The following is a 111,715-nucleotide window of genomic DNA, read 5'->3' on the forward strand; positions in this document are numbered from 1 at the left end:
GGTCTTGAGGTCTTCCTCATGCGCGGCGATGCGCTCGCGGCCGATCTTTTCCATATAGTCGAGGGCAGCACCCAACCCGATCGCCTGGACGATCGGCGGCGTGCCGGCCTCGAAACGATGCGGTGGTTCGTTGTAGGTGACAATGTCTTCCGTCACCTCCTCGATCATCTCGCCGCCGCCCATGAAGGGTCGCATGCCCGAGAGAATGTCCTTCTTGCCGTACAGCACGCCGATGCCCGAAGGACCGTAAACCTTGTGCCCGGTGAAGACGAAGAAATCGCAGTCGAGGTCCTGGACGTCGATGGGCATATGCACAGCGCTCTGGCTGCCGTCGACGAGTACAGGAATGCCACGCGCATGCGCGATGCGCACGATCTCCTTGATCGGCGTCACCGTGCCCAGCGCATTCGACATCTGGGTGATGGCGACAAGCTTGGTGCGGTCGGTCAGCCGCTTCTCGAATTCCTCGATGTGGAAGACGCCGAGATCGTCGACCGGTACCCAGACCAGTTTGGCGCCCTGCCGCTCGCGCATGAAATGCCAGGGCACGATGTTGGAGTGGTGTTCCATGATCGACAGCACGATCTCGTCGCCCTCGCCGATGTTTGGCATGCCATAGCCGTACGCCACCGTGTTGATCGCCGACGTCGTGTTCGAGGTGAAGACGATGTTGTCGCTGCTCGGCGCGTTGAGGAAGCGGCGCACCGTCTCGCGCGCCTTTTCATAGGCGTCGGTCGCGGCGTTGGACAGAAAATGCAGGCCGCGATGAACGTTGGCGTATTCCTGGCTGTAGGCGTGCTGGATGGTATCGAGCACCACCTGCGGCTTCTGTGCCGAGGCGCCATTGTCGAGATAGACCAGTGGCTTGCCGTAGACTTCGCGCGACAGGATCGGGAAGTCGCGGCGGATCGCCTCGACGTCGTAGAAATCTCCGATCTTGCCTGGAGCGTTCATCATGTCACCCGTGCACTACAAACCATTCGTCGAGCTTCGCTTCCAGCGCCTCGACAATAACCTCGTCGTCCAGTTCCTCGATCACCTCGGCGACGAACGCCTTGACCAGCAGGCCCCGCGCGCTCTTCTCGTCGACGCCACGCGCCATCAGGTAGAAGAGATGGTCGTGGTCGATCTCGGTGACCGTCGCGCCGTGGCCGCAGACCACGTCGTCAGCAAAGATTTCGAGCTCAGGCTTGGTCGAGAACTCACCATCGTCCGACAAAAGCAGCGTGTTGCAAGCCATCTTGGCGTTGGTCTTCTGCGCATATTGATGGACGTTGATGCGGCCCTGGAAGACGCCGCGCGCCTTGCCTGTCACCACATTGCGAACGACTTCCGTCGACGTCGTGTGCGGCACGGCGTGGTCGAGCACCATGGTTACGTCGGTGTGGGTGTCGCCGGCCAGGAGATTGATGCCGCGCAACTTGAAGTCAGCGCCTTCGCCCGTCGTCCTGACCATGATCTCCTGGCGCACAAGCTTGCCGCCGGCGTTCATGACGAACAGCGTCAGCTTCGCATTCTTGCCGATATGGGCCTTGAACTGCGCCAGATGCGTCGCCGTTTCCGGCTGCTCCTGCACGATCAGCCACGTCACCTCGGCGCCCTCGCCGAGCACGAGTTGGCTCACGGAACTGACCAGAGCAGCCCCGTCACCCGTCTGGCGCTCAACGATGGTCGCCTTGGCGCCCACGCCAACGCGAACGGGCAAGCGCACATGGGTCTGGCCGCCAGCCTGCAAATTCTGCAGTTCGAGTGGCTTATTGAGTTCGGCGCCGTCGGCGATGTCGACAAAATAGCCGTCGGCGACGAAAGCGGTGTTCAGCGCACCGATCGCATCGTCGCTGCCATAGGGATCGAGCCCGGGCGCGATGCTGCCGTCGGTCAGCTTTTCCGACAGGCGCTGGACGGTGACGCCGTCAACAACAGGCGTCTTGGCGTCGGATTTGCCGTTCAGGATCGGCAGAACGGCCGAGCCTTCGACGATGGGTGCGACGGCCTTCGCGACGGCGGCCGGATCAAAGTTCGGCACCACGTTCAACAGCCGGCGCAGGTCCGTATAGTGCCAGGATTCGATGCGCCGCGTCGGCAGGCCGTGCTTGATCGCCTCGATGGCGGCGTCGCGCTTCAGCATGACAGCGCCGTCGCCCGGCAACAGCGACAGCTGGTCGCCGAACGCGTCGATCAACGCGGTTTCGGCGGGTGTCCGCTGCGGTTGTGTGTGCATATTCATCAGTCTTGCCTCTGGCATGTCACGCGGCTTCGCCGATCACGCCGGCATAGCCATTGGCTTCGAGGTCGAGCGCCAGCGACTTGTCGCCGGACTTGATGACCTGGCCCTTGTAGAGCACGTGCACTGTGTCGGGCACGATGTGTTCGAGCAGGCGCTGGTAGTGGGTGATGACCAGGAAGGCCCGGTCCGGCGCACGCAGCGCGTTGACGCCGTCGGAAACGATCTTCAGCGCATCGATGTCGAGGCCGGAATCGGTCTCGTCGAGCACGCATAGCTTCGGCTCCAGAAGTTTCATCTGCAGGATCTCGGCGCGCTTCTTCTCGCCACCGGAGAAGCCGACATTGAGCGGCCGCTTCAGCATCGCCATGTCCATGCTGAGCGAAGCGGCGGCTTCCTTCACGCGCTTCAGGAATTCCGGGATTTTCAGCGGCTCCTCGCCACGCGCCTTGCGCTGCTCGTTCATCGCCACTTTGAGGAATTCCATGGTGGCGACGCCCGGTATCTCCATCGGATACTGGAAGGCGAGGAAGATGCCCGACGTTGCGCGCTCGGCCGGGTCCATTTCGAGGATCGACTTGCCGTTGTAGAGGATGTCGCCCTCGGTGACCTCATAATCCTCGCGGCCGGCGAGGATATAGGAGAGCGTCGACTTGCCGGAGCCATTCGGGCCCATGATGGCGGCAACCTCGCCGGCTCTCACCGTCAGGTTCAGGCCGCGGATGATTTCGGTGCCATCATCGACGATGCGGGCGTGCAGGTTCTTGATCTCAAGCATTGTTCTTTTCTCTGAAATAGTCGTCGTAAGTGATCGAATAGTCGGTGTGCCGGCGCTGCAGCGCCTTGAACCACCAGAAGGACAGGCCGAAGCCGATGGCAAAGACGGCGATGCCGACGAACAGGTTGACGAAGGCTGCTAAAAGCATGCCGGCAAATGCCGCAACAACAGTCGCGCCGGCGAATTTTGCCATGGCGATGTTGCCCTCGCGGCGGACAGCCCACAGCCGCCGCCAGCGGACGGCAAACCAGATTTCTTCTCGCGGTAGCTGCGTTGCCATGGTCACCAGCCTACTGAACCTTCCAGCGAGATGACGATACGCTCCTGCACGCCGAAAGACCTTACGGTGCTGTTCAACCAGCGATTTATCACAGCCCCGGCCGAAACGATCCGGGTGTGCCGGTTCTTGATCTCAAACCTCATTTTCTACTTTCGCGTTCTTGCCGCTTTCGATGGTCGATCGTTGATGGGATCTCCCCAAAAGCGCTCCTGCCAGATGGCCAGTCACGAACATCCATCCGAAAAAGCCAATCGCACCTAGACCGGCTATCGAAGCACCAATGCTCGTCACCGAACTCAAGCCGAACACCGCGCCCACCAAAGCAATCACGGCACCCCCAACGGCCACCGTCAACAAGAGCAACAAGATGATGACGATGAGGCCATCTACTCGGTCGAGAAAACTCTGGCGCCGTTCCATCTAATCAACCCACGCTGCCTTCGAGCGAGATGCCGATCAGCTTCTGCGCTTCGACGGCAAACTCCATCGGCAGTTGCTGGATGACATCCTTGACGAAGCCGTTGACGATCAGCGCGATGGCTTGTTCCTCGGGAATGCCGCGCTGCATGACATAGAACTTCTGGTCCTCGGAAATCTTGGACGTCGTCGCCTCGTGCTCGAACTGCGCCGTCGAGTTCTTGGCTTCCATGTAAGGCACTGTGTGCGCGCCGCACTGGTCGCCGATCAAAAGCGAGTCACAGTTGGTGAAGTTGCGGGCGTTGGTCGCCTTGCGGTGCGCCGAGACCTGACCGCGATAGGTGTTCTGCGAGAAGCCGGCGGCGATGCCCTTGGAGATGATACGGCTCGACGTGTTCTTGCCGAGATGGATCATCTTGGTGCCTGAGTCGACCTGCTGATAACCGTTCGACACGGCGATCGAGTAGAATTCGCCTTGGGAATCGTCGCCGCGTAGGATGCAGCTCGGGTACTTCCAGGTGATGGCCGAGCCGGTCTCAACCTGCGTCCACGAGATCTTCGAGCGGTCGCCACGGCAGTCGCCGCGCTTGGTGACGAAATTGTAGATGCCGCCCTTGCCCTCGGCGTCGCCGGGGTACCAGTTCTGCACGGTCGAGTATTTGATCTCAGCATCATCGAGCGCCACAAGTTCGACCACGGCGGCATGGAGCTGGTTTTCGTCGCGTTGCGGCGCCGTGCAACCTTCGAGATAGGAGACGTAAGCCCCCTCCTCGGCGATGATCAACGTGCGCTCGAACTGGCCGGTGTTCTTCTCGTTCATGCGGAAATAGGTCGACAGCTCCATCGGGCAGCGCACGCCCTTGGGCACGTAGACGAAGGAGCCGTCGGTAAACACGGCCGAATTCAGCGTCGCATAGTAATTGTCGGAGGTCGGCACCACGGAGCCGAGATACTTTTTCACCAGCTCCGGATGCTCGCGGATGGCTTCCGAGATCGAGCAGAAGATGACGCCGGCCTGCGCCAGCTCCTTCTTGAAGGTGGTGACGACGGAGACGGAATCGAACACGGCATCGACGGCGACGCGGCCCGACTTGTAGACGTTGTCGCTCGGCTCCTCGAGATCAGAGGCATCCGTCTTCTGCACGCCGGCCAGGATTTCCTGTTCCCGCAGCGGAATGCCGAGCTTCTCGTAGACCTTCAACAGTTCGGGATCGACATCGCTGAGCGATGACGGACCGGGCGTGCTCTTCGGCGCCGCGTAGAAGTAGATGTCCTGGAAATCGATCTTGGGATAGTGGACGCGGGCCCAGGTCGGCTCTTCCAGCGTCAGCCAGCGCCGATAGGCTTCCAGACGCCATTCCAGCATCCAGGATGGTTCGTCCTTCTTGGCCGAAATGAAACGGATGATGTCTTCGCTCAGGCCCTTGGGGGCCTTGTCGACAGCGATCTCGGTCTCGAATCCGTACTTGTATTGGTCGACGTCGATCTTTCGGACCCGATCGATCGTGTCCTGCACAGCAGGCATATGCGTTCTCCATCCACGCCGGGGTCAAGGCCCGACAGTTTTCAAACTATGGCACCGCCGAAATGAATGCCTTGGGGCATTCGCGGCAGCGTAAGTTCCATATAGTGCGCTTCGACCGGGAATTCACCCGGCCAGCATGAAACGCACGGCTCTACCAGGCCGAAAGGCCCAAAATCGTCCTACCGCTACGCGGCTTCTTCTCTATCGGCCTTCGCTCTGGCGGCTTGCCTTGCGGCGATGCCCGCCAGGGCGGTGCGGAACAGCTCGATGTCCTCAGCGCCAGTCGCCGGACCGATCGAAACGCGCAAGGCACCAAGACTGTCACCGTAACCCATGGCTTTCAGCACGTGGCTCGGCCCGACCTTGCCCGACGAGCAGGCGGAGCCGGCCGACAGCGCCACACCGGCGAGATCGAAGGCGATCTGCGCGGTTTCGGCCTTGATGCCGGGAATAGCGAAGAATGTTGTGTTGGCAAGCCTTGGCGCGCCGGTTCCAAAGATTTCCACCTCCGGCATCATCATTTTCAGGGTCGCATCGATCTCGTCGCGGCCATGCCGCACCGCATCCATGGTCTGCAGTCCATTCAGGGCCTCGCGTGCGGCCGCGCCGAAACCGGCAATGGCGGCGAGGTTTTCCGTGCCCCCGCGATGGCCCTTCTCCTGGCCACCACCATTGACCAGGGGCTTCGGCATCATCAGATCGGCTGCAGCGACAATGGCACCAACACCCTTGGGACCGCCAATCTTGTGCGAAGACAGAATCAGATAGTCGGCGTAACCCGCTGACAGATCGATCGAAACGCGCCCCGCCGCCTGAACCGCATCGACAACCAGGATGCCGCCCGCCGCCTTGACGATTTCGGCGATACGGGCGATCGGCTGGAGAACGCCGGTCTCATTGTTGGCGGCATGGATCGCCACCAGCGGTAGACCGTCGGCCTTGTCATGAGCGCCGAGTGCCGCGGCCAAGGCAGCAAGGTCGGCAATGCCGTTGGTGTCGACGCCGATCCGCGTCACCTGCGCTGCCGGGAAGCGTCCGCCATTCAACAGACAGGGATGGTCAGCCTCCGACACGTAAAGCCGGCTCATCCGCACGCTGCCGCGCCCCATCTGCCAGTCGGGTGAAAGGAGCGTCGAGGCGGCTTCGGTCGCGCCGGAGGTGAACACGACATGTTCGGGCCTGGCGTTGACCAGTGCCGCAACCTCACGCCTTGCGGTCTCGATCAGGCGGCGCGCGGCACGCCCCTCGGCATGGACAGAAGACGGGTTGGCGGTCACATCAAGCGCCGCGACCATAGCCTCGCGGGCCGCTGCAAGAAGCGGCGCACTGGCATTATAGTCGAGATAGGCGCGTTTTGCGGCCATTTTCGTCCGTTCAGTCCCGTCAGAAGCCATTCCGCAGTCGTATGGCGTTATTTCCTTGAAATTCCAAGGCGAGCCGTCCTATTTACGCGGCTTGCGGCGCGGGTGGCCGGGCTCGACGTCTGGCCACTCAGTTTTGAACAATTCTAAACTAGCTTCTAAGAAGACGCTCGCCCTGCGTCAAGGCCAGAGGAATGTTCGTTCCGGGCGCCGCGCATTCGTATACGTAAGTGGAGTATTTCATGCCTGAGGTCATTTTCACCGGTCCGGCCGGCCGCCTGGAGGGACGCTACCAGCCCTCGAAGGAAAAGAGCGCGCCGATTGCCATCGTGTTGCATCCGCATCCGCAGTTCGGCGGCACGATGAACAACAAGATCGTCTATGACCTCTTCTACATGTTCCAGAAGCGCGATTTCACCACGCTGCGCTTCAATTTCCGCGGCATCGGCCGCAGCCAGGGCGAGTTCGACCACGGCACCGGCGAATTGTCGGACGCGGCGGCCGCACTCGACTGGGTGCAGTCGTTGCATCCGGATTCGAAGAGCTGCTGGGTCGCAGGCTACTCCTTCGGCTCGTGGATCGGCATGCAGCTCCTGATGCGCCGGCCCGAGATCGAAGGCTTCATCTCGATCGCGCCGCAGCCCAACACCTATGATTTCTCGTTTCTGGCGCCCTGCCCGTCATCGGGCCTGATCATCCATGGCGATGCCGACAAGGTGGCGCCGCCGAAGGACGTGCAAGGCCTGGTCGACAAGCTGCACACGCAAAAGGGCATCACCATCACGCAGAAGACCTTGCCCGGCGCCAACCACTTTTTCGCCAACGACGCCGATCTGCTGCTTGAGGAATGCGCCGACTATCTCGATCGCCGGCTGGCGGGCGAATTGTCGGATCCGCGGCCAAAGCGGTTGCGCTAAAACGTCAGGCAAAGGGGCTGCCTGGAGGCCGACGTCAACGAGCAGAATCTCGGGGCGGTCGCTCTTCCCGCTCATTCACAAGGCGCAACCGGACTGAGCTCGAGCTCAGGCCGGGATGAGACCGCGACCTCGTCCTGTTTCCTCCGGATTTCGCGCGCTATCAGCCTGCCCAGGCGGCCGCGCCCATAGGTTCGAAATCCGTCGAGACTGCAACATCGCGCCATTGCTTCAGCATCGCTTGTGCGTCGGTGATCCGGCGTTCGCTCCGCGTGACGGTGTCGCTGCCGAGCGGCAGTCGAAACGGCGGTTCGGCCAAGTTGCCAATGTCCACGATAACCTTTGCCAGCTTGTCCGGATTTCCGGGCTGGTTGTGATTGGCGTCAATCGCCGTCTGGCGCATCGCGCCGGAAGTTTCATGGTAGTCCGCAATCCTGTTCGTGCTGGTGACAAGCGACGATGCATCGAGAAAATCGGTGCGGAAAAAGCCGGGCTCTACGACCGTGACATGGATACGGAGCGGAGCAAGTTCCATCGAAAGTGCTTCGCTCAGGCCTTCGACGGCGAATTTGGTCGAGCCGTAGACACCCCAGCCGGAGAAGGAGGAGATGCCGCCGACGGACGAGATGTTGATGATGTGGCCCGCGCGCTCCCGGCGCATATGCGGCAGGACGGCCCGCGTTACGGCGAGAAGGCCGAATACATTGGTGCGATAGAGCGCTTCGATCTCTTCGGCACTCGCCTCCTCGACGGCACCGAGCAGACCATAACCGGCATTGTTCAGCAGGACATCGATCCGGCCGAACTTGCGGACCGCCGCGTCGGCTGCCGCGCGCGCCTGCGTCTCGTCGGTCACGTCGAGGGTGACCGGCAGAAGATTGGAGCGATCGCCAAACCGTTCGACAATCTTTTGCGAGTCGCGAGCAGTGGCGACCACGGCGTCGCCGTTTGCCAGCGCACGTTCGGCCACGAGGGCACCGAAACCACGCGAGGCACCAGTGATGAACCAGACTTTCATGAGGCATTTCCTTTGTTGGGCACCGGCGGTCCCGCCGTTGTCCTAACGATCTAATTTTTCTCCGCTGCTGAGAGTAGAGCCTGGATTTTTCATGAAGTGCTGAGCATAATTCAGCAATGGCGCGCGTTGAGCCCAATGACCTTTCGGTTTTCCTGACAATTGCCCGTCATCGAAGCATTCGAAAGGCAGCCGATGAGATGGGTGTGACGCCGTCGGCCCTCAGCCATGCCTTGAGGGGACTGGAAGAGGATCTGGGCGTTCGGCTTTTCAACCGCACGACGCGCAGCGTGGCGCCGACGGAAGCCGGAGAGCGGCTCCATGCCCGCATCGCGCCGGCCTTTCGAGACATCGATGATGCACTCGAAGACCTCAACAGCTTCCGCGACATGCCAACCGGAACGCTTCGCATCAATGCTTCACGCGCCTCGGCGGAAATTATCCTTTTGCCGATCGTGACCCGCTTTCTTGCCGCCTATCCAGGGGTCAATGTCGATATCGTCGCCAACAACGCCTTCGTGGATATGGTTTCGCAGGGTTTTGATGCCGGAGTTCGCTTTGGAGAGGTGATTGCGCAAGACATGATCGCGGTGCCGCTAGGGCCTCCGCAGCGCACCGCCTATGTCGCCTCTCCCGATTTCTTTCGACGATATCTCAAGCCGACGACGCCGGACGAATTGAAGGGCTTGCCCTGCATCCGCTTTCGTTTCGAAAGCGGCCGTTACTACGCATGGGAGTTCGAGCGCGACAACGTTGAACTGTCCGTAGAGGTCAATGGGCGACTGACGCTCGGTGAGCAGGATCTTGCCGTACAGGCCGCACTCGATGGCGCCGGGATCGCCTTTGCCTTTGAAGCACAAGTCAAGGACTTCATCGAACAAGGCCGGCTTGAGCGAGTGCTCGAGGACTGGTGCCCGCACTATCCGGGCTTCTATCTCTATTATCCGAGCCGCAGGCAGTTGCCAGCGGCGCTACGGGCCTTCGTCGATTTTGCAAGGGGATCCATTTCGCGCGGGAATGACGAAATAGGCGCGCCGATGGTAAGGTCGTCCGGAAATCAGCACAGTACGACAGCGAACCAGGAAATTGACGATGTATGAGCCTCCTCACTTCAAGGAAACACGCGCGGATGTCCTGCACGGGCTGATCCGGGCGTATCCACTTGGCATGTTGATCTCCAACGGCCCCGATGGGCCGGAAGCCAACGCCATCCCGTTCCTGCTCGATGCGGCTGTGTCTGCGAATGGCAGGTTGCGCGCTCACATGGCCAAGGCCAATCCGCAATGGAAGCTCATCGCTGAGAACCCGTCATCGCCCGTGCTTGTCGTCTTCCAGGGCACCGATGCCTATGTGACGCCGTCCTGGTACGAAACCAAGCGCGAGACCGGCAAGGTGGTGCCGACCTGGAACTATGCCATCGTGCAGGTGCGCGGCACGGCAAAGGTGATCGACGATCAGGACTGGCTGGCGCAGCAGATTGCCGACCTGACCGCCTCCCAGGAAGGCCCCCGCGCGGCGCCATGGGCGGTGACCGACGCGCCGGCGCCCTTTATCCAGTCACAGATCAAGGGCATCATCGGGCTGGAGATCGAAATCAGCGAGATCCACGGCAAGTGGAAGGTCAGCCAGAACCGTCCTGTCGCCGACCGCGCCGGCGTTGCGCAAGGACTTGAAAGCGAGACCGCCAATTCGTCCGACATGGTCCGCCTGGTCAGGTCCTACGGCGGGCTGGACGGCAACTAGCGCCCGTATCCTGTGTCGACCTATCCTGCCGGCGCAATCAGCCGGAACGATGCCTTGCGGACCGGCAATCCTGACGGTGTCGGACGGAAAATGAAGCCGAGCCGGGCAAACACCAGCCCGCAGGCCAGCGCAAAGGCGCAGCCGAGGCCGAAGCCGGCGACAGTGTCGCTTGGATAGTGCGCGCCGACGAAAACCCGGGTCGAGGCGAAGCAAGCGGTGACCACCAGGGCGATATACCAGCGCCGCGGAAACAGAAGCAGCAGCACACCGAACACCGCGCCCATCGTCGTGGCGTGGCCGGACGGGAAACCGGCAAAGCGCGCATCAAAAGCGAAGGGATGCAGGGCCAGGACACCGAAATCCTGGAAGTAGAGCGGGCGAGCCCTGCCGATCGCATATTTCAACACATTGACCAGCAGACCGGACAGGCCAACGGAACTCAACACCAGGAAAGCCAGGCAGGTCCAGTTGTAGACCAGCATCAGCGACCGCCGTGAAAGGCTTCGCCAATCGATCAGATTGGCCGCGACGAGCAAAAGCGCTGAAGGAATGAGATACCAACCGCCGAGAGCGAACTGGGTCAGGAATTCGGCAATCCTGGCCCCCGACCACTGGCCATGCAGCACCCCTGCCGGTGTGTCGAGGCGAACAAAGGCGGCGGCCGTCAGCAACAGCCAGACCGCGACCCAAACCGGCCATGCGATGTTGGGGTAACGCGCTGGACGAACGGCAAAGCGCCTTCTGACGATCTGCATCGTGTCGCGAAAATTGTCCAGCGATCGGCCCCCCACTCCGAGGACCCCGCTGGAAACAGAAGGACGCGATTTCACGAGCATTGGAATTTCGCCCCTGTCACCGACAAGCCGTCATGGGGCCACACGATAAAGGCCGAGCGACATCTTGTCTCCCGACGAATAGTTGAGACCATCGATCTCGGCGAGACGCTTCACCGATTTGCCTCGCACCGACAGCATGCCATTCAATTTCTGCTCGTCGCCGACCGGCGCCAGCCCCAAAGCGCAGGCGGGATCGGCAAGCAGATGTTCCGCGACACCACCGATATTGGTCAACACCGTTTTCGTACCGACCAGGAAGACCAGGCTCGGTTCCTGATACTGCGACGAGGCCAGCACCGTCGTGTCGCAAGGCTTGTTGGCAAGCACTGCCGCCTTGATCGCCGGGCTCAGCCAGATCGGCTTCAGCGAAGGGGCGATGACCCCGAACAGCAAGGCATAGGTGATGCCGGCACAGGCGGCGGTGGCGCCGATACGGGGCAGCGGCACCTGCAACTGCCGCGAAAAGGCGAAGTAGCCGGTGCCAAGCGCTGCCGCGGCGGCCGGAATGCTCCACCACGAGAAAGTGTGGGTGATGTAGATCGGTGCCCCGATGCAGACCGCGGCCAGGCCGAGGCTGACTACGACCAGGCCGAAGGCGGTCGACCACCACAACCATTGCTGCCAGCGTTTGAGCGGCGCATTGGCATCCTCGGGCTGCAATGTCAGCATCCAGCCGATCAGCAGCGCCATGCCGGGATAGGCCGGCAGGACATAGTGCGGCAGCTTGGTCGGGATCAGCTCGAACACCAACCAGAACGGGATGTACCAGGCGAGGCAGAAGCGCAGCCTGACATCGTCACGCATACGGTTGAGAGCCTGCAGGCCAGCGCCGACCGCGATCAGCCCGAACGGCCACATGAACAGCGAATAAGTCAGCATGTAGAAGCCGGGCGGGAGGCCGTGCGATTCCTCGCCCGAGGCGACCTTGCCAAGCATGTCCTTGCCAACGGCTTGCTGCAGAAAAGCGCCGTGGCTCTTCCAGGTGATCGCGGCAAGCCAGGGCAGCGCAATGATCACGACCAGCAGCAGGCCGCGTCCAATCCGGAGTTTCGACAGCCAGCGCCCGTCGCGCTCGAAGGCGAACAGCACCGCGATGGTCAGCGCCGATAGCAGCGGCGCAATGGGCCCTTTGATGAGGATCGCCGCGCCTTGCGCGATCCAGAAGATCCACCAGAGATGACCGGCAACCGGTCCGTTGCGGCGCGATGCCAGATAGATCTGCGCCAGCGCACCTTGTGCCGCGACGCAGCAGGCGAGCAGCATCGCATCGGTCTTGGCATCGCGCCCCTCGAAAGCGGTGGCGAAGATAGCGGCCATCACCAAGCCCGCAGCGATACCGGCATTGGCGCCAAAAAGATTGGTGCCCGTCCAGGCGATCGCCAGCACCGCAATGGCAATGCCGAGCGCCGAGATCGTGCGGTAGACCCAGATCGGCGCTTCGGCGCCTTGCCCGCTCAGCTTCACGGCCGCCGATTGCAGCCAGTAGATGCCGACCGGCTTCTGGTAGCGCGACGCGTCCTGGAAGCGGATATCGACATAGTCGCCGCTCTCCGCCATCTGCTTGGTTGCCTGAACGAAACGCGACTCGTCGCGGTCGATCGGCGGCAGGGATGCCAGTCCCGAAACCGTCATCACCAGGCTGAACAGGAAGAGAAGAATGTAGTTCCTGTTCAAAGCCATTTCTGAGCCTCTCTGATCATTGCTTGACGGGTGGGCCGCTCAATCGACCTTGGTCATCGCCGCCGCCTTGCGCTCATTGGCGATCAGCCAGAGATTTCTGACATAGATGAACATGCCCATGGCCTGGCCGGCGATGAACACCGGATCCTGACGCACGATGGCATAGATCAGCAGCAGGCCGCCGCCGAACAGGGAAAAGAACCAGAAGGCGACGGGCACCACGCTGCGCTTGGCCTTTTCAGAAGCCAGCCACTGCACGACGAAACGCATGGTGAAGAAGAATTGGGCGATGAACCCCAGCAGGATCCACGCGTCGAATTGCTTGACAAAAACCTGATGAAGCCAGGTTCCCAATTCCTGAAGCACGTTAACCACGGCTGATTTCCTCTACTTTTGGCATTCTGCGTCGCCTGCGCCGCAGCCACCAGACACCGCCAAGATCTAGCGCGCCCTGCAGGCCGCGGTCGAAAATGCCGTAGTTCGACTTGCCGTGGCGACGCGAGCGGTCGACGACGTCGCAATGCACGACGCGATAGCCTTCCTGGATAACCAGGGCCGGGACGAAACGATGGGTGCCATCGAAAAACGGCAGTTTGCGCAGGATATCGGTGTGGACGGCCTTCAGGCCACAGCCGGTATCACGCGTCTCGTCATGCAGGATGGCGTTCCTCAGCCAGTTGGCGAAGCGCGACGCGAGCTGCTTGACCTTGCTGTCGCGGCGCTTGAGGCGCTGCCCTTGTGCCGCGCCGAAATCGGGGCCGGCCTGACGCAAGGCATCAACCAGCACCGGAATGTATTGGGGGTCGTTCTGGCCGTCACCGTCGATCGTGGCGACGATGCTGCCGCGCGCCGCCCAGGCACCGGAACGCACCGAAAGGCTCTGTCCGGCCGATTTCTGGTGCCGCAACTCGCGCACCGGAAACGGCCGAAGCGCCGTCTGCTCGGCAAGCACGGTCGCCGTCTCGTCGGTCGAGCCGTCATTGACGATGATCAGTTCGAAGTCGCGCCCGGTCATCGCCGCCTCGATCTCATCGATCAGCAGCGGCAGGTTTGCCGCCTCGTTCCTGCAAGGAATGACGATGGATATCAATGCGTCCGGCATGTCGCGTCGGGGCTCTGTCGTCGGATATGGCATTTTGTGGATGCCGTGCGGTGCCGCTCGAGGTCGTGGGCTGCAAGAACCTTTGGCGCGGCGCCTCATTACGCCAGCCGAAACAATGACGCAAGCATTCGTGCCGGACGGCTCGTCGCACCGTTCCAAGAGGGGATGATCACCCGGACATGTTGTAATCCCTGCGGATGGGCATCCGACGCAAAACCGGATTCCACTTTTGCTAATCGCGGGCTCTTGGTTGGCGCGCGATCCAGCGCAAAACCGGATTCCACTTTTGCTGATCGCGCTTGGATGCTAAACGCGCCCGTTCACATATGCCCGCGCCGGACGGCCGGACGCTTTTCGGGAAGAAACCATGCCTGCCTTCAAATCCGATTTCCTGCGCACGATGAGCGAGCGCGGCTTCATCCACCAGATTTCGGATGAAACCGGCCTCGACCAGCTTTTCGCCAAGGAAACGGTCACCGCCTATGTCGGCTACGACGCCACCGCCACCAGCCTGCATATCGGCAATCTGATCTCGGCGACCATGCTTTACTGGCTGCAGGAGACCGGGCACCGGCCGATCGCGCTGATGGGCGGCGGCACGTCGATGATCGGCGACCCGTCTTTCCGCGACGACCAGCGCAGCCTTTTGACGCCCGAGGCGATCGCCACCAACATCGAAGGCATAAAGCGCATCTTCGGCCGCATCCTGCGTTTCGGTGACGGCCCGAGCGACGCCGTCATGGTCAACAATGCCGACTGGCTGATGAAGCTCAACTATGTCGAGTTCCTGCGCGATGTCGGCCGGCATTTTTCCGTCAACCGCATGCTGACCTTCGACAGCGTCAAGCTGCGGCTCGACCGCGAGCAGTCGCTGTCGTTCCTCGAATTCAACTACATGATCCTGCAGGGCTACGATTTCGTCGAACTCGCCCGGCGCCAGAACTGCCGCCTGCAGATGGGCGGGTCGGACCAGTGGGGCAACATTATCAATGGCGTCGATCTCGGCCATCGCATGGGCACGCCGCAGCTTTACGCCCTGACCACGCCGCTGCTCACGACATCGTCCGGCGCCAAGATGGGCAAATCGGCAAAGGGTGCGGTCTGGCTCAACGGTGATCTCTTCTCGCCCTATGATTTCTGGCAGTACTGGCGCAACACCGAGGATGCCGATGTCGAGCGCTTCCTGAAAATATTCACCCGCCTGCCTCTCGATGAGATCGCGCGCCTGGCAGCACTTGGCGGCTCCGAGATCAACGAAGCCAAGAAGGTCCTGGCAACGGAGACGACGGCGATCGTCCATGGTCGTGACGCGGCGAACCAGGCCGAGGAAACCGCGCGCAAGACGTTTGAGGAAGGCGTGACCGCCGAAAGCCTGCCGACCGTAGAGATCGACGGGGCGGCGCTGGACGCCGGCGTCGGCATCCTGTCGCTGCTGGTCACTGCCGGGCTGGCATCGTCCAATGGCGAAGCGCGGCGGCACATCCAGGGCGGTGCCGTGCGCATCAACGACCAGTTGGTCAGCGATGATCGCCGCATGGTGACGCTTCAGGATTTGAGTCCGGAAAACGTCGTAAAGCTTTCACTCGGCAGGAAAAAACACGTCCTGGTGCGGCCGGCCTGAGGCGGTTTACCGGTATCGGTTCCGCGTTAGTTCGGCCGGTTGAGGCACTGGCGTTCTGCCCCGCTTTGCTGAATTGCCAGGACTGTGGTTTCCCTGAGTCACAAAACCGACGGTTATTGCCTTGTGGCATAGTCGCGCAGGTTGAGCTCTTTTCGAGCCTCGCGCAAATCGATCTTCGCACTGTACCCATGCTTCTCAAGAAGATGCAGCAGGTTGGCGCCGGTTAAAAGTGTGATTGGCTTTCCTGCCGCAAATTTGTGCGCGTCAGGGCCATAGTCAGCAGTTGTAATAAGGAGCCCGCGAGATGCACCTTCGTGCTGCATAGTTCCGTAGAGGTCGCGAACGGCTGAAACGCCGACCGTTCGGGTATATCGCTTGGCCTGGATCACGATCTTCCCACCAGTAATCGGGTCGGGGTCGAAAGCTACAGCGTCAACACCTCCGTCACTGCTCGACTGTGTGACCTTTACCTCGCCTCCGCGGGAGGCAAATTCCCTTTCGAAGAGTTCGCGTACGAGGTGTTCGAAATCCTCCCAATCCATCGACGCCAAATTCATTGCTGTATCAAGCGTGTCCGCAATCATGCGGGGGTCAATAAAACGCCTGTCTTCCTTGTTCAGGACCATAACGGGAGGGATAGGTGCCAGTGCTGCAAGTGAGGACGCAGACACCCCCTTGAGGTTTTTGAAGCAAGCTTTGGGATCGACGCGGCTAAGGTCGATTTTTAAGAAGTCCTCGCGGTTGACCAAAATCGACATAATGCACGATGTCGTATCCAGACCTGTTGTCCGATCGATGAACGTTGATATTCCGTTGAACAACACCCTCTGCAGATTGTCATACTCGTCTGCTTCCAAGAGCTCATGTATGGTCCGCAGGCATATCTGGTAGCAGACCGAGTCGTAATTGGCCTTCTGCTCTTTCTCTGAGATATGTGCATCTTTGAGTTCGCCGGTCGCGGCGATGAAGCGAACGGATTTGACCGTCGGCATTTTATCTGGCGACGGCAACTGGTACTCGAGCATCAGAGTTTTTGAGTTTGAAGCGTATTCGATTGCGTAAGATTTTTCAAAAAGATCGTCATATTTTGAGGCGTCGAGAACCAACATGGCGTGCTCGATTACCGCCTGCGGATCGCCTTCTGCAACATTCGCAGCCAAGACATCAACACGCTGATTGGTCGCAGCTTGCCGATCTAGAAATTCGCGCATCTGTCGCTCACCAGCTGCTTCAAATTCTGCTTTTTCGGCAGTCCATTGAGCTATCGATTGATTGAGCTTCCGGCTCTCTTTCTGCTCAGTAATAAGCCAATCGGATTTCTCTTGCTCAAATCTCGCCTGAGCATCTGCCTGTCGATGCTTTGCTTTGCCGAATAACTTATCGAAGAATGAGATTTCCGGCGGCGTAAGGTGGGGTTCAGGACGTTTCACGCGTTGGGGTATGGCCCTTTGGAACTTCGTAGCGCCGTCATAGGTGCTGTGATCCTTAAGGGCATTCCAATCAACGCGGTCATTAACCGTGAGTGTGTGGTTTAGGATTTGATGCAGTCTTTCGAGCCGGATCGTTGCATCAAGTGTATCTTTCTCGGCCTGAGATTTGCTGGCGAACACTTTCAATTTTTGATGCTGTTGATCCGCCCTTTCATCCCATTGCTCCATCAGCGCATCGATCTTGTGTTGAAGCATGAACAGTTCCGGTGCACTCAACTCCTTATGCACGTGGAGCAACTTATGCCGGAAGTCGATATACCAGCGTAGGATACGTGAGCCGTCTGCACTGAATTTTGCAGTAAGTTCGCCGCTTTCGATAGCGCTCCGATATTTTGAGCGCCAAGTGACGTTGGCCTCCTGTACCATTTGTCCTAAATCCTCCCCCAAGCTACTTCCGATCTAACCTTCTTTCGGCAAGACTCACAAGCTCCAGCTTGACAACACGGTTGCTGGCAAAAAATGCACCGCGCTCTCAACACTTCGAAAAATATTAATCAAGGCCTCGTCGAGGTTACACCTCACCGACTTATAGACTCTGGGTCATGGGCCTTATGCGACAGCTGATTGATCGGTCTCACCGGTACTCGAAGATCGACCGGAATATGCCTGGCGCGATCACCGACAGCGGGTTGACGTCGAGCACCGGTTTGTTGGCATTGCCCCTGAGCCGGTAGGTGACGCCGATCAGGCCACGGTCGCGGCCATTGCCGAGCAGCGCGCCGACGATGGGCAGTTCGCCGAAGATGCGGTTGAGGCCGTAGACCGGCATGAAGGTGCCGGTCATGTCCATGTTGTTGTTCTGGTCGTAGAGAATGCCCTGGAACGTGGTGCCGATGCGCGGGCCGCGCAGCACGCCATTGGCCAGTTTCAGATAGCCGCTGCCCTTGTCGATCTCGGCGTAGCCGCGCTCGAACTTGACCCGCGAGGTGTCGAGATTGCCCTTCACCGCCTGGTTAAGGCTGCGGCTGTCGCCGGTCGGCGTGGTCGAGACGATGGAGGCCAGTTTCGGTTCGTTGACGATGAAGAAGTTGCTGGTATCGACCTTGCCCTTCATCGGCCCGTCGCTGGTTCCCGACAAGGCCAGCGTGATCGCGCCGCCTTCCATGTGCTCGTAGACGTTGAGGAACCTCAATATGGCGCCGGCGTCCGCCGATTGCACGTTAAGCGAGCGCCTGCCGTCGCCGGTGGTGTTGCTGATGGTTATCGCGGCGCCAGAACTCGCGGTCGCGCTAACCTTCAGTCCGTTCACCCGCGAACCGGCGGCACTGTAGTCCAGCTTCAGATTGGACAGTTGCTCGTCGTGGAAACCGGTCAGCTGCTCGACGTCGGCGCTGACGGAAATGTTGTCGGTTCCGGTCGTCTTGGTTGCGGTGTCCACATCGGACGTGAACTGCTTGACCAGCGAACGAGCATCGAGCGCATTGCCGGAGATGTCGACCGCATAGCCCTTGCCTGATCGCTTCACCGACACGGAAACATCGTCACCCCTGTTCAACGTAACTTTGCTAAATTTGGCCGAAGACAGGGCGCCATTGACCAGCACGATGCTGCCGCCGACGGAGAAGGTTTTGCCTTCGAGGTCGAAGTCGGACAGCGTCGTGGTGTCACCGGCCTTGGTCATGACAAAGGTGACGTTGGCGGGAACCCCTGCCCCCTTGGTCCAGCCGGCCCAGGGAATGTCCAGCCTGGCATTGGTCAGATCGGCCGACACGTTCTGGTTGCCATCGCCGCTCTTGTCGATCGCGACCTTCACCGTTCCGCCCAGCAAAGGAGTGAGGCCGGGCATGGCGGCGGCGCGGATCTTGTCGTCCAGCACCAGCTCCACCTTGCGGCTGCGCGCCGGCCCATCATCCGCCAACGGTTCGACAAGGTCGAGTTCGGCCGGAATGCCATTCAGCGATGCCTTGGCGGAGATCACTGCCTTTTGCGGATCGACCGTGATCGAACCGTCGGCATTCGTCACGCTCTGCCCCTCAAACTGCTTGGCCAGCGACAGGCCGGTGTAGTCGAGCGACACCAGCCAGTCGAGCTTGGAAGTGTCGACGCCGGACTGTAGCGGGATGTCGGCCCTGACATGGCCGGTAACGCTGCCGGACAAGTCCTCTGGCAGGAAGCCGACATGGCGCATGGCATTGATCGGTTCGTAGGAGGCGAGTTCGGCGACGGCCGCCGCGTCTCCATCGACGTCGATATCGAGCGCGCCGATGACTGGCGGATGGTTCGCCGCCTTTATCGTCAGTGTCCCATTGCTGGCTGCGACAGTGCGGCCGCTGGGCATGAAGACAGTGCCCGATGACAGCGAAATGTCGACGTCATTGGCGTGAAATGCGACCATGCCAACCGCGTCGCGTATCGGCGGAATGCGGCCGGCCGTATCGAAGCGCGATCCTTCGATCTTGAAAGTGCCGAATACTTCGTCGGCAGAAAGCGGCACGCCATTGCCGAGACGGTCCGGCACGACGTGGAACTGGAGGTTGGCGTCGACGACCCGGCCACCGAACAGGTTGGCCAGCACCCAAAGCCGGGCGTTACGGGCTGAAAACCAAGGCCATAGCTGCTTGACATGCGAAACCTGCATATTGTGGACGTTCAACGCCACATTGATCCCGGGCGCCTTGCCCTCGACGAACTCGACCGCCGCGGTTCCCATCACCTCGCCGCTCGAATCGGAACGAAGTGCGATCTCCTCGGCCACCAGCTTGTGACTTGTGGGTTGATAAACGCCGGCAATACGGGCGAGGAAGGTCAGCGCTGGCTCAGGCGATTCCGATGGGGCCAGGGTCGAACCGTCGCTGGTCAGGTCGTAACGATAAGAAGGCTCCTCGCCCGCCGCCCCTGTCGCGGGCTTTGGCCCTATCGAGCCGCCGAAATTGAAAGAAGACCGGCCAGTTTTCAGCAGCAGTCTGTCCACCTGGATCTTGTTGCTGCCATCGACAAGCGTGGCATCGACATCGACGTCGGCCGGCAGCAGCCCGCGTGCACCGAGATCAAGCACGGAACCCGTCGACGACAGGACGGCCGTCAGGCGTGACCCGTTCGTGCCGGATCCCTCCGATCCTGTCAGCTTCAACGCGAAAGCACCCAACTTCCCGCCGTCGGCCGTGGTTTCGTCGGCAGCCGCCAGATCAATGCTCGCATTCAGCGCCGTCACGCGGTGCGCCGCGACATCGCGGGCGGCGGAAGCGGCAACGGTGACCTTTCTGCCATCGACATCCGCCTCGGAGGAAAACGCCATGCCGCCCGGCCCCGACTGAACGACCGTGGCATTGGCGATGGTGACCAGTTTGATCGCTCCGGTTTCGGGCAGCACGAATTCGACATTGTCGAGATCGATCCGGCGCAGCGAATCTTCCCGCACGGCGTCGAGCGCGCGGTGGATGTTGCCGAACACTGCCTCGGACAATTTCTCCGGATCGACGAGGCCGTCCTCATTGCGCAGCGCGGCGGTCCAGTCGCCGCCAGACGGCATCGCCGCGACAACGATGTGTGCATCGGAAATCCTGGCGCTGGTCAACCGCACCTCTCCCCACAACAGCGGGACGAGGCGCACACCGAAGCGCACGCGGCCGGCGTCGGCCATGGGTTTGCCGTCCGATGTCTTCAGGCTGACATCACTGACCTGGAGAGCGACGAAGCTTGAACTGTCGAGCGTGATGCGGGCAGGCCCGACGGCGACATGGACATCGACACCGGCGAGTTTCTCGATGGCGGCTTCCGCCTCGATGCGCAGTCGGTCTGCGCCGATGCCGGAAAGGCCGATGAGATAGACAGCCATAGCTGCCAGCAGCAGGAGCGCGACGATGCCGGCAAAGACGCGCGAAAGGATGCGGAAACCGCGGCCGATCGACGCCTGGCCGAGCGGCGGGACACGGCACGCGGACGGAAAGGCGCCCAGGTCGGTGATCTCGTCACGCCTGAACCTGATCTTTTCGTGCTGCGGTTGCTCCTGATCCACGCAATCTTCCGTTGTACAAATTCGCTCGTGGACGAATCCCCGGTCGACACTATATCGGTGTGGCTTCGCGCGTAACCTCAAACAAGGGCATCGATATGGCTGACCTCGACGTGGGCGATCCAGCGCCGCAATTCGATTTACCGCGGGACGGTGGTGAATCAATTAGCCTTGCCGCATCCGCCGGCAAGCCCGTGGTGCTCTATTTCTACCCGCAGGACGACACGACAAGCTGCACGCAGGAAGCGATCAGCTTTTCACAACTGAAACCGGAATTCGAGAAAGCCGGCGCCGTGGTGATCGGCCTGTCGCCTGATAACGCCAAGAAGCACGACAAGTTCAAATCGAAATACAACCTCACCATCGACCTCGCCGCCGACGAGGAGCGCAAGGTGATCGAGGCCTACCATCTGTGGGTCGAGAAATCGATGTATGGGCGCAAATACATGGGCGTCGAGCGGGCGACGTTCCTGATCGGCGGCGACGGTCGGATCGCCCGGATCTGGCGCAAGGTCCGCGTCAAGGGCCACGCTGAAGAGGTGCTGGAGGCTGTTCGCGCGCTTTGATCGTGCCGAAATGAAGCGCCCTTACTCGTCTGGCGTTTCCGCCTTCGGCTGCCGCCGCGCCCGCCAGGATTTCGAAACATGGTTCGCACGATCGGCCATCGCGGCGAGATGACCGCGCAGACCGCGCGCCCCCATCACCGACGACAGCGTGACTGATTGCGTGGCAAAGCGCCGCTTGAAATCCTCGCCGCCGCAGAGAAAATCCACTTTGGCCAGGCCACGGTCGAGCGACCACTGGATATAGTCCATCATCAGCACCATGCCCGGCGAGGCGCGCTCGTATTCGGGATCATAGGTGGTGACGAAAGCCATCATCGTGCCGTGCTGCTCAAAATTGATCGAGACGGCGATGATCGCACCGTCAAGCTCAAGCACGAAGATGCGCAACAGCCCGAGTTCGGCCAGCACCGAAACGAGCGCAGCAAGAACGGGCGAGCCCTTGTCAAACAGGTCCGAAACGCGGCCATGCCTGACAAGCCAGAGGCGCTTCAGCACCGCAACCCGGGCGAGCACCGGCTCGCGCGGCTCGTCCGCATCGAGCAGGCGGAAACGCAATGCACCGCCTTCTTCCAGGAACTTGCGGCCACGCCGGTAGTTCTGCCGGCCCTTCTTCGACAGCGTCTCGAACCACTCCTCCCCGCGCTGCCAGGGGCCCGCAACACGGTAGCTGATCTCACTGCGATGGTTGGGCCGAAGCGCCTTGCCGTGGCGCGCGGCGGGGTCCAGCAGGGCATGAACCCCGGCATCCGGCAGCAGACGGTTGAGATAGATGAGGTCGAAGCCGCCCTGATCGAAAACATGCTGCCAGAGGCGGGAGATCGCCTGCGGATCGCTGTCGGGCGCAACCAGCGCATCGCCATAGTCGCTGTGATCCTTCGCCGCCCATTCGAGCATGCGGATGCCGGAGCGCTTGAAGGTGGCGAGCGCTATCACGCCATCGAGCCGGTCGCCGTTCCAGGCAAGCCCGATCCTGAGTGTGCGCCGCTCCTGATGCGGGGTGGTGCGCCACCAGGCCGTGATCCAGTCGGGGTGCTGGAAGACAAGCCCGCCGGCTCGCTGCCAGAGCGCGCTCCAGGCCGGTGCGATCTCGGCCAGGCGCGCCGCCGATGTCACGACTTCGAAGGTGCGTGTGCGCGGTATCGCGAGCACGAAGGGAGCGTTCATGGCCGTGTCCCTTCCGATGGTCGCGAGGTCCGTGGTTTTCCAGGCCGGATGCGCCTGGCAATATGCCCCCACATCCGCTTCAGCGGCATGACATAGAGGCCGGCAAGCGACTGGTAGTCACGCACATCGCGGTCGACCAGTCCGAATTTGAAGTCCTCGTCGGGCTTCGGCACACACAATGTCCCGAAGAGCCGATCCCAGAACGAGAACAGCAGCCCGAAGTTCTTGTCGTAGTGGAGCGGATCGACGCTGTGATGCAGCTGGTGCCAATGAGGACAAAGGACCACATGATTGAGCGGGCCGAACGAGATCTTGAAATGCGTGTGCCTGACGAAGTCCATCATCAGGATGTTGCGCATGACATAGACGTTGACGCCAAAGACGGTCAGTTCGACAAGGTTCAGCGAAATCAGCGACCAGATGCCGAAGCAGACGCCCACGACGACGCCATCCCAGGCCCTGTTCATCAGCTCGTCGAGCGGGTGGACGCGGTCCTTGGTGATCCCGACCATCACCTCCGCCGAGTGATGCACCTTGTGCAGCTCCCAAAGCACGGGATAGCGATGCTGAGCGACGTGATAGAGATAATAGGAAATGTCGTAGGCGAGCAGCATGGTGATGGTGAAGATCAGCACCGTCACCGGCCCTGCCGGCGCCTCGATCAGAGGCGGCTGGAACTGGAACAGTGTCGAAAACAGCCAGTTGGTTGCGTAGCCCACCGCCGTGACGAAGACAATTCCGGCGGGCAGCATCAGGAAGGGCATCAGTGCCTTCTTCGTCACCCAGAACATCAGGTCGGCCTTTGCCGAAGGGTGAGTGATGACCTCACGCGGGATGACGAACTCGAAAAACTCCTTCCAGTTCTTCTGTTCGACCGTGCGCCAATAGGCCACGAGCGCGCTGACAAGGGCAGTCAACAGCAAAAGCCCGGTCGCCAGCAGACTGGTGCCCGAGATCTTGTCGAGGATCTTGCCAACCAGATCGCCCAGCATTCCTGTTGCCATAGTGAATCCCAAATCCCGGCAGGCTTTTACTCGAAAACCGTCAATTAAGAGCAATCGAAGACAGTTAAGAAACTGGACCTGATCCGACAACGACAGGCCGTTCTCCCGGTAGCACATTGGTGCTCATGGCTGATGATCTCGCGACAGGGTGGCCGGTACTCGGCAATTTTCGTGCAACCTCTTGCCCGCGCCGCTTGCATTCGTTTCCGCTGATGTAAATCCGGCAAGCCTTTGTTAACCCTAATAATGTGTAATCAAGCTTGTCGTGGTGTCGTAAACGAAAGCTTGGTCCCGTGAACGCAACCGGTCAGTCCGCAATCTTCGGCAGGCGCAAGGAACCCCACACGGTCATCATCGCCCGGGGCAATGAGATCCGGCACTTCACGATCCGGCCCTGGCTCGCGGCATTCATCGGTTCAGCATTCGCCGCCATCGCCATCGGTTACCTCCTGGCCACGTCCTATCTCGTGCTGCGCGACGACCTCATCGGCGCCACCACGGCGCGCCAGGCGCGCATGCAGCAGGCCTACGAGGACCGCATTTCAGCGCTTCGTGCCCAGGTCGACCGCATCACCAGCCGCCAGTTGCTCGACCAGCAATTGATGGAAACCAAGGTCAGCGAACTGATCGAGCGTCAGAGCCAGTTGAGCCAGCGCCATGGCCGTCTCGGCCCGCTGCTTGAGCGCGCCGAGAATGAGGTCGGAACGGCGCCTACTGAGGATCCGGCCGCGACTGCCAAGCCCGACAAGCACGCCGACGTGACCGGCAGCATTAACCAGCCGGCGCAGAATTACGCGGTCGCCAGTCTCAGCGCCGATCTCGGCGCCGCCGACACCAGGCCATTCTCGTTGTGGTCGACCCGCAGCGATCCACTGCCCAACGATTCAGCCGCCGATCGCGCCGACAAGCTGTTCGTTTCGATCAACCAGTCGCTGAAATCCATCGAGAACGAGCAGCTTACCCGCATCAACACGCTTGCCGACAATGCCTACAAGAGCGCCGACGCGATCACTCAGGCGCTGCAGGCTGCCGGCCTGCCGGTCGACAGTGATTTCGGCAAGAATGAGAGCGATGTCGGCGGACCGCTGATCCCGCTCGACAGCTCGATGATCTTCGATAGCAAGGTCAAGGAACTGGACGAAGCGCTGGATACGCTTGACCATCTCAAGAAAGAAGCCCGTCAGTTGCCGCTGGCCAACCCGGCTCCCGGCCACTCCGTCACCAGCCCATTCGGCGTGCGCACCGACCCCATTCTCGGGACCGCCGCACTGCATTCCGGGATGGATTTCAGAGCGCCCATCGGTATGGACGCCAAGATTACGGCGCCTGGCATCGTCATCAAGGCCGGCTGGAACGGCGGTTATGGCCGCATGGTCGAGGTCGACCACGGCAACGGGTTTTCGACCCGCTACGGGCATCTCAGCGAAATCGACGTGACCGTGGGCGAAAAACTGGATGCCGGCGCCATCATCGGCAAGACCGGCAGCAGCGGCCGCTCGACCGGCCCGCATCTGCACTATGAAGTCCGCCACAATGGCGAAGCGATCGATCCGTTGCGCTTCCTTACCGTCGGCAAGAAGGTCGCCCAGTTTCTCTGAGCCCCGCCAGTCCTGACCTGACTGGCACCCAATAGCCCTCAAACCGGATCTGCCCCGTTTTGGAAGCAATCCGGGGCCGGGTAATCGCTATCCGTGTCGGCCACGACTGCCCGCCGGCCGCTTAACTTCCTATGCCAGCAAGGCGACTTGTCCACGGCCGTTCGGCCTGCCGGTGTTGACACAATTCGAGTTGTAGGATGATATGTATAACCATACGCCGCAACACCAACGCCGACCCTGTAATGACCATCCACCGCATTTCATCTGACGTTCTTACCGCCCTGGAGCATCTCCTGGGGCAAGGCGGCGTGGTCGCCGACGCAGCCGACATGGCGAAATACCTCGTGGACTGGTCCGGCGATCACCACGGCGGCGCACTTGCGGTGCTGAAACCAGCTTCGGTCGCCGAGGTTCAGGCCGCGGTTCGGCTGTGCGGCACGCTCGGACAGGCGATGATCCCGCAAGGCGGCAACACCGGGCTTGTCGCGGGCGCGATCGACATCGGCACAGCCGCCCACGGCGCGGTGATCATCAGCCTGGAGCGGCTGAACAGGATCCGCGTCGTCGACGCCGACAATTTCACCCTGCAGGCTGATGCCGGCTGCATCCTGCAACACGTCAAGGATGCTGCCGAGGATCAGGATTGCCTGTTTCCGCTGGCGCTAGGCGCTCAAGGCAGCTGCCAGATCGGTGGCAATGCCGCCAGCAATGCCGGTGGCGTCAATGTCCTGCGTTACGGCATGGTCCGCGATCTCATTGTCGGCCTGGAGGTGGTGCTGCCGGACGGCGAATTGTGGAACGGCTTTTCCGGCCTGCGCAAGGACAATCGCGGCTACGATCTGAAGCAGCTTTTCATCGGCGCGGAGGGCACGCTGGGCATCATCACAGGTGTCGAGGTCAAGCTGTTTCCGAAACCCGGCAAGGTCGAGACGGCGTATCTGGGCCTTCGCTCATTCGAAGCGGCGATCGCGCTGTTCAGGCAAGCCCGGCGCGGATGCTCCGACCTTATATCCGCCTTCGAGATCATTGGCGCGGAATGCATGGACCTTGCACGCCTTGTCGACCCGAACACCGTCGTCCCGGTGACAGCCCCTGTTCATGTGCTGATCGAACTTTCTTCAGGCGCCGTGGTCGACCTCCGGACGCTGCTGGTCGACTTTCTTGCCAACGCGATGGAAAACGAACTCGTCGCCGATGCAGTGCTGGCCGAAAGCGGCGCGCAGGCACGGGCTTTCTGGGCCATTCGCGAAGGGCTGGTCGAGGGTCAGGCCAAGCGCGGCTATCACGTGCGCACCGATCTCTCGGTGCGCATCTCCGACATTCCTACCCTCATCGCCCGAGCCCGCGACTTTGTTGCGCGGGATCATCCAGGCTGGCTGTCGGCTGCCTACGGCCACGCCGGCGACGGCAATATCCATTTCAGCGTCCTGCCGCCGCTCGGCCTTGCCGAACCCGACGCGCGCACCAGGGGCGCCGCCATCACCACCGGGCTGTACGACATCACCAATGCGCTTGGCGGCTCGATCAGCGCCGAGCACGGCATCGGGCGCACCCGTAGCCGCGTCTATTGGGCGGGAATGTCTCCTGTCCACCGCCGGCTGGTCGGCACGCTGAAAGACGCGCTCGATCCGAACAGGCTTATGAACCCCGGCTGCCTCTTTCCAGCGACGGAGACCCTTTCATGAAACAACGACTAGCTGCCATCGGCACTGTCGAGGCGCTACCGCACCGCGTTGCCGCCTTCCTCAGCCGCGAGATCGAGTCTGGCGACCTCAATCCGGGCAGCCTGCTGCCGACGGAACAGCAGCTGTCGGAGAAATTCGGCGTCAGCCGCAATGTGGTGCGCGAGGCGATCGCGCAATTGCGTGCCGACGGCATGGTGGAGGCGCGGCAAGGCATCGGCTCCTTCGTCCTCGCCCCGGAACAGCGTGCGTCGATCCGCATCGACCGCGAGACGCTGAAGGAGGGGCAGAACATGGAGCGGCTGTTCGAGCTGCGCTGCATCCTCGAGGCCGAGTCCGCCGCGCTTGCCGCCGAGCGGCGCGACCAGGAACACCTCGACGCCATCAAGGCGGCACTCGACCGAATGAGCGGTGAAGAGCGCTGGGAGGACGGCAGCATCGACGCCGATCTTCTGTTTCATCGCGAAATCGCCCGGGCTACGGGCAACAGCTACATCCACACCTTCATTTCCTTCGTCTGCGAGCAGATCCGCCGCTCGATCTATTACGCACGGCAGACCAACCCCTTGCACGATCTGGTTGAAGTGAATGTCGGCGAGCATGTGCGCATCTACGAGGCGCTGGTCGCCGGCAACCCGGCAGAAGCCGAGGCGGCGATGCGCGCGCACATCATCGGTGCGGCCGACCGTGTCGGCGTCAAGCTGCCGTTGCGCACCCAGCGTACCGAGGAAGGGAAATAATCATGTCGCTCGGGACTGCATATCGAATTTCCGACGTCTGCCTTCTCGTCGAGGATATCGGGCGGACGGTGGAGTTCTATGTCAACAAGCTCGGCTTCCGGCTGCGCCGCCGTGCCGAGGGTTTTGCCGACTTCCACAGCGAGGGCGTGACACTGGCCGCCTGGGAGATCGACCATATCGGCCAGCATGCCGGCGTTTCGAAACTGCGGTCGCCGCGCCATGCCCACAAGGTCTGTGTCGCCGTCCAGCTCGACGCGCCCGGCGACATCGACCGGCTGCACGCCGAGCTGACGGCAAAGGGCGTGCCGTTCTATGGCCCGCCCGAAAACTATGTCTGGAACGCGCGCTGCGCCTATTTCACCGACCCGGACGACACGCTTTGGGAACTCTACGCCTGGCTCGACGGCGGCCCCGGCGACTACCACGACGAACAGCCGTAGACCACCCGCGCCAAGGGAACGGCGCGCAATGAAGAGACGAGACAGTCTTGCAACAGGAGCGAAAAATGAATGGGAACAAAGACTACGACATGAACCGCCGCAGCTTCATGAAGTCCGGCCTGGCAGCTGTTGCCGTGGCATCGGGCGGCATGCAATTGCTGCTGACGCCGGGCGCCAAGGCTGCCGGAAAGGTCGTCATCCAGTATGACTGGCTGATGTCCAACGGACAGATCGGCGACATTGCCGCCGTCGCCAATGGCTACTTCAAGGATGCCGGGCTCGACGTGGAATTCAGCCCGGGTGGCCCGAACGCCTCGACCGTGCCGCCGGTCATTTCTGGCTCGGCACAGCTTGGCCAATTCTCCGAAACGCCGCAGCTCTATGCCGCGCGCGCCAGCGGCGTGCCGGTGAAGATCATCGCCTGCGGTTTCCGCACCGGCCCCTATGCGCTGACCTCCAAGGCCGCCAACCCGATCCGCAATGTGGCCGACCTCAAGGGCAAGAAGATCGGCATCCAGCCGACGGCGCGTTTCGTCATGGATGAGATCCTAGCCAAGAACGGCTTGAGTGCGTCCGACCTCACCGTCATCAATGTCGGCTTCGACAAGGGGCCCCTGGTGCGCGGCGATGTCGACGCCATTGGCGGCTGGATCACCAACACGCAGGCGCTGAGCGTCGTCGGCGACGACCGCATCGACCTTCTGGTGCGTGATCTCGGCTTGAACTCCTACGCCGATGTCTATTTCGCCACCGATGCGGCAATCGAGAAGGACCCGGACACGCTGGCCAAATTCATCGGCGCGGTCGCCAAGGGCTGGGGCTGGGTGCACGCCAACCCGCAGGAGGCGGTGAAGAAAATGGTCGCGGCCTATCCCGAAATGGACCTTGGCTGGGAACAGAAGACCGTCAACCTCGTGCTGAAACTCTCCTTCGACGGTGCAACGGCCAAGGACGGCTGGGGCACGTTCGATCCCGCCTCGATCGAAGAGCAGCTGGCATTGCTCGACAAGGTCGGCCAATACCCGAACGGACGTCCGAAGGCGGCCGATGTCTACACCACCAAGATCCTCGAACTTTCGGCTGCCGAGCGGCCGAAGCTCGACGCGCCCGCCGCCTGATGGCGAACGCGATCGAAGCCAGCAGGCTGGATGTCGGCTATGGCGCGCGCCAGGCGACCGTCAAGGTGCTTTCCGGCCTCGACCTCAGCGTCGAGGCCGGCTGCTTCCTGTCGATCCTTGGACCGTCCGGCTGCGGCAAGTCGACCTTGCTGCGTGTGGTCGCCGACCTGCTCGATCCGCTCGGCGGCACGATCAGCGTGCTTGGCGATACGCCGCATGCGGTGCGCTCGCGCCGCGATGTCGGCTTCGTGTTCCAGGATTCGACCCTGCTGCCCTGGCGCACGGTGCGCGACAATGTGCGTTTGCCGCTTGGCGTCGGGCAAGGCAGTCTGACGCGCAAGATCGAGGACCGCAGCGACGAATTGCTGGAGCTGATGGGGCTTGCCGGCTTTGGCGAACGCCTGCCGCATCAACTCTCCGGCGGCCAGCGCCAGCGTGTGGCCATCGCCCGCGCCTTGCTTGGCCATCCGAAGCTGTTGCTCATGGACGAACCGTTCGGGGCGCTCGACGAGATCACCCGAGACCGGCTCAACGACGAGCTTCTCAACCTGTGGCGGCGCACCGGCACGACGAACCTGTTCGTCACCCATTCGATCGCCGAAGCCGCCTATCTCGGCGAGCGAGTCATCGTTCTCGCCGCCAATCCGGGGCGGCTGGTCAAGGATTTGGACCTCAGGCCGCTCAAGCAGGATGGCAATCGCTGTTCACGCGAAGACCCGGCAATCGTCGCCGCCATGGCCGAGTTGCGCAGCGCGCTGGAGCAGGCATCATGAGGCCGGCGCCGCTCTCGCCGCAATTGGCCATCGCCCTGCCCGTTCTCGGCGCGGCGTCGCTCCTGCTTGCCTGGCAATATCTGCTGCCGCTGCTCGGCGTGCCGGCCTATATCGTGCCGACGCCGACCGCTATCTTCGGTGTCTTCCAGAAGAATTTCGCGCTGCTCATGGACAATTTGAGGCCGACGCTGATCGAGGCGCTGGCGGGATTCGTCATCGGCAATCTGGCCGCCGTGCTGCTGGCTGTTCTGTTCGTGCACAACCGCATCCTGCAGGCGACCTATTTTCCGATTGTGCTGTTCTTCAACACCATCCCGATCCTGGCGCTGTCGCCGATCATCATCCTGATCTTCGGTCTCGGCATGACGCCGAAGATCGTCATCGCGGCGGTGATCTGCTTCTTCCCGACGCTGGTGAACATGATCCGCGGCCTGGACTCGGCTGGCGATAACGAGCACGAGCTGTTCCGCGTTCTGTCGGCGACACGCTGGGAAATCTTCTGGGGCCTGCGCCTGCCGCGCGCGCTGCCGATGCTGTTTTCCTCGCTCAGGATCGCCTCGGCAACGGCGGTGATCGGCGCCATCGTCGGCGAATGGATCGGCTCGGACAATGGCCTCGGCGCGCTGATCATCCAGGCGAGCTTCAACTACCAGTCGGACCGGCTCTACGCCGCGATCGTGCTGTCGTCCTGCCTGTCGATCGTCCTGTTTTGCGCCGTGGTGCTGGTCGAGCGCCGGGTCATCAAATACTGAACTGCTTTGATCAGCCAGCGCTTTCCGGTTGCGTCGACAGAAATCTTGTCGCCGCCACAACCAGGGTCGCCGCGCCAACCTTCAAAGCGGCCTCATCGACGCGAAATTTGGGATGGTGAAGCGGAAAGACCGAGCCGACCGCCTCATTGCGGATACCGAGCCGGAAATAGACCGATGGACGCTTCTCGCTGAAGTAGCCAAAGTCATCCGCAATGGTCCATCCGGGTGTGTCGAGGACATTGTCGGCGCCGACGCAGGCCTTGCCGCTGGCGGCGATCAGCTCCGCCATCTCGCCATCGTTGACGACCCCCGGTTCACCCCTGTGAATGTCGAGCTGCACGCTGGCGCCGTGGCTTGCAGCTATTCCCTCCAGGATTTCACGAACGCGCCGCCACGCCCGCTCGCGGGTTGCGTCGCTGCCGCTGCGGATTGTCCCTTTCAGGGCGACCTTGCCGGCGATCACATTGTAGGCGCTGCCGCCATTGATGCCGGTGACGGAAATGATCAGCGGATCGTAAGGGTCGATCTCGCGCGAGACGATCTTCTGCAATTCGCTCACCATGGAGCAGGCCACGGCAATCGCATCGACGCCCTCATAGGGCTTTGCCGCATGCGCCGCCTCGCCGATGACAATTGCATCGAATGTGTCGCACGCCAGCGTGTAAGGGCCTGAACGGACAGCGATCTTGCCGGATGGCGTATAGGGATCGACATGAAGGCAGATCGCGGCATCGATGTCGTCGAGAAGGCCCTCTTCCACCACACGTTTACCGCCCGAGGGCGAGTCTTCCTCGGCCGGCTGGAAGATGAGGCGAACTGTTCCGCCAAAATCGGCCCTCGATCGATGAAGATGCGCGGCGACAGCAAAGCCCATCGAAGCGTGGGCGTCGTGGCCGCACGCATGCATCACGCCGGGATTGGTCGACGCATAATCGACGCCGGATTCTTCTTCGATGGGCAAGGCATCGATGTCGGCGCGGATGGCAATCTTTCGGTTCGACGGCTTGCCGGTGCCGACAATATCGACGGCCAGGCCAAAGCCCGCGACGTCGCGAATATCGGTGATTCCCTCGCCGGCCAGCATTTGCCTGAGATAATTCTGCGTGTTGGCTTCGCGGTTCGACAGTTCCGGATTGCGGTGCAAATGGCGGCGGATCTCGATCATCTGCTGGAGAATCCGGGCGTCGATATCGACTGCACCGGCTGTCACCGTCGAATCCTCAGGATTTGACATGGATCTCTCGCGGGAACTTCGTCAGCGTTTCATGGCCGGTTTCAGTAACCAGAATGGTCTCGCTGATCTCAATGCCCCAGCCGTCCATCCACATGCCGAGGATGGAGTGCACGACGTTGCCGGGCTGAAGCACCGTCTTGTCGCCTGGCCGCAGGCTGATCGTGTGCTCGCCCCAATCCGGCGGATAGGCGACGCCGATGGAATAGCCGATGCGCGATTCCTTCTTCAGTCCGTAGCGCTGGATGACTTTGCGCCATGCACCTTCGACCGCTTCGGCAGTGGTTCCAGGCCTCACCGCATCGAGCACCGCGTCCATGCCCTCGATCACCGCTCTTGCCGTATCCGCGACACGCGTCGGCGTCTTACCGAGCTGCATGGTTCTTGCCAGCCCGGCCGCATAGCGGCGGCAGACGCCAGCGAGTTCCAGCGCAATCGTCTCGTCGGCTCCAAACCGCCGGTCGCTCCACATGATGTGCGGTGCGGAGGCATTCTCGCCGCCGAGGATTGTCGGCGGAAGAGCGGTGATGTCGCCGGCGAAGTCCGGGCTGCCGGCAATCTGCGCCGCCTGGATCGCGGCAATCGCATCGCACTCACGCACGCCGGGCGCGATAAACTCGTAGGCCCGCGCCACTGCCGCCTCGGCCAGGGTCGACGCCTTGCGCAGATAGGCGATCTCGGGCGCCGATTTGACCGCACGGATCCAGTTCACCAGCAGATCGGCGTCGTGCCATTTCGCATTGGGAAGTCCGGCGACCAGCCGGGCATGCGCTTTGGGCGAGAAATAGTAGGCTTCGAGTTCGATACCGATGTGCCTGACACCCCAGCCCCTGGCGACGATCCAGCTCGCGATCCAGTCCATGGGATGGCGATCGGCCCGTTGAACATGATCTTCCGGGAAACCGACTACGTTTTCGGGCTTCATCCAGGCGGTCAGTAGACCGCCGGCCGCATCCATGGCCCGCCCGATCCAGACCGGCTCGACGTCCTCGATCGGAATCAGCACCACCTGCGGCGTGTAGAATGACCAACCATCATAGCCGGTGATGTAGTGCTGGTTGGCAACGTCGTTGACGATGAGGAGTTCGAGACCGCGCTTCGCCATCTCGGTGCGGATCTTGTGAAGCCGCTGCTGGTATTCGTCGCGGGCAAACGGCAGTTCGATCATCTCTACTCCATGCCTTGGTGGGTCAACGGTTACGAGGTTCGCTCACCCTTTAAGCGGTTTTGTCATGGCGGCAATCGGCCAAGGGCGACAGGTGAACAGGTCCTGGGCCGGTGCGACCTGTGGCTTCCCGGGGTCGGCAGGTGACACTCAATTTATTTTTGAATTCCATTTGACTGAATAAATCTTTGATGCGAACCTAACGTCAACTGGGGGCGCAAGGCATGGCATTGCGAGGGACCAATCAGGAGTTCGGGCGGCCGTACAACCGGCGCATCGTGCTTGAGTCCATCCGCCTGCATGGACCGATCGCCCGTGGCGAGATCGCCAGCCGCGTCGGGCTTACCGTCCAGACAGTATCGACCATCGTTCGCGAACTGGAAGAACAGGGCTACATTCTCTCGCTCCGCGAAGAGCCGAAAGGGCGCGGGCTGCCTCCGGCGACGCTGCGGATCAATCCCGAGGGCGGCTATGCCGTCGGCATCCACATCACCCCTCTCGGCATCAATGCCGCCTTGATCAATTTGAGCGGCGACGTGATCGAGAGCACCTATCGCGAGGCCCCGAACCCGACGCCTGACCATGCCTTCGACCTGATCGGCGCGATGGTGATCGAATTGACCAGGTTGCGGGCTGGAGGACGCGTTCTTGGGGTAGGCCTGGCCCTGCCCGGTCCGTTCGGGGTCGAATCCATGAGTTTTGTCGGCCCGACCACCATGACCGGCTGGAAGGATGTGGCGCTGCGCGAGCGGCTGGCGGCCTCGACCGGACTGCCGGCCTTCTTCGAGACCGATATGGCGGCGGCGGCCATGGGCGAGCGGCTCTACGGCCTCGGTGCCCAGTTCTCTGACTATTACTATCTCTATTTCGGCGTCGGCCTTGGTGGCGCCATGGTGCATGACGGCAGCGTGCAGCGTGGCGCTTGGGGAAATGCCGGTGAGGTCGGGCATATCCCTGTCGTTCCCGGCGGCGAAGCTTGCCCTTGCGGCAACAGCGGCTGCCTCGAAAGATATCTCTCGCTCGAAGCGCTCCGGCGCTGGAACGGCTCAGAGGCCGATTGGGTCGCGGACGTCGCGCCGATCTTTCACAATGCCATCGCCGTCATCGAAAACCTGTTCGACCCTGAAACGGTCATCCTCGGCGGGCTGGCGTCATTCGATCTGCTCGAACGGCTGGCGGGCTCGACTGAGCACCTGCACAACTCCGTCTCCGCACGCAAGGACCGCACGACGCCCCGGGTCATGGTGGCGCGCGGCGGGCAACATTCGGTGTTGCGCGGCGCCGCCGCTCTTGCGGTTTCGGGCGTGCTGTCGCCGCGCTTCGGCCAGATGTTCGCGGCCGAGCGCGAGCGCGGTCGCGATCCCCTCGCGGCCAAGGAGATTGCCGCATGAGCGAACCGCTGCTGGTGCTCGACAACGTCACCAAGAACTATGGCGCGATCGAAGCGCTTAAGGGGATCAGCTTCTCCATCGGCAAGGGCGAGGTGGTGGCGTTGCTGGGCGATAACGGCGCTGGTAAGTCGACGCTGGTCAAGATCATCGCCGGTGGGCTTGAGCCGACCTCGGGCCGCATGCTGTTCGAGGGCAAGGAATTTCTGGCGAGGTCGCCGGCCGAGGCCAAGGCGGCGGGCATCGAAACCGTCTACCAGGACCTGTCGCTCTGCACCAATGTTGACGTGGTCGCCAATTTCTTCATGGGCCGCGAGATCACCAGGAAGGTTCTGGGCATTCCGGTGCTCGACGAGCGCGCCATGGAGGCGGTCGTCGAAAAGGCGCTGGCCAGCGCCGGCACCCGCATCCCTTCCCTGCGCACCAATGTCGAGCATCTCTCGGGCGGCCAGCGGCAGGCTATCGAGCTCAATCGCTTCGTGCATTGGGGCGGCAAGCTGGTGCTGCTCGACGAGCCGTTTGCTGCCCTTGGCGTCGAGCAGACGCGGCGCGGTCTCGACATGATCCGCCAGGTGGCGAGCCAGGGCATCGGCGTCGTCATCATCACCCACATCATGCAGCAAGCTTTCCAGGTCGCCGACCGGATCGTGGTGATCCGGCAAGGCGTCGTGGCGGGCGATGTCGCACGCAACAAAACAAGTCCCGATGCGGTGATCAACATGATCACCGGGGAGACGCTTGCCGGTGCCGGACCGGCAGGCTGAGGGACAAAAGAGGGGTCCGGCTTAACAGGGAGCCAACGACATGAAGCGAATACTTCTTGCTGTCTTCGGCATCCTGGCACTGGCCTTTGCCACGCTCACGCCGGCATTCGCCCAGTCCAAGGGTGTCGTCTATTACATGGTGCCGACATTGCTCGACGAGTTCCAAACCGGCTCGGTGAGCGCGCTGGAGCTGTTCCTCAAGCAGACCGGCTATGAGATGAAAACGCTGAACGCCGATAACAAGACCGACGCGCAGCAATCGCAGATGAACGACGTCATCGCGCTCAAACCGGCGGCGATCATCCTGGCCGCCGTCGATTTCAACGCGCTGAAGCCGTCCATCGAGGCCGCGCGCGCCGCCGGCATTCCGGTGGTTGAATTCGACCGTCAGATCACCTCGACGCCGTCCGACTTCACCTCGGTCGCCGGAACGGTCGAGATCGGCTATGTCGCCGCCGACCAGGCGGAAAAACTGCTGAAAGCCAAGAACGGCTCGGTGAAGGGCAAGGTGCTGCAGGTGCTGGGCGACCCCGGCGACCCCTACACGCTCGACATCCAGAAGGGGTTCGAGGAGAAGATGAAGGCGTTTCCGGACGTCAAGATCATCTCGCTGCCGGCCATGCAGTGGGAAGCGAGCAATGCCGGCACCATCGTTGCCGACCAGATGCTGGCCAACCCCGACATCGACCTGATCTTCAGCCATGCGGCGCACCTGTCGGTCGCTGCCGTCGCCTCGCTCGAGGCCGCCGGCAAGAAGCCGGGCGACGTCATGCTGATGAGCTCGAACGGCGCGCCGGTCGGCCTCGACCTGATCCGCAAGGGCTGGCTCAACGTCGAAGTCGAACAGCCGCTCTACGCCCAGGCCGCAGCCGTCGCCATGTTCATGGACAAGGTGGTCAAGAAGCAGGAAATCAAGCCTGGCGAATATGATGTGCTTGGCCTGAAATCGACCGTCACCAAGGAAACCTGGGGCCCGAACATCAAGATCCCGGGCGCAGCCATCACCAAGGAAAACGTCGACAATCCGGCCTTCTGGGGCAACCAGAAGCCGCCGACGGACACCGTCAAGTCAGTCGAATAGGCACATAGCCTGAAACGCTCCGGGCCCTCTCGGCCCGGAGCCAATCCTGCGCAATTCCAAACCACGCATGACTTCGAAAATCGAGAGGATTTTCGGATATGCGCCAGCCGGATCAGCCCATGAACCCCCGCACCCGCCATGCCCTGGAGTTCGTTCTCGATAACCTCGTCTGGTTCATGCTGCTGTTCGTGCTGGTGGTGTTTTCCATCTTCATTCCGAACTATTTCCAGCTCGGCATCTTCGCCAACATCATCGAGGCTTCGAGCGTGCTCGGCGTCATGTCGATCGGCTTGGCGCTGGTCATCATTGCCGGCCACATGGACCTGTCGGTCGAATCCGTAGCCGCGCTCAGCGCCATGGCGGTCGGCATCCTGTTCTGCTCGTCGGGCATCGGCATGGGCGTCCAACTGCATCCGGAATGGCTGATGGTTCCGGTGTCGCTGCTGCTGGCGCTGGCCGTCGGCGGCCTGATCGGCGCCTTCAACGGCTATCTGGTGGTCAAGGTGAAGATGAGCGCCTTCATCATCACGCTGGCGTCCTACATCTGGGTACGCGGCCTGGTGCTGGTGATTTCGGGCGGCCGCTCGGCGCAGGATCTGGCACCTGCCATCCGCTGGTTCGGCATCCAGCGGCTGATCGGCCTGCCGCTCACCGCCTGGATCGCCATCGCCTGTTTCGTCGTTTTCTCGCTGATCATGGCCAAGACGCCCTTCGGCCGGCACCTCGTGATGATCGGCGGCAACGAAACCGCGACCTTCCGCGCCGGCATCCGGGTAAACCGCAACCTCATCATCGCTTTCGTGCTTGCCGGCGCCATTGCCGGCCTCGCCGGCTGGCTGCTGGCCATCCGCACCTCGGGCGCCAGTGCCAATCTCGGCACAGGGTTCTTGTTCAACGCCTTTGCCGCCGTCGTCATCGGCGGCGTCAGCCTGAAAGGCGGCGTCGGCACCCTGCCCGGCGTTTACGCCGGCGTGCTGCTGCTGTCAGCCATCAACACCGCGATCAATCTTATGGGGCTGCCGGCTAATTTCACCCTAGTGATCCACGGCCTGCTGGTGCTGGCCGCCGTGCTGCTCGACGCATTCAAGCAAACCATTCGCCAAAGACTCGCATGACAGGACGACTCGCATGACAGGAAGGCGGGCATGACCGGACGACTGAAAGACAGAGTGGCGCTGATCATCGGCAGCGCGCGCGGCATCGGCAAGGGCATTGTGCTGCGCTTCGCCGAAGAGGGCGCGAGACTGGTGCTCGCCGACACCGAGGCCGAGGCCGGACAAGCGACCGCCAGCGAACTCGGCGTCCCCTTCATCCGCACCGACATCTCCTTGATGGCCGATGCCGAAGCGGCCGTAGCGCTGGCGCTCGAACAGCACGGCCGGCTCGACATCATCGTGCAGAATGCCGGCATCTATCCCTGGCAGTTGATCGAGAACACCAGCGTCGATGATTGGGATCGCGTCATGGCGGTCAATCTGCGCGGCACGTTCAATGCCACCCGCGCGGCACTGGTGCCGATGAAGGCGCAGCGCTACGGGCGCATGCTCTACACTTCCTCGATCACCGGGCCGCATGTCACCAGCCCGGGCCATGGCCACTACGCGGCGACCAAGGCCGGCATCAATGGTTTCATCCGTTCGGCGGCGCTCGAATTCTCCGGCTATGGCATAACCGTCAACGGCGTCGAGCCAGGCAACATCCTGACCGAAGCCATCCAGCAGCATCGCGGCGCCGCCTACATCAAGAATATGGAGGATTCCATCCCGCTCGGCCGGCTCGGCAGCCCGCGCGACGTCGCCAATGCCTTCCTGTACCTCGCCTCCGACGACGCAAGCTACATCACCGGCACGACCATTGTCGTCGACGGCGGACAATTGCTGCCCGAGGGCAAGGATTTTCGGATGGCGCCGCCGTGATCCTTGCGTCACGGCCACGAAAAGGCTGATTCAGCGCTCCGCATAGTGGCTGGCAAGCATTCCCTCATAGGTTGCATGGAACGCAAGCGCCCCTCAAGGGTTGTTTATCAAGTGCTAATCAAGGGAGGGACTTGAGAATGGCCAACAGACTCAGAACCGATCATATCTATCAGCGGGCTCATGCTTTGGCAGAGGGTGGTGTTCACCAGTCTCCAGCCGAGATCGTTGCAGCGTTGTTGGCCGAGGGCTACCCGGAAGCGGCCGAGTTGTTGAATTCCGAAAACATCCGTGCCGACCTTCGCCGGGTTTGTGGTGCGGCGACTGCCAGCGGTCAGCAATGCGCCACAAATCTGGGGCTTCGTTATTGACGCTCATAGGGCGGCATCGGCGAATTTCGGCCGACCAACGCGCCTCACGGCTGGCTGCCGCCGACGGCCTTGATCAGCTGGATTTCTTGTACAACAGCAATTCGGGCCGGTATTCGAAATGCATGGTGTCGTAGTGATACCAGCGGCCACCCCAGATGAAGCCGTTTTTCTCGAACAGTTCGACGATCGCGAGCGGAATGCGATTCTTGAAGGGAATGTGTGCCTTGGGGTTGGCTTTGTTTCTGTTGTTGTACCAGTAGTCGGAGAAGCCGACATTGATATCGAAGGCTGCGCCGAAAGAGTGGACGCTCAACCGGTCTGTGCCGGCGATGGGCCGCCAGACGAAGCCGCCTCCGGGCTTGAGCCCGTAACGGCTTAGCTCCGCGGGCATGACCTCAAGCGCGTCGGAGACTTTTCCCAGCCGGTCGCTGATGCCAAAAACCCTGGTGACCTGCGCAGTCTTCTTGCCGAGTTTCGGCAGCCATTTGACGCTGGCTATGTGCTTGCCCACTTCAGCGGCGCTTTTACCGTAGAGCTTCTCGAAGAAGGCCTCGTTGCGGATACGGCCGGGATCGAAATCCTCAGCCGGGACCAGCGCGCCCTCGACTGCCGTGGGATAGACGTAGCGAAACATGTCCTCGATGTCGGGGGTCTCCAGCAGCGCGTCGGCGTCGCGCGCCTTGCCGTCGTCCCACACCATCGTGGTGCCGTCGGTCCAGGTCAGGACATTGCCCGAGATGGTGAACAGCCCGGGGTAGGCCTTGAGCAAGGCGGCCTTGGCGGCCGGCTGGTCCACCCCATCGCCGGCATCTGTCGCATAGGCCAAGCGCCCAGTACCGCTGATTGCCAACGCAATCACCAGCCGCAGCAACAGGCGTCCTGGATACCTGATCATTGTCCTGCCTCCCGGGAGGGCCAATCGCACTTTCAAGACGACGCTGGAATGGTGGGCGATGACGGGCTCGAACCGCCGACATCTTCGGTGTAAACGAAGCGCTCTACCAACTGAGCTAATCGCCCGCTCCGGCGCGGACCTTTAAGCGGTCGGGACCGGCTTCGCAAGGCCAAATGAGCGCGGGTCGCGCTGGTTGTGGGCCGTATTTGCGAACAAAACGCCAGCTGTCAAAAAACCTTCTCCAGTTTGCTGTTATGATGGTTTGGTGCGCTTGACACCCGGTGGCGAACCCCTTATCCAGCGGCCCAACGACGAACACGGCTGACACGTGCTCGTCAATGCGCGGGTGTAGCTCAGTTGGTTAGAGTGCCGGCCTGTCACGCCGGAGGTCGCGGGTTCGAGCCCCGTCACTCGCGCCATTTCTCCTAAGGGTTTCAAACCCTTGGCTTCGGAGAAATGTCGACGTTGAATGTCAGAATGTCTCCCTTTCGAAGGCATGAAATAGCGCAGGTATCTTCGGTATCTGGGCTCAACTTCTCATGCACATCGGCAAGGCGTCGATAGCCGGAATCCCGGGGCCAAGGGTCGAACCGCTCGGCCTCTCATCCCAACGGTCCGGACCGGAATCAGGCCTTTGCCAGCAACGCCTCGACCTCCCGCAGCGTCGGCATCGACGGCGCCGTGCCCGGACGCGTCACCGAAATGCCGGCGACGGCGCAGGCGAAGCGCACCGCCTGCAGCGGCTCCACGCCTCGCGACAGTGCTGCTGCGAAGCCGCCGTTGAAGGCATCCCCTGCACCGGTGGTTTCGACCACTGGCCCGGCACTGATGGCGGGAACATGTTCGGAGCGGCCCTTCGTGTGCAGTAGCGCTCCCTTGTCGCCCAGCGTGATGATGACCGTGCCGACGCCCTTTTCGAGCAGCTTGTCGGCGGCGCGGCGCGCCTCGTCCACCGAGGAGACTTTCAGTCCCGTCAATTCCTCCGTCTCGGTCTCGTTGGGCGTGAGATAGTCGCAGAGCGTGTAGATACGGTCGGGAAGCTTTGCCGCGGGCGCGGGGTTGAGGATGGTCGTCACCCCTGCCGCGCGCGCGATCTCCAGCGCCCGAAGTGCTGCATCGATCGGCTGTTCGAGCTGCGTGACAAAAACGCCGGCACCGCTGATCAGATCCCTGTTGGCTTCGATATCCTCCGGCGAAATCAGCATGGCCGCACCAGGGCTGACGATGATGGCGTTGTTGCCGCTTGCCTCCTCGACGAAGATGTAGGCGGCGCCCGTGTAGCTGTCCGGCGTGTCGATGACGGCGCTCTTCACGCCGGCATCCTTCCAGGTCCGCTTGGCCATGTCGGCGAAGGCATCGACACCAAGTCGGGTCAGGAAGGTGGTATCGGCGCCGAGCTTGCCGGCCGCCACCGCCTGGTTCGACCCTTTGCCGCCTGGCCCCAGCTTGAACGAATTGCCGAGGATCGTCTCGCCCAGGCGCGGCTGGCGATCGGCGCGATAGGCGGTGTCGGCGACGAAGACGCCCAATATGACGACAGGCTTTCCGGCTGTCATATCGCTACTCCGCATCCGGCGGGATGACGCCCTTGCGGAAGGCGAAGCAGCCGTAGAATCGGCGCTCGCCGGTCTGGATGACACAATAGGCCTGTTTGGCGCGCTCGTAGAAGGCGTAACGCTCGACGGAAATCATCGGCCAGGCCTTGCCTTCGGCCTTGTCGATCTCCTTTTGCACTTCCTTCTGCACTGGCGGGATCTCGTCCGGCTTGCCGACGATTTCCATGCGCGCGGCCGAGTCATCGACGAATGTGTCCAAGGGGTAAAGCGACAGCACCGCCTTCACCACCTCGGCGGCCGATGCATCGATGCGCAGCAGCTTGCCATGCACGGTCTGCTTCGCCACCGAATCGGCCGGGAAGTTGGTGTCGGCGATGATCAAATCGTCGCCATGTCCCATCGCCCGCAATGCCTGCAGCACGTCGGCATTGAGCAACGGATGGATCCCTTTGAGCATGATAGTCCTCGTGAAATCGGTTTGAGGTCAGAGACGCTGGCCGGTCTCGGCGTCGAACAGGTGGATTTGGTCGAGCCGCGGCTTCAGGGTCAACGTGTCGCCCGGCTTGAAGTCGTGACGCTCGCGAAACAGCGCCACCATCTCGCCTTCGCCGAAGCGCAGGAAGACCAAGGTCTCCGAGCCGGTCGGCTCGACCACCGAAATCTTCGCCGGCACGCCATCGGGATGGATCTCGAGATGTTCGGGGCGAATTCCATAGACGACGGCCTGCCCGTCCTGCGCGGCATTGTCGGCAATCGGGAACAGTGTGCCCGCGATGTCGACGCCGGGCTTGTCTCCCTTGCGCACGACACCCTTGAGCAGGTTCATCGAAGGCGAACCGATGAAGCCGGCGACGAACAGATTGGCCGGCCGATCGAATAGTTCCAGCGGCGCGCCGACCTGCTCGATGCGGCCGTCGCGCATCACGACGATCTTGTCGGCCATGGTCATGGCCTCGATCTGGTCGTGGGTGACGTAGATGGTGGTGGTCTTCAGCCGCTGGTGAAGCTCCTTGATCTCGGTGCGCATCTGCACGCGCAGCTTGGCATCCAGATTGGAGAGCGGCTCGTCGAACAGGAACACTTGCGGGTTGCGCACGATAGCGCGGCCCATGGCCACGCGCTGGCGCTGGCCGCCCGAAAGCTGGCGTGGATAGCGCTTCAGATAGGGGTTGAGGTCGAGGATGTCGGCGGCGCGCTTGACCCGTTCGGCGACCACGGCCGGATCGGTTTTTCGCAATTTCAGAGCGAATGCCATGTTCTGCTCGACCGTCTTGTGCGGGTAGAGCGCGTAGTTCTGAAAGACCATGGCGATGTCGCGCTTGGCCGGCGGCAGGTGGTTGACGACGCGGTCACCGATGGCGATCGTGCCGCCCGAAACGGTCTCCAACCCGGCCACCATTCTCAGCAACGTGGACTTGCCGCAGCCCGACGGGCCGACCAGAACCACGAACTGCCCGTCGGCAATATCGACGCTGACTTCGTGCAGAACCTTGACGGTTCCAAACGCCTTGGCCACCTTGCTGATCGCGACTTGAGCCATGTACTCCCCTTCCGGCTCCCAACGCCGTAGGCGCAGAAGCTAACCAACGCGACCGGTCAGGGCAAGTCGGTCCCTTATAGATAAAAACCCGTTCTCGTTGACACGGCATCCGGTTGTGAGAATAGTGACAGCGCTGGTCCAAATGTCGGAGCCAATCCGCAATCGGAACTTAAATCGAGCAGGTGGGGTCCTGCATAATTTCGTCTACGAGCCGGAAGAACCGCTGGCGCTCCAGCGTCCGACAGGTTGGTCACATCCATTCACACTGATGTTCTGGGAGGAATAGTCGATGAGAGCAGATATTTACGAGAAACTGGTTCGTCTCGGTGCTACGAGGCGCGACGTACTGAAAGGCGCGGCCAGCATGGCCGCGGTCGCAGCGGCGTCCGGCGCGGGCCTAGGCGCCTTCACGCGTCCTGCCTCCGCGGCAAGTGAACTTCGTGCGAAAATCCTGCAGATTCCCGGCGTTGGCAAGGGCCAGCCGACCGATGCGGATTTCCAGAAGGTCGGCGAGCTCTGCCTCGATGCGACCAAGGCAAATGTCAAGGAAGGCGAGTTTGCCGGCGTCGAGCTCAAGTTCATGGGCCTCAACAACCAGAACCTGCACAATGTGCTGTTCCGCGGCTTCCTGAAGCCGTGGGAAGCCTATACCGGCGCCAAGATCAGCTGGATCGACCTCGCCCAGGCCGACTACAACGCCCGCCTGCAGCAATCGATCGCCACCGGAACCGTGGACTTCGACATTGCCGAGATGGGCGCGCCTTTCGAAGGCGATGTCTGCGGCAAAGGGCTCACTTCGGAAATGCCCGACTGGGTCAAGAAACAGATCGATATCGACGACCTCGTCAACTATCTGAAGCCTCCGGTCGGCACCTGGGATGGCAAGCAATATCGCGTGACGATTGACGGCGACACGCACAATTTCAACTACCGCACCGACGTCTTCGCCGACGCGGATCTCGCCAAGCAGTGGAAGGACGGCGGCGGTGCCGGCGAATGGGGGGTGCCGAAGACCTGGCAGCAGGTCCAGGCCGTGACAAAATTCCTCAAGGGCAAGAAATTCAAGGGTCAGGATGTCTACGGCTATCTCGACGCACCCAAGCCATGGGGCGGTTTCGGCTTCTACTTCCTTGGCAGCCGCGCCACAGCCTACGCCAAGCATCCTGACGACAAGGCGTGGCTGTTCGACGCAGATACGATGAAGCCGCGCGTCAACAACCCGGCCTGGGTGCGCGCCATCCAGGACGTGATCGACGCCTTGCCGTCCGAACCCGCCGACCAGATCAATGCCGATCCGAACACCACCGGTTTCCAGCAGTTCCTGGCCGGAACCGGTTCAATGATCCCCTGGTGGGGCGACATCGGCTCGAACGTGAAAACCAACGACTCTTCTGTCATTGGCGACCTTTGCGGCTTCGACATCCTGCCAGGCTCGGATGACGTCTACAATTCCAAGACCGGCAAATGGGACAAGCTGCCAAGCGGACCGAACTACGCGCCGAACCTCGCCTATCTCGGCTGGGGCGTCTATGTCATGGCTCGCGTCGACAGCGATCCGAAGAAGCAAAAGGCTGCCTGGAGCGCCGCGGCGCATCTCGGCGGCAAGGATCTGGCGATCTGGACGGCGATGTATCCGTCCGGCTTCCAGTGCTACCGCAACAGCCAGCATGACATCGACGAATGGGTGGCCGCCGGTTACGACAAGGCGTTCATCACGAATTACCTCGATTCCCAGTTCAACTCCTACAACCATCCGAACGGTGCGATCGAGCCGCGCATCCCCGGCATCTTCCAGTATTACAGTGCTGCCGAGGACATCCTGGCCAACACCTTCGCCGGCAAGATGAAGGCGCAGGAAGGCGCTGATGCCATTGCGGCAGCCTGGGAAAAGCTGACCGACCAGATCGGTCGCGAAAAGCAAGTCAAGCTCTACAAGGCCTCGCTCGGCGTGTAGGCTGCGCTATGAACCGTGGTCCGGCGGCAACGCCGGACCACAGCCTCCGGCTCCGGCTCCAACAGGGGCCTTCCAAACGGGCGAGATTTGTGGCTGACCAGACTTCGACCGCAAACCAGTGGCCGGCAGATGCCGCCCCCTACGATCTGATTTCGCCAGCCCGCAAACGGCTCGGCTGGGCGCTGATGGCTGCTGCGACGCTCGGCCTGCTGGCGACGATCGTGGTTGAGATCCTGTACAAGACCGATACCGACACGATCGGCTTCGAGACCTGGCGTCCTGTCGTCTATGCCTATGTACTGTGGGGCGTGGCAATCGGCATCGGCCAGGTGCTGACGCGCGGCGAGGACGGCCAGCGTGCGCTGTTCCTGCTGCCGGCGCTGCTGTTCACCATCGCCATGGTGATCTTTCCAACGCTGTTCGGCTTCTACATCGCGCTCACCGACTGGAACCTGAGTTCGTTTTCGGGCCGCAAGTTCAACGGGCTCGACAATTTCTGGCAGATGCTGGGCGACCCCTACTACCGCAATGCGCTGTTCAACATGGTGCTCTATGTGCTAGCGGTGCTGGTCGAATATGTCATCGCTTTTGGCCTGGCGCTGTTGCTCAACGCGCAGATCCGGGCGCGAAAATTCTTTCGTGTCGTGTTCCTGATGCCGCTGATGCTGTCCCCGGTCGCGGTGTCGTGGATGATCGGCAAATCGCTCATGGAGTACCGGTTCGGGCCGGCGGCAACGCTGGCGCGCCATCTCGGCTGGGAGAATCCGGCGTTCTTCTCGGACCCGATCACCGCGCGCATCTCGGTCATGATACTGGATGCCTGGACCTTCATTCCGTTCATGATGATCATGCTGCTGGCCGGCCTGCAGGCGATGTCGCGCGAGGTGCTGGAGGCGGCGCGGGTCGACGGCGCCAATGCCTGGCAGACCTTCTGGCAGGTCACCTTTCCGCTGATGCTGCCGGTTTCGGTGACGGCGGTGATCCTGCGCATCATCTTCAAGCTGAAGCTTGCCGACATCATCATCACGGTGACCTCGGGCGGGCCTGGTGGCGCCACCGATTCCGTGTCGAGCTTCATCTACCGCGAATACCGCGACCGCTCGAATGTCGGCTACGGCACCATGCTGGCGATGGCCTATCTCGTCATCATCGTCGTGTTCGTGACCTGGCTCTTGAAATTCGCCAATCGCTTCGTGCGCAACGTCAACTGAGCAATTCCAGGAAAAGTGTGAAACGGTTTTCCGTCCGGAATTGCGTTAAAATAAAGAGTTAGAGCGGCCGGGATCATGAGCGTTCAAACCACCGAATACACCGTTTCCGAAATCCGCTCTCCGGCGAGCTTCATTACCAGCCGTATCTTCATCTATGGCGCGCTGGTGTTCTGGGCCTTCATCTGCCTGTTTCCGATCTACTGGACGATAACCACCTCGTTCAAATCGGCGGTCGACGTCACGCAGGGCCATCTCATCCCCTTCATCGACTTCCAACCGGACTGGAAGGGCTGGCGATCGCTCGGCCTCTCGCCGGACTCGATCTTCCAAACCTCCACGGTGCGTGACGAGTTCTTCAAGCGCTTCATGAATTCGGTCATCACCTCGGTTGGGGCGTCGAGCCTCGCCATCGTCATCGGCAGCCTCGCCGCCTACGGCCTCACACGCTATCGCTATCACTTCGCCTGGTTCAAGAATGAGGACATCTCGTTCTTCTTCCTGTCGCAGCTGATCCTGCCGCCGGTCGTGCTCGCCTTGCCCTTCCTGGTGCTCTACCGGGAAGTCGGCCTGCTCGACACGCGCATCGGGCTGATCCTGCTCTACACGCTGATGGTGCTGCCGATCGTCATCTGGATCATGCGCGACCAGTTCAACTCGATCCCTGTCGAGCTCGAGGAAGCGGCCCTCGTCGACGGCCTGTCGATCTGGGGCGCGTTCTTCCGCATCGTCATGCCGATCGCGCTGCCGGGCATGGTCGCGGCCTTCATCCTGGCGATGGTGCTGTGCTGGAACGAGTATTTCTTCGCCGCCCTTCTGACGTCGACAGATGCCAAGACCATTCCCGTCATGGTGGCGAGCCAGACCGGCTCGCAAGGCATCAACTGGTGGTCGATGGCAGCGCTTGCCACGGCGGCGATCGCGCCACTGGCCGTTATCGGCATCGCGCTGGAACGCTATCTCATCATGGGCATGACCGCGGGAGCCGTGAAGTAGTCATGGCCGGCCCATATTGGTTCGCGCGCAATATCCGGGTCGGTTATGTCGGACGCGACCGCTACGGCAAGGGCGTGATGCCGATCGCCTGGCAGGGCCGCGCGGTCATTGCCGGCTTTGTGCTGGCGATGCTGCTTGGCGGGCTGAGCATGCTGCTGATCGGCTTGTACACGCGGTTTTTTCCGCTCGGCATTGCAATCTTCGTCACCCTGGCCTTTGGCGGCGCCGGCACCTTCCTCTGGGCGGTGGTCACCAAAAGCGATCCGAACAAATCGATCGCCGACTACCAGGCGGAGCGGCAGAAAAACCGGGCTTAGGCTTTCAGGGTCGCCCGCAGGTGGTCCATGATCATGGCAACGCCCTTCTGCCCGAATTCCGCAGATGCATCCCTAGCACTTGCCGTATACCAGCCGGTGTTATCTCCGAAGTGAGCTGCATCAACAGCCTCCGGGCATAGCGCCAGCATCAGCGATGTCTCGCCAACACCGGCATGGTCGAACGGGTACTTACCGTTCATCGTCGCCGGCATCAGCGGATGCACCTGCACCCAGTTGAAGAAGTTTTCTCCCGCTGCATGTCCGGCATAATAGTCGGCCATGTCCTTGGAGCCCCACCAGCCCTCGCCGCGCTGCTTCTCGAGGAAGCGGAAGATCGCCTGGCGGCCGGCGGTCTTGAAGGCAAGGTCGGTCGGCATGCCGGCGGCAAAGTTCTCGGTCTGGTGGTGGATGATGGCATGGATGTTGCGGAAGCCGATGCGCAGCAGGCTGTAGAACAGCTCCTCGCCGAACGGCGCCAGTTGATTGCCGCCGACCTGCACCGAGCCGTTGCCTTCCGGCGCAGCCACCGCGTAGCTCGCCGCGCCATAGTAGAAGGGCGGCAGGATGACGATGTCCCTCTCCTTCTCCAACAGCTCCAACGTCTTGATGACGGCCAGCGTGTCCATGCCGACGGCCATGTGCTCGCCATGGTATTCAAGCACGCCGAGCGGCAGGGCGACCGGCCAATTCTGCGCGATCGCCGTGCGGATCTGGTGCGGCAGCATCAGTTCATATCGCATGATCTATTCCATGTTGGTGTGGCGGGCGCGCATGGCTTCTGGCGACGCGCCGGTCAGGGATTTGAGCTTCAGCACCATCACCTCGAACAGCAGGAACAGCGCCCCTTCGAACACCGATCCCATCGGCAGCACTGACGTTTTCCGCGCTCCCTGGTCATTGGCCATGGTCTGCGCCGGGATGAGCAGCGTGAAATCCGCGCGCTTCGCTGCGCTGCTTTCGGGTTGAGCGGTCAGCAGCAGGTTGGCGGCGCCTGCATCGTGTGCAACCTGCATCAAGGTGAGCACGGTCGAGGTTTCTCCCGGTCCGGAGCTGGCCAGGAAGACATCGTGCCGCCCCAGAGGTGGCGTGTTCATGTCGCCGACCACGGAGACCGGCAGGCCCAGATGATAGAGCCGCATGGCAAAGCCCTTGACCTGCAGGGCTTCACGGCCGCAGCCATAGACAACAATCTGCCCGGCATCGGCCAGCATCTTGCAGGCAGTGTCGATGCGCCCTTCATCCACGCGCGCCAGCACGCCGCCGAGCTCGTCGAGAGCGGTCTTGAACAGATTTTCGTTCTTGTCGCTCACCGCAAACCCGCCCTCGAAATCGTCCTCGGATTTTTCCACGAACAGCTTGATTTCGTTCATGCTAGCAACCGCGAAAATGCGTGTCCAATGCCACGCTGCGCTTTTGCCTGATCACAGGCATGATAGTGTCATGTCAGACAAATCAGCCCATACACATCAACCCTTGGAAAATTGCAGGACATGAAGACACGGCATTTCGACCGCATCGGCAATGGCGGCATCACTTTCACGGAACTCGGCTTTGGCACGGCACCGCTCGGCAATCTCTACCGTGCGGTTTCGGACGAGGACGCCAATGCCACGCTGGAGGCCGCCTGGACGACCGGCTGCCGCTACTACGACACCGCGCCGCTCTACGGGCTCGGCCTGTCCGAAACACGCCTCAATCCGTTCCTGCGCGGCAAGAAGCGCGACGACTATGTGCTGTCGAGCAAGGTCGGCCGCCTCATGCGCGCCTGTCCGCCGGAGGAGCGCACCGGCATCGGCAAGTTCTTCGACACGCCAACGCGGCGCGAGGTCTATGACTACAGCTACGATGGCGTCATGCGCTCCTTCGAAGCCTCGCTGGAGCGCCTCGGCGTCGACCGGATCGACATCCTGTTCGTGCACGATGTCGACATCTTTACCCATGGCAGCAAGGAGGCGTCCGACCGGCGCATCGAGGAGTTCATGCGGTCGGGCTATTACGGGCTGCTGTCGCTGCGCGACCAGGGCGTGATCAAGGCGTTCGGCGGCGGCATCAATGAATGGCAGGTTGCCCAGACGCTTGCCGAGCGCGGCGATTTCGACCTGTTCCTGCTTGCCGGGCGCTATACGCTGCTGGAACAGGAGGCGCTGACATCCTTCCTGCCGCTCTGCCAGAAACGTGGCATCGGCATCGTCCTTGGCGGCCCCTACAATTCCGGCATCCTGGCAACGGGGCCGAAGCCCGGCGCTTACTACAATTACTCCGAAGCGCCGCAGGACGTGCTCGACCGCGTGGCGCGCATCGAGGCGGTCTGCAAGCGCCACGGCGTACGGCTGATCGAGGCGGCGCTGCAATTTCCGCTGCTACATCCGTCGGTCGTGTCGGTGATCCCTGGCGGCCAGCGGCCCGCGGAAGTGGAGAGCAACCGCGCGCTGCTCGATGCGAAACTGCCCGTGGCGCTGTGGGCCGACCTCAAGAAGGAAGGCCTGTTGCATCACGACGCGCCAACCGCTTAAGCCGGCGACCGCTCGCGTCCACGCAAGGCGTAAAAAATGAAAAGCCGGGCAAGCCCGGCTTTTCTGTCTCTAAAAATAAAAAGGCGCTTAGTTGACCGCGTCCTTGAGGCCCTTGCCGGCCGAGAACTTCGGCACGGTGCGTGCCGGGATCTTCACTTCGGCGCCGGTCTGGGGGTTGCGACCGGTCGAGGCCGCACGCTTTGACACGGTGAAATTGCCAAAGCCGACAAGCCGGACATCGCCGCCCTTCTTCAGTTCGCCGGTGATCACGGAAAATACCGCATCGACCGCCGACTGCGCGTCACCCTTCGAAATGCTCGCGGCGTCGGCGACAGCGGACACCAGTTCGTTCTTGTTCATAAAAATTCCCTTCCATGAGAACACCGGAACTAACGACTCATCCGGCAGGAAACGGACTTTAGAAAGAAGCGTTCCCGCAACCAAGTCGAAAAGGCAGGAAAAAAGCGGAAAAAGCCCGGAAATGGTGGGTTTTTCACATGAAAAAGCCGGGCGCGAGGCCCGGCTTTCTGTTTGTGCAGTGCAACTTTAGCAAATGTTAATGCGCAAGCGACTTTCCAGCGTCGTCGGCACTGTCGGTCGAGGCCGGCGGATTGACCGGTTCGACCCATTCAATCGGCTCCGGCATACGCACCAGTGCATGGCGCAACACCTCACCGACGCGTGAGACCGGAATGATCTCCATGCCGTTCTTCACGTTGTCCGGAATCTCCGCCAGATCCTTGGCGTTGTCTTCCGGGATCAGCACCTTCTTGATGCCGCCGCGCAGCGCGGCAAGCAGCTTCTCCTTGAGGCCACCGATCGGCAAGATGCGGCCGCGAAGCGTTATCTCGCCAGTCATCGCCACATCGGCCCGCACCGGAATGCCGGTCATTACCGACACAATGGCGGTCGCCATGGCGGCACCCGCGGACGGGCCGTCCTTCGGCGTAGCGCCTTCCGGCAAGTGGACGTGGATGTCGCGCTTGTCGAACAGCGGCGGCTCGATGCCGAAATCGATGGCTCTGCTACGGACATAGGACGCCGCCGCCGAAATCGATTCCTTCATCACGTCGCGCAGATTGCCGGTCACTGTCATGCGGCCCTTGCCGGGCATCATGACGCCTTCGACCGTCAGCAGCTCGCCGCCGACTTCCGTCCAGGCAAGCCCGGTGACGACACCGACCTGATCATCAGCCTCGACCTGGCCGAAGCGAAAGCGCTGGACACCGAGGTAGTCGGCAAGGTTTGCCGCCGTGATGCTCACCGTCTTCTTCTTCGTCTTCAGGATCTCGGTCACCGCCTTGCGCCCGAGCTTCATCAGCTCGCGCTCCAGGCTCCTGACGCCCGCTTCACGGGTGTAGGTCTGGATGATGGCGCGGATCGCATCCTCGCCGACGGAGAATTCCTTCGGCTGCAGTGCGTGATCGCGGATCACCTTCGGCATCAGGTGCCGCTTGGCGATCTCGATCTTCTCGTCCTCGGTGTAGCCGGCGATACGGATGATCTCCATGCGGTCCATCAAGGGCGCAGGGATGTTCAGCGTATTCGCCGTTGTCACGAACATCACGCTCGACAGGTCGTATTCGACCTCGAGGTAATGGTCCATGAACGTCGAGTTCTGTTCGGGATCGAGCACCTCGAGCAGCGCCGACGACGGATCGCCACGGAAGTCCTGGCCCATCTTGTCGATCTCATCGAGCAGGAAGAGCGGGTTGGACTTCTTCGCCTTCTTCATCGACTGGATGACCTTGCCAGGCATCGAGCCGATATAGGTGCGCCGATGACCACGGATCTCGGCCTCGTCACGCACGCCGCCCAGCGCCATGCGGATGAATTCGCGACCGGTCGCCTTGGCAATCGACTTGCCGAGCGAGGTCTTGCCGACGCCGGGAGGGCCAACGAGGCACAGGATCGGCCCCTTCAGCTTCTTCTGACGGCTCTGCACGGCCAGGTATTCGACGATACGGTCCTTGACCTTGTCGAGGCCGAAATGGTCGGTGTCGAGCACGTTCTGCGCGTAAGCCAGGTCCTGCTTGACCTTGGAGTTCTTGCCCCACGGGATCGACAGCAGCCAATCGAGATAGTTGCGCACGACGGTCGATTCAGCCGACATAGGCGACATCGTCCTGAGCTTCTTCAGTTCGGCGTCCGCCTTTTCGCGGGCCTCCTTGGAGAGCTTGGTCTTCTTGATGCGCGCCTCGATCTCGGCGGCCTCGTCGCGGCCGTCCTCGCCTTCGCCGAGCTCCTTCTGGATCGCCTTCATCTGCTCGTTGAGGTAGTATTCGCGCTGCGTCTTCTCCATCTGGCGTTTGACGCGCGAGCGGATGCGCTTCTCTACCTGCAGGACGGAGATTTCGGCTTCCATGAAGCCCATCGCCTTTTCCAGCCGCTCCTTGACCGAGAGCGTGGCCAGCATTTCCTGCTTTTCAGGAATCTTGATGGCGAGGTGCGAGGCAACCGTGTCGGCGAGCTTGGAATAGTCGTCGATCTGGCTGGCAGCGCCCACCACTTCAGGCGAGATCTTCTTGTTCAGCTTGACGTAGTTCTCGAAGTCGGTGACGACCGAGCGGGCCAGCGCCTCAACCTCGACCTCTTCCTCTTCCGGCTCGACCAGCGCCGTGGCGCGGGCTTCGTGGAAATCGGGACGATCGGTGAAGGAAACGATTTTCGCACGCGAGGCGCCCTCGACCAGAACCTTGACGGTGCCGTCGGGCAGCTTCAGCAATTGCAGCACATTGGCGAGCGTGCCGATGTCGAAGATCGCATCGGGCTCGGGATCGTCATCGGCGGCATTCATCTGGGTGGCGAGCAGGATCTGCTTTTCCTGACCCATCACCTCTTCCAGCGCCTTGATCGATTTCTCACGTCCGACAAAGAGCGGAACGATCATGTGTGGGAACACCACGATGTCACGCAGCGGGAGGACTGCGAAGACGCCGTCGCTGGGAGCCTTGGATATTTTGGCCATTGTCCAACCTTTCATGTCGCGGCCGCCATTCAGCCAACCGCGAATCTTATATTAACGACCGGGGATCGTTCCGCCTACCACCGTTTGTGACGGGAGTTTTACAGCACAGAAATCGGGCACCTCGGCCTTCTCCAATTAGTTGGATGCACGATCCCCAAAGATCAAGAGGCGAGCACAAATCCGCCCCTCCAACTTGCCCGCGAGTGACACATTTGCGACGGCAAGCCCGAGCTTGGCCGCAAAACCCTGCGTGACAGCAAAACGGCGCCTTGCGGCGCCGTTTCAGAATTTCGCTGCGGGCTCATGTCAGGCGCTGACATTGCCCTTCTTTTCCTTCTGTTCGGAGTAGATGTAGAGCGGCCGGGCGCTGCCGGTCACCACTTCCTCCGAAATCACCACTTCGCGCACGCCTTCGAGCGCGGGCAGTTCGAACATGGTGTCGAGCAGGATCGCTTCCATGATCGAGCGCAGGCCACGGGCGCCGGTCTTGCGCTCGATGGCGCGCTTGGCAATCGCCGAGAGCGCGTTCTCGTGGAAGGTCAGGTCGACATTTTCCATCTCGAACAGCCGCTGATACTGCTTGACCAGCGCGTTCTTCGGCTCGGTCAGGATCTGGATCAGCGCCGGCTCGTCGAGGTCCTCCAGCGTCGCCAGAACCGGCAGACGGCCGACAAACTCGGGAATGAGACCGAACTTCAGCAGATCCTCGGGCTCGACCAGGCGGAAGACATCGCCAGTGCGGCGATCTTCCGGCGAAGCGACGATGGCGCCGAAGCCGATCGAGGTTTTCCTGCCGCGATCCGAGATGATCTTGTCCAGGCCGGCGAAAGCACCGCCGCAGATGAACAGGATGTTGGCGGTATCGACCTGCAGGAACTCCTGCTGCGGATGCTTCCTGCCGCCCTGCGGCGGCACGGAGGCGACCGTGCCTTCCATGATCTTCAACAGCGCCTGCTGCACGCCCTCGCCGGACACGTCACGGGTGATCGAGGGGTTGTCGGACTTGCGCGAAATCTTGTCGATTTCATCGATGTAGACGATGCCGCGTTGGGCACGCTCGACATTGTAGTCGGCCGACTGCAACAGCTTCAGGATGATGTTTTCGACGTCCTCGCCGACGTAACCGGCTTCGGTCAGCGTCGTGGCATCAGCCATGGTGAAGGGCACGTCGATGATGCGGGCCAGCGTCTGCGCGAGCAGCGTCTTGCCGCAACCGGTCGGGCCGATCAAAAGGATGTTGGACTTGGCCAACTCGACATCGTTGTTCTTGCCGGCATGCGCGAGCCGCTTGTAATGGTTGTGAACCGCCACCGACAGCACGCGCTTGGCGTAGGGCTGGCCGATGACATAGTCGTCGAGAACCTTGAGGATCTCCTGCGGTGTCGGCACGCCTTCGCGCGACTTCACCATCGAGGTCTTGTTCTCCTCGCGGATGATGTCCATGCACAGCTCGACGCATTCATCGCAGATGAAGACCGTCGGACCGGCGATCAGCTTGCGCACCTCGTGCTGGCTCTTGCCGCAAAACGAGCAATAAAGCGTGTTCTTGGAATCACCGCTGTTGTTGCCGACCTTGCTCATTTTCATGTCCTTTCATGGCCGCCCGCCGATGGTCTGGCTGAAAGGGCGCATATTCTATCTATCGCGGGAATCCGCCGCCGCCAGTCTCCCGGCTCCCGCAACGCATTCCGTACGAAACACAAATCAGAAAACGTGGCAATGATTCGCAGCTACCCTACACAAAGCTAAGCCGTCGAAAATCAACATAGCCTTAACGTAGGCAATCCTGACCGTCGAGGGAACAGCCAATTGTGGCCGAAATGCCGCAAGACGCGCCAAAAGCGCGTGATGCGGCGATCCAACTGCCAGGAAGCCTTTATGCCACCGCCCCTTCGGGAGGCTCGCGCGACGAAATGACCTTGTCGATGAGGCCGAAATCCTTGGCTTCGTCGGCGGTCATGAAATGGTCGCGGTCGAGCGTGCGTTCAATCTCCTCGTAGGTCTTGCCGGTGTGCTTGACATAGACCTCGTTGAGACGGCGCTTCAGCTTGACGATATCCATGGCGTGGCGCTCGATGTCGGAGGCCTGGCCCTGGAAGCCGCCGGACGGCTGGTGAACCATGATGCGGGCGTTCGGCGTGGCGAAGCGCATGTCCTTGTGGCCGGCGGTCAAAAGCAGCGAGCCCATCGAGGCAGCCTGGCCGATGCAAAGCGTCGACACCGCCGGCTTGATGAACTGCATGGTGTCGTAGATCGCCATGCCAGAGGTGACGACGCCACCCGGCGAGTTGATGTAGAGGTTGATTTCCTTCTTCGGGTTCTCGGCTTCGAGGAACAGCAGCTGCGCGCAGACCAGCGTCGCCATGCCGTCCTCAACCGGACCGGTGATGAAAATGATGCGCTCCTTGAGGAGGCGGGAGAAGATGTCGTAGGCCCGCTCGCCGCGATTGGTCTGTTCGACCACCATCGGAACGAGGTTCATGTAGGTTTCGACGGGGTTCTTCATCAGTTATCTCTTATCTCGCGGTGGGATTCCGGCGCCGGGAATGCCGGCAAATCGGTCAGAATCGGTTCTGGATCGTTATTCCGTAGATAGGATGCCGGCTCATCCTTGTGCAAGGCCGACCCGTCCTAGCCATCTGGGTAAGTCGAATCAAGGTTTCCGGGCAAGGATTCGCATCGCCTGACGCCCGCGCCGGCCTGGAGCGGCCGGTATCGATACGCAGCGTAGCAGTTTCTTAACCTCGTCACTTAACGAAATGCGCCGAAACCGCTTTTCTCCGCGGCAGCTTACCCTACAATTCAACGTTGAACTCGTGCCTACAGTTCAAACAGGGGGAGTGTCATGTCTGGGAGAAGCGCATCCTTCGCCATTGCCGGGCTCACCATGCTCGGCACGATTTCGCAAACGGCAGCCGGCGGCCGCGCCGTCGAATGCTATGAGCCGGTGCGAACACCTGATGTCTACGACACGGTCTATGAAGACGTGATGGTCAGCCCGCCCAGCCAGCAGGTCGACTACACCCCGCCGATCTACGGCACCCGTGAACGCGTGGAGATGACGGTTCCGGCTCAGGTGACCTACGAAGTCGTACCTGCGATCACCCGCACCGTCTACCATACGGTCCAGGTCGACGATGGCGGCTATTCCTGGGAATGGCGCGTCATCCATGGCCGCAGGGTGCTGTGCAAGGTCTGGCACAAGGCGCGCTACGAACGCGTCGCCGAGACAGTGGTCATCCAGCCCGAACGGACGCGCCGCGTGGTCATTCCCGCGCAGTACGACCGGATTGCCGAGGAAGTGCTGGTGCAGCCGGAGCAAAGACGCATCATCGATGTTCCCGCCTCCTATCAGACCGTGGCGCGCCGCGTGGTGGTGCGTGAAGGGTCGTCAGGCTGGCGGCGCGTGCATATACCGAGGCATTGCCAGGATTAATTCAAGGTTGGGGCGAGTCCTCAGGCCACCTCCGCCCGCAACCATTGCTTCAGGCCGGCGACATCCCCGTCGCCGACAGCAGCCGCGACGCGCCTGCCGACCGCCGCGCCGAACTTGTAGCCATGGCCGGAGCAGGCCGAGACAACGAGACATTTTCCGCGCTCATAGGCGAAAAATTTCTCGTCGTCCGTGAAGGTGTAAGCGCAGGTGACCACTTCGGTCACCTCATACTCCCCGATGCGGGCGATCGGCGGCGAAAACAGGTTGCGGATCGCCTCGCCCTCGCCCGCCACCGGGTCACGGTTCCAGTCGGCGTCACTGGTCGGCACCCTGTGGAGACCTGACCCGAACTTCATGCCGGCGCCGCCGGAGGGCGGTATCACGTAGCCGTCGACAGCACCGCCGACATCGAGAACAACCGGCGCAGCTTCCCAGGCCGCCTTGAGGTCTGCAGGCGGTTCGACATAAGCCAGCGCGGTTCGATACGTCTTCAATTCGCCGCCCAGTTCGGGAAACAGTTTCAGCACCCAGGCGCCGGCAGTGACGACGATGCGGTCGGCCTGCATCGTCTCGCCGCTTTCCAGCACGATATGGCCTGCCTCGGCATCGACATCCGTCACCTTGGAGTGTTCGTAGACATTGGCGCCATTGGCGCGCAGCCATTTTGCCAATCCCGCCGCGATCTTGCGGCAATGCAGTGCGCCGCCTTCCGGCGAAAAATAAGCATAGCGAAACGAACCCGGTTCGAGGAAAGGCCAGCGCTTGACCGCAGCATCCGGCTCAAGCAATTCGAAGGGAAAATTCCCTTCCTCCAGGCCCTCGCGGTATTCCTCGGCCTCGTCGCCCGGCTCGCGCGAAATGCAGACAAATCCACGCGCATCGAGATGACTTTCGCCGAGATCGGCCCACATCTCGTCCCAAGCCTGATAGGCCTCGGTGATCAGCCGGCCGTAACCGGTCCCGGCCCGGTAGGCGCGGCGGATGATGCGGTGATGGTCGCCCGACGCGGCCAGCGGATTGGGGATTGGCCCCTGCTCGACGATCGAGACGCTGTGACCCGCCTTGACCAGCGACCACGCCGTGGAGAGACCGGCAATCCCCGCGCCGACGACAATCACATTCATCCGTTCAAACCTTCCGCAGCCGCATTGGCTGGCTCAACTCATCGGTTATCGCGCGCCAACATACGGTCTGGAATGAGGCTGGCAAGCCGCGCTATGGGTCTGGCATGACCAAATTGACGCTCCCTTACCTCGCCCTTGATCCAGTCACCCGGCACTTGCGGCTCGATCCGCACGAGCCTGCCTTTTTCCTGAACCCGTACGAGGCCTATGCCTTCTTGCACGGCGTATCGAATGCCTTCTTCTGGGAGGAATTCGGCTTCTGGTGCTTTGGCGGCTTCGACGATGTCAACCGGCTGTTGCGCGACCGCCGCTTCGGCCGCCAGAACCCGGCCGGTGTTCCCGACAGCCGCGGCATCGACAGGGATCGCAGCCATCTCGAGGCATTCGACGGCATCGAAGCCAATTCGATGCTCGAGCTGGAACCGCCGGTGCACACGCGGCTGAGAACGCTGGTCAACCGGGCCTTCGTCTCGCGCCAGGTCGAACGGCTGCGGCCGCGTGTCGAGGCCCTCGCCAATGAGCTGATCGACCGTTTTGATCCAACCGGCCCCGTCGACCTGCTGCCCGGCTTCGCGGCGCCCTTGCCGATCACCATCATCGCCGAAATGCTTGGCGTGCCGGTGGAGATGGGTCCGCAACTGCTCGACTGGTCACATCGAATGGTCGCCATGTACATCCATGGCCGCACGCGCGAGACCGAGGACACGGCCAATCGCGCGGCACACGAATTTGGCGGTTTCCTGCGCGGTTACGTCACCGAGCGGCGCAACAATCCCGGCGACGACCTGCTGTCGCTGCTGATTACGGCGCAGGAGGACGGCCAAAAGCTGTCGGAGGACGAAATGGTGTCTTCTGCCATCCTGCTGCTCAACGCCGGCCACGAAGCGACCGTACACCAGACCGGCAATGCGGTGCGCTCGCTGCTGGCGCAAGGTGGCGACCCCAGTCGCTTCTTCACCTCTCCGGAAGCAACTGCTGCAACCGTCGAGGAATGCCTGCGCTTCGACGCACCGCTGCATATGTTCACGCGCTATGCATATCAGGAGATCGAGATCGCTCCAGGCATCGTCGTGCAGCCGGGCCAGACGATCGGGCTGCTGCTCGGCATGGCCAATCATGATCCGCGTGCCTTTGCCGAACCGCAGGCCTTCCGGCCGGAGCGTATCGACCAGAAAAACGTGTCTTTTGGTGCCGGCATCCATTTCTGCATCGGTGCACCGCTGGCCCGGCTCGAACTGCAGGTGTCGCTGAAGACTTTGTTCGAACGGCACCCGCAACTGCACCTTGCCGAAAGCCCGCGCTTCCGCGACACTTACCACTTCCATGGGCTGGAAACGCTCGCTGTCGGCTTTTGAACGATCGCGGGCCTGGGGCTGCGCGATGAGACCGTTTTGGAGACCGGCGACGGCGTTCGCATTGGCGCTGCTATGCGTCTGGCAGGGCGTGGCACACGCTCAGCAACAGCAGCCGGAAAACATACCTCAGGAAAACAGCGATTCCGTCGCCAGGGCCATGGCTGGCGGCCTGCTCGAACGCCAGACGGGCGCGGCTGTGCCCGCGGACAAGTTCTGGGCCTATGAAGTCGACTTCAACCTAGACGGCTTGTCCGAAATCTATGCCTATGTCGCGGATCCCGCCTGCGACGGCGTGAAATGCGGGCTTTTCCTGTTCGTGCTGGAAGGCGACACCTACCGTGAGGTTCTCAGCGACATCCCGGGCGCCAGGCTGGCGGCTCCAGACAAGGTCAGCCTCGGTACTTTTAAGCGTCACGGCTTTTTCGATCTGCAACTCGATCAGAGGGTGCTTGGCTGGACGGGAGATCGCTATGCGGACGCCTCAACCTTCCCCGCCACTTTGCTTGACGGAACTGTCTTCATGGCGGCCTGCAAAAAGAGCAAATCAAGCGAACAGCCCGAAGAAGGCGAGGCCGAGAAGATTGCTGAAGCGTGCCAATGCCAGATCAACCGATTTCAGACGATCGGCTTCTCACAGGCCGAACTTGACCAGTATTCTGCCTCCCTGGGCGAGAATTTCGAATATCCCAGCGGCGGCAAGGACAAGGCCTGGCAAGCCGTCGCCACGAGCGGGAGCGACGTCGCAACAGGTTGCGATGTCGCAAGTGGTAAAAGCCAATGGCCCTCGGCCTCTCTCAGTCATGGCGACCAGCCGCAGCAGAAACTCAATTTCGACGGCTTCCTCGGAGCTTGCCCGACGCAGGATTTCATCCTGACCAACCACAAGACCGGCTCGCACGATCGGGCGCTGGCACTTTGCGGCTGTCTTGCCCGCGAAATCCCGACCTATGGCGTCAGCCAGGAAGGGCTCGATCTTCTGGCACAATATTATCGCGACGAGCTTTCAGACGCAGATCTCGAAGCCCAGGACGCCGATTTGTTGACGTCGCACGACAAGGCGTCGGAGGCCTGCCTCAGCCAGTTTCCGGCGAAGTAGATCGCCGTAAGCCGGCCAAGACACAGCTAAGCCAGTGCCGGGATCGGGCTGGGGTCCATGTTGGCCTGGATCGCCAGCGGAAAACGCAGTGGCACGGCGTCGACCTTCTCCGTCCCGAAAAAGTGCCTGTTGCGAAGATGCGCGAAGGCGCGCGTTGCCTCTGCCTGGATCCTGTCGATGATACGCTTGTTTCTGGGGGGCGGCGGAGCGAATTGGATCAAGGTCGAAGGGCCGCCGTTGTCCGCAACGAACTGGGCCTGGGCGCAGAGCGCCGGCATCAACTGGTAGGTCGTGTTGCGCGCTGTCGTCATCTCGGTTGGGCTGAAGAGCACGAAATCGACCGTTGCCTTGATGCGCCTGGTGCCCTTGAGCAGCTTTTGTGCGGCCTTCTTCGAAAGGATATAGCCGCACGCGCCCATGTGCTGTCCCAACAAGAGTGTTGCGGAGTATCCATTTTTGACGGGAACGTGCCGGCCGCCAACCCTCACCGGGACAAAGAATGTCTCCAGCTTGACCACGTCCGCGTCTCGCGGAATCCAGCTGTCACCGGCCAGCACGGGTCCGGCGTCGTGGCTGAAAACAACATCATCCTCGAATACGGCGCCATACCGGTCGGGGCCATCCGCGATGATTTGCCAGCACAGACGGTGGCTGAGAAAGCAGCAGACTTCTGCCTCGGAGAGCGGAGGGGCGATGAACGGAGCCCCGGTGACCGCATCTATCCCCGCAACACGTTCGAAAGGAACGCCAATGCGGGAGAATTCTGCCGTGACGTCGGCGAGCCGATCGACCGATCGGTCAAGATTGATCACCAAACACTTCACTGTCGTCCCCGAGGCATGAAAGCTCTTCGCGATCTCTACTTCGTGTCTCCGCTTGGACAGGAAGTTTCACCGGTAGTCATTGTCGCTTGTCGAGGTGCTATACGGGCCTGCCAAAAGGCAGTCAACTTTTGGGGAGCGACGCACGATTGCGACCATCGAAGCAACTCCGCATAGACCATCATGAAAAGGAAAAACTGTGACCCATAGTTCCGCGGACGCACGAATTGATTGATCGCGCCGCTGACCGGAACTGGATGCCTACAGCTTGGTCACATACTCCTTGCGAGTCGTTTCAAGCACTTCCCAGCTGCCCTTGAAGCCCGGCCTCAGCACGAAACTGTCGCCGGACCTGACGGTGCGGGCTTCGCCACCGTCCTCCGCGATCACCGAAACACCGGACAGGATGTGGCAGAACTCCCATTCGTCATAGATGATGCGCCACTTGCCGGGGGTCGATTCCCAGATGCCGGCATAGAGGCCGCCGTCCCGTTCCTCGACATTCCAGGTGCGGAATTTCGGATCGCCCGAGATCAGGCGATCCGGCGCCGGCGCGCCAGATTCAGGTTCAACGCTCTTGGTGTCGACGGAGAAAAAAGCGGTCATCGGCAATCAGACCTTGGCGAGTGCCTGTTCGAGGTCTGCAACGATGTCGTTGACATCCTCGATGCCGATGGAAAGCCGCACGGTGTCGGGTCCTGCACCAGCCTTGATCTTCTGCTCGTCGGAAAGCTGGCGATGCGTGGTCGAGGCCGGATGGATGACCAGCGATTTGGTGTCACCGACATTGGCCAGATGCGAGAACAGTTCCAGCGCCTCGACGAACTTGACGCCGGCGTCATAGCCGCCCTTGAGGGCGAAGGTGAACACGGCGCCCGCACCTAGCGGCGAGTATTTCTTTTGCAATGCGTTGTTCTTGTCGCTGGGCAGTCCTGGGTAGTTAACCGACGCGACCTTGGGATGGTTGGACAGCCAGGCGGCAGCCGTCACGGCGTTGTCGCAGTGACGCTGCATGCGCAGCGGCAAGGTTTCGAGGCCAGTCAGGATGAGGAAGGCGTTGAAGGGCGAGATCGCCGGGCCGAGATCGCGCAGGCCGAGCACGCGCGCGGCAATGGCGAAGGCGAAATTACCGAAGGTTTCGTGCAGCACCAAGCCGCCATATTCGGGGCGCGGTTCCGACAGCATCGGGTATTTGCCCGATTTCGACCAGTCGAAGGTGCCGCCATCAACGATGGCACCACCGATCGAATTGCCGTGACCGCCGATGAATTTGGTCAGCGAATGGACGACGATATCGGCGCCGTGCTCGATCGGCCGGATCAAATACGGCGAGGCAAGCGTGTTGTCGACGATCAGGGGCAATCCGTGCTTGCGCGCGATGTCGGCGATCTTTTCGATATCGACAAAGGTGCCGCCCGGATTGGCCAGGCTCTCGATGAAGATCGCCTTGGTCTTGTCATCGATCTGGCTCTCGAAGGTCGAGATGTCGTTGGTGTCAGCCCAGCGCACCTCCCAGCCATAATTCTTGAAGGCGTGGCCGAACTGGTTGATCGAGCCGCCATAGAGCTTGTTGGCGGCAACGAAATTGTCGCCCGGCTGCATCAGATTGTGGAACACGATCACCTGCGCGGCGTGGCCGGAAGCGACCGCAAGAGCAGCCGTGCCGCCTTCGAGGGCCGCGACGCGCTCTTCGAGCACCGCCTGGGTGGGGTTCATGATGCGGGTGTAGATGTTGCCGAACGCCTTCAGCCCGAACAACGAGGCGGCGTGATCGGCATCGTCAAAGACGAAGGAGGTCGTCTGATAGATCGGCGTGGCGCGCGCGCCGGTGGCCGGGTCGGGCTTGGCGCCGGCATGGACGGCGAGCGTGTTGAAACCGGGCGAACGGGTCACTGAAACCTCCCTTTGAACCTTCTCGAATTGGCCGGGCATTCTTGGCGAAGGCCGCGCATGAATGCAAAGAAGAAAATACCTTTCGGCGGGCGATCTGCGACGAACGCGCCGGAAAATCAATTTATTCCCGGAATAATTTTGCGCCTATTTCTGGCGCACGCCGAAACTCTGGAAACCCTGGCGCATCAGCGGCTTCTTCGAGGACAGCACGCCGGAATTGACGCCGGTCCAGCCAATCTCGCCGGACAGCTTGCCATATTCGATCTTGGGGCAGCGGTTCATCACCACCTTGATGCCGGCGGCCTCGGCACGTGCGGCCGCCTCGTCATGGCGCACGCCAAGCTGCATCCAGATGACTTTCGGCAAGGGATCGAGCCGCAACACCTCGTCGACAATGCCGGGCACTGCCGTCGCGGCGCGAAAAATGTCCACCATATCGATCGGCCCGGGAACATCGGCGAGGCTGGCATAGGTCATCTGGCCGAGGATTTCCTTGCCGGCCTGGCCAGGATTGATCGGAACCACGGAAAAGCCCTTGGCCAAAAGATATTTCAATACGAAATAGCTTGGCCTGACGTCATTGGCGGACGCGCCGACCATGGCGATGGTCTTCACCGAATTGAGGATGCCGCCGATGTAGGTGTTGTCGTAACTATCGTGGTTCATGCCTCGTCCTCATACAACGCCTCGGCGAGAAAACCATCCGGGTCATTGCTGAAATCGCGCAACATCCGGAAGTGGTCGGTATCACGAAAGTCCGTGGGCTCGAGCCCGAATCGGCTGATCCGGAACAGCCGTGCGCCGGGACAGGCCATCAGCAATGGCGAATGCGTCGCCATGATCACTTGCGCGGTGCCCGACTGGTCCATGCGCCGCAGCATCTTCAGCAGTTCGATCTGGCGCGACGGCGACAGCGCGCTCTCAGGCTCGTCGAGGATGTAGATGCCTTGCCGGCGGCAGCGTTCCTCGAAAAAGCGAATAAAACCCTCGCCATGCGACCAGGACAGGAAGTCCGGCGGCGGTGGCTTGAAGGGATCTTCCAGCGCTGCCTGGTCGAGGTAGCGGGCGACGGAATAGAACGATTCGGCACGAAAGAACCAGCCGGCGGTGACTTTCGGCAGCCAGTGGCCCCGAAACGTGTTCGCCAGTGCGGCGCCGCTCCTGTCGATGGCGCCGGAGTGGTCGACCGGGCGGTAGCCTTTGCCGCCGCCGGCTTCGTCATAGCCGGCCAGTGCGCCGATCGCCTCGAGAAGCGTGGATTTGCCGGTGCCGTTCTCACCGACAATGATGGTGATGGGCGTGGTGAATTCGAGTTCGAATTCGTGGCCGCGAAACAGCGGCAGGTTCCAGGGGTATTTTTCCCAGTCGGCCACGCGCCCGGGATCGAGCAGGATGCGCTTGAGATAAGGTGCCTTGAGCCGCGTCAGCTGCTTGCGGTAGGCCATCACGCGATCATTGCGATTCAGGCAGTGAAATCGTGCCGTCTTCCGCGATTGGAAAGGCCGGATTGTGCGCCACTTCCCAGACATGGCCGTCGGCATCGGCGAAGTAGCCGTACCAGCCGCCCCAGAAGGCGCGGCCGGCCGGCTTGACGATGCGGCCGCCGGCCTTCTCTGCCTGTGCCAGGACCTCGTCGACTTCGGCGTCGGAGCGGGTGTTGTAGGCGAGATAGACGGCTGAAGGCGCCTTGGCGAAGGCAAACCCCGCATCCTCCTCGGCGCTGGCGCGCGGAAACAGGCCGAGAATGGCGCCGCCCATCTGGAAGAAGGCGACGCCGTCGGTGATGCCCGCGTGACGGGTCAGGCCCATGGCCTCGTAAAAGCGCACGGCACGGTCGAGATCGTCAGTCGCGATCGTGATGATGGAGATGCGCGGTTCCATTTCTGCATGCTCGCAGGCTAATGAGATCGATAGTTACATATCAATATGCTTATATGCCAAGTAGATCACCAAAACAGTGCTCAACATCCATAGAACCACCCATATAGAAACCCAAAAATTCTGATATTTTCGCCTTTCCGCCCAGCCAAGCAAACTCGTGAGAAGGATGCCGAGGAAATCGCTCACGGCCAGCCTCCCGGCATTTCATTCGTCCGTCCAGTCCGGCTTGCGCTTGCCGATGAAGGCCCCGATCCCTTCTTCCGCGTCGCGCGCCAGCATGTTCTCGACCATGACGCGGCCGGTATAGGCATAGGCGTCCGCCAGCCCCATTTCGGCCTGCGTGTAAAATGCTTCCTTGCCGGTCTTGACCACCAAAGATGATTTGGAAGCAATGGTTTGCGCGTATTTGGTGACGATCTGATTCAGGTATTCGCGTGGTACGACGCGATTGACGAGGCCGAAGTCCTTGGCTGTTGCCGCGTCGATGGTCTCGCCGGTCAACAGCATCTCCATCGCCTGCTTGCGCGAGACATTGCGCGACAGCGCCACCATCGGCGTCGAGCAGAACAGGCCAATGTTGACGCCGGGCGTGCAGAAGGTTGCCTCATGCGAGGCGATCGCCAGGTCGCAGCTGGCGACCAGTTGCAGGCCGGCGGCGGTCGCCAGGCCGTCGACTTCGGCGATGACAGGCAAGGGATGGCGCACGATCGCCTGCATCAGAGTGGCGCAAGCGGCAAACGTCTCTTCGAAGAAAACCTTGCCGCGATCAGCATCGGCGCGGCGTGCCGACATTTCCTTCAAATCATGGCCGGCGCAAAACACTTTTCCAGCCGCCGACAGCACGATGACGCGAACAGCCTTGTTGGTCTTGGCGCGCTCGAGTTCCGCCGTCAGCGCCGCCATCACCGCCAGCGACAGGGCGTTGGCGGGGGGATTGGCCAACGTCAGGCGCAGCACGCCCTTGTCCAGCCTTGTCGTGACCGGACCTTCGACAGCGGCAGGCTTGATGGCAAGGATTTCGGCCATGGCTAAGGTCTCCGCGATTCCGCTCGGGCTGGAAGAGTATCTAATATCGGATCGGGTTTCATCCAACACCCATCGCTTGCGCCAGAGAGATGAAGGTGTTGCCAGAAACGGGCCTCTGCGCTCATACAAGCCGGGCATTAGAACGAGAGACCGACATGCCCGCCCAGACCAATCTCAAGCCGGTGCTGACCGCAGCGCAAATCAATACGCTGATGGAGACCGTCTTTCCGCAGCTCAACGAGAGTTCCGCTGCCTATGAGGCGATCGACGTGTTTCCCGGCGGTTGCACCGTGCGGCTCAACGCCAGCGAGCGGCATCTGCGACCCGGCGGGACGGTGTCTGGCCCTGCTTTGTTCACGCTGGCCGATATCGGCGGTTATGTCTGCGTGCTCAGCCATGCCGGGCCGGACGCGCTTTCGGTTACCGTCAACCTCGATATCAATTTCGTGCGCAAGGCCGAGGCCGGGCCGATCGATGGCCACTGCCGCATCCTGAAGCTCGGAAAGAGCCTGATGGTGTTCGACATCGACATCGTTGCCGGCCCGGACGGGCACACGATCGCGCACGCGACGGGGACTTATTCGATCCCGCCGAAGCGCAGCGACAATGTGGTAAAATAATACCTTTTAACTAACCCATTGTTTCTACTATATTTTATGCACTAGAAGACTTTTCCATCGCCTTGACGCGGTCCCGGCCCTCGCCTATAAGCCCTCACGAAGCAGTGGCCCGCAAAGGCCGCCGTTTTGTTATTGGCGACGGGCAAGCGTCTACCGCCAATCCAAGCAACAAGAAACGCCTTCCTTATCGTTTGTGGATTGGGGAAGGTCCAAACCGAGAGCAGAAAACATGACAACCTTTTCGCAGAAGCCTGCGGATGTGGTGAAGAAGTGGATCCTGATCGACGCCGAAGGTCTCGTCGTTGGTCGTCTGGCCACTGTCATCGCCAATCATCTTCGCGGCAAGCACAAGCCGACCTTCACCCCGCATGTCGACGACGGCGACAATGTCATCGTCATCAATGCCGACAAGGTGGTGTTCACCGGCAAGAAGTTCACCGACAAGGTCTATTATTGGCACACCGGCCACCCCGGCGGCATCAAGGAGCGCACCGCGCGCCAGTTGCTCGAGGGCCGTTTCCCCGAGCGTGTCGTCGAGAAGGCCGTTGAGCGCATGGTCCCGCGTGGTCCGCTCGGCCGTCGCCAGATGAAGAACCTGCGCGTCTATGCAGGTGCCGAGCATCCGCATGTCGCCCAGCAGCCAGAAGTCCTCGACGTGGCCAAGCTGAATTCCAAGAACAAGAAGGTCGCATAAGATGGCTGAGCTTTCCTCGCTCGCAGAACTGGGCGCCGCTACCGGCAACACGAATACCCAGCCGGCAGCCCCCGTCCACGTCCAGAAGCTCGACAAGTCGGGCCGCGCCTATGCCACCGGCAAGCGCAAGAACGCCATTGCGCGTGTCTGGGTGAAGCCGGGTTCCGGCAAGATCGTTGTCAACGACAAGGAATTCGCGACCTATTTCGCGCGTCCGGTCCTGCAGATGATCCTCAACCAGCCGATCATCGCCTCCAACCGTTCGGGTCAGTACGACATCGTCGCCACTGTCGTCGGCGGCGGCCTCTCCGGCCAGGCCGGTGCCGTTCGCCACGGCATCTCCAAAGCGCTGACCTACTACGAGCCGGCGCTGCGCGCCGTGCTCAAGAAGGGTGGCTTCCTGACCCGCGACAGCCGCGTCGTCGAGCGCAAGAAGTACGGCAAGGCGAAGGCCCGCCGTAGCTTCCAGTTCTCGAAGCGCTAAGCGCCACGAAACTTCAGAAATCGAAAAGGCCGCCTCCGGGCGGCCTTTTTGCATTTGGCATCCTTATCCTGCGGAGTGGTCCGCATCGCGTATGAACAGGAACGCGCAGACTGCCGCGAACGCCACCGCAAGCGCGGAGGCGAGGAAAGCAATCTGCATGCCGTGGATCGTGCCCAGCGCCAAGGCAGAGCCGAACAACGCGACGCCGATCGCCCCGTCCGACTGGCGAGAGGCGGGCCGATCGCCATCGGTAAGCACATCCGGAAAATGTCAGGCTCGGCAGATTTGCTGCGGCCCGTCGCGCGCGGCGCGCCGCGCCGTGCTAAGAAACAGGGGCCGGCCTTTTTCGGCCCAAAGGATATTTGGATAGGTAATTCTTAGGGGAGATCTCAGATGTCGTCACCCGAACCGATCAAATTCACCGACGGCGCGGCTTACGAGCGCTTCATGGCTCCCTGGAGCCGATCCGCCGGGGCTTTGTTCCTCGACTGGCTGGCGCCGGACTCCGGACGGGCCTGGGTTGATGTCGGTGCCGGCAACGGCGCGTTCACTGAGCTCATTCTAGCGAAGTCCGCCCCTTCGTCCGTTTGCGCGATCGATCCCTCCGACGCGCAGATTGCAACTGCTCGGCAAAAAATCTCGGCAAAGCAGGTCGAGCTGTCGATTGGCGATGCGATGGCCCTTCCCTACGACGCCAACCGCTTCGACGTCGCGGTGATGGCGCTGGTGTTGTTCTTCGTCCCCGACCCGCGCAAGGGCGCCTCGGAAATGCTCCGCGTCACCAAGCCCGGCGGCATTGTCGCGTCCTACACCTGGGACGTCATGCGCGGCGGCACCCCTACGCAGCATTTGTGGGAGGAGATGGACGCGATGGGCAAACCGGCCGCACGTCCGCCGAGCGCGGAGGTCTCGCGTTTCGCGGCGCTGAAGGCGCTTTGGGCGGAGCTCGGCATCCGCGATGTCGAGACGCGCGAGCTTGTCGTCGAACGCACCTTCGCTGACTTCGACGATTATTGGCTATCCATGGTCGTGAGCAGCCCGAGCGGAATCGTCGGGAAGCTGTCGGATGCGGAGAACGCGGAGCTGAAACGCCGACTAAAGGACAGACTGCCGGCAAGCGCCACGGGAGCGATCACGGTTCACGCCTGGTCGACGGCGATCAAGGGGCGAAAGGCTGCTTAATGCGTGCGGCGCCTTACGTCGCTGCTTTCTTCTTCGCCTTCGGCTGACCGGCTTCGGTGCAACCGGCGCTTCCGGCGTGCTCGCAGTTTCGGACAATCGAAAAGGCCGCCTCCGGGCGGCCTTTTTGCATGGCGAATTCCTATCCGGCGGAATGATCGGCGTCGCGGTTGAACAGGAATGCGCAGACTGCCGCGAACCCCACGGCGAGAGCGGAGGCAAGGAAAGCAATCTGCATGCCCTGGATCGTGCCCAGCGCCAAAGCCGAGCCGAACAACGCAACGCCGATCGCTCCACCCGATTGGCGCACTGTATTGAGCACGCCCGAAGCTGTTCCCGACATCGCCGTCGGCACGGACGACAACAGCGCCGTGGTCATGGCGGGTACGGCGAGACCGATGCCGATCGGCAGGAAGAGCAGCCGCCACAGCAGCGACAGGTAGGATGTATCGGCCTGGATCAGCGCCATCAGGCCGAAACCGACCGCACCGAGAAGCAGGCCGATCGCCATCGGCAAGCGTGAGCCATAGGTCGCCGCGATTCGTCCGGCGGCGACATTCGACACCGTGACCGCCGCCATGAAGGGCAGGAAGGCGAGCCCGGTCATCTCGGGCGAAAAATGCCTCTCCTTCTGGAAATAAAGGCTGAGCATGAAGATCGTGCCATAAAGCGTCAGGTTGACCGCCAGCCCGACGAGGCTCGTCACCGCCGGGATGCGGCTGGCAAACAGCTTTAGCGGAAACATCGGCGCCTTGCTCCGGCTCTCGACCAGCAAGAACAGGCTTCCAGCCACCACCGCCAGGATCAATCCGCCAATGACCGGCAATGAAGTCCAGCCCGACGAGCCGGTTTCGATGAAGGCGCCGGTCAGCGAAAACAGTGTCATCACGACAAGCCCCTGCCCCGCCCAGTCGATCGGCAGTTTCTCGGCCTTGGGCGGCGTCTCCTCCAGAAACCGGTACGCCATCCAGATGGCGAGAGCGCCCAAATTGACCAGGAAGATGCTGGCCCAGCCGAGCGACGCGACCATGAAACCGCCAAGCACCGGCCCGGCCGACAGTGCGATGCCGCCCGCCGCCGTCCACAGGCCGACGGCACGCGCCCGGCGCGGTTTGTCCGACGCATAGGCGCGGTTGAGCAGCGCCAGCGAACACGGCATCAGCAAGGCGGCACCCGCACCCTGCACGGCGCGCGCCGCGATCAGCACCCAGGCACTCCCAGCCAAGCCGCAGACCAGCGAAGCGACGCTAAACAGCGCCATGCCGCCGACGAATACACGGCGGGCGCCGATCCTGTCACCGAGCGCGCCGCCGGCAAGCAGCAGCGAGGCGAAGGCAAGCGTGTAGGCGTCCACCACCCATTGCAGGCCGCCTATGCCCATCGAGAGTGCGGCGCCGATCCTGTTCAGCGCTACATTGACGATGGAGACATCGAGCTGCACCACCACGAAACCGAGACTGGTCGCGGCGACGGTGGCGGCATAGGCGATGTTGGCGGGGCGCTTGAAAACCAAGGTGTTGGACATGGCCTGTGGGTAACGGGTTCACCCTGACACCGTTCCGTCAGGAGACACTGCCCCGCGACAATTTGCCGGAACCTCCAGTGGCGGCAAATCAATTGATGCTGGCCGTCGCCGCCGGTTCGGAGTGCTGCTCGGCATAAGGCACGCGATAACCGTTCGCCGCCAGCCAGTCGATGGCCGCCTTCGGCTCGTCGGTCTGGATGATGGTGGCGCCCCGATCGACCCAGAAACCCCAGGCTTCGTGCGGCAGGCTGGCCTGCACCGCGAGTTCGTCGCCACGGCCACCGGCCAGGAAGCCGCCCGGCTTGTTGACGATGGCGTAGGTGTCGGCCCAGATATGCCAGTTGCCGCGCACGGCGGCCGCGCGCATGCGCGTGCTGAACAGCGGCCCGCCGGTTTCGGTCAGCGTCTCGGCGCCCGCCCGCCAGTTGATCAGCTCGATCGCGCGCGGCGCAAAAGCGTGGTCGACCGTCTCGGCGAAACCGGCATCATGCACCGCATCGTCGGCGAGGATCGGCATGAACTGGACACCGGCGCCGATCGCAGCCATGGCTGCCTGCACCGTGGTGATCCTGGCCTGGTTCCACAGATTTTCCTTGACGATGACCTGGTCGGCTATGTCGAGATCACGCGCCACCGCGATCATGCCCGGGAGGTCGCCGACCTCGAGCTTGTTGTCGAGATTGATGAGGATCCTGTCCCTTGTCGCCATCAGCATTTCGCGCAGCGTCGAGATCCTCTCACTGGTGACGGCGTGGGTGCCCTCGATCACCAGCCGGCATGTCCTGAGTTCGGCCAGCGTGTACTTCACCACCTCGCCCTTGCAGGTCGTGGTGCGGTCGAGCCAGCTGTCATGCATGACAACGAACTCGCCGTCCTTCGAGCGCCTGATATCGACCTCGACGATCTCGGCGCCCATGGCGATCGAGCCTTCGACGGCGGCAAGCGAATTTTCCGCATAAAGCGTCTTGCCGGCCTGCATGCTGCCAGCGCGATGCGCGGCCACCATGACATGGTCGCGCCACTGGTTGGCATGCTCGAAGCGATCGAGAATCTGCCTGGCGCGGGTTTCACCGGCGATGGCCTGACTGGAGACGGCCGCGAGTGCCGCGCAAAGCAGGAGGCTCAGCCAAGGGGTCCGCATCAAGAATCGCTCCGTTCCGGATTGGGCCGGAATAGGCGACCCCCGTGACGGCCACGTGAACGAAGCCGGCTAGTGGTCGGTCGCAGAAGCGTTCGTCAGATGCGTTTCGAGAGCCGGCGGAACCAGGCCATTGCAGGCATTTCGACCAGGCGCCAGGTGATCCACGAGGCGGCGATGGTGGCAGCGAGCATCAGGATGATCGCCACGGTCCCGGTCCAGCCGGCGCCGAAGCCGGTCGCGGGCTGGCCGCGGAGCGTGAAATCGCCGATCAAGCCAAGGCCGAGCTTGCGCTCGACGAGCCCGGCGACGTTGATCAGGCGCGCCTGGACGAAGATGTGGACCATGTAGATCGAATAAGACAGCGCGCCGAGTGTCAGCATGAATGGCGTCCTCAACAGAGCGCTGATCCAGCCGCCTTCATGGGCAAAGAGAAACAGAGCCAGCGCAAACACCAGGGGTGCGGCGATGCCGAAATCATTGCTGCCCGCCAGCGAGACGAAAAACACGATGACCGCCACCATGACGATTTCGGCAAGCGTCCAGCTCAGCAGTGGGCCGCTCCTGGCAAGGAGCTGTCGCGCCCCTGCAATGGAATCATGCTGAAACCAGGCCAGCAGGGCACCGAGCGAGAAACCGTAGAGGCAGCGGATGAAGCCGAAATCGTAGGACACGTCCATATGATGCGTGGAGAAGCCGAGCAGGAACAGCGGCGCGGTGACGGCGGCGGCGACGAACCATACCCAGGCGCGCGCCCCGGCGACGAAGACCACACCGGCGAACAGGAGATAAGCGAAGAACTCCGCCGAAATGCTCCAGCTCGGCGCATTCCAGGTCAAGTGATCCTCGAACCCAACACCCTGCAGCAGGAGCAGATTGGCAAGCAGGCTCTTGAGATCGAAACCGCCGGTGAAGGGGGCGGCGCCGGTGCCGTGCAGTTGCGGCAGCACCACCCGCAGCAGTTCGAATCCTGCAAAGGCTGCAAGCATCAAGAGATGCAGCGGGTAGATACGACCGAAACGCACCAGCGCGAAGCGGGCGACCTCTTCCGGCTGGCTCAGCCGATTGCCGTAGCTGCTGGCGATGACGAAGCCGGAAAGGACGAAGAAGAAGTCGACGAACAGATAGGACGAACCGATGAAGCTGCTTTGCGAGATCGCGGAAGCGGTCGGGAAATGAAACAGCGCGACCAGCAGCGCGCAGATGCCGCGCCACGAATCGAGAACCTGGAAGCGTTCGCCCGCGATCGTGCCGGTGTGGGTCGACACCACGGCATGGGACGGATTAAGAAACGCGGTCTGCGTCATGATGATACAAATCCTGTCTTGCCGTGGCACCCGGACGGCGCGATTTCGTCTCGCCAAGCTGTGACTGGCATCTTCCGTGCCGGTTCTGTAGTTGTTGCACCCCGATGAAACCGAGGACCAGTAATGGCGACCAAGAACATCGACCATGCCTTCACCGCCCGCTCCAAAACCGGCGGCGCCCTTGAGCCGACCTATTCCGGCGCGCTGTCTTTCATGCGGCGCAAATACACCAAGGACGTGAAGGGCGCGGACGCGGTGGTGTGGGGCATTCCCTTCGACGCCGCCGTCACCAACCGGCCCGGCGCCCGCTTCGGGCCGCAGGCTATCCGCCGTGCCTCGGCGATCCTCGACAATGACCCGCAATACCCGTTCTCGCGCGATCTGTTCGAACACCTCGCGGTGGTCGACTATGGCGACTGCCTGCTCGACTCGGGCAACCATCAGAAGACGCCAGGCACGATCGAGCGCGAAGCGGCCAAGATCCTCAAGTCGGGCGCCTTCCTGCTGACGCTCGGTGGCGACCATTTCGTCACCTGGCCGCTGCTCAAGGCGCATGCCGCCATCCACGGACCGCTTGCCTTGGTGCAGTTCGACGCGCATCAGGATACCTGGCCTGACGATGGCAAACGCATCGACCACGGCTCCTTCGTCGGCCGCGCCGTAAACGAAGGCATCATCGACCCCGAACGTTCGATCCAGATCGGCATCCGGACGCACGCGCCGGACACGTTCGGCATCAAGATCCTCTACGGCCACGAAATCGAGGAAATGCGCGCGTCCGACATCGCCTACGCCATCGTCGATCGCACCGGCGGCAAGAAGACGTACCTCACCTTCGACATCGATTGTCTCGACCCGGCCTACGCACCGGGAACCGGTACGCCGGTTGCCGGCGGGCCGTCCTCGGCGAAGATCCTGTCGACGCTGCGCCAGCTCAATCAGGTCGATATTGTCGGCGCCGATGTCGTGGAGGTTGCGCCGGCCTATGATCACGCCGATATAACGGCCATCGCCGGCTCAATGGTCGCCATGCAGTATCTAGGCTTGCTGGCGGAGCGAAAGGCACGGCAGGAAGAGATGAACAACGGCCATCACAACGGTGCCGCGGTGAATCACGGTCACGGCATATAGTGTTGAAATATCAGGGAATTTGATCAGTCCATGAAACCGAAAATCTTCATCGATGGCGAGCACGGCACCACCGGTCTCCAAATCCGGGCGCTGCTTGCCGAGCGTGGCGACCTGGAGATCATTTCGATTCCGACCGAGCGCCGCAAGGAAACCGCGGCGCGCGCCGAATTCCTCAATGCCGCCGATGTCGCGATCCTGTGCCTGCCGGATGATGCGGCAAAGGAGAGTGTCTCGCTGATCGCCAACGACACCACCAGGGTCATCGATGCATCGACCGCGCATCGTGTCGCCGAAGGCTGGGCCTATGGCTTCGCCGAAATGGACAAGGATCAGGCGCAGGCGATCGCCTCGGCCAAGCGCGTCGCCAACCCCGGCTGCTGGCCGCAGGGACCGATCGCAACGCTGCGGCCACTGGTCAGCGCCGGACTGCTGCCGGCCGATTTCCCGATCACCGTCAACGGCATTTCGGGCTATTCGGGCGGCGGACGCCCGATGATCGAGGACTATGTCGCCAAGGGCGAGGACGCCTCGGAGTTCCTGCCCTATGGCCTCAGCCTGCAGCACAAGCACGTGCCGGAACTGCGGGCCTATGCGAAGCTGTCGCATGATCCGATCATGCAGCCGGCGGTCGGCAATTTCGCGCAAGGCATGATCACCGTGGTGCCGCTGCAGCTCGGCGGCCTCGACCGCGTGCCGACGGGTGCGGAGCTTCATGCGGCCATTGCCGACCATTTCGCCGCGATCAAGGGCGGTGTGGTCGAGGTGGCCCCCTACGCCCATCTGGAGCGGATGCCGGAGATCGATCCCGAGATCTACAACGGCACCAACCGGATGAAGGTCTATGTCTTCGCCAACGACAAACGCGCGCAGGCGCTGCTTTTGGCGGTCTACGACAATCTCGGCAAGGGTGCCTCGGGTGCAGCCGTCCAGAACATGGACCTGATGCTCGGGCTTTGATGGACGCACCAGCCTTCCCGGCGCGCTGGAAAGTCAGCGCGCCCGAACTCATTGCCGAAACCTTTTCGAGCCGCATCTGGAAGGTTGTTCGCCAAGATGGCTCGCCGGCCGTCGTCAAGGCGCTCAAGCCGTTCGACGATGTCGCCGACGAGTTGCGCGGCGAGCATTTCCTGGCTTGGCGGCGCGGCTCAGGCGCGGTGCGCCTGCTTGGCCGCGACGGCCACTCCATGCTGCTCGAATATGCCGGCGACACCCTGCTTTCGCGGGTTCTCGACGAACAGGGCGACAACGCCGCGACCACGATCGCGGCGGAGGTGATGGCGCGACTGTTTTTCACCCGGGAAAGACCCCTACCCGCCCGAGCTTCAGCCGCTGAGGGAGCGATACGTCAGCCTGTTCAGGAATGCCGCGACCGATCGCGATGCCGGCCATGCCAGCCTCTATGTCGAGGCCGCAGCCATCGCCGATCGGCTGCTGGACGATCCGCACGACACCAGGCCGCTGCATGGCGACCTCCACCATGACAACATCCTGCATGGGCCGCGCGGCTGGCTGGTGATCGATCCGAAGGGCGTGCTCGGCGATCCCGGCTTCGACGCCGCCAACATGTTCTACAATCCGCTCGATCGTGACCAACTCTGCCTCGATCCCCTGCGGATCGCGCATATGGCCGAAATCTTTGGCAGGACGCTTGGGCAGTCGCCGGCAGCGATACTGGACCATGCCATCGCCTATGGCTGCCTGTCCGCGGCCTGGCACCAAGAGGACGACAACGCGGTCGAGGAAAACCGCGAATTGTCGATCGCCATGGCGATCCGAACGGTGCGGGCCAGCTTCTGATCAAGCAAGGCTATTGGTAAACACTTATTTACCATGTTGGACTACTGAGGTGTCTTGGCTCCCACTCCAAGGATTCGTCATGGTCAGCGCAATCTCGGGCTCCTCCTCCGCAGCCCAGTATTCCTCCTCCAGTTCGTCGAGCAGTGCAGCCCAAGAGGCCGCGCTCGAAAAGCAGATCCAGGACCTCGAAGACCAGGCCAAGGCGATCAAGGATCAGGTTCAAGCGGCCCAGATTCAGCAGGATATCGCAACGGCCCAGGCCAAGCTCGACGCGCTCAGGGCCGCCGACGCCGACAAGGCGGCCAAGGCTGCCCAGAGCCAGTCAACGCCATCCGCCGCCGCTGTGCGCCAGGCGGAATTCGACGGCCAGAAAACCACGCAGTCCAACGAATTCTGGATGTGACGGACCGATCGCTCGAAATCAACTCCTGAGCGCGATTTCCTGCGGCAAGCGGTAAGCCCCCTTGGTGCCGCGCCAGTGCGCGGCGGCAAAGCCCAGCACGATCAGCGCAAAACCCTGGTGGGTGAGCGCCATGTGCAGCGGCACATGCATCAGCAGCGTGCCGATGCCGATCGAGGCCTGCACCAGCACGAGCAGAAACAACAGCGTCGCGCGGCGGGCATGGGTTGATCCCGGCAGGCGGATCCGTGTCGCGATCATGTGCCAGAGCGCGACGGCGAAGACCGTATAAGCGCCGAGCCTATGGACGAACTGCACCGTCTTCGGGCTCTCGAAGAAGTTGCGCCATGCCGGCTCGAGGATCAGCAGATCGCCGGGGATGATCTTGCCGTCCATCAGTGGCCAGGTGTTGTAGCTAAGGCCCGCATCAAGCCCCGCGACCAGGCCGCCGAGATAGATCTGGACCAGCGCCAGCAGCACGATGAAGCCGGCCAGCCTCTGCGTCGAGCGATCTGCCGCCGGCTCGGAATGTGGCGCCAGCCCACGCGCGACGACCATGGTGGCGGTGAAGATCAGCGCCGCCAGCGTCAGGTGCGTCGCCAGCCGGTACTGGCTGACCGACACACGGTCGACGAGGCCGGAAGCCACCATCCACCAGCCGATGGCGCCCTGCAGGCCGCCGAGAAGCAGAATGCCGACCAGCTTTGGCCCGAGGCCGCGCTCGATGCGGCGTGTTGCCCACAAAACCAGCAGCGGCAAGGCAAAGACCAGGCCAACGCTGCGCGCCAGGATACGGTGTGCCCACTCCCACCAGAAGATCGACTTGAACGCCTCGACGCTCATGCCCTTGTTGAGTTCGGTGTATTGCGGAATCTGCTGGTAGCGCTGGAATTCCTCCTGCCACTCGGCGTCGCTGAGCGGCGGGATGACGCCATGGATCGGCTGCCACTCGGTGATTGACAGGCCGGATTCGGTAAGCCGCGTGGCGCCGCCGACCAGCACCAGCGCAAACAGCACCAGAAGCACGACATAAAGCCAGCCGCGCACGAGCGCGCGGTTGTGCAGGTCGCGGTCGAGGGCAACGTATGGCGCAGCGGCGGCTGAGATGGCAGCCATGATCTTGTCCCGGCAGGTTGAGGTTGCGGATAGGTGAACCATCGCACTGGTGCTGGCAAGACCATCCGACGCGGCACGCCGTCGCGCCTGATGTCGCGGGTTGCGTGCGTCCTGCGTTCGGCCTAAGCGGTAGCGATCAACGAGGCCAAGCCATGCCCATTCGCCTGAAAAAGCTGATCGGAATGTTCCTTCTGGTGGCGCTGGTCATCATCTATGCGCTGGTCGCATCGATCTTCGCTGTCGCGCGGCTGTCGGAATCGGGCGCGTTGGTGCAATTCCTGTTCTTCCTGTTCAGCGGCCTGCTGTGGGTGCTGCCGGCAATGGGCATCATCAAGTGGCTGATGCTAGAGCCGCGGGTGAAGCGCTGAAACGGGTTGGGTCGGTTCGCACCGGCCCCCGCGTCAAAAACGCGAATGTGATTCATCGACCTGCGAACAAGAGGCTATCCTGACGGCGCTTACCTGGGGAGGCCGGCATGCTGAAAGGGATGTTCGCGGGGCTGCTTTTTCTGCTCGTTTCACTCACCGCGTCGATCGCGGCAGCTGAAACCATGAACGTATCGGACGACCATGGCGGCAGCGTCGCCGCCTACAGCCAGCGCTGGAAAGCGTTGGCAGCACGCGGCGTCAATGTGCGCATTGTCGGCAAATGCCAGTCCGCCTGCACGGTGCTGCTTGGCTATATCCCGCGCAGCCGCATATGCGTGATGCCGGCGGCGAGCTTCGGTTTCCACCTCGCCCACCGCACCGACATGACCGGCGTGCTGTGGAACGCTTACGCATCCGACATCCGGGGCTGGATCAACGCGCATGGCGGGTTGACGGCAGATCTCAAATGGATGGGCGCACCGGATACCTACCGCTACTTTCACAAATGCTGATGTTTCGCCCAGTAGACCCTTGATGCCGGGTCAGACGGCTCGTCAGATGGTCACGACCATCTTGCCGGCATTGGCGAGCGGCGTCGTCACGCCCGACAGCATGGTGCGGATATGGGCGAGGCTCTGGTAGCGGCCATTGACCGAAATGCGCGGCAAGGCATGCAGGAAGCCGGCATGCTCGGCGCGCAGCACGCCATGGCGGGTCGTCACGGCGGAGACATAGCCGGCGTCGCGGGCAAAGCCGACTTCGCGGCAGCCGACGGCGCTGGCATAGCCATAGGGATAGGCGAAATGGCTGGGTTTCATGCCGAGCTCGGCCTGCAACATGTCCTTTACGGCGCCGATCTCGTGCCGCGCATCGGTTTCGGAAAGCCGCTTCAGATTGCTGTGGTTGACCGTATGGGCGCCGATCGTCACCAGCGGATGGGCGGCGACAGTGCGAAGCTCATCCCAGTTCATCAGTGTGCGCAGACGCGAAGCGTCCGCGTCGACGCCGTTTGAACTGGCAAGATCGCGCAGCACGCTCCGCAGGTCTTCCTCGCGAACCTCGGTGGCGAGGTAGGCGTGCAGCCGGGCTATGGCCTGGTGCTTCCTGGCTGGGGTCGCGCAATCGATCACTGTCGGACCGTTGGAGGTCGGCAAGGTCAGGCGATTGCACGCATTGACGATGTCCTCGGCCACGTCCCACCACAGGTCGGCGGTGCCATCGATCAGCCCGGGAGCGACATAGATGGTGATCGGCGCGCGGTGCTTTTCCAGCACCGGCAACGCCTCGGTCATGTTGTCGCGATAGGCATCGTCGGCGGTGATGGTGGCGAACCGGCCGCCCTTGCCGCCTGCCTTGATGCGCTCCACGGCTTCGTCCATCGACACGAAGGCATAGCCGCCGGCCTTCATGTCGGCGATCACCGCGTCGAGGAAGCCGGGCGCGATGTTGAGGTGCCGATTGACGCTGTCAGGCTTTTCGGGTGTCGCCGTCACGCGGTGCAGCATCAGGATGGCGCCGATGCCGCCGACAAACGGCCTGGCCAGCGGTGCGAGGCCGGTATAACGCGCGAAATTGAGCGCCAGTTTCCGGATTGCCTCCCCACCGTCGATCATTCATTCACCTTTTGCGCCTAGGCTGATCCAAGCACGGAACACGCCTGAGCGCTCCCCCAAATCGGGATCAATACGCCTTAAGGATTGAGGTATGGTTGACGCAATGGCGTCATTTGACGGCAATCGGCTCATGGCGACCGAGGCTTCGCGACGCGCCCTGCCCGGGGATGCCGAGGGGCTGTCCGTTTCCGTTGCCGGAGCCGAAGGGCTCGCAGCCTATGCGGGGTTCTGCCGCTCGGCGCTCTTTGCACCGGCGCAGGGCGCGATATGGATCCTTAACTGGGCCGCGCAGGTCAAGCCGGATCTGCTCGTGGCGACGCTCACGATCGAAGGCAAGGCGGTCTTCGCGCTGGCTCTTGAGGTCGTCAGCCGCGGCCCGCTCCAGGTCGCCCGTTTCATGGGCGACCGCCACGCCAATGGCAATTTCGCCGCAGCCGACCCGCAATGGCTGGCCAGGGCTGACGTCACGGCCGTCCGCTCGATGTTTGCGGCCATCGCCAAGGCGCGCCCCGACATCGACGTCATCGCGCTGGAACGATTGCTGCCCGATCTCGACGGCGTCGCCAATCCGCTCGAATCGCTCGATCACTTCGCCAGCCCCAATCTTTCGCTGGCCGTCGACCTTGCCGGTGGCTTCGATGCGCTTCTGCTGCGCGCCAGCGGCAAGCGCAAACGCAAGAAACATCGTTCGCAGACGCGCAAGTTCGAGGCGGTCGGCAGCCACCGGCGCATCGAGGCGCGCACCTCCGAAGAGGTGGACAGGCTGCTCGACGCGTTCTTCGAGATGAAGGAACTTCGCTTCCGCAAGATGGGCATTGCCAATGTCTTCGGTGACGACCAGACACGCGCCTTCTTCCGGGCGCTGTTCACGCAAGCCCTGACCGAGGACAAGCCCCCTTTCGTGCTGCACGGGCTGGAGGTCGCCGGCAAGCTGCGCGCCATCACCGGGTCAAGCCGCTCCGGGCAACGCCTGATCTGCGAGTTCGGAGCGATCGCCGAGGATGATCTGGGCCACACCAGTCCCGGCGATTTCCTGTTCTTCGACAACATCCAGGAAGCCTGCGAGACCGGTTTTTCGGTCTATGATTTCTCTGTCGGCGACGAACCCTACAAGCGGCAGTGGTGCGATATCGAAACCCGGCATTTCGAGGTTCTGGTCCCGCTGACGCTGAAGGGCCGCGCGCTGGCGCTGACGCTTCGCCAGGGTGCGCGGCTGAAAGCCTTCGTCAAGAACAGCCCAACGATCTGGAAGCTGACCAAGATGTTGCGCCGCAAGGCAGTTGGGCAGGCTGCGCCCGCTGCCACGGACGACGAAAACTAGTCAGAAGTTGAGAGCTTCCCTGAGTGCCGGGCCGGCCCTGACACGAAGATCGAGATCGGCCTCGATATGGTCGATGTGGTGCAGCATCAGCCGGCTCGCCCGCTCGCAATCGCTGCTCTCCAGCGCGCCGACAATTTCCGTGTGCTCGCTATGCCCGCAGGCTGAAACGCCAGACCGCCCGTATAGCGCGATGACCAGCGACGAGCGCGCCACCAGCTCCTCCATGAAGCGTTGCAGGATGGCGTTGCCGGCGACCGAAGCGAGCAGCAAATGGAAATCGCCCGACGCCTTGATTTCGGAACGCCGCGCGGTCGGGCCGCGCTCGGCGATGAAGCGACCTTCCTCGTCGAGCTGTGCCTTGAACGCCGCGATATCGGCTGCTGTGACCCGCCCGCAGGCTGCAATGGCGATGCCCGGCTCGATCAGCCGGCGCGAAGCGAACACCTGGCGCGCTTCCTCGGGCGACGGGTTGGCGACGAAGGCGCCGCGGTTGCGCTCGGTGCGCACCAGGCCCTCGAAGGACAGCATCTGCAGAGCAGCGCGTGCGACGGTGCGACTGACGTCGAACAGCGTACCGACCTCGCCTTCCGACAGCTTGGTACCCGGCGCCAGCCGGCGGTCGACGATGGCGTCGCGAAGATTGTCGCGGATCGCCTGGGCGCGATCCTGGTTGGCGCTGTCGGTTGCGGAATAGATATGATCGGCAATGTTCATGGCGATGATGTTCCCGCCTCCTTCTAGCGCGACTCGTCCTCTCCGCACGAGAGGCAAAGTGGACACGAAACCAAAAAAGATTGCATACGATTCTTGTGCAGATCGCCAACAATCGCCCATAATTTGTGCAACGCACAAGACAGCTCGCTGCGTAAGCAACAGGCAAGAATCCTGATTTTTCTGACAATTCAATCGGTTGGCCCGACACATCCCATTTGGCACGCATGATGCTTTGGTTAACGCGACCAAACGGGGAAGCCTGAATGTCCAAAGCCGCCGAGATCGACATCGTGTCCGTTTCGAAAGTCTATGGAACGACGACCGCCGTCGAGGACATCAGCCTGAAGATACCGGCGGGCACCTATTGCTGTCTGCTAGGCCCTTCCGGCTGCGGCAAGACCTCGACGCTACGCATGATCGCCGGCCACGAAAGCATTTCGTCGGGTGATGTCCGGCTCGGCAACACCGTCGTCACCGACCTGCCGCCGGCCAAGCGCGGCACGGCGATGATGTTCCAGTCCTACGCGCTGTTCCCGCATCTCGACCTCATCGACAATGTCGCCTTCAGCCTGAAGATGAAGGGCGTCGACAAGGAACAGCGCCGCGCCAAGGCGCTCGACATGCTGAAGCTGATGCAGATGGAAGCCTATGCGACGCGCCGGCCCGCGCAGCTTTCCGGCGGCCAGCAGCAGCGCGTGGCGCTGGCCCGCGCGCTGATTACCGATCCCGAAGCGCTGCTGCTCGACGAACCGCTGTCGGCGCTCGACCCGTTCCTGAAGATACGCATGCGTGCCGAGCTGAAGAAGCTGCAGACCTCGCTCGGCATCACCTTCGTCCACGTCACCCACAGCCAGGAGGAGGCCATGGCCTTGGCGGACCTGATCGTGGTGATGAATGACGGCCGCATCGAACAGGCAGCACCGCCGCGCGACGTGTTCGAACGGCCGGCCACAGCCTTTGTCGCGCGCTTCATGGGCGACCACAATGTCATTTCCGGGCGGGTCACCGGCAGCCAGGACGGCATGGTCGTCTTCGACGTCAATGGCGGTGGCTCGCTCGCCGCCTGCGGGCAAGGCCAGGAGCCGGGTACGCCGATCGACATTGCCATCCGCACCGACCATGTGCGCATCGGCCAGGCGCCCTCGCCCGGCCTCGGCTTCACCGGCATCGTCTCCAACATCGAATATCGCGGCGCCACGGTGAAGCTGTCGGTTACCGGCGCCGGCATCGACGACTTCACCGTCATCATCGACGATTCCGACTTCTTCGCCAGACCCGTCGCCCTTGGCGACGCCGTACCGCTCGCCTGGGATGCCGAGGATGCGATCGTCCTCGGCCGCCTTCATTCATGACTTCAACGAAGCAAAACAAGACAGGGGAATAGGCATGACAAAAACCACCGAAACGAAGACAGGTATCTCGCGCCGCTCGCTGCTCAAGACAGGTGCCGCCGCCGTCGGCTTTGCCGCCGGCTCGGGCGTCATATCAGGCTTCCCGACCATATGGGCGCAGTCCAACATCACGCTGCGCCAGTTCGGCACCGGCGTGTCGAACCTCAACGCCATCGCCGACAAGTGCAAGGCCGACCTTGGCATCACGCTGGAGATGACGGCGACCGATTCCGACGCCGCCGCCCAGCGCGCCGTGACCCAGCCAGACAGCTACGACATCGCCGACATCGAATACTGGATCTGCAAGAAGGTGTTCCCGAGCGGCGTGCTGCAGCCGATGGATGTCAGCAAGCTGAAATATTACGACGAGCTGGTGCCGCTGTTCAAAACCGGCAAGCTGACGCCCGACAGCGTCATTGCCCAGGGCACCGCGCCGCACACGGTTGGTTACGTCGAAGCGCAGGATTCAAAGACCTTCGCCAAGGCGCCGACCAACTGGTTCACCATGGTGCCGACCATCTACAACGCCGACACGCTTGGCATCCGCCCCGACCTCGTCGGCCGCGACATCACCACCTGGGCCGACATCATGGATCCGGCCTTCAAGGGCAAGACCGCCATCCTCAACATCCCCTCGATCGGCATCATGGATGCGGCCATGATTATGGAAGCTACTGGCAACATCAAATATGCCGACAAGGGCAACATGACCAAGGACGAGATCGACAAGACGATCGACTTCTTGATCAAGGCCAAGCAGGCCGGCCAGTTCCGCGCCTTCTGGAAATCCTTCGACGAGAGTGTCAATCTGATGGCGTCGGGCGAGGTGGTCATCCAGTCGATGTGGTCGCCCGCGGTCGCCGCCGTGCGTTCAAAGGGCATCGCCTGTCGCTTCCAGCCACTCAAGGAAGGCTACCGCTCGTGGGGCGGCGGCCTCGGCCTTGCAGCCCATCTCAAGGGCGCCGAACTCGACGCGGCCTATGAATACATCAACTGGTACACGTCGGGCTGGGTCGGCGGCTACCTCAACCGCCAAGGCTACTACTCGGCCAACATGGTCTCGGCCAAGAAGTTCATGTCCGAGGACGAGTGGGGCTACTGGATCGAGGGCAAGCCGGCCAAGGGCGAAATCAAGGCGCCCGACGGCACCGTCATGGAAAAGGCCGGCGCCGTGCGCGACGGCGGCTCCTTCGAAGAGCGCATGGGCAAGGTCGCCTGCTGGAACTCGGTCATGGACGAGGATCGCTACATGGTGAAGCGCTGGAACGAGTTCATCGCGGCGTAAGCGAACAAGCGCCGCTCCTCTACCCCTTCTCCCCTTGCGGGAGAAGGGAACGCGGCTCAGGCCGCATCATCAAACCCGAGAGCATTGATGACAGTCGCGCTCGAACGCCCTGCAATCGCCGCCGCGAAACCAGCCCAACGACGCCGCTTCTCGCTCAGCGCCGTCACGCCCTACCTTCAGTCGGCACCTCTGGCGCTGATCCTTGGCGCGTTCCTGCTTTTGCCGATCATCATGATCGTCGTCGTGTCCTTCTGGGATTACGACTTCGCCGCCATGTATCCGGATTTCCTGACCACCAACTATTCCGATGTGCTGGGCTCCTGGGTTACCTGGAAGACCTATCTCAACACCATCAAATTCGCCGTCATCGTCTGGGCGCTGACCTTGTTCATCGGCTTCTGGGTCGCCTATTTCCTTGCCTTCCACATCCGCACCACGGCCATGCAGATGGTGCTGTTCCTGGTCTGCACCGTGCCGTTCCTGACCTCCAACATCATCCGCATGATCTCGTGGATCCCGGTGCTCGGCCGCAACGGCCTGATCAACTCGACGCTGGTGCATCTGGGGCTTGTGCCCAAGCCCATCGAATGGCTGCTCTATTCCGAATTCGCCGTCGTGCTCGCCATGGTGCATCTCTACACGCTGTTCATGGTGACGCCGATCTTCAACACACTGATGCGCATCGACCGCTCGCTGGTCGAGGCCGCGCGGGACGCCGGCGCCTCCGGCTGGCAGGTGCTGTGGAACGTCATCATCCCGCTGGCCAAGCCCGGCATGGCGATCGGCACGATCTTCGTCGTCACGCTGGTGATGGCCGACTTCTCCACCGTGCAGGTGATGTCGGGCGGCCAGAGCGCATCCGTTGCGCTGATGATGAAGAACCAGATGTCGCTGCTGCAATATCCGGCCGCCGCCGCCAACGCCGTGGTGCTGCTGGTTCTGGTGCTGTTGATGGTCGCCGGCATACTGCGCATCGTCGATATCCGCAGGGAGCTTTGAGGTGAGCCACGAAAAACGCACCTTGGAATTCTATGTGTTGGCCGGCTTCTTCGCGCTGTTCGTGCTGTTCCTGTACGGGCCGCTGTCGGCGATCCTGATCCTCTCCTTTCAGGGCGAGACCGGCGGCCTCACCTTCCCACTCAACGGCGTGTCGTTGCACTGGTTCGCCAATCTATTCGAGCGTCAGGCGGTTGGCGATTTCGGCGGCAGCTTCAAGCGCTCGCTGGTCCTGGGCCTGATGGTGATGGTCGTCACCGTCGTGGTGTCACTGCTGGCGGGGCTCGCCTTCCGGCAAAAATTTCGAGGGGCGACGGCTTTGTTCTATCTGGCCGTCGCCAGCCTCGTCGTGCCCTCGATCATCATTTCGCTGGGCATCGGCGTCGTCTTCCAGCAGGTCGGTTTTCGCCCTGCCTGGTACACGTCAGCCTTCGGCGCACACCTGACCTGGACCTTGCCGTTCGGCGTGCTCATCATGTTCGCCGTCTTCAACCGTTTTTCGCCGGCTTACGAGGAAGCAGCCCGCGATCTTGGCGCCAGTTCCTGGCAGACCTTCGCCCATGTCGTCTTGCCGATGATCGCGCCGAGCCTGATCGGCGTCGGCCTGTTCGGCTTCACACTGTCCTATGACGAATTCGCCCGCACGCTGATGACCTCAGGCAGCTTCAACACGCTACCGCTCGAGATCTACGGGATGACCACCAATGTCACGACGCCCGTCCTCTACGCGTTGGGCACAGTGACCACGGTGTTCTCCTTCCTGGTGATCCTGGCGACGCTGGGCGCCATCCTCTATGTCGGCCGCCGACGGGCGAGAGCGTGACCGTGCAGATACTGGTGGTGAACCCCAACACGACGGCGAGCATGACCGAGACGATCGCGGCGGCTGCGCGCGGCGTCGCTGGCGGCTGGACCGAAATCGTCGCCGTCACCTCGTCCATGGGGCCGGCCTCGATCGAGGGCTATTATGACGAGGCACTGGCTGTGCCGGGCCTCTTGATGGAGATCGCCGCCGGCGAGCGGCAGGGCGCTCAAGCCGCCATCATCGCCTGTTTCGACGACACCGGACTGGATGCCGCTCGCGCCATGGCCACCATTCCCGTCCTCGGCATCTGCGAGGCGGCGCTCAGCCTCGCCTCCTTTATCGCCCAGCGCTTCAGCGTCGTCACCACCACCGACCGCTCGCGCGTGCCCGTGGAGGCGCTGGTGCAGCGCTACGGCATGGCTGGGCGCGCCCGGGTGCGCGCCGCCGACATTCCCGTGCTTGCGCTCGACGATCCGGCATCCGGCGCGGTCGAGAAACTGCGCGGCGAAATCGCCCGCGCCATCGAGGAGGACCGCGCCGAGGCTATCGTGCTTGGTTGCGCCGGCATGGCCGATCTTGCCCACCGTCTGCAAGAGGAATTTAGCTTGCCGGTCATCGACGGCGTGGGTGCGGCGGTGAAGCAGGCGGAAGCGTTGATTGCCTTAGGCCTGTCGACCTCCAAGCGCGGCGCCTATGCCAGCCCTCTCGCCAAGCCCTATCGCGGCGTGCTGAAATCCTTCTCGCCCGGGATGATCGCCGCGGAATGAGAGCCATGAAACCGACCCTCCGCACACTGTCGCTGCAGGAACTGAATGTTCTGATCGACTGGGCGGCCGCCGAGGGATGGAACCCTGGCCTCGACGATGCCACCGCCTTCCAGGCTACGGATCCGGAAGGCTTCATCGGCGCGTTTGTCGGCAATGAGATGGTCGCGGCAATCTCGGCTGTCGCCTACGGTCCAGAATTTGGTTTCATCGGCCTTTACATCTGCCGTCCCGACATGCGTGGCAAAGGCTACGGCAAGGCGGTTTGGACTGCCGGCATGAAAAGGCTCGCAGGCCGCACGATAGGGCTCGACGGGGTTGAAGAACAGCAGAGCAACTATCGGCGCAAAGGCTTCCGTCCGATCTATGAGACCATCCGTTACAGCGGGCGCCCGGCAGTACCAGCCGTCAGCGCCGAACGGCTGCGTACGGTTACCACGCAGCTCATTCCCGACATCATCGCCTATGATGCCCATTGCTTTCCCGCGCCCCGGCGCGCGTTCCTGCAGCAGTGGCTGCAGCCGCCACACCATGCGCTGGCGGCAATCACGTCCCAAGGGACTAACGGTTATGCGGTGGCGCGCTTGTGCCGCGATGGCTTCAAGATCGGACCCTTGTTCGCAGACGGCGTGGAGACCGCACTGCACTTGCTTGAAAGCCTGGCGGGTGCCTGCGAGGGCGATCTCAACATCGACGTTCCGGCAACGAAGCTGGATTTCATATCGGCGCTCGGTGCGGCTGGTTTCTCACCGACCTTCACCACCACGCGAATGTGAAAGGGCGGGCGCCGAAGCTCGGCCCCGAGCGGATATTCGGCGTGACGAGCCTGGAACTGGGATAGTACCGAGCGTCGGAGAACAGCAGTTCTATCAGGCCGCGGAGCGCCGCCCGGGACTGCCCGGCGGTTCGTGGCCAAGCGGCGTCACCAGCGTCAGGTCGGGGTAACCGCTCTCGATCAGCTTGACGGCCGCCTGAGTCACCTCATCGTCCGGTTCGAGCATGGATAGGAACACTTCCGTGGCCTCGCCGCCCAGGCGGCTGATGCCTTGCGCATCGGCCGGCCCGCATTCGACCACCACAAGGTCATAGGCGGTGGTCAGCGACTGCATGATGATCGGCAGCCGGTCGGCGGCGCGCATGGCGCGGACCGGATCGGCGGTGCCGACGGGAATGACGTGGCAGTCGGAATAGAGATCGGCATGAATCACGTCGCTGAATTGCGCCTGCGAGGCCAGCAGATCGGTGATGCCGGGGAAAAGCCCGCTGTCCAGCATCGGTCGCGAGGCGGCACCCGAGGCGGTCAGGTCGAGCAGCAGGACGCGCAGGCCGGCATCGGCGACCTCACGCGCCACCAGGACCGCCGACGCGGCGGCCTCGTCGCCTTCGGGCGAGACAAATATGGCGCGCGCCGCCCCACTGGCGATCAGCTTTTCAGCGGCCTTCTCGATGTCGATCTCGCCGAGCACCGAGGGCGTCCGCTGGACTTCTACGACGGGCTCCGGCTCGGCGACTGATACTGCCTCTGGAACCGGCTCGGCCTTGGTCACAGGTCCTGCTGGGGCAACAGGTTCGGCGACGGCAACAGGCTCGGACGCGGCAAGCGGCTGCGGCTGCGGCTGCATCATTTCCGGATCCACAACCGTTTCAGGCCACGGCGCCTCGGTGGCACGATTGGCGAACTCGCTGGCGACGACCGGATCCAGGCGGGCGGATGGCTCCGGAGCAGCCGGCACCTGGTGGGTCGTCAGCGGCATCGCCACTTCGTCGATCGGCGCGAAACGGGCTCCCGTGGCCGGGCGCATGGCGCGGCCCGAGAAGAGCTCCCGCAGCAGCGTGAAGACAGCCGCCAGCAGAAGCGAAGCCGCCGCCGCCGCGCCAACGATCGGGCCGACCTTGGGGAAGTAAGGCTCGGAGGGCACCGAAGCCGGCGAGGAGACGCGGGCGTCGACCGGCACGTAGTTGCGGTCCTTGCGCGAAGCTGCCTCGCGATAGTTGGTCAGATAGAGTTCGAGCTGCTGGCGCTTGGCGGCGGCATCGCGCTGCAGCGCATCGAGATCGACCTGCTGTTCGCCGGCCTGCGCCGACGCTGCCTTCAGCGTGTTGACGTCGGCGACGAGCTGGCTTTCGCGTGCCTTGGCGGCATCGGCCTGCATGACCAGACCCTTCATGACCTTCTGGGCTTCGCTGCGGATCTGCGCGTCGAGATCGGCCAGCTGTGATTTCGCGGCGCGAACGCGCGGATGATTGTCGAGCATCGTCGTCGACAGATCGGCGATGTTGGCGCGCAGCTCGGCCTGGCGTTCGCGCAAACGCTGGATCAGGTCTGACGACAGCACTTCCGGCAGGGAATCCAGCGAGCCGCCATTCTGCAGCGCCTTGCGCATGCTGTCGGCGGTGCCTTCGGCCGCGGCGCGGTTGGCGCGCACCCGCGACAATTCGGTCGACAGTTCGGCCAGCTGCTGCGTCGCCAGAGTGGCATTGTTGCCGCCCATCAGGAGGTCGGACTGGGAGCGGTAAGCCGCGACCTTGGCCTCGGCATCCCTGACCTGCTTCGACAGATCGGCAATCTCGGGCGCCAGAAAGTCCGCGGCGGCGGTGTTCGATTCGCTCTTGGCCGCGCCCTGCCCGGCAATATAGGAAGCGGCAATGGCATCGGGGATGGCGGCGGCGAGCTTTGGATCCTCCGAGGAGAACTCAATGGCAATGATGCGAGTCTTTTCAACGCCGAAGACGTTGAGCTTCTCGCGCATCTTCTTCAGCACACGCTCGTCGGCTGGAACATCCATCGGGTCGTTCTTCAGCCCAAGCAGGATCAGCACGCGGCTCAGCTTGGACATGTTGAGCGTCTCGTCGAACTCAGGCAGCCGCGACAGACCGAGTTTCTGCGCCACCTGCTTGAGGATTTCGTTGGACGAAATGATCTGGACCTGGGTGGCGACCCCCTGCTCGTCGAGGATCGGCTTGTCGCCGTCATTGTTGCTGCCGGCCGGGCGGGTATAGACGGATTCGCGCGGGGCGATTTCCACCTGCGTCTGGGCCTTATAGTGCTTTGTCGCGAATGATGCGAAAGCAAACGCCAGGCCCGTCACGACCAGAGCGAACAGCAGGATGCGCAGCCAGTTCCTCGCCAGGCTGGCGAAGAGCTGCCTGAGGTCGACGTCGACATCTGCGGCCGCGGACTGAACGGACATGCATCCCTACTCCGAAACTGGGTCAGCACGCACCGTAAACAACTATGGTAACCCAGTCGTTAAGATCGCGGTAATATTCCGTTAGGGATTACTGGCGAGCGGCAAACAAACCCGCAAAAAACGACAAAACCATTGCCGGCGTACACCGTATCGGTCGCCTCCTTTACCGGCCATTAACCCTAACAGGATGATAACGGGCCTCGATATCAGATGTTTGCTGCGATGCTGCAGCGGCCAGCCGAAGGTACGTGTCCGGTCATGAAAAGCACTGCTTCTCTCTTTCGCGCGCTGCTTGCCGTATCGGTGCTCGCCGGCTGCTCCAGCTACCGGCCGACCCCGGCAGCCTTCCACGAGGTGCTCGACCAGCCCTACCGTCTCGGCGCTGGCGACCGCATCCGCGTCACCGTATTCGAGCAGGACGGGCTGACCAATACCTACAGCGTCGACCAGTCCGGCTATCTCTCCTTCCCGCTTGTCGGCGCCATACCGGCGCGTGGCCACACCGCACAGCAGATGGAAAAGGAAATTGCCGATAAATTGCGGCAGGGCTATCTGCGCGACCCCGATGTCTCGGTCGAGATCGATCGCTACCGGCCGATCTTCGTCATGGGCGAAGTGGGTGCCGCCGGTCAGTACTCCTACGTGCCCGGCCTGACCGTGCAGAAAGCCATCGCCATTGCCGGCGGCTTCTCGCCACGCGCCAACCAGGAAAGCGTCGACATCACCCGCGACATCAACGGCAAGGTGATGACCGGCCGCGTGGTCACATCCGATCCGCTGCTGCCTGGAGACACCGTCTACGTTCGCGAACGCCTGTTCTGACAGACACCACGTGGCGGACAAGCTCAGGATCGTCCACTGCTTTCGCTCACCCGTCGGAGGAATTTTCCGCCATGTGCGCGACCTGACGGAGGCGCAGGTCGCTGCCGGTCATATGGTCGGCATCGTCTGCGATTCGACCACCGGCGGCGAATTCGAGGAGCGTCTGTTCGCGCAGATGAAGGACATGCTGGCGCTCGGTATCCATCGCACGCCAATGCAGCGCCATGTCGGCCCGGGCGATCTCGCCTCGGCCCGGCGCACGTACAGGATCATCAAGGAATTGCGGCCGGACGTGTTGCATGGGCACGGCGCCAAGGGTGGCGCCTATGCCCGTCTGTTCGGCTCATTGTTGCGGGTATCAAGGTCTCGCGTAGCCCGCCTTTATTCGCCGCATGGCGGCTCTCTCCACTATGACGAGAGCACCGCCACCGGAAAGCTGTTCTTCGCGCTCGAGCGCTTCATGGCACGCTTCACCGACTGCCTGCTGTTCGTCTCGGACTATGAGCGGCGGACCTATCGCAGGAAGGTGGGCGAGCCGCCTATCCCCAACATTCTGGTCTACAACGGACTGCGCGCTACTGAGTTCGAGCCGGTGATCACCAGTACCGATGCGGCGGATCTGCTCTACATCGGCATGATGCGCGACCTGAAGGGGCCCGACATCTTTATCGACGCCCTGGCCGCCGCCGGTCCGCAGCTTGGCCGCGCGCTGAGCGCGGTGATGGTCGGCGACGGCGATGACCTGCCGCGCTACCACGCCCAGGTAGAGCGCCTGGGACTCCAAGGCAACGTCCGCTTCCTGCCGCCAATGCCGGCCAGGGAGGCCTTTGCGCTGGCGGCGCTCGTCGTGGTTCCCTCACGCGCCGAAGCCATGCCCTATATCGTGCTGGAGACGCTGGCCGCGGCGAGACCGATGATCGCCACGTCCGTCGGCGGCATACCGGAGATTTTTGGCTCCGGCTCCCCTGCCTTGATTCGCCCCGATCCGGTCGAACTCGCCGACAAGATGAGTGAGGCGCTTGCCGACCTTGCCGCCTATGGCCGACTGATGCCCGACGCCGCCAGCCTCCGGGCGCGCTTCGGCGCCGACGTCATGGCCGCCGAAATCGAGAAGGCTTATTTCGCCGCGCTGGGCAGGTAGCGCCCAAGCCTTTCCAAAGCCACGCGTTGTTTCAAGGGTTTCTTAGCTCTCTTTTGCTATTCCGTCAGGGGAAGCTTGCGGACAGCCCCCATGAACGAGATCGACCCCGCACACCGCTTTTCACCAGAAGCCGTGCGCAAATTCGAGGCACCGACCGAAGGCGACACGCCCGGCGGCATGAATGACGTTGCCCGACAGGTCGCTTCGCAATACCGACGCGATACGATGTCGCCGATCATGGTCAGCGGTGTGCTGCGCATGGTCGAATTCGCTTTGCTGTTCCTGTCCGGCCTCGGCGTTTATTTCCACTATGTCGGGTTCTTCAATTATCTCGCCTGGCAATATCCGCTGACGATGGCCGCAGCTTCCTTCCTTGCCGTGGTGTTGCTCGACGTCAGCGACTGCTACCAGGTCGTCTCGCTGATGCGGCCCATCGCCAATTTCGGCCGCATCCTGCTGGCCTGGGCCGGAGCCTTCGCGCTGATGGCGTTGACCGCTTTTGCCGTGAAGATGTCGGAAGACTATTCACGCCTTTTGTTCGGCACCTGGTTCGTCGTCGGTTTCGTTCTCCTCTTTAGTCTCAGGCTGGTGATGTCGAAACTCATCCGGCGCTGGGCGCGCGATGGCCGCATGGAACGGCGCGCCGTCATTGTCGGCGGTGGCAAGGCGGCCGAAGTGCTGATCCGCTCGGTCGAAAAGCAGCCCTACAACGATATCCGCATCTGCGGCATCTTCGATGATCGCGGCGACAAGCGCTCGCCGCCGATCGTTGCCGGCTATCCCAAGCTCGGCACGATTTCGGAACTGATCGAATTCGCCCGCATCGCCCGCATCGACATGCTAATCGTGTCGCTGCCGCTGACGGCTGAAATGCGCGTGCTGCAGCTGTTGAAGAAGCTGTGGGTGCTGCCGGTCGATATCCGCTTGTCGGCGCATTCCAACGCGCTGCAGTTTCGCCCACGCGCCTATTCCTTCATCGGCTCGGTGCCGATGCTGGATATTTTCGACAGGCCGATCAACGACTGGGATTCGGTCGCCAAGCGCGCCTTCGATATCATCTTCAGCCTCATCGGCATCGTCGTGTTCTCGCCAGTGATGCTGGCAACCGCCATCGCCATCAAGCTCGACAGCAAGGGACCGGTGCTGTTCAAGCAAAAGCGGCACGGCTTCAACAACGAGATCATCGAGGTCTACAAGTTTCGCTCGATGTACACCGACCGTTCGGATCCGACCGCCAAGCAGACCGTGACCAAGAACGACCCGCGCGTCACCCGCGTCGGCCGCTTTATCCGCAAGACCTCGATCGACGAACTGCCGCAGTTCGTCAATTCGCTGCTGGGCTCGCTGTCGCTGATCGGCCCGCGCCCGCATGCCATCGCCGCGCAGTCGCACAACCTGCTCTACAACGAGGTGGTCGACGGCTATTTCGCGCGCCACAAGGTCAAGCCCGGCGTCACCGGCTGGGCGCAGATCAATGGCTGGCGCGGCGAGATGGACACCAATGAGAAGATCCGCATGCGCACGGAGTACGACCTCTATTACATCGAGAACTGGTCGCTGCTGTTCGATCTCAGAATCCTGTTCCTGACACCGGTCCGGCTGCTCAACACGGAAAACGCCTATTGAGCGCGATTTCCCACGAGTTGCCGTCGGCCGCGGTCAGCGCCAAGCTGATCGCGCTGATTTCGACCAGTGCGGTGGTGGTCGGCATCCTTTTGTCCGGTTTCGTCATCAGCGAGCCGGCGCCTTACGAAATCTACATGGCCGGCCTGATCGTCATCTGGGCACTGTTTGGCCTGAGGATTTCGCGCGCCACAGCACCGCTGCTGGTGCTGCTGGTGACGATGAACATTGGCGGCATGATCTCCATGACGCAGATGGCGGACCTCGCCTTCACGCCGCTCTATCTCTCCGTATCGCTGTTTCTCGCCTTCAGCGCGGTGTTCTTCGCCTCGATCACCGCCACGCAGCCAGGCCTCTACCGGCTGATCTTCAATGCCTATGTCGTCTCGGCGGTGGCGACGTCGCTGCTTGGCATAGCAGGCTATTTCCATGCCTTTCCCGGCGCCGAGATCTTCACCAAATACGATCGCGCCGCCGGCGCCTTCCAGGATCCGAACGTCTTCGGACCTTTTCTGGTGCTGCCCGGCATCTATCTGCTCTATCTGATCCTGACAGGTTCGGTCTCGCGCATGCCGCTGCTGGCGGTGCCGCTGCTTATCATCACATTGGGCATCTTCTTCTCCTTCTCGCGTGGCGCCTGGGGCATGTTCGCCGTTTCGGCCGTGCTGCTCACCGGCTGCCTGTTCCTGCAAAGCGCCAGCGGCAAGTTCCGGCTGCGCGTGGTGATCATGACCATTGCTGCGCTGGCGCTGCTGACGATCGCCATCATCGTCATCTTGCAGCTGCCCGGCGTGTCGGACATGTTCACCCAGCGCGCCCATCTGGAGCAAAGCTACGACACCGCGCGCCTCGGCCGCTTCGCCCGCTACTCGATCGGCTTCCAGATGGCGATGGAGCATCCATTCGGCATCGGGCCGCTGGTCTTCGGCAAGATGTTCGGCGAGGACACGCACGACATCTGGCTGAAGATGCTGATGGACTATGGCTGGCTCGGCTTCGTGTCGTTCCTGACGCTGGTGCTGTGGACCATCGCAGCCGGGTTCCGCATCCTGCTGCGTGACCGGCCATGGCAGCCCTATCTCCTGTGCGCCTATGTCGCCTTCATCGGCAATATCGGGCTCGGCACCTTCATCGACATCGACCACTGGCGCCACATGTATCTGCTGCTCGGCCTGGTATGGGGAGCCATCGCCCTGGAATACCGCCATCAGCGACTGCTGCGGCCGGCATTTCCGAGTGTGTCGGCGATCGCGCGATAAACGCCGAATTTCGGTTGACCCGAACAGGGTTATCACGATACATCGCGACCGGTCCGGAGTGTAGCGCAGCCCGGTAGCGCACTTGACTGGGGGTCAAGGGGTCGTCGGTTCGAATCCGGCCACTCCGACCAATAAGAACAAAGAGTTAGCCATTTCCCCCAGAGGTGGCTATAAAATTTCTAGCCACGTTGTAGCCAGCGAGCCTCGCGAGGCGATTCCGGGAGCAGTCGCTCCAGCAGCCTCGGAACCTTCCCTAGTCCGACAGGTTGAGTCTCGTGACGGCGGAGCATTTGTTTGTCCCTCAACAGCGATGTCGGGCCTCGTAACCCTAATTCGCCGTCACACCCTCACAGACAAACCCCCCGCGCGACGATGCCCGTAAGCCCTTCGCTTAGAGCGGCAATACCCTTGTATGATTGAGGAATGGCGTCGCTGTGGTACTTTTCCATCTGTCGGCCATCTACTCCTCCCAAGCGATGGCGCAAACCAAGCTCACCCCCCGCGAGCTTGAAATCAACCCGCTGCCTTTCCCCTGGGCAGCGGGTTTTTCGTGCTAGCAAGAAAAAGCCCGCCGAAGCGGGCTTCTGTCGTTTGCGATGCGGATCGGTCAGGCGTGGGCCGAGATTCAGCCGCCCATCTTCTTCGCCATTACGCAGAAGTCAGCATGCGACTTGTTGATCGTGGCATCGCCGCAGTCTTTCAACACGGCCTTCTGTTCCTCGGGTTTCATGGCCATCCACGCGGTCTTGAAATCCGCGTCCGACCTTAAGGTTTTCATGCCGGCATCGGTGAAGAACGGCGACATCTTTGCCGGGTCGTCCAGCGCGGACGTTCCGGTGCCGCTGCCAGCGAGGGCCGCACCAGTCGTCATCGCAAGCGCCATCGCGCCCATTGTGAGCATCTTGATGTTCATGGAAGTTTCTCCCAATAAAGGGCTGCCAAAGCGGCAGCTTGTTGCATCAACTTGGCTCTTCGGAAAAAGTTTCTCCGCTTGACGAAAAAGACCCCGAAATGGGATGCGGAATCGGGCAGGTTTCTGGAGCGCTGGGTAACCAGCTAGCTAATTGGCATCGCTGTCGGACGCGCGCTGGCGGGCTGAGGCACTCCCTTCGGGAGCCGGCTTGCTTTGTGCACAACACCCTGCGCAAGTATCCGCCCGGGCACGACTTGGGAGGTGGGAATGCTCCGCATTTTTCTGGCAGTTGCCGCATTTGCTGTATTCTGCGACGGCGCGATAGCAGAAGAACGATCGTGCGAGGCGATCGGGGCGTTGCTTGCTGGAACCGGCAACTGTCAGGATGGAGACGTTGTGAAGATTGGCTCGGTGGATGCCGATGACGTTCCCGAGATGGTACAGACCTATTGCGACTTTGGTTCTCAGATCCTGACGCTGCCTGACAGAGCTATAGCCAGCCAAATAGCGGGACAGCCGCAATACGTGGTGCTCTGCAAATACCATCGTAGACCGGCCGCTCCAAGCAAATGAAACAGCCTCCTCGTAAATACCTATGACCCCCAAGGCTCCGCAGCATCTGACTTACCTCAGCGCGCTCCAACTGATCGCTGATCAGTCGAGGCGAGAGTTGGCGACGCTGATGCCTCACATGGGTGAGCGCGGTCGGATCGCTGAAGAGATCATCCGCAATGTCCTCCAGCGAACGCTACCAAAACGCTTTTCCATCGGGACGGGCGTATTGATCTCGGCGTCAGGCGAGACCAGTTCGCAGACAGACATCGTCATTTTCGACAATTTCCACAATGCGCCGCTGCTCTCCGAGTTCGGCGTCGGCATCTACCCCGTTGAAATTGTCTACGCGACCATTGAGGTGAAGTCGGTTCTCACAAAAAAAGAGTTGAGGGATTCGCTCGGCGCCATACGAAAAATCCGGAACGTAGGCAGCAAGAAGCATTATATCTTCCAAGGCGTCGCCACTGATACAGACGGGAAATTGGTCCCATTCAACGGCCCAATGACGATCACTGTGCCGCCACGTTCATACATTGTCGCATTCGGCCAAAAGGGAATGGGCAAGACCTACGAAGGGTTTTGCCAGACGCTTAGACAGTGCCTCGACGAGCATGACGACCACGTTCACGGTGTTGCAGTGCTGGCAAACGACTGGTTTGCGGCCCGCGTGGCGTTCAAAAGACCGACGATCTTGCTCGGCAAGGATGGCAACGCCCTTTTGAGCCTGTATTCATCGATCCTCAAAGGTCAGCGAAACTTTGCGGTCTACCCGCTGGACTTAGACGCTTATCTCCGCGAGACCAAGGACGACCCGCCGTAGCCCAGCCCCGCGCTAGCCAGCGCTTCTTCACCTTCGGGGTGATCTCCTCGATCCGCGCCTTGTCGCCGATCTCCTTCGCCATCGCCAGCGCTTTGGTCTTGTCCTTGGTGGTAAGCGGTGCGCCAGTGCGGCTTCTCGACGACGCTTACGACGTAGGTTGTTACAGGCGTGTCGGCCATCGGTTCCCCTGGATGCGCCTCCTCTTAGCTCGCTGAGAAAACCCCACGGAAGTCTCAGCGAGCCAGCCGCCCCGGCATGAGGGACACAACAAGGCGACAAATGGTTACACGAGGCCCTTACCCATAAAGTTGCATGGGCTGTGCAGCTTCCGCGATCACACCATATGCAAGGATGGCCTTCGGTATATTAGAATCTGCTTGCGGCGGACCTGATGTCCGCTTGGCCGGCGCCATCCCCAAAGCCCACCCAGCTCCCAACTGGCGCCGGCCGCTTTATCGCTTCGGCTTCCAAGCCTGCCTCGGGACGACTATCCACCGCAAGGTTTCGCCTTGCATTGAACCGGGCCTAGTTTGATTGTTGCTTTTCTGTGAAAAGATGCGCACGCTTTTCGGGGGCACCTGCGCCGTACAGGTTATCCATTACGGACAGCAGGTCGCGTACTGCCTCCGAATTGCAGGAATAATATATTGTCTGGCTATCCCGCCGGGTCTCTACCACGCCAAGCCTGCGCAGCTTGGCTAGGTGCTGCGACAGGGACGATTGGCTTATCATCAACTTTTCGCAGATGGCGCCGACCGACATTTCGCCGCTATCTGCCAAATGGCACATGATCAATAGTCGATGCTGACTGGCCAGCGCTGCTAGAAACTTGGCCGCATGTTCGGCGTTGGCTGCCAGCTTTTTCGAGACCATCGAATTCCACGATTTAGATAAAATTGTATAAGATCGCGGGCTAAACAAGCGAACGCTAAATTGGTTCCACGTCACTGAGGCGCGCTACCCAGCCGTAGGCGGGCGCGCTGGCCCTGTCAGATTCCAGCGGATGAACGACGCGTCCCTGCCCGTTATTTCCTTGATGGATTTCAGCAGCACCTCGTGCACTGCCTGGAGCGATCGATAGTGATCGCAGCTTGGGGATAGCAGAGGCTGCACGATGGTTTTGTGAAGCCGCTCCGCCTCGACCATGAAGCGGTCGACCTCGGCCTGTGAGAGCTGTTTGGCGGGTTTAGTCCTGGCCATGGTAGCGAACTCCGTTTGAGGGGATCGCCGCAACGGGAGGATTATATTCCTCGCCCCGACTCGATGGCAAGGGCTATTCAGGCAGGCCAGGGTCGTAATGCACAATTGCATCAAGGATTGTTCGATAGAGGCTATCCACTTCCTCATCGATCTCAACGCGCTTGATCCCCGACGCCTTGGCTTCTGCAATGAGCTTATCGGTAAGTTCGTCAACAGAGATAACGTCGGCATTTGCCGTCTCCGGAACGTTGTTCCTGATCCATTGATCCAAAAAGTTGATGCCGCGTGTGCTCAAGGAAAAATCCAAAGAGCAGCGGAGCCGACCGCCAAAAACAAGATCGGCGCGATGGCTAGTAGCATACTCGCTCTGGCAGCGGATGGCTCCGGATACGAAGACATGATCACAAAGCCCAGGAGAGGAGAAGCAGGCCAAAGGCGACGGGCAGAATGGCGGCCAAGGCGCCCTCAATCATCAGCAATTCGTTATGTTTGAACATTGGAACCTCGCCCATTGGAACTTGGATAGAATTTCCAGATCCCCCGAGAGTTCCCTACTCCTCTCGGAAATCCTGTAGCGAAGCGTGCCGCAGGTCTTCCTCACCACGCAAGTGCTTCACACGGCCGATTAGGCCCGGCTTGACCCATTGCGTCGCCGGCCGCTTCACGCCCTTTGGCGCCGGCCCTGCATGCTCTTGCACGCGCTTCCACAGCCGTTCGCGGATCGCCTGGCTGGAGTTGACGAAGGCTGAGCCGACATAACGACCGGTGGCGCGGTCTGCCATTAGCGCGAAGGCTGGTTTCCCCGGCTCGCGCTCGACGCCGAGCAAGTCGAATTCCTCGACCTCGTAGCATTTGATTTTCCACCAATCGCGGGAATCGCCGCTGCGGTATTTGCTGTCCTTGCGCTTCGATACCATCCCCTCGAGCCCCGCCTGGTCGACGAGGTGATAGATCGCTTGCGCGTCGCCGGGCAGAGCTTGGCTGAACTGGATCCGTATGGCAGGCGGGATCATGCCTTCCAATATCTCGCGGCGGTCCTCGCAACCCATGCTGCGCAGATCGTGGCCATCGAGATGCAGGACATCGAAGGCGACGAAGTAGAGGTCATGCTGCCGGCGGGTGATTGCCTTGCGTAGCGCCGCGAAGTCCGACAAGCCAGCCTCGTTCAGAACTATAATCTCGCCGTCGATAATAGCGCTTTCCGCCCCGAGCGATGCTGCGGCGGCTGCCAAGTCGCGATACTTCGACGTCCAGTCCAGACCGCGCCGGGTATAGATGCGCGTGCCGTCCTCATCGATGACCATTTGGGATCGATACCCATCAAACTTGACCTCATGCGACCAGTCATCGCCCTCTGGCGGCTTGGCGTGCAGGGTCGGCAATTGAGGAGGGATGAACTTCAAACGCATGCCGGTACTCAAAACACGAAAACCGCGATTCAATCAGCATGTGCTAAAATAGTTCCCGGAACATTTTATGCGAATTGGAAGTTCGAGCGACATGACGAAGCTATCTGACCTTGGCCCGCCGATACTCGGCATACTGCACGGAGGCGACATCATCCGCGAGGAAGGCCATTTCTACAACTGCCCGAACTGCGGCCAGAGGGTCGATCAGCGCGATTTGCGCCAAGTTTTTTACCATGAAGAGCCAGGACACGAGCCGCTGGAACCAGAGCCTCAGGCAACGATCATTCAGTTCCCGAAAAGATAGTTGCCCGCCGCCCCATTCACGGCAGCGGCGGGCGCCCCTAGGGATTAACGGGACTTGCTGGGGTGTTGGTTTACCCCTGCCGGGTTAGCGCGATGCAATCGCGGTGCCAGTTAGTGTGACCCATAATGAGGCATCCAAATGGCCGCCAGCGCTGCGTGCTCGCGGGCCGCTCCCCTACGCCAAGCGTCTCCCGCGCCCATAATGAGGCAGCGGCGAACACGGGGGACTTACGGATCCGTAAGTCGCGCGATTGAGCCGATCCCAATATGAAGTGGCTCATGAACAAGCATCCCGCCGTCGAAACCGACTCAGCCGACCGACCTTACGAGATTGAAGCGTTCGCCGAAAAACACGGATTAACGTTGAAGGCGGCGGACGTGATCTTGCTTGCGAACGGGCCATCGCGTGTCGCCTGCGACGCCGCAGCGAAAGCGTTCCTCGCTGCCGTCGCGGCGCGAAGGTCCAAATTCTAGCTCGGCCTTGCCTACGCCGCCAATCCTATCCCGCGCTGGCGGCTCTCTGTGTGGCCTTCTCGGAAGCGATTCTCGCAGACATGTCGAGGGAACATTTTAGCCAGATCGAATGTTCAAATCTTATGGACAGCCGACGAACCCTACTCTCAGCAGATCAATCAAGGGCAGCACGAGCCCTGCTGAACTGGTCGCGAGTGCGACTTGCAGCAAAGGCCAATCTTAGCGAAATGACGATCTGCGGTTTTGAGAACGGCTCTAGGAAATCGCGTCCCCACAACATCGCGGCCATCCGCCGGTCGTTTGAGGACGCCGGAATTGTCTTCGACGAGGGCACTCCATCATTACCTCGCTATGAGGGTGATAGCGGTCGCGCCACCGACAATAGAATGTGGCGCCGGCGGCAGAGAACAGCATAACAACTTCGGGTTGCGCTCAGAACGGCCATTCATCGCCAGACGCGGCCAACGGAAAGTGTGAAGACCCGCCGAAGCGCGCTGTGGCCAGGATATTTCCTGTGTGAAAAGGCTCTGGCCGGATTGCTGACTATGAGCGCTCGCTCATACTCCCGACATGAAGCCGCAAGAGGTCGAACTGGTCTTATTGGAGCAGTCGCTGGCCAACGGGAGCGGTATGAATCGTCCGTTTTCAGATCGAGTAAGTGACGTCGCTGAGAAGACCAGCGGTGTTGTTTTGTTCGACGTTCGCGTCGACGGCGATGCTCGCGTTCGCAGGATGGCGGCGGTTGGGCATGGGGGAAATGGTACCGTGGCAATCGTGATGGATAAATTCGGAGTGCTTACCTCGGCGCCTATGGTGGGAAGCGATGACTTGATCGCAGAGCTCACCGCCTGGAACTCGCTGCCGATGGCGGAGCAGGCCCGCGTCAGCTATCGCGACTTGGTAGCGAGTTTGCTTGCGGAGGTTCGTAAGACCGGTATCCTAAAATGAAAGGCAGCCTCTATGGGGCGGCCCCTAGCGGACAAGATTTGTCAAAAACTCAGAAGAGGCCCTTTTGAAAAGCATCTTCGGTATTTTGGGACCCGATGATCTTTTCTATAATGTTTTTTGTCCAACTGTCGATCTTTTCCCGCTTTAGAAGTTGGGCGGTATTTAATATCGCCCCAGTACCAGTTACACCCTTCTTCTCGTAACGCACCATCTCCTCGCCATCGACGGTTATTCTTGTATTCTGTAGGTCTCTTTCTATGACAAAGACAACGGCAAGATGATTCTCCGATTTTGTTCCATCGCGAACCCAAATACAATACGGATTGTCTTCGGAAGGGTCAACATCTATTCCAATTTCTTCTTTGACTTCTCGATATAGGCACTGTTTGAGCACCTCGAGATTGTTTTTGTTAACAAGAAAATTTGAGTCCTCTTCTCTGACATGACCACCGAAGTATCCAAGTGTCTTCTTGCGTTCCGGAGACTTTGCGGACACAGCCTTCTCCGCCTTTCGCCCGACCATTATGAGAGGCTCCCCCCGCTGTTTAATCACCGCGATTGGAAGCAACTGGACCAGGGTAGGATCGTGCTCAACCGCCTCGCGTTCTGCATAGGTCATAGAATTTTCCACAGCAGCGCGTATCTCGTCGAAACGGAACACAGAACTCAGACCGGAATCTATTTTCGATTTCGGTATATGGCCAATTTTCTCATCAGCTATACCCCTTAACTTTTCGAGAGTTAGCTTTGTTATGTCATAGCTCACTTCATCTTGAGATTTGCGATCGGTGTTAGACATCGTAACTTGACGGAACATGTGCTCGTATTTTTTGAGAGACGTCCTCACTATTTCCCGATAGGAAGCCAAAACCTCTTTGCGCATGACACTTCCCTCCTTTCTGGTTAGCAAGTTTCGATACTCGCGTTCTATGGACGTATCCGGGGACGCATCAAAGGCTAACACTAGGTCGATCATCATTCGAAAACGCGGAGCCAAAAAGAAATCGACAAAGCGGCTATAATCATCCTCCCGTAGGAGTCCGTTGGTCCGCTGCCACTCAAACCAGCATAGGGCATCGAAGAACCCCCTATCCATAATGATCACATCAACCCTAAGCGCGTTGTTGGCAATCGTGTCCATCAATTGATTGAGAGCGGCGCATCCTGTCCACACATTGAAAACAGGATCAAATTTGTTCGGGATGGGGCACACGCTAGCCCGCTCAGTTAGAACCCTTGTTCTGAACCCGTTTCGTCTGAGGAAAATGTCTAACGAATTAAGAGCTGATGTCTTGCCCGATTTTGGTGAACCCGAGAATTCGATAACGATCGGTCTACGTGGGCGGACACGTCGCTTCAAAACAAGTATCCGAGCGGCAAGCTTCTCTAGCTCCTGGATCCTTTTGGCGGTCTCAGCGCTTACCATTTGTCTCGCCCGGTCTGGTTGCGAACCGCAACCCTTCAGTTTCGAAATATGTTATAATTCGGCCAGATGAAAATCCTGAAAAGAAGCCCATTACCAGAAACAAGTAGCGTGAAGATGTCTTTCCAGCGCTAAAATCGTTTTGTATCGCCAAATCGATGCTTATCCGCCAAATTCCATATAGTACAATGGAGATGACTACTGCGGTTGGTATCCGAATAATGAAGTATGCGATAGTTGATAATCGATTTACAGACATGCCATCGGGAGAGAAATCATAAGTACCATTGATACCCGCCTTATAAAGCTTTCGAGCGTAAAAAATGGCTGAACCTACTAGCGCCGAAAACGACAAAATTTCAATTATCATCAGTTCGGGAAGAACGCCCTGATCAGCATTTACAAGAATGGGAATCAGCCTATATCCGGCCCAACCGAGGCTCGCCAAATAGAAGACAAAAAGTAGAAAGGCATCAAGCCTGCCAAGTGCCATCAACGACAAATCGCGCAGTGGGACGACCTTCGGCGCCTCGTCACTCAAATTCCCCTCCCAAAGAACTAATTCGAGTCAGGTCTCTAACACGTCGACAATGCACCCGAAATCAGTACAGGGACGACATTCATGCTTTCCACCGGAATCAACGAGGAGCCATTGGTGTTTCTCTCATCATCCGCAAGCGGCGACCATTCGCTGGTCAGCGGCCCGCAGAGATAGCTGATGCGCATCCCCGTGCGGTGTTCACTAGAAATCCCGACGAAAACTTTTTTTCTAACGCTTTAGCAAAGGTAAGCCCCGAAGCGGTCCCAAGGGGTTCCGCCACAACATTTTTAGACCGCCTACCACCTTTGGTTGCGGCATGCTCTTGGGGTTGTATAGAGAAAGGCCGGCGATCGAAGGCCGACGGGCACCTCGATCGCCGGTTGGACCTGCCCGTCTGGCTGCCCAATATTTGATTTACTACCGGCTCATTTGCGCGAAGCGGCGCCGGGCCGCATCCAGTCTTGGCGTCGCCGTAGCTGTCTCGAGGGCGCGCATGTGAGACGTCGGGATCAAGCCCTTAGAGCGCGCATCTGAAAGTGCATTCGGATTTGCTGGAACTGGAGTCACCGAGAATTCCAAGAGCTGCTGCTTCAGGAAATCGACACCACCTTTTCGGCTCTGATCGGTCGTGAACTTCCATTCGATTGGAACGAAGCCCACAGATCCGGCGCGGAGGTAGCCGCCCTTTACTAGGCGAAAGATCGTGTCGGCGAACGCGTAGGTCTCCGCATCGGCGAATTCGACGTCGCCGATCAGCTTCCCGCCCACCACCTGCAAGCCAGAAAGTTTGCCGATGGGTGGCTCATCGCTTTTATGCCCGAACAACACGACCGGATTTCGCCGGATTTCATCGAGCTGCCAACCATTGGGGTTGATCGTGTCCGACATGCGGTCGACGCTCCCGTCGGACAGGACGTAGCGAACTTTCCGGCTCACCGCAGAGGCGTCTGGCATGGCACGTGCAGTTACCCGCACGCCTTGTCCTGCCGTCGAGCCGGCCGTAGCCAATTCTGCAAATTTGGCTGATGGAACGAACATCGTCATAGCGTCAGTTTCCGATCAGACCGACCAGCGGCCCGGCAACGGTGTTGCTGCCCAAGTCGTGAACGTTGATATCGAAACGCGCCGTGGCACGGCAGCCGATCTGGTCGTACTCGAGGTAGCGTTCCTCAGTAGTCTTAACGGTGACGCCGCGGCGGTCCCCGAGCGTTGCCGCCATGGAGAGATCGCCGAATGCGAGCATCACCTTGCCCGACTGATCGCCGCTGCCCGGCAGGCTGGGCACGGGTTCAATGAGATAGGATCCGTATTGCAAGATGGGCTTCGGCCCGTTTGGTGTCATTTCAAGCCCGACGACAGTCGCGCCGAGACGAACGAATGTCCGGCCGATGGCGTAGCTAGAGGCGTACCACCTTGCGTTGCTCAAGGCATATTCCGGGCACGCTGCAACCACTGTGCCCAGGTCGATGGCCGTGATCTCATCGAACGTATCGTTGTTGGTTGTCGCCACGATCTTTCCGGCGTCATGATTGCCGTCAATTAGCTTCGTGGTGATCCCGGTGATGCCGCCAAAAGCTCCTGTGCCGTCACCATTCCAACCGCAATCATCCTCAAGCTTTGAAATTGCGAAGGCTGCGTCTTCGGCGAAATCCTGGCCAACGTCGATCGTTTCGTCATCGCCCAATTCGGAACTCATGCGTGACAAAGCGGCTGCCTTTTTGGCAGTCAGCGTAACACTGCTCCAAGAACGGTCCTGTTCGGCGATCTGGGCATTTTCGCCGACGAAGGCAGCCGTCAGGCCAGTGTCGAGCCGTGGGAATGAACGTGTGTCCGAACCCATCCGCTTGATGTCAGCGTTGCGTCGAAACGTTGACACTAGTGCGCGGATTTTGATGATTCCGGCCTCAACCTCAGTCGGGACAAGAAAGCCGCCGAATGTGCCGTTGGCTTCGGCTTGCGAACTCAGCGTCTTGGTTACGCCAGCACCTTGCGCCTTCTGAATGGCCACGCCGTTTTTGGCGCACCAGGCTTTCGCGACATCGTCGCCGTCATGCAGCGCAGCACGGAAGAACATGCCAGCCTTTAGGGCTGCGGCGTCGTTGTCGAATGCCCGAATACGGGCGCCTGTGTGGAAAAGTTCATGCCGCATTGGTGATTTCCTTTTTGGAGATAATTCCCGCGCTGACGCAGGATTCTAGAAACGTGTACGCACCATCGCCGACCACAGGCGGGCCGAACAGCGGTCCGCTGGTGGCGTCTGCTATTAGATTTGGATTGTTCCCACCAATGCGTCTTAGGCGCTCCCTAAAGGTGGCGGCCTCTTGGTTGGCCTGGCGCAACTCGATGACCGCCATCGCGCGACGCCGCACCAGCCGCCGCCACTCGTCTGCTGTTTCACGGAGCGCTTCCGCAGCCGCGATGCGCCGTGCCTGGTTTTCGCGTTCGGCCAGCTCGTCGAGTGCGATGGTGACGGCCTGCTGCTCGACCAGTAGTTGAAAAAGTTCTTCGCCAGGTGTGGGAGATCGAGCGGCGGGCAACGCAGAGCCGTCCAACATCGATGCCGCCAAATCGCGGGGATCTGGTCCCCAATTCGACCTTTCCTCGGGCCGAATACCCTGGTGCTCAAGTTCGAGCCGGGCGGCGAGAATATCCTTGCCGCGTTCTGTAAACGCGAGCCGCTTGTGCGAAATCGCTTCTAAATCTTGCGCAGGATTGTGCTTTGCCTCTGCTCTCGCGGTGGCCATCTTTGATCCTTCATTTAGCTCGAGAAACGGTAGCCAGCGCAAATCTCCGACGAGAACGCGCTGGCTCGATCAACGACCGCCCCTGACGAGGCAGTCGGATTGGGAAGTGGAGGCGCACCAGAAAGGTGCGAATTGACCGCGCCCTCGGCTACTGGCCGAAAGAGCGCGTTAACGCATGACGGTGACGAGGCGTCAGGCGCAAAGCTTGTGTGGTGATGTCTCTACCCTCCAAGCTAAAGCCGGATTTGTGGCAAGTTCTGTCGAAGCAACCAACAACATCGCCACTTTCTCCAGCGCGTCGTTCGCCGCGCGCACGAATCTGTGCCGTGTCATGCCAAGGTTTGCTCCAGATTCGCTCGACGTTGCGCTACTGGTGGCAAGCGACAGGATTCGCATGTCAAAGCCATCGAGTTTTTCAGAGAGCCACCTCTTCACGACCGTGCGGATGGCTTCGTCGGACGCGCGTTTCCCGTGTCCATCGTGACTGGATCCGCTGCCGTGGACGCGCGACACACCGCCCGTAAAACCGTCCGCAGCACCGTAGGCAGTGGGGAGGGAGGTGACCAGTGGCAGGTTAGGCGTGTTGGCGTACGCCTCGGCAAGCAATGCAGATGCTGCAATGGCGCGCTCGTTCGCACCCGAAAAGAAGGGCGTTCGGCCAGCCGACAGCGGTTGTATTGCCACCCTTCGATAAGGCTCTGGCTCCCAGGCCCCGGCGAGATTGACGTAGTCCCGTACGCACGTTGCGCTTCGCGTCGCCTTTATGGCCGGCTTTTCGAATGTCCTATATTCCGAAGGCTTTAATGTTGTGCCTTTTTTACTGAGACCGCGCCCTATCATGGCGCCGGCCGGGATAATGATGTCGCCAGTCACAACCTTGCCAAATGCCAAGACGGGGCCGCGCTCCGTGCGGCGACACATCGTGAATGTAAGCGCGCCAATGTGCAAAGTCCGGTACTGCCACCGCTCAGAATGGGTCTGCCCCAAGCCGGTGCGCACAAATACGCGGCCGAGCATGGCGCGCTGTATCTCCTGTATACTGGGCCGCATACGCCATCCCGCACCTACGCCTTCCTTGTCTAGTGTCTCAAAGGTGTCAGGCAGGCAATTCGGTACATGGGGAGCCAGAAGTGCGTCGACGGCCTCCAGGGCGGCAAGCCGCTTGTTGTCGTTCGCGGCTCTAAGACGTTTCTGCGTCGGCGTTGTGGTAATGCGAACGCGCTCGTCCGGAAGGCTGTCCAGCCAAGTTCTGCGGTCGGCCAGGCTCGCAAAGTCTTCTGCTCTTTTTGGATTATCGTCATTCATTTTGGGTGGTCATCCCATCAGAGAAACCGGCCGTAGCCGGTAGAGCCGTCCGCAAAGTGCGTGACGGTTTGATTCAATTAGTGAAAGCTAATTTTTGCATCGCGATGGATCGAAAGTTCGGGTTGGAAATTTGAGTCGCGGCCCGATTTGGGTCGCTGGAGATAAATCATGAAAAAGACATTGCTCGTTTTGAGCCTTCTCATCCCCATTGCGGCATGCTCACGGACGGAACAGGGTGCCGCGGTCGGCGGTCTCGGTGGAGCAGCTATTGGTGCCGCCGTCGCTGGTAATCCGGTGCAAGGCGCCATCGTAGGCGGCGCCGCTGGAGCCATTGCTGGTGCAGTCATTGGACACGCTAGCGAGGCTGGCCAGTGCCGGTACCGCGGCCGCAATGGCCGCGTCTATGTCGATCGCTGCCCGGACGGTTATTGAGGCAATCTGGCCGCGTGATCGACTTGAGGTCGCGCGGCCATTATTCGCTGGCTTTAGGTCTGGCCGGATTTTCCAAAGCGCCTCCCACGAAATCCGACGAACTTGCACCGTTTCGCCGTTTGTCATTCTTGCTGCAGCCATTGGCGCCTCCCATCATGCTTCGGCCCGCCGCACCTTATTGGCGCTTCCGGTGTAGAGGTTGCCATCTTCGTCGTCGGTGATGATCAGAAACCGGCCAGAATCGTGCGGGCTGTCGTCAGCGATGCCGACCACTCGGCATGAGTACCATTTCTCACCGCCGCCCATCTGGCGCACAGCGTACTCGGCTTCGAATGGTTCTATTGAAATTACGTTGCTGCTCATTGTCGAATGCTTTCATGGGTAGTCTCCTCGTTTCTAGGAACACGTCACTGACCGTCCCTTGCGCGGGTGAGACGATTGAGAAAATCATCGTCCTCTTGGAGGTAGAAGAGAACGAAAATGGTTTCTGTCTCACGCGCACAAGGGCCACTCGGTGACACTTCGATTAAGCCGCTTGTTTCAACCGCGCGGCATCCGCAATTATCTCGCGAACCTTCCGCCGCCGTTCCGCCTCTTCGCCTGCTCTGGCGGCGAATAGCGTGTGAACGGCCGGCCGTACGGTCCATTGCATGCTGTCCCTCCTTGCGGTGGGGACGGGCTCTAGCCACCCGAAGGCGTCAAGCCGGTCCAGCACGGCTTGCGCCTCGTAGTTGTCCATCGCACGCATAACGGTGTCGCCACGGCGGACGCTCCGAACTGTGACGCTTGGTGGCTGGTGCGCAAGAATCCAGCCTGCGGTCGCTAGCAACGCATCATGGCGCTCGGAAAGCCCGAGTACATCCGCATAGAAGGCAATGGCGTGCGGGAACAGGAAGTCGTGCAGGAATGCTGCTACGCGGCGCGCCGTGTCTTCCTTCACCTCGGATGCCGGGCGGTTTCCCGTCGACTCGATGCAGTGCCAAATGGCACATAGGCGAGCGAACAATCCGTCGTACTTGCCAATGTGGGCGGCAAGTTTCCTATTCATCGCCTCCCAACCGGCAGCCATGGCGTGGTGTTTTTCCTCCAGTTCATTACGGATAGCTTGCGCTCCCTTGTCAAACCGCAGCGGCACTTCCACCAGGCTGCCGGCGAGGGGCTTGCTGAGACCGTGGAGCCTATCAACAAGTGCCGCGTACATTGCAACGACTGGCGGTGTGGGCTCATCCTTCCCGATAGACGCACTGCCCAGCACGATAGGAAACAGCCTCTGAAGCAACCCGTCATCAACGGCATCGCCTGCCACTTTCCGCATCGGTTCCGGCTGGATCCCGCCGAGCATTGAGACGGAAAGATTGTCGATCCAGACATCGCCCCGGCCTATCCGGTTGACGGTATAGTTCCCGCCGTTGAAGGACTGGAGCCAGAAGGCGCGGTCTTTCGCGGCGCCGCGGTTGCCGGAGTATTTGTCCATGGAACCGAACCAGCCAGAAAGCTCATCCTGAAGGCAGAGAACGCCGTTCGGGCTGTCTTTCAAAACCTCTTGCGCCGCCTCGATGGTGGTGTCCTCGAGCCGGAGTCGAACATGTTTCGGTGCCGATGCGGTCTTCTTTGGTTCTTTTTCTAGCGCATCGTATTCGGCCTTGGCCTCGACGTAAGCCCGGTAGAGTTCACGATCGATTTTCTTCAGAGGAGCCGTGGCGTTGGTGATTATCGGGCTCTTCTTAGTGCTCGGGCTGCCAACTAACGCGACCCAAATTCTCGGAGACTCCATCCAGTCGTCATGGCGCTTTACCTTCAACTGAATGCTGTCCGGAATTGCTGCCGCACAGACGGCCAAGGCCGCAGCGGCAAGCCCCCCAGCATCGACGCCCATCATCTCGGCCTGGACGCGGGCGTATTCCTCGATAACAGGAGGAAGCAACCCGGACGGCAGCGGCGGGTGCGTGTAGCGCGCCCAAGGGTCAACGGGGCCATTGTCGTTGTCAGCCTTCGGCTTCCTTGGCGGCGGTTCAGGAACGTCCGATGGTGACAGGTAGTCCATGAATGCGAAACCAACCGGGTGAGGGCCGCCTACGTCGAATTTTACTTGACCACCAGGCGGCACGAACTTGACGACTGTCCCATGGCCTAACTTCGGGTGCTCGACGCGGTCGCCAACTTTATAGGGACAGGGCTCTGACTCGCCCTTAGGATTGGTGTTCGACAAGGGCGACTGCCTCCGCTGAGATTTGGTCTGCAATAGCGATCGGGAAGGTTACGACAGCGCCGCCGTGGTGTTGCGGGCCATAGACGCGCCAGCCAGCGCGCGCCTGGACGAGCTTCAGGTCATAGAGTCTGATACCGTCATCCATCTCGACGTCGAAGCGTGCACGCACGGCTCCGCCGCCCGGTGGTTCCGGCCGAAGCGATAAGATTTTCAAAAGTGATTTCCCATTTGGAAGTGGCCGCCGTTGGTTCGGCGGGAGGTTTTTATAGTGGGGGCAAGGGTGGCTAGGCCGCTGCCTCCCACCGCGTCTTGCGCCAGGCCTGCACCGCTCGGATGGGCGGCAAGTTCGGCGTCAAGTTCTTCTAGGGTCATTTCGCTGATGGGCTTCATGCTGCGGCCCTCGCACGGTCGTTGTCATTTGACGGCGCGCACTTGTTTGCATGCACCCACGCATCAAGATCTTCCGTGCTGTAAATGACACTGCTTCCGAGCTTTATGTACGTCGGGCCGGTGCCATAGCATCGGGCCTTGTCCAGGTAGGATTTGGAAAGGCCGACGTAATCGGCCGCTTGGCTAACTCGCATATTTGCCATGCATTTACCTCCGTGCACCTTGTTGCATGGAGGTAGATAGTCGTTTTCGCCTATTCAATTTATGCAAAGAAATGGGATTTATTCGCGGTTTTCCATGTCGTGGGCCTCTTTGGCCTCCTGAAATGTTGTGACGGCTTTGCGCACGTGCGTCTCTGAGCAACCAAACTTCTTTGCCAGTTTTCGCAGCGCTTCTTCATAAAGAACCCCGTCATCGCGGAGCCAACCAAACTGCTCGCCGATCTCCAACCAATATCGCGGCAGAGCCTTTTTTCTTCCCCGTGGCCTCTTCGGTGGCTTGAGCATGTCAGCCGCCAGCCGCTGTACGACGGCGTCCGCCTTGCCTGAGCGCAGAACATCGACCATCAGCGTTTTGGCATCCTCGGTACGCCCCTCGCTTAGTGCCGCCTCGATCGGAAGGACCTGCAGACTAAATCCCTTTGGAAGCGGTGCCATTTCATTTGCCTCCGATCGCGTCGGCGATCTTGCCCGCGATGGCATCCGCAGCGGCGCGCACAGGGTCGACATGAAGATGGGCGTAGCGTTGCGTCGTGCCTGCATCGGCATGGCCGAGCAGCTTCCCTATGATTGGCAGGGACATGCCGTCGCCAGCGCCGACCGACGCGAACGTGTGGCGTAAGTCGTGAAGATGAACGTCACCAAGTCCGGCCCTCCCGGCTATTGCTGCCCACGGCTTCTTAAGATCGGCGCGCGGTGCCTCATGCTCTGTTGCTGCTGAATGACCGGCTATCACGAACTTACCCACGCGCGGCAATGCGTCCAGCACCGCCTGTGCTGCCGCGGATAGCACTACGGTCTTGCGACCGGTCTTTGAGTCGGGCAGCAACAACAGTCCGCGCTTCTCGTCGTATTCGGACCAGCGCAAGTTCAGGATCTCCCGCAAGCGGCAGCCTGTCAGCATCAGCAATCGAATGGCGCCGGTCACGTGTGGGCCGTAGACGGTCCTGTTCTTCTCTTTCGGCGCGTGCTTGCTCTCAGATGATTTGTGCGGAACGCCGATCGTCTCAGCTTCGCGCATAGCGTCGCCCAGCCTTGCCATCTCGTTAGCCGACAAGAACCGCTCGCGGGCTTCCTCCTTGTTTCTGTCGATCTTTGCGGCCGGGTTCACGCCCTCGGGAACATAACCGCGCTTGGCGCCCCACACAAAGGCCGCCGACAGCAAAGCCATTGCCCGATTGGCGGAGTACTTCGCCTTCTTCGACATGGCGGAATGTGCGCGCTGTACGTCAACACGAGTGAGGACAACGGCTTTCGTTGTACCCATCTGCGGTTCGATATGTTTGGCCAGCGTGATCTTGTAGAACGCGCGTGTCGACTCCTTCATTTCCTTTTCAGAAATGTAGTCGGCGACGAGCTGCCTTACCGTTCCGCTTGCCCGCTCGTCCGACCGCTCTTTGACCAAATCCTTGCCAAGCGCAGCGTTCGCAATCGCCTTGCGCGCAGCCTCGCGCGCCTCATTGGCTTTTAGTGTGCCGACGCGGCCGAGCTTCAATCGCTTTTTGGCGCCGCCAGCCACGGGCCGATATTCGGCGAAATACGTTCCTGTGTTGCCTGTCGTCCGGTAGAGGCCGAAACCGGTTAGGTCATCGTCAAAATAGTAAGTTGTTTTGTTCGGCCTGGCGCCTTCCATGATGCCTGAAACTGCCGCCGCCGTGATCTTGATTTTAGCCACGTCCACCCCCGTTTATAGCCACTGTGTAGCCAGCACTTAGGCAGCGGCAGCATATTAGTCAAGTGGGCACAAGTTGGATATTGTTGGATTTCTGCGGTTTTGGCCTACTCCGTGCAACGATAGGAATGGCTATAAAACCTAGTAATTAAGACTGGGGGTCAAGGGGTCGTCGGTTCGAATCCGGCCACTCCGACCATTAATTAGA

General features: G+C 61.3%; 111 protein-coding genes, 3 tRNA genes and 1 pseudogene (1 of these 115 running past the window's edge). 55 read left to right on the forward strand and 60 right to left on the reverse strand.

The features are described from left to right. From EB235_RS23775 to EB235_RS23805, 7 genes are all read right to left on the reverse strand, one after another. A protein-coding gene (locus tag EB235_RS23775; RefSeq protein ID WP_027028637.1) for a cysteine desulfurase crosses the window boundary here: on the reverse strand, positions 1–954 show its 5' portion. Its footprint begins 291 nt before the window's first position; 954 of the gene's 1,245 nt are visible here — the first part of the coding sequence; its start codon is at positions 952–954; the stop codon falls past the left edge of the window. A 4-nt stretch (positions 955–958) separates the two neighbouring features. Continuing rightward, positions 959–2,227, reverse strand: a complete 1,269-nt coding sequence (sufD, locus tag EB235_RS23780) for a Fe-S cluster assembly protein SufD (protein WP_051429557.1) — start codon at positions 2,225–2,227, stop codon at positions 959–961. 19 nt (positions 2,228–2,246) lie between these two features. After that, positions 2,247–3,002, reverse strand: coding sequence for a Fe-S cluster assembly ATPase SufC (sufC, locus tag EB235_RS23785; RefSeq protein ID WP_027028635.1), 756 nt, complete (start codon positions 3,000–3,002; stop codon positions 2,247–2,249). Beyond that, positions 2,995–3,282, reverse strand: coding sequence for a hypothetical protein (locus EB235_RS23790; RefSeq protein ID WP_027028634.1), 288 nt, complete (start codon positions 3,280–3,282; stop codon positions 2,995–2,997). The genes sufC and EB235_RS23790 overlap by 8 nt, the downstream gene beginning before the upstream one ends. A 132-nt stretch (positions 3,283–3,414) precedes the next feature. Then, positions 3,415–3,702, reverse strand: coding sequence for a hypothetical protein (locus EB235_RS23795; protein ID WP_027028633.1), 288 nt, complete (start codon positions 3,700–3,702; stop codon positions 3,415–3,417). 4 nt (positions 3,703–3,706) lie between these two features. Continuing rightward, positions 3,707–5,224: a Fe-S cluster assembly protein SufB gene (sufB, locus tag EB235_RS23800; protein WP_027028632.1), complete on the reverse strand. Its 1,518-nt coding sequence runs from the start codon at positions 5,222–5,224 to the stop codon at positions 3,707–3,709. A 185-nt stretch (positions 5,225–5,409) separates the two neighbouring features. Further along, complete coding sequence (locus EB235_RS23805) at positions 5,410–6,588, reverse strand: cysteine desulfurase family protein (protein ID WP_032925323.1); 1,179 nt, start codon at positions 6,586–6,588, stop codon at positions 5,410–5,412. A 239-nt stretch (positions 6,589–6,827) separates the two neighbouring features. Between EB235_RS23805 and EB235_RS23810 the strand changes: the two genes are divergently transcribed. Next, positions 6,828–7,502, forward strand: coding sequence for an alpha/beta hydrolase (locus EB235_RS23810; RefSeq protein WP_023669128.1), 675 nt, complete (start codon positions 6,828–6,830; stop codon positions 7,500–7,502). Between the two features lie 160 nt (positions 7,503–7,662). On the opposite strand, the gene EB235_RS23815 is transcribed toward EB235_RS23810, so the two are convergent. Beyond that, the gene (locus EB235_RS23815) at positions 7,663–8,517 is read right to left on the reverse strand and encodes an oxidoreductase (RefSeq protein WP_027028630.1); all 855 of its coding nucleotides are present in this window, start codon (positions 8,515–8,517) and stop codon (positions 7,663–7,665) included. 116 nt (positions 8,518–8,633) lie between these two features. On the opposite strand from EB235_RS23815, the gene EB235_RS23820 reads away from it, so the two are divergent. Then, positions 8,634–9,614, forward strand: coding sequence for a LysR family transcriptional regulator (locus EB235_RS23820; protein WP_080680698.1), 981 nt, complete (start codon positions 8,634–8,636; stop codon positions 9,612–9,614). Then, positions 9,607–10,257: an FMN-binding negative transcriptional regulator gene (locus tag EB235_RS23825; RefSeq protein ID WP_027028629.1), complete on the forward strand. Its 651-nt coding sequence runs from the start codon at positions 9,607–9,609 to the stop codon at positions 10,255–10,257. The genes EB235_RS23820 and EB235_RS23825 overlap by 8 nt, the downstream gene beginning before the upstream one ends. 20 nt (positions 10,258–10,277) lie before the next feature. Here the strand turns inward: EB235_RS23825 and EB235_RS23830 are convergent, their stop codons facing one another. From EB235_RS23830 to EB235_RS23845, 4 genes are all read right to left on the reverse strand, one after another. Continuing rightward, the gene (locus EB235_RS23830) at positions 10,278–11,012 is read right to left on the reverse strand and encodes a phosphatase PAP2 family protein (RefSeq protein WP_245268731.1); all 735 of its coding nucleotides are present in this window, start codon (positions 11,010–11,012) and stop codon (positions 10,278–10,280) included. 111 nt (positions 11,013–11,123) lie between these two features. After that, entirely contained in the window at positions 11,124–12,773 is a 1,650-nt protein-coding gene (locus EB235_RS23835; RefSeq protein WP_027028627.1) for an ArnT family glycosyltransferase, read from the reverse strand. Between the two features lie 39 nt (positions 12,774–12,812). Beyond that, positions 12,813–13,148, reverse strand: coding sequence for a lipid-A-disaccharide synthase N-terminal domain-containing protein (locus tag EB235_RS23840; protein WP_027028626.1), 336 nt, complete (start codon positions 13,146–13,148; stop codon positions 12,813–12,815). Continuing rightward, positions 13,141–13,875 (reverse strand): glycosyltransferase family 2 protein, encoded by a 735-nt coding sequence (locus tag EB235_RS23845; protein ID WP_027028625.1) that lies wholly within the window; start codon positions 13,873–13,875, stop codon positions 13,141–13,143. The genes EB235_RS23840 and EB235_RS23845 overlap by 8 nt, the downstream gene beginning before the upstream one ends. 367 nt (positions 13,876–14,242) lie before the next feature. On the opposite strand from EB235_RS23845, the gene tyrS reads away from it, so the two are divergent. Further along, positions 14,243–15,496, forward strand: a complete 1,254-nt coding sequence (tyrS, locus tag EB235_RS23850) for a tyrosine--tRNA ligase (protein WP_027028624.1) — start codon at positions 14,243–14,245, stop codon at positions 15,494–15,496. A gap of 113 nt (positions 15,497–15,609) precedes the next feature. Here tyrS and EB235_RS23855 read toward each other — a convergent pair whose 3' ends face one another. Beyond that, the gene (locus EB235_RS23855) at positions 15,610–17,352 is read right to left on the reverse strand and encodes a restriction endonuclease (RefSeq protein WP_051429556.1); all 1,743 of its coding nucleotides are present in this window, start codon (positions 17,350–17,352) and stop codon (positions 15,610–15,612) included. A gap of 208 nt (positions 17,353–17,560) precedes the next feature. After that, positions 17,561–20,941, reverse strand: a complete 3,381-nt coding sequence (locus EB235_RS23860; RefSeq protein ID WP_027028622.1) for a DUF3971 domain-containing protein — start codon at positions 20,939–20,941, stop codon at positions 17,561–17,563. Between the two features lie 95 nt (positions 20,942–21,036). Between EB235_RS23860 and EB235_RS23865 the strand changes: the two genes are divergently transcribed. Continuing rightward, on the forward strand, positions 21,037–21,504 hold the full coding sequence (locus EB235_RS23865) for a peroxiredoxin (RefSeq protein ID WP_027028621.1): 468 nt from the start codon (positions 21,037–21,039) through the stop codon (positions 21,502–21,504). Between the two features lie 21 nt (positions 21,505–21,525). On the opposite strand, the gene EB235_RS23870 is transcribed toward EB235_RS23865, so the two are convergent. Both EB235_RS23870 and EB235_RS23875 read right to left on the reverse strand, forming a co-directional pair. Next, entirely contained in the window at positions 21,526–22,668 is a 1,143-nt protein-coding gene (locus EB235_RS23870) for a GNAT family N-acetyltransferase (protein WP_032925322.1), read from the reverse strand. After that, the gene (locus tag EB235_RS23875; RefSeq protein WP_027028619.1) at positions 22,665–23,660 is read right to left on the reverse strand and encodes a sterol desaturase family protein; all 996 of its coding nucleotides are present in this window, start codon (positions 23,658–23,660) and stop codon (positions 22,665–22,667) included. Before EB235_RS23875 ends, EB235_RS23870 begins: the two co-directional genes overlap by 4 nt. A gap of 305 nt (positions 23,661–23,965) precedes the next feature. Here EB235_RS23875 and EB235_RS23880 point away from each other — a divergent pair, with 305 nt between their 5' ends. From EB235_RS23880 to EB235_RS23910, 7 genes are all read left to right on the forward strand, one after another. Further along, the gene (locus EB235_RS23880; RefSeq protein WP_027028618.1) at positions 23,966–25,270 is read left to right on the forward strand and encodes a M23 family metallopeptidase; all 1,305 of its coding nucleotides are present in this window, start codon (positions 23,966–23,968) and stop codon (positions 25,268–25,270) included. Positions 25,271–25,512: 242 nt separating this feature from the next. After that, positions 25,513–26,955: an FAD-binding oxidoreductase gene (locus tag EB235_RS23885; RefSeq protein WP_027028617.1), complete on the forward strand. Its 1,443-nt coding sequence runs from the start codon at positions 25,513–25,515 to the stop codon at positions 26,953–26,955. After that, positions 26,952–27,692, forward strand: coding sequence for a FadR/GntR family transcriptional regulator (locus EB235_RS23890; protein WP_027028616.1), 741 nt, complete (start codon positions 26,952–26,954; stop codon positions 27,690–27,692). The genes EB235_RS23885 and EB235_RS23890 overlap by 4 nt, the downstream gene beginning before the upstream one ends. Before the next feature lie 2 nt (positions 27,693–27,694). Next, the gene (locus EB235_RS23895; RefSeq protein ID WP_027028615.1) at positions 27,695–28,132 is read left to right on the forward strand and encodes a VOC family protein; all 438 of its coding nucleotides are present in this window, start codon (positions 27,695–27,697) and stop codon (positions 28,130–28,132) included. 89 nt (positions 28,133–28,221) lie between these two features. After that, on the forward strand, positions 28,222–29,250 hold the full coding sequence (locus tag EB235_RS23900; protein WP_032926180.1) for an ABC transporter substrate-binding protein: 1,029 nt from the start codon (positions 28,222–28,224) through the stop codon (positions 29,248–29,250). Then, positions 29,250–30,023 carry an ABC transporter ATP-binding protein gene (locus tag EB235_RS23905; RefSeq protein WP_027028613.1) on the forward strand — a complete coding sequence of 258 codons (774 nt, stop codon included), beginning with the start codon at positions 29,250–29,252 and terminating at the stop codon, positions 30,021–30,023. Before EB235_RS23900 ends, EB235_RS23905 begins: the two co-directional genes overlap by 1 nt. Next, positions 30,020–30,775 carry an ABC transporter permease gene (locus tag EB235_RS23910; RefSeq protein ID WP_027028612.1) on the forward strand — a complete coding sequence of 252 codons (756 nt, stop codon included), beginning with the start codon at positions 30,020–30,022 and terminating at the stop codon, positions 30,773–30,775. Before EB235_RS23905 ends, EB235_RS23910 begins: the two co-directional genes overlap by 4 nt. A 10-nt stretch (positions 30,776–30,785) precedes the next feature. On the opposite strand, the gene EB235_RS23915 is transcribed toward EB235_RS23910, so the two are convergent. Both EB235_RS23915 and EB235_RS23920 read right to left on the reverse strand, forming a co-directional pair. Then, positions 30,786–32,009, reverse strand: a complete 1,224-nt coding sequence (locus EB235_RS23915) for a M20 metallopeptidase family protein (protein ID WP_027028611.1) — start codon at positions 32,007–32,009, stop codon at positions 30,786–30,788. After that, positions 31,996–33,174 carry a M24 family metallopeptidase gene (locus EB235_RS23920; RefSeq protein ID WP_027028610.1) on the reverse strand — a complete coding sequence of 393 codons (1,179 nt, stop codon included), beginning with the start codon at positions 33,172–33,174 and terminating at the stop codon, positions 31,996–31,998. Before EB235_RS23920 ends, EB235_RS23915 begins: the two co-directional genes overlap by 14 nt. A 221-nt stretch (positions 33,175–33,395) precedes the next feature. On the opposite strand from EB235_RS23920, the gene EB235_RS23925 reads away from it, so the two are divergent. The 6 genes from EB235_RS23925 to EB235_RS23950 all read left to right on the forward strand — a co-directional run bounded on the left by EB235_RS23925 (position 33,396) and on the right by EB235_RS23950 (position 38,688). After that, positions 33,396–34,562 carry an ROK family transcriptional regulator gene (locus EB235_RS23925; RefSeq protein ID WP_027028609.1) on the forward strand — a complete coding sequence of 389 codons (1,167 nt, stop codon included), beginning with the start codon at positions 33,396–33,398 and terminating at the stop codon, positions 34,560–34,562. Beyond that, on the forward strand, positions 34,559–35,323 hold the full coding sequence (locus EB235_RS23930; RefSeq protein WP_027028608.1) for an ATP-binding cassette domain-containing protein: 765 nt from the start codon (positions 34,559–34,561) through the stop codon (positions 35,321–35,323). The genes EB235_RS23925 and EB235_RS23930 overlap by 4 nt, the downstream gene beginning before the upstream one ends. Before the next feature lie 40 nt (positions 35,324–35,363). Next, the gene (locus EB235_RS23935) at positions 35,364–36,404 is read left to right on the forward strand and encodes a sugar ABC transporter substrate-binding protein (protein WP_027028607.1); all 1,041 of its coding nucleotides are present in this window, start codon (positions 35,364–35,366) and stop codon (positions 36,402–36,404) included. A 119-nt stretch (positions 36,405–36,523) separates the two neighbouring features. Beyond that, complete coding sequence (locus EB235_RS23940; protein ID WP_027028606.1) at positions 36,524–37,519, forward strand: ABC transporter permease; 996 nt, start codon at positions 36,524–36,526, stop codon at positions 37,517–37,519. Between the two features lie 30 nt (positions 37,520–37,549). Then, the gene (locus EB235_RS23945; RefSeq protein WP_027028605.1) at positions 37,550–38,320 is read left to right on the forward strand and encodes an SDR family oxidoreductase; all 771 of its coding nucleotides are present in this window, start codon (positions 37,550–37,552) and stop codon (positions 38,318–38,320) included. A gap of 137 nt (positions 38,321–38,457) precedes the next feature. Next, complete coding sequence (locus tag EB235_RS23950; protein ID WP_080680696.1) at positions 38,458–38,688, forward strand: hypothetical protein; 231 nt, start codon at positions 38,458–38,460, stop codon at positions 38,686–38,688. Positions 38,689–38,761: 73 nt separating this feature from the next. On the opposite strand, the gene EB235_RS23955 is transcribed toward EB235_RS23950, so the two are convergent. Both EB235_RS23955 and EB235_RS23960 read right to left on the reverse strand, forming a co-directional pair. After that, positions 38,762–39,583: a M15 family metallopeptidase gene (locus EB235_RS23955; RefSeq protein ID WP_027028604.1), complete on the reverse strand. Its 822-nt coding sequence runs from the start codon at positions 39,581–39,583 to the stop codon at positions 38,762–38,764. A gap of 49 nt (positions 39,584–39,632) precedes the next feature. Continuing rightward, a tRNA-Val gene (locus EB235_RS23960) sits at positions 39,633–39,708 on the reverse strand. A gap of 217 nt (positions 39,709–39,925) precedes the next feature. On the opposite strand from EB235_RS23960, the gene EB235_RS23965 reads away from it, so the two are divergent. Next, a tRNA-Asp gene (locus tag EB235_RS23965) sits at positions 39,926–40,002 on the forward strand. Positions 40,003–40,209: 207 nt separating this feature from the next. Here the strand turns inward: EB235_RS23965 and rbsK are convergent. Genes rbsK through EB235_RS23980 form a run of 3 tightly spaced genes read right to left on the reverse strand, consistent with a single transcriptional unit; the run spans position 40,210 to position 42,679 of the window. Then, positions 40,210–41,139: a ribokinase gene (gene rbsK, locus EB235_RS23970; protein WP_027028603.1), complete on the reverse strand. Its 930-nt coding sequence runs from the start codon at positions 41,137–41,139 to the stop codon at positions 40,210–40,212. A 4-nt stretch (positions 41,140–41,143) separates the two neighbouring features. Then, entirely contained in the window at positions 41,144–41,596 is a 453-nt protein-coding gene (locus tag EB235_RS23975) for an RbsD/FucU family protein (protein ID WP_027028602.1), read from the reverse strand. 27 nt (positions 41,597–41,623) lie between these two features. Next, positions 41,624–42,679, reverse strand: coding sequence for an ABC transporter ATP-binding protein (locus tag EB235_RS23980; RefSeq protein WP_027028601.1), 1,056 nt, complete (start codon positions 42,677–42,679; stop codon positions 41,624–41,626). Positions 42,680–42,968: 289 nt separating this feature from the next. On the opposite strand from EB235_RS23980, the gene EB235_RS23985 reads away from it, so the two are divergent. From EB235_RS23985 to EB235_RS24000, 4 genes are all read left to right on the forward strand, one after another. Then, positions 42,969–44,633 carry a sugar ABC transporter substrate-binding protein gene (locus EB235_RS23985; protein ID WP_027028600.1) on the forward strand — a complete coding sequence of 555 codons (1,665 nt, stop codon included), beginning with the start codon at positions 42,969–42,971 and terminating at the stop codon, positions 44,631–44,633. Between the two features lie 89 nt (positions 44,634–44,722). Further along, on the forward strand, positions 44,723–45,844 hold the full coding sequence (locus tag EB235_RS23990) for a carbohydrate ABC transporter permease (RefSeq protein WP_027028599.1): 1,122 nt from the start codon (positions 44,723–44,725) through the stop codon (positions 45,842–45,844). Positions 45,845–45,919: 75 nt separating this feature from the next. Further along, positions 45,920–46,837: a carbohydrate ABC transporter permease gene (locus tag EB235_RS23995; RefSeq protein WP_027028598.1), complete on the forward strand. Its 918-nt coding sequence runs from the start codon at positions 45,920–45,922 to the stop codon at positions 46,835–46,837. A 2-nt stretch (positions 46,838–46,839) separates the two neighbouring features. Then, complete coding sequence (locus EB235_RS24000) at positions 46,840–47,154, forward strand: hypothetical protein (protein WP_027028597.1); 315 nt, start codon at positions 46,840–46,842, stop codon at positions 47,152–47,154. Here the strand turns inward: EB235_RS24000 and EB235_RS24005 are convergent. Together EB235_RS24005 and EB235_RS24010 are read right to left on the reverse strand one after the other, a co-directional pair. After that, the gene (locus tag EB235_RS24005) at positions 47,151–47,894 is read right to left on the reverse strand and encodes a creatininase family protein (protein ID WP_027028596.1); all 744 of its coding nucleotides are present in this window, start codon (positions 47,892–47,894) and stop codon (positions 47,151–47,153) included. The genes EB235_RS24000 and EB235_RS24005 overlap by 4 nt on opposite strands. Positions 47,895–47,897: 3 nt before the next feature. Beyond that, positions 47,898–48,464 (reverse strand): SIS domain-containing protein, encoded by a 567-nt coding sequence (locus EB235_RS24010; protein WP_027028595.1) that lies wholly within the window; start codon positions 48,462–48,464, stop codon positions 47,898–47,900. Between the two features lie 180 nt (positions 48,465–48,644). Here EB235_RS24010 and EB235_RS24015 point away from each other — a divergent pair, with 180 nt between their 5' ends. Beyond that, on the forward strand, positions 48,645–49,667 hold the full coding sequence (locus tag EB235_RS24015) for an aldo/keto reductase (protein WP_027028594.1): 1,023 nt from the start codon (positions 48,645–48,647) through the stop codon (positions 49,665–49,667). Between the two features lie 87 nt (positions 49,668–49,754). Here the strand turns inward: EB235_RS24015 and EB235_RS24020 are convergent, their stop codons facing one another. From EB235_RS24020 to EB235_RS24035, 4 genes are all read right to left on the reverse strand, one after another. After that, positions 49,755–50,027 (reverse strand): HU family DNA-binding protein, encoded by a 273-nt coding sequence (locus EB235_RS24020; protein WP_006201846.1) that lies wholly within the window; start codon positions 50,025–50,027, stop codon positions 49,755–49,757. A 196-nt stretch (positions 50,028–50,223) separates the two neighbouring features. Next, positions 50,224–52,635 (reverse strand): endopeptidase La, encoded by a 2,412-nt coding sequence (gene lon, locus EB235_RS24025; protein ID WP_027028593.1) that lies wholly within the window; start codon positions 52,633–52,635, stop codon positions 50,224–50,226. A gap of 306 nt (positions 52,636–52,941) precedes the next feature. After that, positions 52,942–54,216, reverse strand: a complete 1,275-nt coding sequence (gene clpX, locus EB235_RS24030; protein WP_023759839.1) for an ATP-dependent Clp protease ATP-binding subunit ClpX — start codon at positions 54,214–54,216, stop codon at positions 52,942–52,944. Positions 54,217–54,511: 295 nt separating this feature from the next. Beyond that, positions 54,512–55,141 (reverse strand): ATP-dependent Clp protease proteolytic subunit, encoded by a 630-nt coding sequence (locus EB235_RS24035; RefSeq protein WP_027028592.1) that lies wholly within the window; start codon positions 55,139–55,141, stop codon positions 54,512–54,514. Positions 55,142–55,480: 339 nt separating this feature from the next. Between EB235_RS24035 and EB235_RS24040 the strand changes: the two genes are divergently transcribed. After that, positions 55,481–56,071 (forward strand): hypothetical protein, encoded by a 591-nt coding sequence (locus EB235_RS24040; protein WP_027028591.1) that lies wholly within the window; start codon positions 55,481–55,483, stop codon positions 56,069–56,071. Positions 56,072–56,091: 20 nt separating this feature from the next. Here the strand turns inward: EB235_RS24040 and EB235_RS24045 are convergent, their stop codons facing one another. After that, entirely contained in the window at positions 56,092–57,195 is a 1,104-nt protein-coding gene (locus tag EB235_RS24045; RefSeq protein WP_027028590.1) for an NAD(P)/FAD-dependent oxidoreductase, read from the reverse strand. A gap of 104 nt (positions 57,196–57,299) precedes the next feature. Between EB235_RS24045 and EB235_RS24050 the strand changes: the two genes are divergently transcribed. Both EB235_RS24050 and EB235_RS24055 read left to right on the forward strand, forming a co-directional pair. Then, positions 57,300–58,550 (forward strand): cytochrome P450, encoded by a 1,251-nt coding sequence (locus tag EB235_RS24050; protein WP_027028589.1) that lies wholly within the window; start codon positions 57,300–57,302, stop codon positions 58,548–58,550. A gap of 25 nt (positions 58,551–58,575) precedes the next feature. Continuing rightward, positions 58,576–59,646 carry a hypothetical protein gene (locus EB235_RS24055; RefSeq protein WP_027028588.1) on the forward strand — a complete coding sequence of 357 codons (1,071 nt, stop codon included), beginning with the start codon at positions 58,576–58,578 and terminating at the stop codon, positions 59,644–59,646. Between the two features lie 26 nt (positions 59,647–59,672). On the opposite strand, the gene EB235_RS24060 is transcribed toward EB235_RS24055, so the two are convergent. From EB235_RS24060 to EB235_RS24090, 7 genes are all read right to left on the reverse strand, one after another. Further along, positions 59,673–60,458, reverse strand: coding sequence for a glycosyltransferase family 25 protein (locus EB235_RS24060; protein ID WP_167334843.1), 786 nt, complete (start codon positions 60,456–60,458; stop codon positions 59,673–59,675). A 270-nt stretch (positions 60,459–60,728) separates the two neighbouring features. Beyond that, positions 60,729–61,073 (reverse strand): cupin domain-containing protein, encoded by a 345-nt coding sequence (locus EB235_RS24065; protein WP_027028587.1) that lies wholly within the window; start codon positions 61,071–61,073, stop codon positions 60,729–60,731. A gap of 6 nt (positions 61,074–61,079) precedes the next feature. After that, complete coding sequence (locus EB235_RS24070) at positions 61,080–62,360, reverse strand: O-acetylhomoserine aminocarboxypropyltransferase (RefSeq protein ID WP_027028586.1); 1,281 nt, start codon at positions 62,358–62,360, stop codon at positions 61,080–61,082. 144 nt (positions 62,361–62,504) lie between these two features. Continuing rightward, positions 62,505–63,026, reverse strand: a complete 522-nt coding sequence (locus EB235_RS24075; RefSeq protein ID WP_027028585.1) for a CoA-binding protein — start codon at positions 63,024–63,026, stop codon at positions 62,505–62,507. After that, positions 63,023–63,805, reverse strand: coding sequence for an AAA family ATPase (locus EB235_RS24080; protein ID WP_027028584.1), 783 nt, complete (start codon positions 63,803–63,805; stop codon positions 63,023–63,025). Before EB235_RS24080 ends, EB235_RS24075 begins: the two co-directional genes overlap by 4 nt. A 7-nt stretch (positions 63,806–63,812) precedes the next feature. Continuing rightward, positions 63,813–64,241 carry a VOC family protein gene (locus EB235_RS24085; RefSeq protein ID WP_027028583.1) on the reverse strand — a complete coding sequence of 143 codons (429 nt, stop codon included), beginning with the start codon at positions 64,239–64,241 and terminating at the stop codon, positions 63,813–63,815. Positions 64,242–64,445: 204 nt separating this feature from the next. Next, positions 64,446–65,267: an enoyl-CoA hydratase gene (locus tag EB235_RS24090; RefSeq protein WP_027028582.1), complete on the reverse strand. Its 822-nt coding sequence runs from the start codon at positions 65,265–65,267 to the stop codon at positions 64,446–64,448. A 155-nt stretch (positions 65,268–65,422) separates the two neighbouring features. Here EB235_RS24090 and EB235_RS24095 point away from each other — a divergent pair, with 155 nt between their 5' ends. The 4 genes from EB235_RS24095 (at position 65,423) to EB235_RS24110 (ending at position 68,247) form a co-directional block, all read left to right on the forward strand. Beyond that, positions 65,423–65,887 carry a PaaI family thioesterase gene (locus tag EB235_RS24095; RefSeq protein WP_027028581.1) on the forward strand — a complete coding sequence of 155 codons (465 nt, stop codon included), beginning with the start codon at positions 65,423–65,425 and terminating at the stop codon, positions 65,885–65,887. 229 nt (positions 65,888–66,116) lie between these two features. Beyond that, entirely contained in the window at positions 66,117–66,581 is a 465-nt protein-coding gene (gene rplM, locus EB235_RS24100; RefSeq protein ID WP_010915638.1) for a 50S ribosomal protein L13, read from the forward strand. Position 66,582: 1 nt separating this feature from the next. Beyond that, positions 66,583–67,065 (forward strand): 30S ribosomal protein S9, encoded by a 483-nt coding sequence (gene rpsI / locus EB235_RS24105; protein WP_027028580.1) that lies wholly within the window; start codon positions 66,583–66,585, stop codon positions 67,063–67,065. A gap of 393 nt (positions 67,066–67,458) precedes the next feature. Continuing rightward, positions 67,459–68,247, forward strand: a complete 789-nt coding sequence (locus EB235_RS24110; protein ID WP_027028578.1) for a class I SAM-dependent methyltransferase — start codon at positions 67,459–67,461, stop codon at positions 68,245–68,247. Between the two features lie 139 nt (positions 68,248–68,386). Here the strand turns inward: EB235_RS24110 and EB235_RS24115 are convergent, their stop codons facing one another. The 3 genes from EB235_RS24115 to EB235_RS24125 form a co-directional block, all read right to left on the reverse strand. Next, positions 68,387–69,769: an MFS transporter gene (locus EB235_RS24115; protein WP_027028577.1), complete on the reverse strand. Its 1,383-nt coding sequence runs from the start codon at positions 69,767–69,769 to the stop codon at positions 68,387–68,389. An 88-nt stretch (positions 69,770–69,857) separates the two neighbouring features. Then, positions 69,858–70,910 (reverse strand): glycerophosphodiester phosphodiesterase family protein, encoded by a 1,053-nt coding sequence (locus tag EB235_RS24120; RefSeq protein ID WP_027028576.1) that lies wholly within the window; start codon positions 70,908–70,910, stop codon positions 69,858–69,860. 95 nt (positions 70,911–71,005) lie between these two features. Continuing rightward, complete coding sequence (locus EB235_RS24125) at positions 71,006–72,214, reverse strand: acyltransferase family protein (protein ID WP_027028575.1); 1,209 nt, start codon at positions 72,212–72,214, stop codon at positions 71,006–71,008. Positions 72,215–72,337: 123 nt separating this feature from the next. Between EB235_RS24125 and speB the strand changes: the two genes are divergently transcribed. The 4 genes and pseudogenes from speB (at position 72,338) to EB235_RS24145 (ending at position 75,545) form a co-directional block, all read left to right on the forward strand. Then, complete coding sequence (gene speB, locus EB235_RS24130; RefSeq protein ID WP_027028574.1) at positions 72,338–73,345, forward strand: agmatinase; 1,008 nt, start codon at positions 72,338–72,340, stop codon at positions 73,343–73,345. A gap of 30 nt (positions 73,346–73,375) precedes the next feature. Then, the gene (gene argC, locus EB235_RS24135; RefSeq protein WP_027028573.1) at positions 73,376–74,302 is read left to right on the forward strand and encodes an N-acetyl-gamma-glutamyl-phosphate reductase; all 927 of its coding nucleotides are present in this window, start codon (positions 73,376–73,378) and stop codon (positions 74,300–74,302) included. Next, a pseudogene (locus EB235_RS24140) lies at positions 74,302–75,142 on the forward strand (aminoglycoside phosphotransferase family protein). The gene argC and the pseudogene EB235_RS24140 overlap by 1 nt, the downstream one beginning before the upstream one ends. Positions 75,143–75,221: 79 nt before the next feature. Next, on the forward strand, positions 75,222–75,545 hold the full coding sequence (locus EB235_RS24145) for a hypothetical protein (protein ID WP_032925317.1): 324 nt from the start codon (positions 75,222–75,224) through the stop codon (positions 75,543–75,545). An 18-nt stretch (positions 75,546–75,563) separates the two neighbouring features. On the opposite strand, the gene EB235_RS24150 is transcribed toward EB235_RS24145, so the two are convergent. After that, positions 75,564–76,658 carry a COX15/CtaA family protein gene (locus EB235_RS24150; protein ID WP_027028570.1) on the reverse strand — a complete coding sequence of 365 codons (1,095 nt, stop codon included), beginning with the start codon at positions 76,656–76,658 and terminating at the stop codon, positions 75,564–75,566. 152 nt (positions 76,659–76,810) lie between these two features. On the opposite strand from EB235_RS24150, the gene EB235_RS24155 reads away from it, so the two are divergent. Then, the gene (locus tag EB235_RS24155; protein ID WP_027028569.1) at positions 76,811–77,026 is read left to right on the forward strand and encodes a DUF2842 domain-containing protein; all 216 of its coding nucleotides are present in this window, start codon (positions 76,811–76,813) and stop codon (positions 77,024–77,026) included. A gap of 107 nt (positions 77,027–77,133) precedes the next feature. Beyond that, positions 77,134–77,538, forward strand: a complete 405-nt coding sequence (locus tag EB235_RS24160; protein ID WP_027028568.1) for a hypothetical protein — start codon at positions 77,134–77,136, stop codon at positions 77,536–77,538. Positions 77,539–77,580: 42 nt separating this feature from the next. Here EB235_RS24160 and EB235_RS24165 read toward each other — a convergent pair whose 3' ends face one another. After that, on the reverse strand, positions 77,581–78,639 hold the full coding sequence (locus EB235_RS24165; RefSeq protein WP_027028567.1) for a polysaccharide deacetylase family protein: 1,059 nt from the start codon (positions 78,637–78,639) through the stop codon (positions 77,581–77,583). Positions 78,640–78,730: 91 nt separating this feature from the next. Between EB235_RS24165 and EB235_RS24170 the strand changes: the two genes are divergently transcribed. Further along, positions 78,731–79,960: a GNAT family N-acetyltransferase gene (locus tag EB235_RS24170; protein WP_027028566.1), complete on the forward strand. Its 1,230-nt coding sequence runs from the start codon at positions 78,731–78,733 to the stop codon at positions 79,958–79,960. Here the strand turns inward: EB235_RS24170 and EB235_RS24175 are convergent, their stop codons facing one another. Continuing rightward, positions 79,961–80,674, reverse strand: a complete 714-nt coding sequence (locus tag EB235_RS24175) for a GntR family transcriptional regulator (protein WP_027028565.1) — start codon at positions 80,672–80,674, stop codon at positions 79,961–79,963. Positions 80,675–80,937: 263 nt separating this feature from the next. Between EB235_RS24175 and EB235_RS24180 the strand changes: the two genes are divergently transcribed. From EB235_RS24180 to EB235_RS24205, 6 genes are all read left to right on the forward strand, one after another. Next, positions 80,938–82,026: an ABC transporter ATP-binding protein gene (locus EB235_RS24180; RefSeq protein WP_027028564.1), complete on the forward strand. Its 1,089-nt coding sequence runs from the start codon at positions 80,938–80,940 to the stop codon at positions 82,024–82,026. A 34-nt stretch (positions 82,027–82,060) separates the two neighbouring features. Beyond that, positions 82,061–83,350, forward strand: coding sequence for an ABC transporter substrate-binding protein (locus tag EB235_RS24185; RefSeq protein ID WP_027028563.1), 1,290 nt, complete (start codon positions 82,061–82,063; stop codon positions 83,348–83,350). An 87-nt stretch (positions 83,351–83,437) separates the two neighbouring features. After that, complete coding sequence (locus tag EB235_RS24190; RefSeq protein WP_027028562.1) at positions 83,438–84,349, forward strand: ABC transporter permease; 912 nt, start codon at positions 83,438–83,440, stop codon at positions 84,347–84,349. A gap of 1 nt (position 84,350) precedes the next feature. After that, complete coding sequence (locus EB235_RS24195; RefSeq protein ID WP_027028561.1) at positions 84,351–85,169, forward strand: ABC transporter permease; 819 nt, start codon at positions 84,351–84,353, stop codon at positions 85,167–85,169. A gap of 2 nt (positions 85,170–85,171) precedes the next feature. After that, positions 85,172–85,918 carry an aspartate/glutamate racemase family protein gene (locus EB235_RS24200; RefSeq protein ID WP_032926172.1) on the forward strand — a complete coding sequence of 249 codons (747 nt, stop codon included), beginning with the start codon at positions 85,172–85,174 and terminating at the stop codon, positions 85,916–85,918. A gap of 5 nt (positions 85,919–85,923) precedes the next feature. Next, positions 85,924–86,691: a GNAT family N-acetyltransferase gene (locus tag EB235_RS24205; RefSeq protein WP_348626871.1), complete on the forward strand. Its 768-nt coding sequence runs from the start codon at positions 85,924–85,926 to the stop codon at positions 86,689–86,691. A gap of 93 nt (positions 86,692–86,784) precedes the next feature. Here the strand turns inward: EB235_RS24205 and EB235_RS24210 are convergent, their stop codons facing one another. Next, on the reverse strand, positions 86,785–89,106 hold the full coding sequence (locus EB235_RS24210; protein WP_027028559.1) for a GumC family protein: 2,322 nt from the start codon (positions 89,104–89,106) through the stop codon (positions 86,785–86,787). 258 nt (positions 89,107–89,364) lie between these two features. Between EB235_RS24210 and EB235_RS24215 the strand changes: the two genes are divergently transcribed. The 5 genes from EB235_RS24215 (at position 89,365) to EB235_RS24235 (ending at position 94,082) form a co-directional block, all read left to right on the forward strand. Next, on the forward strand, positions 89,365–89,928 hold the full coding sequence (locus tag EB235_RS24215) for a polysaccharide biosynthesis/export family protein (RefSeq protein WP_027028558.1): 564 nt from the start codon (positions 89,365–89,367) through the stop codon (positions 89,926–89,928). Between the two features lie 10 nt (positions 89,929–89,938). Continuing rightward, positions 89,939–91,069 (forward strand): glycosyltransferase, encoded by a 1,131-nt coding sequence (locus EB235_RS24220; protein ID WP_027028557.1) that lies wholly within the window; start codon positions 89,939–89,941, stop codon positions 91,067–91,069. A gap of 90 nt (positions 91,070–91,159) precedes the next feature. Then, entirely contained in the window at positions 91,160–92,695 is a 1,536-nt protein-coding gene (locus tag EB235_RS24225; RefSeq protein WP_027028556.1) for an undecaprenyl-phosphate glucose phosphotransferase, read from the forward strand. Further along, positions 92,692–93,951: an O-antigen ligase family protein gene (locus tag EB235_RS24230; RefSeq protein WP_027028555.1), complete on the forward strand. Its 1,260-nt coding sequence runs from the start codon at positions 92,692–92,694 to the stop codon at positions 93,949–93,951. The genes EB235_RS24225 and EB235_RS24230 overlap by 4 nt, the downstream gene beginning before the upstream one ends. A 54-nt stretch (positions 93,952–94,005) precedes the next feature. Further along, positions 94,006–94,082, forward strand: a tRNA-Pro gene (locus EB235_RS24235). 494 nt (positions 94,083–94,576) lie between these two features. On the opposite strand, the gene EB235_RS24240 is transcribed toward EB235_RS24235, so the two are convergent. Beyond that, positions 94,577–94,864: a hypothetical protein gene (locus tag EB235_RS24240; protein ID WP_027028554.1), complete on the reverse strand. Its 288-nt coding sequence runs from the start codon at positions 94,862–94,864 to the stop codon at positions 94,577–94,579. A 267-nt stretch (positions 94,865–95,131) separates the two neighbouring features. On the opposite strand from EB235_RS24240, the gene EB235_RS24245 reads away from it, so the two are divergent. Both EB235_RS24245 and EB235_RS24250 read left to right on the forward strand, forming a co-directional pair. Then, positions 95,132–95,437 carry a hypothetical protein gene (locus EB235_RS24245; protein WP_027028553.1) on the forward strand — a complete coding sequence of 102 codons (306 nt, stop codon included), beginning with the start codon at positions 95,132–95,134 and terminating at the stop codon, positions 95,435–95,437. 97 nt (positions 95,438–95,534) lie between these two features. Further along, the gene (locus tag EB235_RS24250) at positions 95,535–96,239 is read left to right on the forward strand and encodes a DUF6602 domain-containing protein (protein WP_155256226.1); all 705 of its coding nucleotides are present in this window, start codon (positions 95,535–95,537) and stop codon (positions 96,237–96,239) included. A gap of 525 nt (positions 96,240–96,764) precedes the next feature. On the opposite strand, the gene EB235_RS24255 is transcribed toward EB235_RS24250, so the two are convergent. The 4 genes from EB235_RS24255 to EB235_RS24270 all read right to left on the reverse strand — a co-directional run bounded on the left by EB235_RS24255 (position 96,765) and on the right by EB235_RS24270 (position 98,848). Continuing rightward, positions 96,765–97,112, reverse strand: coding sequence for an ArsR/SmtB family transcription factor (locus EB235_RS24255; RefSeq protein WP_171878152.1), 348 nt, complete (start codon positions 97,110–97,112; stop codon positions 96,765–96,767). An 84-nt stretch (positions 97,113–97,196) separates the two neighbouring features. Then, positions 97,197–97,439 carry a hypothetical protein gene (locus EB235_RS24260; RefSeq protein WP_027028550.1) on the reverse strand — a complete coding sequence of 81 codons (243 nt, stop codon included), beginning with the start codon at positions 97,437–97,439 and terminating at the stop codon, positions 97,197–97,199. 73 nt (positions 97,440–97,512) lie between these two features. Then, positions 97,513–97,734 (reverse strand): DUF768 domain-containing protein, encoded by a 222-nt coding sequence (locus EB235_RS24265; RefSeq protein WP_027028549.1) that lies wholly within the window; start codon positions 97,732–97,734, stop codon positions 97,513–97,515. A 256-nt stretch (positions 97,735–97,990) separates the two neighbouring features. Further along, entirely contained in the window at positions 97,991–98,848 is an 858-nt protein-coding gene (locus EB235_RS24270; protein WP_027028548.1) for an RNA ligase family protein, read from the reverse strand. A gap of 91 nt (positions 98,849–98,939) precedes the next feature. Between EB235_RS24270 and EB235_RS24275 the strand changes: the two genes are divergently transcribed. The 3 genes from EB235_RS24275 (at position 98,940) to EB235_RS24285 (ending at position 100,573) form a co-directional block, all read left to right on the forward strand. Next, positions 98,940–99,152 carry a hypothetical protein gene (locus tag EB235_RS24275; protein ID WP_027028547.1) on the forward strand — a complete coding sequence of 71 codons (213 nt, stop codon included), beginning with the start codon at positions 98,940–98,942 and terminating at the stop codon, positions 99,150–99,152. 278 nt (positions 99,153–99,430) lie between these two features. Then, positions 99,431–99,625 (forward strand): hypothetical protein, encoded by a 195-nt coding sequence (locus EB235_RS24280; RefSeq protein ID WP_027028546.1) that lies wholly within the window; start codon positions 99,431–99,433, stop codon positions 99,623–99,625. A gap of 570 nt (positions 99,626–100,195) precedes the next feature. Beyond that, positions 100,196–100,573, forward strand: coding sequence for a hypothetical protein (locus EB235_RS24285; RefSeq protein WP_027028545.1), 378 nt, complete (start codon positions 100,196–100,198; stop codon positions 100,571–100,573). A 49-nt stretch (positions 100,574–100,622) separates the two neighbouring features. Here the strand turns inward: EB235_RS24285 and EB235_RS24290 are convergent, their stop codons facing one another. From EB235_RS24290 to EB235_RS24315, 6 genes are all read right to left on the reverse strand, one after another. Further along, the gene (locus EB235_RS24290; protein WP_155256224.1) at positions 100,623–101,999 is read right to left on the reverse strand and encodes a hypothetical protein; all 1,377 of its coding nucleotides are present in this window, start codon (positions 101,997–101,999) and stop codon (positions 100,623–100,625) included. Further along, positions 101,986–102,537: a hypothetical protein gene (locus EB235_RS24295; protein ID WP_155256222.1), complete on the reverse strand. Its 552-nt coding sequence runs from the start codon at positions 102,535–102,537 to the stop codon at positions 101,986–101,988. The genes EB235_RS24290 and EB235_RS24295 overlap by 14 nt, the downstream gene beginning before the upstream one ends. A 417-nt stretch (positions 102,538–102,954) precedes the next feature. After that, positions 102,955–103,581, reverse strand: a complete 627-nt coding sequence (locus EB235_RS24300) for an HK97 family phage prohead protease (RefSeq protein WP_155256220.1) — start codon at positions 103,579–103,581, stop codon at positions 102,955–102,957. A 4-nt stretch (positions 103,582–103,585) separates the two neighbouring features. Further along, positions 103,586–104,686 (reverse strand): phage major capsid protein, encoded by a 1,101-nt coding sequence (locus tag EB235_RS24305; RefSeq protein ID WP_027028543.1) that lies wholly within the window; start codon positions 104,684–104,686, stop codon positions 103,586–103,588. Continuing rightward, positions 104,676–105,281 (reverse strand): hypothetical protein, encoded by a 606-nt coding sequence (locus EB235_RS24310; RefSeq protein WP_027028542.1) that lies wholly within the window; start codon positions 105,279–105,281, stop codon positions 104,676–104,678. Before EB235_RS24310 ends, EB235_RS24305 begins: the two co-directional genes overlap by 11 nt. 192 nt (positions 105,282–105,473) lie before the next feature. Further along, positions 105,474–106,586: a hypothetical protein gene (locus EB235_RS24315; RefSeq protein ID WP_027028541.1), complete on the reverse strand. Its 1,113-nt coding sequence runs from the start codon at positions 106,584–106,586 to the stop codon at positions 105,474–105,476. Between the two features lie 168 nt (positions 106,587–106,754). On the opposite strand from EB235_RS24315, the gene EB235_RS24320 reads away from it, so the two are divergent. Next, the gene (locus EB235_RS24320; RefSeq protein WP_080680693.1) at positions 106,755–107,018 is read left to right on the forward strand and encodes a YMGG-like glycine zipper-containing protein; all 264 of its coding nucleotides are present in this window, start codon (positions 106,755–106,757) and stop codon (positions 107,016–107,018) included. Positions 107,019–107,171: 153 nt separating this feature from the next. Here EB235_RS24320 and EB235_RS24325 read toward each other — a convergent pair whose 3' ends face one another. The 5 genes from EB235_RS24325 to EB235_RS24350 all read right to left on the reverse strand — a co-directional run bounded on the left by EB235_RS24325 (position 107,172) and on the right by EB235_RS24350 (position 111,510). Beyond that, positions 107,172–107,381, reverse strand: coding sequence for a hypothetical protein (locus EB235_RS24325; protein ID WP_155256218.1), 210 nt, complete (start codon positions 107,379–107,381; stop codon positions 107,172–107,174). Positions 107,382–107,544: 163 nt separating this feature from the next. Then, complete coding sequence (locus EB235_RS24330) at positions 107,545–109,062, reverse strand: DUF3987 domain-containing protein (protein ID WP_027028539.1); 1,518 nt, start codon at positions 109,060–109,062, stop codon at positions 107,545–107,547. 145 nt (positions 109,063–109,207) lie between these two features. Further along, positions 109,208–109,396 carry a hypothetical protein gene (locus tag EB235_RS24335; RefSeq protein ID WP_245268727.1) on the reverse strand — a complete coding sequence of 63 codons (189 nt, stop codon included), beginning with the start codon at positions 109,394–109,396 and terminating at the stop codon, positions 109,208–109,210. 502 nt (positions 109,397–109,898) lie between these two features. Continuing rightward, positions 109,899–110,273: a hypothetical protein gene (locus tag EB235_RS24345; RefSeq protein ID WP_027028536.1), complete on the reverse strand. Its 375-nt coding sequence runs from the start codon at positions 110,271–110,273 to the stop codon at positions 109,899–109,901. Position 110,274: 1 nt separating this feature from the next. After that, positions 110,275–111,510: a tyrosine-type recombinase/integrase gene (locus EB235_RS24350; protein ID WP_032926169.1), complete on the reverse strand. Its 1,236-nt coding sequence runs from the start codon at positions 111,508–111,510 to the stop codon at positions 110,275–110,277. Between the last annotated feature and the right edge of the window lie 205 nt (positions 111,511–111,715).

Origin of the sequence: Mesorhizobium loti R88b, from assembly GCF_013170845.1 — a bacterium.
Lineage (GTDB): Bacteria > Pseudomonadota > Alphaproteobacteria > Rhizobiales > Rhizobiaceae > Mesorhizobium > Mesorhizobium loti_B.

What these genes read in the sequence shown, in the direction of transcription:
- EB235_RS24310 (WP_027028542.1), bottom strand. Translation starts at nt 105,281, where the DNA reads ATGGCCACCGCGAGAGCAGAGGCAAAGCACAATCCTGCGCAAGATTTA.
- EB235_RS23925 (WP_027028609.1), top strand. Translation starts at nt 33,396, where the DNA reads ATGGCATTGCGAGGGACCAATCAGGAGTTCGGGCGGCCGTACAACCGG.
- rpsI (WP_027028580.1), top strand. Translation starts at nt 66,583, where the DNA reads ATGGCTGAGCTTTCCTCGCTCGCAGAACTGGGCGCCGCTACCGGCAAC.
- EB235_RS24225 (WP_027028556.1), top strand. Translation starts at nt 91,160, where the DNA reads ATGAACGAGATCGACCCCGCACACCGCTTTTCACCAGAAGCCGTGCGC.
- speB (WP_027028574.1), top strand. Translation starts at nt 72,338, where the DNA reads ATGGCGACCAAGAACATCGACCATGCCTTCACCGCCCGCTCCAAAACC.
- EB235_RS23875 (WP_027028619.1), bottom strand. Translation starts at nt 23,660, where the DNA reads ATGCTGGGCGATCTGGTTGGCAAGATCCTCGACAAGATCTCGGGCACC.
- EB235_RS23810 (WP_023669128.1), top strand. Translation starts at nt 6,828, where the DNA reads ATGCCTGAGGTCATTTTCACCGGTCCGGCCGGCCGCCTGGAGGGACGC.
- EB235_RS23890 (WP_027028616.1), top strand. Translation starts at nt 26,952, where the DNA reads ATGAAACAACGACTAGCTGCCATCGGCACTGTCGAGGCGCTACCGCAC.
- EB235_RS24260 (WP_027028550.1), bottom strand. Translation starts at nt 97,439, where the DNA reads ATGGCCAGGACTAAACCCGCCAAACAGCTCTCACAGGCCGAGGTCGAC.
- EB235_RS24090 (WP_027028582.1), bottom strand. Translation starts at nt 65,267, where the DNA reads ATGGCCGAAATCCTTGCCATCAAGCCTGCCGCTGTCGAAGGTCCGGTC.
- lon (WP_027028593.1), bottom strand. Translation starts at nt 52,635, where the DNA reads ATGGCCAAAATATCCAAGGCTCCCAGCGACGGCGTCTTCGCAGTCCTC.
- sufB (WP_027028632.1), bottom strand. Translation starts at nt 5,224, where the DNA reads ATGCCTGCTGTGCAGGACACGATCGATCGGGTCCGAAAGATCGACGTC.
- sufD (WP_051429557.1), bottom strand. Translation starts at nt 2,227, where the DNA reads ATGAATATGCACACACAACCGCAGCGGACACCCGCCGAAACCGCGTTG.
- EB235_RS24115 (WP_027028577.1), bottom strand. Translation starts at nt 69,769, where the DNA reads ATGTCCAACACCTTGGTTTTCAAGCGCCCCGCCAACATCGCCTATGCC.
- EB235_RS23885 (WP_027028617.1), top strand. Translation starts at nt 25,513, where the DNA reads ATGACCATCCACCGCATTTCATCTGACGTTCTTACCGCCCTGGAGCAT.
- clpX (WP_023759839.1), bottom strand. Translation starts at nt 54,216, where the DNA reads ATGAGCAAGGTCGGCAACAACAGCGGTGATTCCAAGAACACGCTTTAT.
- EB235_RS23805 (WP_032925323.1), bottom strand. Translation starts at nt 6,588, where the DNA reads ATGGCCGCAAAACGCGCCTATCTCGACTATAATGCCAGTGCGCCGCTT.
- tyrS (WP_027028624.1), top strand. Translation starts at nt 14,243, where the DNA reads ATGCCTGCCTTCAAATCCGATTTCCTGCGCACGATGAGCGAGCGCGGC.
- EB235_RS24080 (WP_027028584.1), bottom strand. Translation starts at nt 63,805, where the DNA reads ATGGCCTACCGCAAGCAGCTGACGCGGCTCAAGGCACCTTATCTCAAG.
- EB235_RS23910 (WP_027028612.1), top strand. Translation starts at nt 30,020, where the DNA reads ATGAGGCCGGCGCCGCTCTCGCCGCAATTGGCCATCGCCCTGCCCGTT.
- EB235_RS24065 (WP_027028587.1), bottom strand. Translation starts at nt 61,073, where the DNA reads ATGACCGCTTTTTTCTCCGTCGACACCAAGAGCGTTGAACCTGAATCT.
- EB235_RS24315 (WP_027028541.1), bottom strand. Translation starts at nt 106,586, where the DNA reads ATGAATGACGATAATCCAAAAAGAGCAGAAGACTTTGCGAGCCTGGCC.
- EB235_RS23820 (WP_080680698.1), top strand. Translation starts at nt 8,634, where the DNA reads ATGGCGCGCGTTGAGCCCAATGACCTTTCGGTTTTCCTGACAATTGCC.
- EB235_RS23995 (WP_027028598.1), top strand. Translation starts at nt 45,920, where the DNA reads ATGAGCGTTCAAACCACCGAATACACCGTTTCCGAAATCCGCTCTCCG.
- EB235_RS24175 (WP_027028565.1), bottom strand. Translation starts at nt 80,674, where the DNA reads ATGAACATTGCCGATCATATCTATTCCGCAACCGACAGCGCCAACCAG.
- EB235_RS24325 (WP_155256218.1), bottom strand. Translation starts at nt 107,381, where the DNA reads ATGAGCAGCAACGTAATTTCAATAGAACCATTCGAAGCCGAGTACGCT.
- EB235_RS24190 (WP_027028562.1), top strand. Translation starts at nt 83,438, where the DNA reads ATGACAGTCGCGCTCGAACGCCCTGCAATCGCCGCCGCGAAACCAGCC.
- EB235_RS24305 (WP_027028543.1), bottom strand. Translation starts at nt 104,686, where the DNA reads ATGCGGCATGAACTTTTCCACACAGGCGCCCGTATTCGGGCATTCGAC.
- EB235_RS23935 (WP_027028607.1), top strand. Translation starts at nt 35,364, where the DNA reads ATGAAGCGAATACTTCTTGCTGTCTTCGGCATCCTGGCACTGGCCTTT.
- EB235_RS23945 (WP_027028605.1), top strand. Translation starts at nt 37,550, where the DNA reads ATGACCGGACGACTGAAAGACAGAGTGGCGCTGATCATCGGCAGCGCG.
- EB235_RS23815 (WP_027028630.1), bottom strand. Translation starts at nt 8,517, where the DNA reads ATGAAAGTCTGGTTCATCACTGGTGCCTCGCGTGGTTTCGGTGCCCTC.
- EB235_RS24245 (WP_027028553.1), top strand. Translation starts at nt 95,132, where the DNA reads ATGCTCCGCATTTTTCTGGCAGTTGCCGCATTTGCTGTATTCTGCGAC.
- EB235_RS24020 (WP_006201846.1), bottom strand. Translation starts at nt 50,027, where the DNA reads ATGAACAAGAACGAACTGGTGTCCGCTGTCGCCGACGCCGCGAGCATT.
- EB235_RS23825 (WP_027028629.1), top strand. Translation starts at nt 9,607, where the DNA reads ATGTATGAGCCTCCTCACTTCAAGGAAACACGCGCGGATGTCCTGCAC.
- EB235_RS24085 (WP_027028583.1), bottom strand. Translation starts at nt 64,241, where the DNA reads ATGGAACCGCGCATCTCCATCATCACGATCGCGACTGACGATCTCGAC.
- EB235_RS23870 (WP_032925322.1), bottom strand. Translation starts at nt 22,668, where the DNA reads ATGAACGCTCCCTTCGTGCTCGCGATACCGCGCACACGCACCTTCGAA.
- EB235_RS24210 (WP_027028559.1), bottom strand. Translation starts at nt 89,106, where the DNA reads ATGTCCGTTCAGTCCGCGGCCGCAGATGTCGACGTCGACCTCAGGCAG.
- EB235_RS23855 (WP_051429556.1), bottom strand. Translation starts at nt 17,352, where the DNA reads ATGGTACAGGAGGCCAACGTCACTTGGCGCTCAAAATATCGGAGCGCT.
- EB235_RS23920 (WP_027028610.1), bottom strand. Translation starts at nt 33,174, where the DNA reads ATGATCGAACTGCCGTTTGCCCGCGACGAATACCAGCAGCGGCTTCAC.
- EB235_RS24045 (WP_027028590.1), bottom strand. Translation starts at nt 57,195, where the DNA reads ATGAATGTGATTGTCGTCGGCGCGGGGATTGCCGGTCTCTCCACGGCG.
- EB235_RS24205 (WP_348626871.1), top strand. Translation starts at nt 85,924, where the DNA reads ATGAAACCGACCCTCCGCACACTGTCGCTGCAGGAACTGAATGTTCTG.
- EB235_RS23835 (WP_027028627.1), bottom strand. Translation starts at nt 12,773, where the DNA reads ATGGCTTTGAACAGGAACTACATTCTTCTCTTCCTGTTCAGCCTGGTG.
- EB235_RS24215 (WP_027028558.1), top strand. Translation starts at nt 89,365, where the DNA reads ATGAAAAGCACTGCTTCTCTCTTTCGCGCGCTGCTTGCCGTATCGGTG.
- EB235_RS24280 (WP_027028546.1), top strand. Translation starts at nt 99,431, where the DNA reads ATGAACAAGCATCCCGCCGTCGAAACCGACTCAGCCGACCGACCTTAC.
- EB235_RS24170 (WP_027028566.1), top strand. Translation starts at nt 78,731, where the DNA reads ATGGTTGACGCAATGGCGTCATTTGACGGCAATCGGCTCATGGCGACC.
- EB235_RS23915 (WP_027028611.1), bottom strand. Translation starts at nt 32,009, where the DNA reads ATGTCAAATCCTGAGGATTCGACGGTGACAGCCGGTGCAGTCGATATC.
- EB235_RS24050 (WP_027028589.1), top strand. Translation starts at nt 57,300, where the DNA reads ATGACCAAATTGACGCTCCCTTACCTCGCCCTTGATCCAGTCACCCGG.
- EB235_RS24285 (WP_027028545.1), top strand. Translation starts at nt 100,196, where the DNA reads ATGAAGCCGCAAGAGGTCGAACTGGTCTTATTGGAGCAGTCGCTGGCC.
- EB235_RS23940 (WP_027028606.1), top strand. Translation starts at nt 36,524, where the DNA reads ATGAACCCCCGCACCCGCCATGCCCTGGAGTTCGTTCTCGATAACCTC.
- EB235_RS23955 (WP_027028604.1), bottom strand. Translation starts at nt 39,583, where the DNA reads ATGATCAGGTATCCAGGACGCCTGTTGCTGCGGCTGGTGATTGCGTTG.
- EB235_RS24240 (WP_027028554.1), bottom strand. Translation starts at nt 94,864, where the DNA reads ATGAACATCAAGATGCTCACAATGGGCGCGATGGCGCTTGCGATGACG.
- EB235_RS24165 (WP_027028567.1), bottom strand. Translation starts at nt 78,639, where the DNA reads ATGATCGACGGTGGGGAGGCAATCCGGAAACTGGCGCTCAATTTCGCG.
- EB235_RS23980 (WP_027028601.1), bottom strand. Translation starts at nt 42,679, where the DNA reads ATGGCTCAAGTCGCGATCAGCAAGGTGGCCAAGGCGTTTGGAACCGTC.
- EB235_RS24125 (WP_027028575.1), bottom strand. Translation starts at nt 72,214, where the DNA reads ATGACGCAGACCGCGTTTCTTAATCCGTCCCATGCCGTGGTGTCGACC.
- EB235_RS24110 (WP_027028578.1), top strand. Translation starts at nt 67,459, where the DNA reads ATGTCGTCACCCGAACCGATCAAATTCACCGACGGCGCGGCTTACGAG.
- EB235_RS24145 (WP_032925317.1), top strand. Translation starts at nt 75,222, where the DNA reads ATGGTCAGCGCAATCTCGGGCTCCTCCTCCGCAGCCCAGTATTCCTCC.
- EB235_RS24180 (WP_027028564.1), top strand. Translation starts at nt 80,938, where the DNA reads ATGTCCAAAGCCGCCGAGATCGACATCGTGTCCGTTTCGAAAGTCTAT.
- EB235_RS23845 (WP_027028625.1), bottom strand. Translation starts at nt 13,875, where the DNA reads ATGCCGGACGCATTGATATCCATCGTCATTCCTTGCAGGAACGAGGCG.
- EB235_RS24055 (WP_027028588.1), top strand. Translation starts at nt 58,576, where the DNA reads ATGAGACCGTTTTGGAGACCGGCGACGGCGTTCGCATTGGCGCTGCTA.
- EB235_RS23790 (WP_027028634.1), bottom strand. Translation starts at nt 3,282, where the DNA reads ATGGCAACGCAGCTACCGCGAGAAGAAATCTGGTTTGCCGTCCGCTGG.
- EB235_RS24290 (WP_155256224.1), bottom strand. Translation starts at nt 101,999, where the DNA reads ATGGTAAGCGCTGAGACCGCCAAAAGGATCCAGGAGCTAGAGAAGCTT.
- EB235_RS24035 (WP_027028592.1), bottom strand. Translation starts at nt 55,141, where the DNA reads ATGAAGAACCCCGTCGAAACCTACATGAACCTCGTTCCGATGGTGGTC.
- rplM (WP_010915638.1), top strand. Translation starts at nt 66,117, where the DNA reads ATGACAACCTTTTCGCAGAAGCCTGCGGATGTGGTGAAGAAGTGGATC.
- EB235_RS24015 (WP_027028594.1), top strand. Translation starts at nt 48,645, where the DNA reads ATGAAGACACGGCATTTCGACCGCATCGGCAATGGCGGCATCACTTTC.
- sufC (WP_027028635.1), bottom strand. Translation starts at nt 3,002, where the DNA reads ATGCTTGAGATCAAGAACCTGCACGCCCGCATCGTCGATGATGGCACC.
- argC (WP_027028573.1), top strand. Translation starts at nt 73,376, where the DNA reads ATGAAACCGAAAATCTTCATCGATGGCGAGCACGGCACCACCGGTCTC.
- EB235_RS23930 (WP_027028608.1), top strand. Translation starts at nt 34,559, where the DNA reads ATGAGCGAACCGCTGCTGGTGCTCGACAACGTCACCAAGAACTATGGC.
- EB235_RS23950 (WP_080680696.1), top strand. Translation starts at nt 38,458, where the DNA reads ATGGCCAACAGACTCAGAACCGATCATATCTATCAGCGGGCTCATGCT.
- EB235_RS23975 (WP_027028602.1), bottom strand. Translation starts at nt 41,596, where the DNA reads ATGCTCAAAGGGATCCATCCGTTGCTCAATGCCGACGTGCTGCAGGCA.
- EB235_RS23905 (WP_027028613.1), top strand. Translation starts at nt 29,250, where the DNA reads ATGGCGAACGCGATCGAAGCCAGCAGGCTGGATGTCGGCTATGGCGCG.
- EB235_RS24160 (WP_027028568.1), top strand. Translation starts at nt 77,134, where the DNA reads ATGCTGAAAGGGATGTTCGCGGGGCTGCTTTTTCTGCTCGTTTCACTC.
- EB235_RS24120 (WP_027028576.1), bottom strand. Translation starts at nt 70,910, where the DNA reads ATGCGGACCCCTTGGCTGAGCCTCCTGCTTTGCGCGGCACTCGCGGCC.
- EB235_RS23795 (WP_027028633.1), bottom strand. Translation starts at nt 3,702, where the DNA reads ATGGAACGGCGCCAGAGTTTTCTCGACCGAGTAGATGGCCTCATCGTC.
- EB235_RS24185 (WP_027028563.1), top strand. Translation starts at nt 82,061, where the DNA reads ATGACAAAAACCACCGAAACGAAGACAGGTATCTCGCGCCGCTCGCTG.
- EB235_RS24075 (WP_027028585.1), bottom strand. Translation starts at nt 63,026, where the DNA reads ATGAACCACGATAGTTACGACAACACCTACATCGGCGGCATCCTCAAT.
- EB235_RS24040 (WP_027028591.1), top strand. Translation starts at nt 55,481, where the DNA reads ATGTCTGGGAGAAGCGCATCCTTCGCCATTGCCGGGCTCACCATGCTC.
- EB235_RS24320 (WP_080680693.1), top strand. Translation starts at nt 106,755, where the DNA reads ATGAAAAAGACATTGCTCGTTTTGAGCCTTCTCATCCCCATTGCGGCA.
- EB235_RS24150 (WP_027028570.1), bottom strand. Translation starts at nt 76,658, where the DNA reads ATGGCTGCCATCTCAGCCGCCGCTGCGCCATACGTTGCCCTCGACCGC.
- EB235_RS24275 (WP_027028547.1), top strand. Translation starts at nt 98,940, where the DNA reads ATGACGAAGCTATCTGACCTTGGCCCGCCGATACTCGGCATACTGCAC.
- EB235_RS24300 (WP_155256220.1), bottom strand. Translation starts at nt 103,581, where the DNA reads ATGACGATGTTCGTTCCATCAGCCAAATTTGCAGAATTGGCTACGGCC.
- EB235_RS24095 (WP_027028581.1), top strand. Translation starts at nt 65,423, where the DNA reads ATGCCCGCCCAGACCAATCTCAAGCCGGTGCTGACCGCAGCGCAAATC.
- EB235_RS24005 (WP_027028596.1), bottom strand. Translation starts at nt 47,894, where the DNA reads ATGCGATATGAACTGATGCTGCCGCACCAGATCCGCACGGCGATCGCG.
- EB235_RS24000 (WP_027028597.1), top strand. Translation starts at nt 46,840, where the DNA reads ATGGCCGGCCCATATTGGTTCGCGCGCAATATCCGGGTCGGTTATGTC.
- EB235_RS23895 (WP_027028615.1), top strand. Translation starts at nt 27,695, where the DNA reads ATGTCGCTCGGGACTGCATATCGAATTTCCGACGTCTGCCTTCTCGTC.
- EB235_RS23830 (WP_245268731.1), bottom strand. Translation starts at nt 11,012, where the DNA reads ATGCAGATCGTCAGAAGGCGCTTTGCCGTTCGTCCAGCGCGTTACCCC.
- EB235_RS24330 (WP_027028539.1), bottom strand. Translation starts at nt 109,062, where the DNA reads ATGGACTACCTGTCACCATCGGACGTTCCTGAACCGCCGCCAAGGAAG.
- EB235_RS24255 (WP_171878152.1), bottom strand. Translation starts at nt 97,112, where the DNA reads ATGGTCTCGAAAAAGCTGGCAGCCAACGCCGAACATGCGGCCAAGTTT.
- EB235_RS23865 (WP_027028621.1), top strand. Translation starts at nt 21,037, where the DNA reads ATGGCTGACCTCGACGTGGGCGATCCAGCGCCGCAATTCGATTTACCG.
- EB235_RS23985 (WP_027028600.1), top strand. Translation starts at nt 42,969, where the DNA reads ATGAGAGCAGATATTTACGAGAAACTGGTTCGTCTCGGTGCTACGAGG.
- rbsK (WP_027028603.1), bottom strand. Translation starts at nt 41,139, where the DNA reads ATGACAGCCGGAAAGCCTGTCGTCATATTGGGCGTCTTCGTCGCCGAC.
- EB235_RS24270 (WP_027028548.1), bottom strand. Translation starts at nt 98,848, where the DNA reads ATGCGTTTGAAGTTCATCCCTCCTCAATTGCCGACCCTGCACGCCAAG.
- EB235_RS24345 (WP_027028536.1), bottom strand. Translation starts at nt 110,273, where the DNA reads ATGGCACCGCTTCCAAAGGGATTTAGTCTGCAGGTCCTTCCGATCGAG.
- EB235_RS23900 (WP_032926180.1), top strand. Translation starts at nt 28,222, where the DNA reads ATGAACCGCCGCAGCTTCATGAAGTCCGGCCTGGCAGCTGTTGCCGTG.
- EB235_RS24155 (WP_027028569.1), top strand. Translation starts at nt 76,811, where the DNA reads ATGCCCATTCGCCTGAAAAAGCTGATCGGAATGTTCCTTCTGGTGGCG.